The organism is Kitasatospora sp. NPDC051164 (assembly GCF_044455625.1).
GTDB lineage: Bacteria > Actinomycetota > Actinomycetes > Streptomycetales > Streptomycetaceae > Kitasatospora.
Window position 1 is genome coordinate 186545 of record NZ_JBITFB010000005.1, and the last position, 115343, is coordinate 301887.

General features: G+C 73.6%; 85 protein-coding genes and 4 pseudogenes (1 of these 89 cut by a window edge). 43 read left to right on the plus strand and 46 right to left on the minus strand.

Annotation, left to right across the window (positions count from 1 at the left end; translation table 11 throughout):
• From ACIBEC_RS09925 to ACIBEC_RS09975, 11 genes are all read right to left on the minus strand, one after another.
• On the minus strand, window positions 1-9663 hold the 5' portion of the coding sequence (locus tag ACIBEC_RS09925) for an ADP-ribosyltransferase (protein ID WP_360494173.1). Its footprint begins 13359 nt before the window's first position; the window shows 9663 of its 23022 coding nt (coding positions 1-9663); the start codon lies at window positions 9661-9663; its stop codon lies beyond the left edge, outside the window.
• A gap of 81 nt (window positions 9664-9744) precedes the next feature.
• Window positions 9745-10044, minus strand: coding sequence for a hypothetical protein (locus ACIBEC_RS09930; RefSeq protein WP_360493909.1), 300 nt, complete (start codon window positions 10042-10044; stop codon window positions 9745-9747).
• Window positions 10037-10486 carry a YbaB/EbfC family nucleoid-associated protein gene (locus tag ACIBEC_RS09935; RefSeq protein WP_360493906.1) on the minus strand — a complete coding sequence of 150 codons (450 nt, stop codon included), beginning with the start codon at window positions 10484-10486 and terminating at the stop codon, window positions 10037-10039. Before ACIBEC_RS09935 ends, ACIBEC_RS09930 begins: the two co-directional genes overlap by 8 nt.
• Window positions 10487-10644: 158 nt before the next feature.
• A complete protein-coding gene (locus tag ACIBEC_RS09940; protein ID WP_396287840.1) occupies window positions 10645-12894 on the minus strand; it encodes a hypothetical protein in 2250 nt (749 codons plus the stop codon).
• A 95-nt stretch (window positions 12895-12989) separates the two neighbouring features.
• The gene (locus ACIBEC_RS09945; RefSeq protein WP_360493900.1) at window positions 12990-13352 is read right to left on the minus strand and encodes a hypothetical protein; all 363 of its coding nucleotides are present in this window, start codon (window positions 13350-13352) and stop codon (window positions 12990-12992) included.
• A 23-nt stretch (window positions 13353-13375) separates the two neighbouring features.
• Window positions 13376-13675 carry a hypothetical protein gene (locus ACIBEC_RS09950; protein ID WP_360493897.1) on the minus strand — a complete coding sequence of 100 codons (300 nt, stop codon included), beginning with the start codon at window positions 13673-13675 and terminating at the stop codon, window positions 13376-13378.
• Between the two features lie 30 nt (window positions 13676-13705).
• The gene (locus ACIBEC_RS09955; protein ID WP_360493894.1) at window positions 13706-14032 is read right to left on the minus strand and encodes a hypothetical protein; all 327 of its coding nucleotides are present in this window, start codon (window positions 14030-14032) and stop codon (window positions 13706-13708) included.
• An 85-nt stretch (window positions 14033-14117) separates the two neighbouring features.
• A complete protein-coding gene (eccB, locus tag ACIBEC_RS09960) occupies window positions 14118-15593 on the minus strand; it encodes a type VII secretion protein EccB (RefSeq protein ID WP_360493891.1) in 1476 nt (491 codons plus the stop codon).
• Between the two features lie 96 nt (window positions 15594-15689).
• Window positions 15690-18125 carry an ATP-binding protein gene (locus ACIBEC_RS09965; protein WP_396287841.1) on the minus strand — a complete coding sequence of 812 codons (2436 nt, stop codon included), beginning with the start codon at window positions 18123-18125 and terminating at the stop codon, window positions 15690-15692.
• A gap of 331 nt (window positions 18126-18456) precedes the next feature.
• Entirely contained in the window at window positions 18457-20085 is a 1629-nt protein-coding gene (locus tag ACIBEC_RS09970) for a serine/threonine-protein kinase (protein WP_360493888.1), read from the minus strand.
• Window positions 20086-20096: 11 nt separating this feature from the next.
• Window positions 20097-21842 carry a serine/threonine-protein kinase gene (locus tag ACIBEC_RS09975; RefSeq protein WP_360493885.1) on the minus strand — a complete coding sequence of 582 codons (1746 nt, stop codon included), beginning with the start codon at window positions 21840-21842 and terminating at the stop codon, window positions 20097-20099.
• A 193-nt stretch (window positions 21843-22035) separates the two neighbouring features.
• Between ACIBEC_RS09975 and ACIBEC_RS09980 the strand changes: the two genes are divergently transcribed.
• The 3 genes from ACIBEC_RS09980 (at window position 22036) to ACIBEC_RS09990 (ending at window position 25394) form a co-directional block, all read left to right on the plus strand.
• Window positions 22036-23568: an NAD(P)/FAD-dependent oxidoreductase gene (locus tag ACIBEC_RS09980; protein WP_360493883.1), complete on the plus strand. Its 1533-nt coding sequence runs from the start codon at window positions 22036-22038 to the stop codon at window positions 23566-23568.
• Window positions 23565-24923, plus strand: a complete 1359-nt coding sequence (locus tag ACIBEC_RS09985; protein ID WP_360493881.1) for a glutamate-cysteine ligase family protein — start codon at window positions 23565-23567, stop codon at window positions 24921-24923. The genes ACIBEC_RS09980 and ACIBEC_RS09985 overlap by 4 nt, the downstream gene beginning before the upstream one ends.
• 168 nt (window positions 24924-25091) lie before the next feature.
• Complete coding sequence (locus ACIBEC_RS09990; protein ID WP_360493878.1) at window positions 25092-25394, plus strand: hypothetical protein; 303 nt, start codon at window positions 25092-25094, stop codon at window positions 25392-25394.
• Here the strand turns inward: ACIBEC_RS09990 and ACIBEC_RS09995 are convergent.
• The 4 genes from ACIBEC_RS09995 to ACIBEC_RS10010 all read right to left on the minus strand — a co-directional run bounded on the left by ACIBEC_RS09995 (window position 25313) and on the right by ACIBEC_RS10010 (window position 31384).
• Window positions 25313-26332, minus strand: a complete 1020-nt coding sequence (locus ACIBEC_RS09995; protein WP_360493875.1) for a helix-turn-helix domain-containing protein — start codon at window positions 26330-26332, stop codon at window positions 25313-25315. The two genes, ACIBEC_RS09990 and ACIBEC_RS09995, sit on opposite strands and share 82 nt — an antisense overlap.
• Before the next feature lie 127 nt (window positions 26333-26459).
• Window positions 26460-27476 (minus strand): alpha/beta hydrolase, encoded by a 1017-nt coding sequence (locus tag ACIBEC_RS10000; RefSeq protein ID WP_360493873.1) that lies wholly within the window; start codon window positions 27474-27476, stop codon window positions 26460-26462.
• Between the two features lie 69 nt (window positions 27477-27545).
• Entirely contained in the window at window positions 27546-28514 is a 969-nt protein-coding gene (locus ACIBEC_RS10005; protein WP_396287844.1) for a helix-turn-helix domain-containing protein, read from the minus strand.
• A 131-nt stretch (window positions 28515-28645) separates the two neighbouring features.
• Window positions 28646-31384, minus strand: coding sequence for a BREX system ATP-binding domain-containing protein (locus tag ACIBEC_RS10010; protein WP_360493867.1), 2739 nt, complete (start codon window positions 31382-31384; stop codon window positions 28646-28648).
• 285 nt (window positions 31385-31669) lie between these two features.
• Here ACIBEC_RS10010 and ACIBEC_RS10015 point away from each other — a divergent pair, with 285 nt between their 5' ends.
• From ACIBEC_RS10015 to ACIBEC_RS10025, 3 genes and pseudogenes are all read left to right on the plus strand, one after another.
• On the plus strand, window positions 31670-33730 hold the full coding sequence (locus tag ACIBEC_RS10015) for a phosphocholine-specific phospholipase C (RefSeq protein WP_360493864.1): 2061 nt from the start codon (window positions 31670-31672) through the stop codon (window positions 33728-33730).
• A gap of 174 nt (window positions 33731-33904) precedes the next feature.
• The gene (locus ACIBEC_RS10020; RefSeq protein WP_360493862.1) at window positions 33905-35113 is read left to right on the plus strand and encodes an MFS transporter; all 1209 of its coding nucleotides are present in this window, start codon (window positions 33905-33907) and stop codon (window positions 35111-35113) included.
• A 116-nt stretch (window positions 35114-35229) separates the two neighbouring features.
• A pseudogene (locus tag ACIBEC_RS10025) lies at window positions 35230-35964 on the plus strand (class I SAM-dependent methyltransferase).
• A gap of 164 nt (window positions 35965-36128) precedes the next feature.
• Here the strand turns inward: ACIBEC_RS10025 and ACIBEC_RS10030 are convergent.
• Window positions 36129-37229, minus strand: a complete 1101-nt coding sequence (locus tag ACIBEC_RS10030; RefSeq protein WP_360493859.1) for a tryptophan 7-halogenase — start codon at window positions 37227-37229, stop codon at window positions 36129-36131.
• Window positions 37226-39217, minus strand: a complete 1992-nt coding sequence (locus ACIBEC_RS10035; protein WP_360493856.1) for a LodA/GoxA family CTQ-dependent oxidase — start codon at window positions 39215-39217, stop codon at window positions 37226-37228. Before ACIBEC_RS10035 ends, ACIBEC_RS10030 begins: the two co-directional genes overlap by 4 nt.
• Before the next feature lie 1126 nt (window positions 39218-40343).
• Here ACIBEC_RS10035 and ACIBEC_RS10040 point away from each other — a divergent pair.
• Window positions 40344-41117, plus strand: coding sequence for an SDR family oxidoreductase (locus tag ACIBEC_RS10040; protein ID WP_360493854.1), 774 nt, complete (start codon window positions 40344-40346; stop codon window positions 41115-41117).
• 88 nt (window positions 41118-41205) lie between these two features.
• Window positions 41206-42255 (plus strand): AraC family transcriptional regulator, encoded by a 1050-nt coding sequence (locus ACIBEC_RS10045; RefSeq protein ID WP_360494167.1) that lies wholly within the window; start codon window positions 41206-41208, stop codon window positions 42253-42255.
• On the opposite strand, the pseudogene ACIBEC_RS10050 reads toward ACIBEC_RS10045, so the two are convergent.
• From ACIBEC_RS10050 to ACIBEC_RS10060, 3 genes and pseudogenes are all read right to left on the minus strand, one after another.
• Window positions 42207-43481 (minus strand): annotated as a pseudogene (locus ACIBEC_RS10050) (MFS transporter); the annotation flags it as partial. The gene ACIBEC_RS10045 and the pseudogene ACIBEC_RS10050 sit on opposite strands and share 49 nt — an antisense overlap.
• Window positions 43478-44311, minus strand: a complete 834-nt coding sequence (locus ACIBEC_RS10055; protein WP_360493851.1) for an alpha/beta fold hydrolase — start codon at window positions 44309-44311, stop codon at window positions 43478-43480. The gene ACIBEC_RS10055 and the pseudogene ACIBEC_RS10050, both read right to left, overlap by 4 nt.
• Window positions 44301-47513, minus strand: a complete 3213-nt coding sequence (locus ACIBEC_RS10060; protein WP_360493848.1) for an amino acid adenylation domain-containing protein — start codon at window positions 47511-47513, stop codon at window positions 44301-44303. The genes ACIBEC_RS10055 and ACIBEC_RS10060 overlap by 11 nt, the downstream gene beginning before the upstream one ends.
• 212 nt (window positions 47514-47725) lie before the next feature.
• Between ACIBEC_RS10060 and ACIBEC_RS10065 the strand changes: the two genes are divergently transcribed.
• Window positions 47726-49276: a hypothetical protein gene (locus ACIBEC_RS10065; protein ID WP_360493845.1), complete on the plus strand. Its 1551-nt coding sequence runs from the start codon at window positions 47726-47728 to the stop codon at window positions 49274-49276.
• A 135-nt stretch (window positions 49277-49411) separates the two neighbouring features.
• Here the strand turns inward: ACIBEC_RS10065 and ACIBEC_RS10070 are convergent, their stop codons facing one another.
• Window positions 49412-50860, minus strand: coding sequence for a PqqD family protein (locus ACIBEC_RS10070; RefSeq protein WP_360493842.1), 1449 nt, complete (start codon window positions 50858-50860; stop codon window positions 49412-49414).
• A 1084-nt stretch (window positions 50861-51944) separates the two neighbouring features.
• On the opposite strand from ACIBEC_RS10070, the gene ACIBEC_RS10075 reads away from it, so the two are divergent.
• Genes ACIBEC_RS10075 through ACIBEC_RS10120 form a run of 10 tightly spaced genes read left to right on the plus strand, consistent with a single transcriptional unit; the run spans window position 51945 to window position 64065 of the window.
• The gene (locus ACIBEC_RS10075) at window positions 51945-52973 is read left to right on the plus strand and encodes a hypothetical protein (protein ID WP_360493839.1); all 1029 of its coding nucleotides are present in this window, start codon (window positions 51945-51947) and stop codon (window positions 52971-52973) included.
• 38 nt (window positions 52974-53011) lie between these two features.
• Window positions 53012-53848: a fumarylacetoacetate hydrolase family protein gene (locus ACIBEC_RS10080; protein ID WP_360493836.1), complete on the plus strand. Its 837-nt coding sequence runs from the start codon at window positions 53012-53014 to the stop codon at window positions 53846-53848.
• Between the two features lie 33 nt (window positions 53849-53881).
• Window positions 53882-55606, plus strand: a complete 1725-nt coding sequence (locus tag ACIBEC_RS10085; RefSeq protein ID WP_360493833.1) for a non-ribosomal peptide synthetase — start codon at window positions 53882-53884, stop codon at window positions 55604-55606.
• Window positions 55607-55611: 5 nt separating this feature from the next.
• Window positions 55612-57384 carry an asparagine synthase (glutamine-hydrolyzing) gene (asnB, locus tag ACIBEC_RS10090; protein WP_360494164.1) on the plus strand — a complete coding sequence of 591 codons (1773 nt, stop codon included), beginning with the start codon at window positions 55612-55614 and terminating at the stop codon, window positions 57382-57384.
• A 49-nt stretch (window positions 57385-57433) separates the two neighbouring features.
• Entirely contained in the window at window positions 57434-58147 is a 714-nt protein-coding gene (locus tag ACIBEC_RS10095; protein WP_360493830.1) for an alpha/beta fold hydrolase, read from the plus strand.
• A gap of 3 nt (window positions 58148-58150) precedes the next feature.
• Window positions 58151-59707, plus strand: a complete 1557-nt coding sequence (locus ACIBEC_RS10100) for an FAD/NAD(P)-binding protein (protein ID WP_360493828.1) — start codon at window positions 58151-58153, stop codon at window positions 59705-59707.
• Window positions 59704-60936 carry an ATP-grasp domain-containing protein gene (locus tag ACIBEC_RS10105; RefSeq protein WP_360493825.1) on the plus strand — a complete coding sequence of 411 codons (1233 nt, stop codon included), beginning with the start codon at window positions 59704-59706 and terminating at the stop codon, window positions 60934-60936. The genes ACIBEC_RS10100 and ACIBEC_RS10105 overlap by 4 nt, the downstream gene beginning before the upstream one ends.
• Before the next feature lie 6 nt (window positions 60937-60942).
• Window positions 60943-61989: a DMT family transporter gene (locus ACIBEC_RS10110; protein ID WP_360493822.1), complete on the plus strand. Its 1047-nt coding sequence runs from the start codon at window positions 60943-60945 to the stop codon at window positions 61987-61989.
• Window positions 61931-63157: an ATP-grasp domain-containing protein gene (locus ACIBEC_RS10115; RefSeq protein ID WP_360493819.1), complete on the plus strand. Its 1227-nt coding sequence runs from the start codon at window positions 61931-61933 to the stop codon at window positions 63155-63157. The genes ACIBEC_RS10110 and ACIBEC_RS10115 overlap by 59 nt, the downstream gene beginning before the upstream one ends.
• Window positions 63154-64065 carry a nitrilase-related carbon-nitrogen hydrolase gene (locus ACIBEC_RS10120; RefSeq protein WP_360493816.1) on the plus strand — a complete coding sequence of 304 codons (912 nt, stop codon included), beginning with the start codon at window positions 63154-63156 and terminating at the stop codon, window positions 64063-64065. Before ACIBEC_RS10115 ends, ACIBEC_RS10120 begins: the two co-directional genes overlap by 4 nt.
• A gap of 60 nt (window positions 64066-64125) precedes the next feature.
• On the opposite strand, the gene ACIBEC_RS10125 is transcribed toward ACIBEC_RS10120, so the two are convergent.
• The 3 genes from ACIBEC_RS10125 to ACIBEC_RS10135 all read right to left on the minus strand — a co-directional run bounded on the left by ACIBEC_RS10125 (window position 64126) and on the right by ACIBEC_RS10135 (window position 66359).
• Window positions 64126-64527 carry a TIGR03618 family F420-dependent PPOX class oxidoreductase gene (locus tag ACIBEC_RS10125; RefSeq protein ID WP_360493813.1) on the minus strand — a complete coding sequence of 134 codons (402 nt, stop codon included), beginning with the start codon at window positions 64525-64527 and terminating at the stop codon, window positions 64126-64128.
• 114 nt (window positions 64528-64641) lie between these two features.
• The gene (locus ACIBEC_RS10130; protein WP_360493810.1) at window positions 64642-65277 is read right to left on the minus strand and encodes an MBL fold metallo-hydrolase; all 636 of its coding nucleotides are present in this window, start codon (window positions 65275-65277) and stop codon (window positions 64642-64644) included.
• A complete protein-coding gene (locus ACIBEC_RS10135; protein WP_360493807.1) occupies window positions 65274-66359 on the minus strand; it encodes an S-(hydroxymethyl)mycothiol dehydrogenase in 1086 nt (361 codons plus the stop codon). Before ACIBEC_RS10135 ends, ACIBEC_RS10130 begins: the two co-directional genes overlap by 4 nt.
• A 666-nt stretch (window positions 66360-67025) precedes the next feature.
• Here ACIBEC_RS10135 and ACIBEC_RS10140 point away from each other — a divergent pair.
• Together ACIBEC_RS10140 and ACIBEC_RS10145 are read left to right on the plus strand one after the other, a co-directional pair.
• On the plus strand, window positions 67026-68246 hold the full coding sequence (locus ACIBEC_RS10140) for a cytochrome P450 (protein ID WP_360493805.1): 1221 nt from the start codon (window positions 67026-67028) through the stop codon (window positions 68244-68246).
• Complete coding sequence (locus ACIBEC_RS10145; protein ID WP_360493802.1) at window positions 68243-68500, plus strand: ferredoxin; 258 nt, start codon at window positions 68243-68245, stop codon at window positions 68498-68500. Before ACIBEC_RS10140 ends, ACIBEC_RS10145 begins: the two co-directional genes overlap by 4 nt.
• Window positions 68501-68784: 284 nt before the next feature.
• Here ACIBEC_RS10145 and ACIBEC_RS10150 read toward each other — a convergent pair whose 3' ends face one another.
• A complete protein-coding gene (locus tag ACIBEC_RS10150; RefSeq protein ID WP_360493799.1) occupies window positions 68785-69669 on the minus strand; it encodes a PhzF family phenazine biosynthesis isomerase in 885 nt (294 codons plus the stop codon).
• Window positions 69670-69751: 82 nt separating this feature from the next.
• Window positions 69752-70846 carry a DUF5937 family protein gene (locus tag ACIBEC_RS10155; RefSeq protein ID WP_360493796.1) on the minus strand — a complete coding sequence of 365 codons (1095 nt, stop codon included), beginning with the start codon at window positions 70844-70846 and terminating at the stop codon, window positions 69752-69754.
• A 127-nt stretch (window positions 70847-70973) separates the two neighbouring features.
• On the opposite strand from ACIBEC_RS10155, the gene ACIBEC_RS10160 reads away from it, so the two are divergent.
• The 5 genes from ACIBEC_RS10160 to ACIBEC_RS10180 all read left to right on the plus strand — a co-directional run bounded on the left by ACIBEC_RS10160 (window position 70974) and on the right by ACIBEC_RS10180 (window position 75657).
• Window positions 70974-72260, plus strand: a complete 1287-nt coding sequence (locus tag ACIBEC_RS10160) for an MFS transporter (RefSeq protein WP_360493793.1) — start codon at window positions 70974-70976, stop codon at window positions 72258-72260.
• Window positions 72261-72290: 30 nt separating this feature from the next.
• Window positions 72291-72857 carry a hypothetical protein gene (locus tag ACIBEC_RS10165; RefSeq protein ID WP_360493791.1) on the plus strand — a complete coding sequence of 189 codons (567 nt, stop codon included), beginning with the start codon at window positions 72291-72293 and terminating at the stop codon, window positions 72855-72857.
• 137 nt (window positions 72858-72994) lie between these two features.
• Entirely contained in the window at window positions 72995-73798 is an 804-nt protein-coding gene (locus tag ACIBEC_RS10170) for an MBL fold metallo-hydrolase (RefSeq protein ID WP_360493788.1), read from the plus strand.
• A gap of 7 nt (window positions 73799-73805) precedes the next feature.
• Window positions 73806-74237 (plus strand): nuclear transport factor 2 family protein, encoded by a 432-nt coding sequence (locus ACIBEC_RS10175; protein WP_360493785.1) that lies wholly within the window; start codon window positions 73806-73808, stop codon window positions 74235-74237.
• A 136-nt stretch (window positions 74238-74373) separates the two neighbouring features.
• Window positions 74374-75657, plus strand: coding sequence for an FAD-dependent oxidoreductase (locus tag ACIBEC_RS10180; RefSeq protein WP_360493783.1), 1284 nt, complete (start codon window positions 74374-74376; stop codon window positions 75655-75657).
• A gap of 61 nt (window positions 75658-75718) precedes the next feature.
• On the opposite strand, the gene ACIBEC_RS10185 is transcribed toward ACIBEC_RS10180, so the two are convergent.
• On the minus strand, window positions 75719-76711 hold the full coding sequence (locus tag ACIBEC_RS10185; RefSeq protein ID WP_360493780.1) for a right-handed parallel beta-helix repeat-containing protein: 993 nt from the start codon (window positions 76709-76711) through the stop codon (window positions 75719-75721).
• 202 nt (window positions 76712-76913) lie between these two features.
• Here ACIBEC_RS10185 and ACIBEC_RS10190 point away from each other — a divergent pair, with 202 nt between their 5' ends.
• The gene (locus ACIBEC_RS10190; protein ID WP_360493777.1) at window positions 76914-77330 is read left to right on the plus strand and encodes a DUF3592 domain-containing protein; all 417 of its coding nucleotides are present in this window, start codon (window positions 76914-76916) and stop codon (window positions 77328-77330) included.
• Window positions 77331-77386: 56 nt separating this feature from the next.
• Here ACIBEC_RS10190 and ACIBEC_RS10195 read toward each other — a convergent pair whose 3' ends face one another.
• Entirely contained in the window at window positions 77387-78442 is a 1056-nt protein-coding gene (locus ACIBEC_RS10195; protein WP_360493774.1) for a Clp protease N-terminal domain-containing protein, read from the minus strand.
• A gap of 166 nt (window positions 78443-78608) precedes the next feature.
• Between ACIBEC_RS10195 and ACIBEC_RS10200 the strand changes: the two genes are divergently transcribed.
• Window positions 78609-79691 carry a trypsin-like peptidase domain-containing protein gene (locus ACIBEC_RS10200; RefSeq protein ID WP_360493771.1) on the plus strand — a complete coding sequence of 361 codons (1083 nt, stop codon included), beginning with the start codon at window positions 78609-78611 and terminating at the stop codon, window positions 79689-79691.
• A gap of 289 nt (window positions 79692-79980) precedes the next feature.
• A complete protein-coding gene (locus ACIBEC_RS10205; protein WP_360493768.1) occupies window positions 79981-81351 on the plus strand; it encodes a condensation domain-containing protein in 1371 nt (456 codons plus the stop codon).
• Window positions 81352-81435: 84 nt separating this feature from the next.
• On the opposite strand, the gene ACIBEC_RS10210 is transcribed toward ACIBEC_RS10205, so the two are convergent.
• A complete protein-coding gene (locus ACIBEC_RS10210) occupies window positions 81436-82008 on the minus strand; it encodes a universal stress protein (RefSeq protein ID WP_360493765.1) in 573 nt (190 codons plus the stop codon).
• A 241-nt stretch (window positions 82009-82249) separates the two neighbouring features.
• Between ACIBEC_RS10210 and ACIBEC_RS10215 the strand changes: the two genes are divergently transcribed.
• The 5 genes from ACIBEC_RS10215 (at window position 82250) to ACIBEC_RS10235 (ending at window position 86139) form a co-directional block, all read left to right on the plus strand.
• Window positions 82250-82597, plus strand: coding sequence for a GntR family transcriptional regulator (locus ACIBEC_RS10215; RefSeq protein WP_360493762.1), 348 nt, complete (start codon window positions 82250-82252; stop codon window positions 82595-82597).
• Window positions 82594-83634 (plus strand): DUF1648 domain-containing protein, encoded by a 1041-nt coding sequence (locus tag ACIBEC_RS10220; RefSeq protein WP_360493759.1) that lies wholly within the window; start codon window positions 82594-82596, stop codon window positions 83632-83634. The genes ACIBEC_RS10215 and ACIBEC_RS10220 overlap by 4 nt, the downstream gene beginning before the upstream one ends.
• Complete coding sequence (locus tag ACIBEC_RS10225) at window positions 83631-84221, plus strand: hypothetical protein (RefSeq protein WP_360493757.1); 591 nt, start codon at window positions 83631-83633, stop codon at window positions 84219-84221. The genes ACIBEC_RS10220 and ACIBEC_RS10225 overlap by 4 nt, the downstream gene beginning before the upstream one ends.
• A 178-nt stretch (window positions 84222-84399) precedes the next feature.
• Entirely contained in the window at window positions 84400-85149 is a 750-nt protein-coding gene (locus ACIBEC_RS10230; RefSeq protein ID WP_360493754.1) for a hypothetical protein, read from the plus strand.
• A gap of 150 nt (window positions 85150-85299) precedes the next feature.
• A complete protein-coding gene (locus tag ACIBEC_RS10235) occupies window positions 85300-86139 on the plus strand; it encodes an SAM-dependent methyltransferase (protein ID WP_396287848.1) in 840 nt (279 codons plus the stop codon).
• Between the two features lie 23 nt (window positions 86140-86162).
• Here the strand turns inward: ACIBEC_RS10235 and ACIBEC_RS10240 are convergent, their stop codons facing one another.
• Together ACIBEC_RS10240 and ACIBEC_RS10245 are read right to left on the minus strand one after the other, a co-directional pair.
• Window positions 86163-86843, minus strand: coding sequence for a response regulator transcription factor (locus ACIBEC_RS10240; RefSeq protein WP_360493751.1), 681 nt, complete (start codon window positions 86841-86843; stop codon window positions 86163-86165).
• A complete protein-coding gene (locus tag ACIBEC_RS10245; RefSeq protein ID WP_360493748.1) occupies window positions 86840-88105 on the minus strand; it encodes a histidine kinase in 1266 nt (421 codons plus the stop codon). The genes ACIBEC_RS10240 and ACIBEC_RS10245 overlap by 4 nt, the downstream gene beginning before the upstream one ends.
• A 124-nt stretch (window positions 88106-88229) precedes the next feature.
• Here ACIBEC_RS10245 and ACIBEC_RS10250 point away from each other — a divergent pair, with 124 nt between their 5' ends.
• Window positions 88230-89153, plus strand: a complete 924-nt coding sequence (locus tag ACIBEC_RS10250) for an ATP-binding cassette domain-containing protein (RefSeq protein WP_360493745.1) — start codon at window positions 88230-88232, stop codon at window positions 89151-89153.
• Window positions 89150-90025: an ABC transporter permease subunit gene (locus tag ACIBEC_RS10255; protein WP_360493742.1), complete on the plus strand. Its 876-nt coding sequence runs from the start codon at window positions 89150-89152 to the stop codon at window positions 90023-90025. Before ACIBEC_RS10250 ends, ACIBEC_RS10255 begins: the two co-directional genes overlap by 4 nt.
• Window positions 90026-90047: 22 nt before the next feature.
• On the opposite strand, the gene ACIBEC_RS10260 is transcribed toward ACIBEC_RS10255, so the two are convergent.
• Both ACIBEC_RS10260 and ACIBEC_RS10265 read right to left on the minus strand, forming a co-directional pair.
• Window positions 90048-90689 carry a maleylpyruvate isomerase N-terminal domain-containing protein gene (locus ACIBEC_RS10260; RefSeq protein WP_360493739.1) on the minus strand — a complete coding sequence of 214 codons (642 nt, stop codon included), beginning with the start codon at window positions 90687-90689 and terminating at the stop codon, window positions 90048-90050.
• Window positions 90686-92209: an MFS transporter gene (locus tag ACIBEC_RS10265; RefSeq protein WP_360493736.1), complete on the minus strand. Its 1524-nt coding sequence runs from the start codon at window positions 92207-92209 to the stop codon at window positions 90686-90688. The genes ACIBEC_RS10260 and ACIBEC_RS10265 overlap by 4 nt, the downstream gene beginning before the upstream one ends.
• A 225-nt stretch (window positions 92210-92434) precedes the next feature.
• On the opposite strand from ACIBEC_RS10265, the pseudogene ACIBEC_RS10270 reads away from it, so the two are divergent.
• Window positions 92435-92978, plus strand: a pseudogene (locus tag ACIBEC_RS10270) (MFS transporter); the annotation flags it as partial.
• Window positions 92979-93083: 105 nt separating this feature from the next.
• Here the strand turns inward: ACIBEC_RS10270 and ACIBEC_RS10275 are convergent.
• Window positions 93084-93869 (minus strand): hypothetical protein, encoded by a 786-nt coding sequence (locus ACIBEC_RS10275; RefSeq protein ID WP_360493733.1) that lies wholly within the window; start codon window positions 93867-93869, stop codon window positions 93084-93086.
• A 116-nt stretch (window positions 93870-93985) separates the two neighbouring features.
• Complete coding sequence (locus ACIBEC_RS10280) at window positions 93986-96673, minus strand: SdrD B-like domain-containing protein (protein ID WP_360493730.1); 2688 nt, start codon at window positions 96671-96673, stop codon at window positions 93986-93988.
• Window positions 96674-97179: 506 nt separating this feature from the next.
• On the opposite strand from ACIBEC_RS10280, the gene ACIBEC_RS10285 reads away from it, so the two are divergent.
• Window positions 97180-98148 carry an NAD-dependent epimerase/dehydratase family protein gene (locus ACIBEC_RS10285; RefSeq protein WP_360493727.1) on the plus strand — a complete coding sequence of 323 codons (969 nt, stop codon included), beginning with the start codon at window positions 97180-97182 and terminating at the stop codon, window positions 98146-98148.
• A gap of 52 nt (window positions 98149-98200) precedes the next feature.
• Here ACIBEC_RS10285 and ACIBEC_RS10290 read toward each other — a convergent pair whose 3' ends face one another.
• From ACIBEC_RS10290 to ACIBEC_RS10310, 5 genes and pseudogenes are all read right to left on the minus strand, one after another.
• Window positions 98201-98707 carry a DUF6624 domain-containing protein gene (locus ACIBEC_RS10290; RefSeq protein WP_360493724.1) on the minus strand — a complete coding sequence of 169 codons (507 nt, stop codon included), beginning with the start codon at window positions 98705-98707 and terminating at the stop codon, window positions 98201-98203.
• A gap of 123 nt (window positions 98708-98830) precedes the next feature.
• Window positions 98831-98960: pseudogene (locus ACIBEC_RS10295) on the minus strand (IS5/IS1182 family transposase); the annotation flags it as partial.
• Between the two features lie 100 nt (window positions 98961-99060).
• Entirely contained in the window at window positions 99061-99357 is a 297-nt protein-coding gene (locus ACIBEC_RS10300) for a hypothetical protein (protein WP_360493721.1), read from the minus strand.
• Window positions 99358-99425: 68 nt separating this feature from the next.
• Window positions 99426-100481 carry a TerD family protein gene (locus ACIBEC_RS10305; RefSeq protein WP_360493718.1) on the minus strand — a complete coding sequence of 352 codons (1056 nt, stop codon included), beginning with the start codon at window positions 100479-100481 and terminating at the stop codon, window positions 99426-99428.
• A gap of 114 nt (window positions 100482-100595) precedes the next feature.
• A complete protein-coding gene (locus ACIBEC_RS10310; protein WP_360493715.1) occupies window positions 100596-101843 on the minus strand; it encodes a cytochrome P450 in 1248 nt (415 codons plus the stop codon).
• A 69-nt stretch (window positions 101844-101912) separates the two neighbouring features.
• Between ACIBEC_RS10310 and ACIBEC_RS10315 the strand changes: the two genes are divergently transcribed.
• Window positions 101913-103172: a pyroglutamyl peptidase gene (locus tag ACIBEC_RS10315; RefSeq protein WP_360493712.1), complete on the plus strand. Its 1260-nt coding sequence runs from the start codon at window positions 101913-101915 to the stop codon at window positions 103170-103172.
• An 84-nt stretch (window positions 103173-103256) separates the two neighbouring features.
• Here the strand turns inward: ACIBEC_RS10315 and ACIBEC_RS10320 are convergent, their stop codons facing one another.
• On the minus strand, window positions 103257-103757 hold the full coding sequence (locus tag ACIBEC_RS10320; protein WP_360493709.1) for an inorganic diphosphatase: 501 nt from the start codon (window positions 103755-103757) through the stop codon (window positions 103257-103259).
• A 118-nt stretch (window positions 103758-103875) separates the two neighbouring features.
• On the opposite strand from ACIBEC_RS10320, the gene ACIBEC_RS10325 reads away from it, so the two are divergent.
• Entirely contained in the window at window positions 103876-104700 is an 825-nt protein-coding gene (locus ACIBEC_RS10325; protein ID WP_360493706.1) for a PQQ-binding-like beta-propeller repeat protein, read from the plus strand.
• A gap of 28 nt (window positions 104701-104728) precedes the next feature.
• On the opposite strand, the gene ACIBEC_RS10330 is transcribed toward ACIBEC_RS10325, so the two are convergent.
• From ACIBEC_RS10330 to ACIBEC_RS10340, 3 genes are all read right to left on the minus strand, one after another.
• Complete coding sequence (locus tag ACIBEC_RS10330; protein WP_360493703.1) at window positions 104729-106642, minus strand: CocE/NonD family hydrolase; 1914 nt, start codon at window positions 106640-106642, stop codon at window positions 104729-104731.
• 187 nt (window positions 106643-106829) lie between these two features.
• Entirely contained in the window at window positions 106830-107582 is a 753-nt protein-coding gene (locus ACIBEC_RS10335; protein WP_360493700.1) for a Mut7-C RNAse domain-containing protein, read from the minus strand.
• Window positions 107583-107675: 93 nt separating this feature from the next.
• Window positions 107676-108974: an MFS transporter gene (locus tag ACIBEC_RS10340; RefSeq protein ID WP_360493697.1), complete on the minus strand. Its 1299-nt coding sequence runs from the start codon at window positions 108972-108974 to the stop codon at window positions 107676-107678.
• A gap of 527 nt (window positions 108975-109501) precedes the next feature.
• On the opposite strand from ACIBEC_RS10340, the gene ACIBEC_RS10345 reads away from it, so the two are divergent.
• From ACIBEC_RS10345 to ACIBEC_RS10355, 3 genes are all read left to right on the plus strand, one after another.
• The gene (locus ACIBEC_RS10345; RefSeq protein ID WP_360493695.1) at window positions 109502-111853 is read left to right on the plus strand and encodes a molybdopterin cofactor-binding domain-containing protein; all 2352 of its coding nucleotides are present in this window, start codon (window positions 109502-109504) and stop codon (window positions 111851-111853) included.
• Window positions 111854-111894: 41 nt separating this feature from the next.
• Entirely contained in the window at window positions 111895-112356 is a 462-nt protein-coding gene (locus ACIBEC_RS10350) for a (2Fe-2S)-binding protein (RefSeq protein ID WP_360493692.1), read from the plus strand.
• Between the two features lie 170 nt (window positions 112357-112526).
• Window positions 112527-113654, plus strand: coding sequence for a helix-turn-helix transcriptional regulator (locus ACIBEC_RS10355; protein WP_360493689.1), 1128 nt, complete (start codon window positions 112527-112529; stop codon window positions 113652-113654).
• Here ACIBEC_RS10355 and ACIBEC_RS10360 read toward each other — a convergent pair.
• Window positions 113644-114249: a TIGR03086 family metal-binding protein gene (locus ACIBEC_RS10360; protein WP_360493686.1), complete on the minus strand. Its 606-nt coding sequence runs from the start codon at window positions 114247-114249 to the stop codon at window positions 113644-113646. The two genes, ACIBEC_RS10355 and ACIBEC_RS10360, sit on opposite strands and share 11 nt — an antisense overlap.
• 121 nt (window positions 114250-114370) lie before the next feature.
• Window positions 114371-115126: an SDR family oxidoreductase gene (locus ACIBEC_RS10365; protein WP_360493683.1), complete on the minus strand. Its 756-nt coding sequence runs from the start codon at window positions 115124-115126 to the stop codon at window positions 114371-114373.
• Between the last annotated feature and the right edge of the window lie 217 nt (window positions 115127-115343).

The window sequence follows — 115343 nt, forward strand, 5'->3', positions numbered from 1 at the left end:
CGCCGCCACGAAGGCCCGGCCACCGGTCGGCTGGAGCGGATCGCCGGCGTGCTGCGCCGGGACGGGCGCGAACCAGACATCCTGCCTGGCGGCCCGGATCTTGATGTCCATGCCCGCGTCGTGAAGCTCCTTCTGAAGGGACCGCAGGTACCCGCCGCTGTCGGCCTCGGCGAGGCGGCACGCGTCGAACTCGATGTTCTTCGTGCCGTCCCAGTGCCCGTCCCGCCGGAGCGACTGGATCATGGCGCCCATGTCCGCGGGGGTGATCCGGTATCCGCCGACGGTGGGGTACGCCTCGTGGTCGGTGTGCACGACGATCCTGAACCAGTCCTTCGACGTGCTGAGGAACCCGAACTCCGGCAGCGCACTGCCGTCCAGCACCCATCCGTGCGTACCGCCGTCACCGTCGACGAGCGGCCGGCCGGGGTCGGACCAGTGCGGAACGGTCATGAGGAGCGGCACGGAGTGCGTCGGCGCACCGGCCCCGGCGGCGTTCCCTGCGGGCGGGCCCGCGTTCTGCTGCGCCGCGTCCTGCTGCGGGTCCGCTCCGGCCTGGTCCAGCGCGGCGTGGTCGGCCCAGAAGCCCGCCTCGGTCTTGCCGCCGCCGACCGGCAGGGTGTGAAGCGCCGGACCGACGATGCTGCCCTCGTCCACCTCGTCGACCGTGAACTGGGTGGCCTCGCTGTCGAAGTAGGCAGCCGTGTTCTCCGGGGACGCGCCGTACTTCAGCCGGAACCACGTACCGGGGTTGGCGTACACCGTGTCCCCGGCTGCGTTGCGACCGGCCCGCTCGGCGGCGACGACGTGCCAGGTCCCGAAGGCCGTCCGGACGAGCCAGACCTTTCCCCGCGCCGCGAACACGGTGATCCGGTGGTCCATCCGCCACAGGTGCTCGAGGACCTGTTCGGTGAACGGCCGGTGGCCGTCCGCGTGCAGGTCCGTCGCCAACAGGCGCAACGGTGTGCGGGCGGGGTCCCACCCGCCCTCGGTCGTCAGCGCGTAGACGGCGTGCGCGACGTCGGCCGGAGTCAGTGGGGAACCCTTCAGCCGGGGCAGACCGTCAACGGTCGGCATCAGGACGCTGAAGTGGTCCCCCTCGAACTCGCTCGCCCTCAGGGCCCGAACGACGGCCTCGTGGTTCGGGGAGTGCTCACCGAGCACGTGCACGGCCCGTCCGACCGGCTCGGTGGTGACCAGGTTCGCCGCGCCCCAGACCCTCCGGAGCTGCTCCATCGCCGCGCGGTGGTCGGTGTACGTGACGTCCCGGGCGACCGCCACCAGTCGGCGGAGATCGCGCTTGTGCGTCTCGGCGTTCTGGGTCACCTGCAAGGAGAAGCGGTGCAGGTCCTCCAGGGTGACCCGGTGGTCGGGCCGGAGGCGGAGTTCGGTGCGGGCGAGCGTCGCGACCAGCGACACGTCGGTGAGTTCCGCGCGGCTGGTACCGGCCGTCCCGTGCAGGGTGGCGACGATCCTGGCCGTGTCCCAAGCGTGTTCGGTCGCCCGCTGGACCAGGACCGGATCGGGCGTGCCGGCCCCGGCACCCTCGGCGCCCGGCATTCCCAGGTGGGCGCCGATCGCCTTCGCCAGCGGCCACAGGTCACGGGCGTACCGGACGTCGGTCCCGTTGCCGAGGCGGGCCAGCTCGGACCTCAGCTCCTCGTGGAGCTTCCGGGGCCACTCGGGCGACCCCTCCGACCACTCGAACGGTCGCGGTGCCCCGGTCTCCACCTGGTCGATCCGCTCGTACGGTCCGGTGTACGAGGATCCCCTGCCGATGTGCGTGGACGTGAAGACCGCTCCCGGTTTGACCAGGATCTCCTGTTCCTCGAGCAGGAAGCGGGAGAACGGCGTGATGTCGACACCGCTCTCCCCGGCCAGTCGGATCCGGCGGAGGACACGGTGGGCCAGCCAGTACTTGGCGAGGTCCCGGTCGGGCAGCAGGAACCTCTCCGCCGTCTCGATTAGTCGGCTGGTGCTGAGCAGCGCCGCGCTGCTCTGCGTGCGTCCGGCCCTGGCCCGGAGCAGTCTCTCCAGGCCCTCCAGCCGGCCGGGCGCCCACTCGCCGCGATAGACGACCCCGGTCGCGCCCGGCAGCTTGTCCAGCGCCTCCACGATCATCTCGGCGTGGATCCGGAATTCCGTCTTCAGGGCCGGAAGCATCGCCATCGCCATCGCGGAGACCCGCGCGGACTCCTCGGCCGTCCGTGCCTGCGGACCGCTCGCGAGCAACGGCCCGAGGACCCGGTCGTCCCGGAAGATCGAGGGGAGGCTGTCCACCGGCCCCTTCAGCAGATTGTCGATCTGCTTGCCGAGCGCCTGGTCCAGTGTCACCGCGCCGTCGTGCTTGAGCAGCACGTTGATCAGCGGGTACGCCGTCCCGGTGTAGATGTTGAGGGCCTCGACGTGGGCCAGGCTCAGCCGGGCACGGAGCTGGGCGGGCGTCAGCCCGATGGTGCCCAGCCACTCCCGCTCGTGCGGGAGGAGGTTGGCACCGTTGCCCGCCGTCATGCGCGCCCACACCACGGCCACCTGGTCCAGTTCCGCCTCCTTGTACCCCCCTTGATCGCGCGGCCGGGCGACCAGGTCGTGGTAGGCCGACTCGTGCGGGAGCATCACGGACGCCTGGCGCAGCGTGCCCTCGGGCAGGCCGGGCACGTGCCGGTACATGACGGCCGCCTCGGTCAGCGAGTCGGCGGGCACGGGCGGGAGCTCCTGGGCGAGGTCGGCCCCCTTGAGGATCTCGTAGAGCGTGTGGTCGCCGAGCGGCAGCATCCAGCCGACCAGGGCCAGCAGCATGTCGTCGGGGGAGACCTCGGGGACCTTCAGCGCCTGGAACGCGGTGAGCATCTTGGCCGTCGTGGCCGACAGACCGACACTGAGGTGCAGTCCCTTGTCGTTGCGGGTCTCCCCGTACCACGCCGACGAGGTGTTGAGCTCGTACCGGGAGCTGCCCGTCACCCAGTGGAGGCCGCCGGTCGGACCGGTCACCTGGAAGCTGAGCTCGCGCGGGCTCAGCGGCATGTCCCTGTTGATCGCCACCGCGTCCACCGGGATCGGGACCGGGCGCTCCTTACGGGCTTTGGCGCTGGTCAGGAACTCCATCTGCTCCATGTACGGGGCCTTGTGGAAGGTCGCTCCCGTGGCGAAGTAGTCCCTGGCGAAGTAGCTGGCCTTCATGACCGTGGAGGGCATCCACCGGCTCGGACTGTTGAGGAACTCCAGCCGCTCCGGCACCTGGGAGGTGTCCAGGCCGAGCATGCGCAGTTGGTAGCCGACCTCCGCCGCCGGGCGGTCGGCCAGGTCGTTCAGCAGGTGTTTGAGGGAGAGCGGGGCCGTGTCCTTGTTCCCTTGGGCATAGGAGGCGTTGAAGAACGCGGTCATCAGCTCACGGAGGTTGCCGTCGTCCGCGAGCATCGAGTGGAACTGGTCCAGGGTGAGGTTCTCGCCGACCTGCCCCGCCGAGGTGACGTCCCCGCCCAGGAAGACCTTGTACACCCGCTCACCGGTCGGGTCGCCGTGCGCGAGCTTCAGCACGTCGTACAGCCGGTACACACTGCTGCGCGCGGCCCTCAGGGCCCTCGGGTCATCGTAGGCGAGCTTGCCGACGGCCTCCTCGAACCTCCGCACGGCGGCGTCGTACTCGGGCCTCGCGTACAGACCCTGCCGTCCGACGCCGAACTCGTGGGCCTCCGGGTCCGGCTTGACGATCGGGTGCTGCGGCTCCGGGTGCTCGGGGGCCGGGTGCTCGGAGGCCGGGTGCTCGGGGGCCGGGTGCTCGGGGGCCGTCGGCATCGGAGCGGACTCCTCGCCGGGGTGGCCCTTGACGTGGGTGACCTGCACCTCGGCGTGGTCCGGCGAGGCGGACAGCCGCACCCAGGACCCGCCGCCCTCGACCCGCGGGAGTCCGGCCGCGTCGAAGCCGACCGCGCGGGCGACCACCAGCCGGTGCGTGCCGTCGGCCTTCTCGCGGTCCGGCCGCGACCAGAGCGAGCCGCCCGGCGCGTCCACCTGGACCTTCAGCTCGGGCCGCAGCTCCCGCAGCGCGCCGACGAAGCGGGCGGCGTAGGAGTCCGCGCCGCCCCGGCCCGCGTCGCAGCCGGCCAGCCGCAGCGGACGGCCGTCCCAGACACCCCGGTCGTACAGGTCGAGGGCGGCCCCGGCGAGCTCGTGCGGCGTGACCGGCCGGCCGTTCCGGCTCGGCGCGCCGTCGGGGCCGGTGCCGTGGAACGCGAGGGTGAAGTGGGTGGTGTCGGCCGGGAAGTGGGCGAGCGCCCGTTCGGTGGCCCGGGGCGCCGGCCCGAGGTCGGCCACCCAGTGCACGCCGGGCCGGACCTCGGTGATGTGCACGGCGTCGGCGGACTCGTGCGGGGCGACCGGACCGTGGACGCCGGTCGGCAGCACGACGGGCGACTCGACGTGCTCGGCCGGCGCGGGGGTGTCGTCGGAGGTGCGGCCGACCGTGCGGACCGGCTCGGCGGGGGCGAGGGGCTCCTGGGTCTCGCTCGTGGTGCGGGGCTCGTTCCCCTCGTACGCGGGGTCGTTCTCCTCGCGCGGTTCGGCGTCCTCGCGGGTCTCCGGGCGCTCGCGGGTCTCCGGGCGCTCGCGGCGCCCGCCGCCGGACGCGCGCTGGACCGGCGCCAGGACGTCGAGGATCTCGTCGACGTCGCGCTCGCGGCCGCGGTCCTCTTCCGCCTCGTCGAGCCGGGGCTCCTCGGCCCGGGGCTCGTCGTCGCGGAGTTCCTCGGGCCGGGTCTCCTCGTCGGCCCGCGGCTCCTCCGGTCGGGACTCCTCGCGGCGGGCGAAGGCGTCCTCGTGGGTGCGCTCGTGGGTGCGCCAGGAGACCTCGTCCAGGTGGGCGAGCTTCCACAGCTCGCGGTAGCGGTCGAAGAACTCGTCGCCGTACTCGCGCTTGAGCGCGGCGGCCCGGTCCTCGGCGAGGACGTGCGGCCGGGCCAGGTCGTCGAAGCCCCGGGCGGCCTCCCGGAGGGCGGGCGCGACCTCCCGTTCGAAGGCGGCGTGCTCGGCCAGTTCCCCGGCCAGCTCGTCCTGGCGCCGGCGCCATTCGTCCCGGCGGGCCGTCAGGTCCTCGCGGGTGCGGAACACCTCGTCGAAGGCGCGGCCGGTCCGGTCGGCGTGGCCCTCGGCCAGCCGCTCGGCGGCGTGCTCCGACAGGCCGCCGCCGGTCCGGGCCGCGACGTCGGCGGTGGTCTGCGCCACGCGGTGGGAGGCCTCCCGGACGGCCCGGTACATCAGCAGGTCGCGGACGTTGCCGGGGTCGGTGAGTCCGTCGATCGTGCGCCGCAGGACGTCCGGGCGGTCGGCGTACTCGGTGACCTCGCGGTCCAGGGCCTCGGCGAGGTCCCGGGTGACGTCCTCCTTCGCCCGGTGGACGTCCCCGGCGGTGACGCCGTACTGCTCGGCGAGTGCGCTGTCCTCCGGCTTCAGGTGCCAGGACCCGGCCGCCTGCTCCGCCTCGGCGAAGGCCCGGCGGATCGCCGCCTCGCGGGCCGCGTGCACGGCGAACTCGTGGGGCAGGCCGCTGACGTGGCCGCCCAGGGCGAGGCCGAACAGCTCGACGGCCTCGGCCCGTTCGCGGCGGCGTCCGGCGGAGGGGTCGAGGGGGCCGGCGATCTCGGTGAAGTCCTGGGTGACCCGCTCGCGAAGCTGCTCCTTGACCGAGGTGACGGCGGCGTCGGACAGCTTCACCGGCCCGGTCGCCCCGGCGGCGGCCAGCAGGTCGCGGTCGGTCGCCGACAGCCGCTCGTACCAGCCGGAGTCCCGCAGCGCCCGGTCGACCAGCCGGTCGGCCTCGGCGAGGGCGCGTTCCCGGTCGGCGCGAACCGCGAGTTCCTCGCGCAGGTTCCCGGTGAGCCGGTCCAGGGCGTCCCGCGCCCGGCCCGTGGCCTCCTCGACGACGTCCTCGGTCCGCCGGCCCGGGCCGGCGCCCTCCGCGGGGGCCTGCGCCGGGTCGGCGAGGTCCTCCGGCCGGGCGTAGAGCCGGGCGGCCTCGTCCTCGGCCCGCTGGAGGAACCCGCCCTCGGAGTCCGTCCGGATCCTGCCCAGACCGGCCTCCGGGATCCGGCCCGGCTCGTGGGTGGGCCGGGTGCCGTCGCCGATGAGCCGCTGCGCGCCGAGGGAGTCCACCGCGTGGTCGAAGCGCTCGCGGGCCATCCGGACGAAGGCCTCCCGGACGGCCGCGACGCGCACCAGGCCGTCGAGGTCGGCGAAGATCCGCTCGCGCTGCTGCGGCCGCTCCGCCAGTTCCCGGTACATCAGGGCCCTGGCCCTGCGGAGCACCGCGGCGGGCAGGTCGGCCGGGGCGTGCTCGGGGAAGCGCACGGAGCCCTCGGCGAACTGCTCGGCCAGCCGCGCCTCCGCGGCCTCGTCGTGGGCGTGGCCGGCGTCGTCGGGGTCCTTCCGGTGCTGCTCGGCCGCGTCGGAGAGCTTGGTCTCGTACGCGTCCTGGAGGTCCCGCTGGGTCTGCCGCCACTGCGCCGCGCGTTCGCCGTCCGCCTCGGCGCGGATGTGCTCGGGCGCGTCGGCGTAGTGGTACGCGTGGCCGGACGCGGTCCGGTCCGACGACGGCGCGGAGCCGTGCGGCGGCGGCGCCTGCTCGGACAGCGGCTCCTCGCCGAACCGCCCGGTGTGTGGCATCGGCACGGCGACCTCGCCCGAGCCGTAGTGCTCCGGCAGCTTCGAGGGCGTCGTGGTTGAGAGCAGCAGGGGCTCCCCGGCGGGCCCCCCGGTGGACGGCTTCGTCCCGGCGTTCGTGTTGGTGTACTCGTGCCAGTTGCCGCCGCCCTCGACGACCGGGCGGCCCAGGGCGTCGAAGCCGACCTTGCGGGCGACGACCAGGTGGCCGGTACCGAGGCCCTGCTCCCTCATGGTCTTCGGGCCGCTGAAGCCGGGCACCACCCAGACCGGCCCGTCGGCGGCCCGTGCCTTCAGGCCGGTCAGTCCGTCGACCTGCCAGACGTGCTCCATCACCTCGGCGACGAAGTTGACGTGGTCCGCGCCGTCGAGGCCGCACGCGACGAAGTCGAGAACCTGCCCGTCCTGGAACTGCCCGTGCTTACCGAGGTCGACGACGGCGTCGGCCACCTCCTTCGGCGTCAGCTCGACACCGTCGCGGGTGGGCAGGCCGTCCGCGTTGGTGTGCATCACCAGGCTGTAGTGGGAGGCGTCGTCGGGCCGTTGCCGGAGGGCGTGCAGGGCGGCGTCGGACGGCGGGTCGCCGATCACCCAGGCCCGGCGGTCCTCCTGGGACAGCGGACGGCCGTGCGTCGAGGCCGCGCCGTAGTCGGGGGCGGGCACGTGCTGCGTGGTGGAGTAGTGGGACGCCACGTGGGTGGTGGCCGGGGTGACGTCGCCGGTCTTGTCGCCCTGGGCGGTGTGGTCGCCGCCCAGGATGGTCCGCTGCTGCCCGGCGTCCGGCTCCTCGTGGACGACGGGCTCCTGGTGGGCCTGCCCCTGGTGCTCGCCGGTCGTCGGCACGTGGGTCGGTGCGGGCACGTCCGGCGAGGGGGTCGTGGCGTGCGCGGGGGCCGGCACGGGCACGGCGCCCTCGTCCTCCACCGGCCGCTTCGGTGCGGTGTCCCCGCCGCCGACCGTCGCGCTCCGCTTCGGGGGCTCCGGCGTGGAGGCGTCGGAGGTCTTCGGCGGGCCCGAGGCGTTCTTCGCCCCGTCCTCGCCGCCCGTCGTCCTGGCCCGGCTGCCCGCCGGGGGCTCCGCCGTCGACTTGTTCGCGCTGTTCCCGGACGACGTGGACGAGCCGTCCGAGTCCGTCCTGAGGTGCTCCGGCCGGTTGCCGCCGAGCGGACCGGTGCCGTAGTCCCCGTCCCCGAAGAAGATCCCCTTCGGCGGCCCGCCGGCGAGCCCCCCTCCCTCCGGACGGGAGACCCACAGCGAGGTCGGGTGGCCCATCAGGGTGGACACCACGGCCAGCGGGAAGCGCGCGTAGTTGGGGAGTTCCAGGTCCTGCAGCCTGAGCCGCAGCGGGCCGCCGGCCATGTGGCCGAGGTGGCCGAGCGCCCCCATCGCGACGCCGCCGTAGAAGCTTTCGACGGAGACGGTGAACTTGTGGTCCTCGCCGAACGTCAGGTTGTAGGTGCCTTCGCTGAGGACGTTCTGGACGCCGCCCTTGAGCCAGCCGCCGATGCCCTCGCCGAACCGGTAGAGGAACTGCCCGGCGGTCTGCGGGTGCAGGCCGTCCATCAGGCTCACCGCGCGCCGGGCGAGGTCCTGGGTGGCCTTGACGGTGTCCGTGAGGTGCCGTGCCTCCGCCTTGAGGAAGTCCAGGTGCTTCGTCTCGCTCTCCAGCACGCTGCCGCTGAGGTGCTTGAGCTCGTTCTGCATCTTCCCGATCTGCTTGGTGAGGCCTTCCAGGGCCTTGAGGTCGACCATCCCCGCGGTCTCGACCAGCGTCCTCGCCAGCTTGTTGAACGCTCCGAGGTCGATGGCGTGGCGGGCCCCGTCGGCGGCGAGCCGGGAGGCGATCAACCGTCCCGCGGCATTGGCGAGTTCCGCGTCGATACCCTGCTGGAGGAGGTGCTGCTCGAAGGTCTTCCCCATCTCCTGGGAGAGCTTCTCCACCTTGCTGAGCTTCTGCGCCACGTTCTCGACGGCTTCGCGGCCGGCGCCGATGACGCTCTTCTCGCCGCTCTCGACGAAGCCCTGCCGGACGTGGTCCGCGATCTCCCCGAGGGCGTTCCGCTCGGCGTTCTTCGCGCTGTTCTTGGCGGCGTCCTTCGCTGAGTTCTTCGCCACGTTCTTCGCCGCGTCCTTGGCGGCGTTCTTCGCGATGTCCTTCTCGACGATCTTGAGGGCGTCCTTGAGGCTCAGCGACGACGTGTTCCGCATGAGCTTGAGGACCTGGTTCAGCTCGGCCGTGCCCAGCGTCTTCAGCTCGTTCTTGAACTCGGACCCGGCCAGCATCTTGAGGTCGGCCTGGAGGTTCTTGCTGAGGCCGCGTCCGAAGATCCGCCCGAAGAGCTTGCCTGCGCCGAAGGTGAGCAGTTCCAGCGGGCCGGTGAGCAGGCCGTTGATCGCGCCCATCTCGATGGCCTGGATGAAGGACTCCTTCTCCCACTTGTCCTTGTGGCCCTGGCCGATCTGGATGCCCTGGATGATGCCGTCCATCAGCATGGCGGTGGTGATGGACAGGAACTCGTGCAGCAGGAGCTGCTTGAACAGCCAGATGAAGACCTGCTTGATCACTTCGCCCGCGACCTTGTAGGCGACAAAGATCTCCGCGAGCGAGCCGCCGAAGGTGATCGGCAGCATGGCGATGGCCCAGGCGATCTGGGCCACCAGCTGGATCAGCTGGGCGATGATCATCCACTTGGCGTACTCGACCTGGTTGGCCACCTTGTGCGCGAACTCGCCGAGCTGCTTGGCCATCATGCCCGCGGCCGTGACGTAGTCGGTGCCGCCGTCCTCCCCGATGAGCTGGCGCATCTTCCGCATGAACTCGTCGGCCGCCTGGCCCTCGAAGCTGTCGCGGCAGATGTTGACGAGTTCGACCAGGTAGCCGCGGAGCTCGGGGATCTTCTCGTTGATCAGCAGGTAGTCGTCGCCCGCCGTGCGCAGGTTGTCCTCGTTCGCCTCCGGCCACTTCATCCCGGTCACGATGCTGAAGAACTTCGCCAGGCCCGGCGGCAGCATGATCGACACGGCGGTGGACTCCTGGCGGTGGTCGTACGGAAGAAGGGAGGTGCCCGGCCGCACGGCGGGCCGGACGGCGCGTCAGACCGAGTTCCCGGCCTCGTGGTCGGCGTCGTTGAGGATGTTGGCGGTGTTCGTCCCACCGGTCCCGGCGCTCTCGACGGTGCTCCGCACGCTCTTGAGCAGCTTGATGATCGACTCGGTGGGTGCGTCGACGTTCTCGTGGTACTTCTTGCCGATCTCGTCGTTGCCTGCCGATTCCTTGTTGTACAGGTTGATCTGCCCGGTCCAGGTCTCAATGTCCGTGAACAGGTCGGCGAGCTGGGGATACTTGCCGAACTTGTCCTTCAGGTCCGACAGCGCGGTCAGCTTCTCAGCCACGGAACTCCTCCTGCCGGTCGCGCTTGCGCCGCTCCTCCGCCGCCGCGTCCTCGGCGAAGCCGGGGCGCATCTGCCGCAACGGGGCAAAGAGTCCGTCCAGTTCGGTGCCGCCGGTCATCGAGGCCGCCAGGGTCTCACCGAGGCCCTTGAACTCGCCCATCGTCGCGGCCACCCGGTCGCCGAGGTCGGCCCGCGCGGTGTTCAGCACGTCGGTGAGCACCTTGGCGAGCTGGGCCGGAGCCATCGACCGGTAGGCGGTGGTGTGGAAGGTCAGCGACTCCACCTGTCCCTGGGCGCCCACCACCGCGGTGACCATCCGGTCCTTGGACGTCACCGAGGCGGTCGCCACCTCCAGTTCCTTGACCGCCGCGGCCATCTTGACCTGCTGCTCCTCCAGAGCGGCCATCGCCTGTTCGATCTGTTCGGCGAACGAGAGTTCCACTCCCGCACCTCCGTCTCTTCCCGAGGGTGCGGTCCCGGGCCCGGGGATGTCGGGCCCGGGACCACACCGGTCCATCCATGGGGTCGTACGGTCATCTCTACGGCTGCGCCCGGCCGCCGGGTTCGACGCCGGCCGACCGGGTCCCGCCCGACACGCGCTCAGCGGCCGATGACCCCCGTCACCGCGCCCGAGTCGGTGCCCCAGACCTCCTCGTCCTCGGACAGCCAGGTGGTGCGCTGCCGCTCCTTCTCGCCCTGGCCACCCGCGCCCGCACCCGCACCGGCGCCGGCACCCATCGGAGGCATCATCGGGCCGCCCATGCCGCCGGTGGTCGACATACCGCGACCCATCAGCTGGGCCTCGTCGGCCGCGGCGGCGGCTGCGGCCCGCCCGGCGGCGGCGCGCCCGGACAGGGCCGCCTCCTCGGCCAGCGCGGCGCCGCCGTTCGCGGCGCCCAGCGTGGCCATCCGCCCGCCGATCCCGATCGTCGGCGGACCCGAGGCACTGATGCCGCCGGTGGTCCGGGGGCCGGAGAGGCCCGAGCCGCCGGTCTTGCCGAAGGACTCCCCGAACAGGTCGGTGCCGCCCTTGAAGGAGCCCGAGCCGCCGGCACCGCCCAGACCGCTCGTACCGAAGGAGAAGTCGCTGCCGAAGGAGGGCGGCAGGCTGGCCCAGCTGCCACCCCCGCCGCTGCCGCCGGAGGTACCGCCGGGCCGCCCGGTGTGGGCACGCGACTGGTCGTTCAACAGCTGTTCGAACTGCGAGATCGGCTGCCCGTTGGCGTTGCGGACCGTGCCGTCCTTGTCGATCGTGTCGTCCTTGCCGAGCACCACCGGATAGCCGTTCGCGTCCTTCAGCAGAGCGCCGCCGGGATCGGTGACCGTGCCGTCCTCGTTCTTCTTCGAGCCGGGGGGCACCGTGAACGGCGCGCCGAGGCCGCCGCCGGTCTGGGTCTGGGTCGGCTTGCCGACGGTCGTTCCCGGCGGCACGTGCCGCGGCTTGCCGTCCGCACCCAGCAGGGGCTTGCCGTCGGGACCGATCAGCTCGCCCTTGGCGTTGACCGTGGTGCCGGGCGGCACGTACTGCGGCTTGCCGTCCTTGCCCAGGAGCGGCTTGCCGTCCTTGCCGAGCAGCGGCGCCTGGCTGCCACCTCCGCCGCCGTTCCCGTTGTTGCCCCCGATCCCGGTGAACGAGCCCGGCACGTGCGTGGGCGGGGGCGGGGGCGGGGTGGCGCCCTTGGTCCCCGGCGGCTTCTTGTCGCCCGAGCCGCCGAGACCCAGGTCACCGCCCTTGCCGTCACCGCCCTTGCCGTCACCCCCGGCGCCGGACGATCCCGGCGGGGGCTTCGGGCCGCCGTCCGGGGCGGTCGGCGGCTTGTCGGCGGGCAGCCACTTCTTCGGCGGGTCGACCTTCTGCAGGACAGCGGTGGCGTGGGAGTAGGCCGTCTTGAGCGCGGTCATCGCCTCGGCCGAGTACTTGTCCAGGGTGATCTCGATCCAGGTCGTCCAGATCTTCTTGGACAACTCCTCCAACCACTGTTTGAAGGCGTCGTTGTCGCTCGGCAGCACCTGCCCGCCGGTGAAGGAGGCGGTGTTGTTGTCCACCATCGTCGGGACCAGGCCGGCCGTCGCCACCGCGAACGCGGCGTGGACGCATGCGTGCGGCCAGGAGAACGAGGCATCGTCCTCCTTGAGGGTCCACTTCGTCGCGAACAGGTTCTCGCCTCCCGTGACCCGCCAGGCGTTGTAACCCTCGTACATCTTGCGGTGCGCGGTACGCATCGCCTCCGCGACGGCGTCCAGGGCACTCGCCATGGCGTCCGTCGTCCCGAGGTCGAGGTGCAGCTTGATGAACTCGTTCCGCGTACCGATCAGGACTTCCTTGAACCGGCCGGCCGCGCTCCCCTGGAAGTCGCTGCCCGCGCCGTCGACCTCGTCCGCCCAGGTCTGGATTCTCTGCTGCTGGTTCCCCACCCAGAGGTTCGCGGCGCGGATGACCGTTGCCGCGTCGTTGAAGCTCTGGGCGCTCGTCCGGTCGTTCCTGCGGTCGCCCCACAGGAGCGGCGCCAGGATCTCGTCCGCGTTGGCCTCGAAATGCCCGAGCGGCGTGCTGGTGTCACCTGCGGGTGGCTTGAGCTGCCAGAAATCCCAGTCGACCGTGACACCAACGATCGTGCTCCACGGGCTCGTGGTGTTGTACACCCACTCGGCCCACATGTCGTAGCCCGCCCAGTCGCCCTTCTTGGTGGCCTTCCTCTCGTCATTGCCGCTCTTCATGCCCGTACGGACCTCGATCCCGGTGATCCACGGCTGAGCCATCGCCGCGTCCCGGTTCGTGATCGTTGCCTGCGTCGAGCTCGCGAAGGCCGCCAGGGCGTCTTCCCATGGGTAATGCTTCGGATCTGCCATGGCGTCCTCCGGGAGGCATCGGAACGGGAACGGAAGGGGACGGCGCCTTACCCGCCGTCGGACGGGCGGTCAGGCCCGCCCGACGGAGAGTCGGGTCAGTGGACGGACGTCGACGGGCTGCCGCCGCCCAGGACGTCGTGCAGGATCTCCATCATCTGCGCCTCGGTGAGGCTGTCCTCCGCCCCGAGGTTGAACATGGTCCCGGCCATCTCCAGGTCGGACTCGATGTTCTTGACGTCCGCCTGAATGGTGGTCAGCGCGGAGGCCACGCTGGCCATGAACTCGTTCGAGCCCTTCTTCAGGTTCGCGCTCTCGGGCAGGACGTCGTTGCCCGGCAGCAGGGGCGGGCAGTCGTGTACCTTGCCCGCCTGGTCACCGATCTCGATGCGATAGGTCTCCAGCTTCTTGGCGAAGTCAGTGAGACCGCCCACCGAGACCTTGATCGTTTCCTCGCCCACGGGCGATCACCTCCGTCCTGGCCTCAGTGGAACTGCTTTCCGGCGTTGGCGTCAGACTCCGTCATGATGTCGTGCATCGTGTTGAGGGTGTTCGCGGCGGCGGTGATGTCCTCGTCCATGGCGCTCTCGTTGGCCGCCACGACCCGGGAGAGCTCCTCGAAGGCGTTGGCCGCGACACCCTGGAAGTGGCCGCCGTCGATCACGCCCTTGATCTTGCCCATGAGGTCGTCCAGGTTGCTCCGCATCATGGAGCCGGCCTGGCGCAGTTCGGTGGCCGCCTGCGAGACGGTTTCGTGGTGGAGCTGGATGCTGCCGAAGTCCATCGGTCTGAATCCTCCTTCTGTGACGGAACGTCAGGCGCCTTGCAAGCCGTTGTAGATGCCGTCGGCGGCATGGGCGCGGGCATCGTCCTCCGCCTGGGTGAGGATCTGGTTGGCGCCCTGGGTGGACTGCACGAACTTCTCGAAGGACCCGATGATCTGCTGGTAGCGCGACATCCAGTCCTCGACCTTCTGCTGGAAGACGGAGCTGGCGCCGGAGATGTAGCCTCCGGCCAGCTCCTCCTTGATCCGCTCGACCGTGCGCCCGGCGGTCACCATGTTCTCGATCTGGTGCTCCAGGCTGGCGAGGACCTGGCGGATCGCCTCGTCTTCCTTGGTCAACATGCCCGGTGTGGTCATGGCGTGCTCCCTTCCCTGCGCTCGCCGGGCGGGCGGCCCGGCGGAGTTTCCTGATCGACTCAACGGTCCTGCGGTGGGCGGTGGTTCAGCCGCACGGCGGCGCGGCCGGGGTGGCCGCGGCGGTCGGCGTGGCCGCGGCTGTCGGCGAGACGGCCGCGCCGTCGCCGAGCGCCGCCGGGTCGAGGCTGGGCCCGGCCGGCAGCAGGCCGAGCACCGGCGCGGGCACCGCGACGGGGGTGGTGCCGCCGTAGCCGAGCTGCTTCGCCACCGCCGCGGCGGGCAGCGGGAAGCGCACCCCGGCCTCGGTGACCAGGTACTCGGTGCTGCCCGCCCCGGCGCCGGACAGCGCCCGCACCAGGGCCCCGCGGCCCGGCCGTACGGCGATCCGGTCGGCGACCGCGCAGGTGCCCGGTGGCGCGCCCACCGGGGCCGTCGGCGGGCGGCCCGCCTCGGCCCGGTCGGCGGGCAGCACCGTGACGGACGTGACCGGGGAGCCCGCGCCGGTGTGCAGGTCGGCGCAGACGCCCTCGCCGTGCAGCGGCGCGACCAGGGCCGGCGGCGTCTCCGGGAGCCCCGGGGCCGGCGGACCGCCGGGCGCGGTGTGCCCGGCGAGGTCCATGGCGCCGATCGGCGCGGCCTCCGGGGCGTTGCCGCCGTACGCCTCCTGCTGGGTGCGCGGGTCGCCGAGCAGCAGCGCGTACAGGGTCGGGGTGAGCGGGGCGAGGCCGTCCTTGGTGAGCAGGTAGTGCGCGCCGCCGGGGGCCCCGAAGAGCTGGCCGATCCGGGTCGGTTTGCCGCCCAACGCCGGGCCGCCCTCGCCGCGCCGGGCGACGGCGGGCGAGGCCAGGTCCGGGCCGGCGGGCAGCGCGTTCAGCACGCCCGCCGGGACGGGGAAGGGCGTCGCCCCGCCGTAACCGAGCGCCTGCAGCGCCTGGTTGGCGGTGTCCACGCGCAGCCGCTGGCCTTGCCAGAGCAGGTGGACCGAGCCGTCCGGGAGCGCGACGAGCAGGCCCTGGCCCGGGGTCAGCGCCCGTCCCTCCGACGCCGGGTCCATCTGCAGGCCGAGCCGGGTCGCGGGGGCGCCGGTCGGGCCGGACTGGACGGTGCCGCAGACCAGCCAGGTGCCGCCCGCCAGGTCGGCGGCCGGGGGCAGCCCGTCGGGGGCGCCGACGATTCCGACCGGTAGGCCGCGCGGCGCGTCCGCGAGCGAGTCCCGGCTCACCTGCCGCACCGTCATCTGGTCGCCGGCCACCAGCCGGGCGCTGGTGTCGTTCAGCACCGGGTGCAGCTGCCCGCCGACGAAGAGGTAGCGGGCGCCGGTCTCCTCGACCACCACCAGGGTGCCGGGTTTGGCCCAGCCGTCGCTGCCGCCGGGTTTGATCACCCCGTACACCGTGACGCCGAGCCCGATCAGCACCGCGACGGCCAGGCCGGTCATGGTGCCCCGGGTAGTCCGCCCGGTGGGGGTGTCCGGCGCGTCGGGCTCCGCGCGCAGCATGCCCGAGGCCAGCCTGCTCATCACGAACAGGTGCGCCTGCACCTGGTCGCGTCGGGACTGCATCCGGTTCCTCCCCGCCTCCTGGGCGCACCCGTTGTCGCCGGGGACGCGCGGTGCGCGCGTCCTCTTCGGTGCTACGGGCGGCGGAGGCGGTCCGGTTCACCGCCCCGGCGGCGGCTCCGCCGGCGGCCCTGTCGGCGGCTCCGCCGGCGGTCGGTGGTCCGGGCCGGCGAGGGCGTTCAGGCGGGCGCTGACGGCGTCGGCGTCACGGTGCTCCAGGTCTTCGAGGATGGCGAGGCCGCGCGTCCAGGAGGTCCGGGCGGCTTCGGGATCGCCGAGGGCGAGGTGGGTGTCGCCGATGTGGGTGTGGATGTCCGCCTGGAGGAAGTAGTCGCCGACCTCCTGCCGCAGCCGCAGGGACTCCTGGTAGGCGGGCAGGGCCTCGTGGTACTCGCCGAGCTGGTGGTGGATGTAGCCGACGCTGTCCCAGATCGACGACTGGGCGGGGAGGTTGCCGGTTTCGCGGGCCAGGTCCAGCGCGCGCCGGCAGTGCGCCAGTCCCGGCCGTGGCTCGCCCTGCTGCGTCAGGTACCAGCCGATGCTGTTGAGGGCGAGGGCCTGCCCGTTGCGGTCGTCGATCGCCCGGAACAGCTCCAGTGCCCGGCGGGACTCGGCCACCGCCTCGGCGTCGGCCTGTTCCTCGCCGAGCGCGAGGGCGAGGTCGAGCAGGGTCCTGCCCTGGCGCGGCCGGTCGCCGAGCGCGTCGAACAGGTCGAGGGCCAGGCGCAGTTCGTGGCGGGCCTGGGGCTGGCGGCCCTGGGAGCGGTGCACCTGGCCGAGCCAGCGGTGCGCGTGGGCCTGTCCGCGGAGGTCCCCGGTCCGCTCGGCGGCGGCGAGCGCGGTCTCGCTCGCCCGCTGCCACTGCTGCCACAGCCCCGACTTGAGCAGGTAGGCCACCTGCGCGGCGACGAGCTGCCAGGCGTGCGTGTCGAGCCCAGCCCGGTGGGCCCCGTCGACGATCCGTTCGAGCACCGGCTGCTCGCCCCGGTACCAGGCGAGCGCCTGCCCGCGGTCGGCGAGGTCCTCGGGCGCGACCCCGGCGGCCGGCTCCGCGAGGGCGAGCGGCTGCCAGGAGGCGTCGTCGGCGTAGGCGAGGCAGCCGGCCCGGTGTGCGGTGTGGAGGTAGTGGTCGAGCATCCGCAGGGTCGCCTCGGCCCGTCCCTGCGGGGACTCGTCGGCGGCCGCCCGCTCGGCGGCGTAGGCGCGCAGCAGGTCGTGCAGGGTGTAGCGGTCCCGGTCCGGCGCCGCGATCAGGTGGGCGCGGTGCAGGTCGTCCAGCAGCCGGCGGGCCTCGGCCGGCTGCAGGCCGGCGAGGCTCGCGGCGGCGGCCGCGCCGATCTCCGGCCCCGGGTGCAGGCCGAGCAGCCGGAACAGACGCGCGGCTTTCGGCGCCAGGGCGCGGTAGGACCAGGAGAGCACCACCCGGACGTCCGCGTGCACGTCCCCGGTGGACAGCAGGTCCAGGCGCGCCCGGGAGTCCCGCAGTTCGCGCGCCCAGACGCCGAGCGGGGTGCCGGGGTGGTCGGCCGCGCGGGCGGCGGCGATATTCAGGGCCAGCGGCAGCCGGGCGCACAGCTCGATCAACTCGTCGGCGTCGTCGGGCTGTTCCTCGACGGCGGCGGGGCCCAGGCGGCGGGCGAGCAGTTCGCGGGCCTCGGCGCGGGAGAGCACGTCGAGGGCGAGCGGGACGGCGCCGTCCAGGGCGACCAGTCCGGGCATCCGGTTCCTGCTGGTGACCAGGACCAGGCAGGTGTCCGAGCCGGGCAGCAGCGGGCGGACCTGCTCCGCCTCGAGGGCGTTGTCGAGGACGATCAGCGTCCGGGTGCCGGCCAGCCGGCTGCGCAGGAGCGCGAGTTGCCCGTCCGGGTCGGCGGGGATGCGCGAGGCCGGTACGCCGAGCGCGTCCAGGAAGCCGCGCGCCACGTCGGCGGCGTCGACCGGGCTCCTGGCCGGGTCGAAGCCGCGCAGGTTGGCGAAGAGCTGCCCGTCGGGGAAGCGGTCCGCCACCCGGTGGGCGAAGTGCACGGCGAGCGTGGTCTTGCCCACGCCGGCGGTGCCGGCGATCGCCGAGATCACGACCGCGCCGCAGCCGGGGATCCGGTCGCCGAGGAGTCCGTCGAGCGCCTGGATCTCTCGGGCCCGACCGGTGAAGTGCCGGATGGCCATCGGCAGTTGCTGCGGCACGGCCGGCGCGCCACGCCCCCCACCCGGCCCGGCCGGGGAGCGCGGGAAGGGCGGGGAGGCCGCCGCACCGGTCTCGGGCCGGGGCGCGGCCGGCGGGGTGTCCGGTCCGCCCGGCTCCTCCGCGCCCGCGTCCCGAGCGGCCATCAGCCACCGGGCGCGGGTGTCCGGGTCGAGGCCCAGGGCCCCGGCGAGCCGGACCACCGAGGACATCCGCGGCCTTCGCCCACCTGCCTCCAGGGCGCTGATCGACCGGGTCGACACCCCCGAGCGCTCTGCCAGCTCGTCCTGGCTCCACCCCGCCGACAGGCGTCGCTCACGTAACAGCTCGGCGAACACAGCAGCCCCCAACACGTCCCCCAGTCCCCCGGCCAAGCGTCCCCCGCGCCCCGCCCCGTCCGGCGCGGGCCGCGAACGAGCGTAGCCGGGAGCGGCCCAAGTGTCAGGTCAACGTCAGGTCAACGTCGTGGTCCGCCGGAGCCTCCGGCGGCGACAATGAACGCCCGATCGACCCGTCCGAGGAGGAGCACGTGAACGCCCGCACGGCCGCTTCGCGTCCGACCGGATTGCGCGACACCGACGGTGGCACGTCCACCGCAAGTCGCATCAGGGTCACCGGCTGAATCCGCCGGCCCGGGACGCGAGCCGAGGCAACAGGGGTACCGCGGCCCGCGTCCGGGTCGGCTCAGCTCGGCATCGCCGCGAGTGCCGCGCGGGCGACCGTCACGGCCTGCGCCTCGCAGCCGTCCGCCGGGTGCGCCTTGCCGCCGAGGTCGACCGAGAGGCGCAGGTTGCCGTCGCGGACGTGAAGGGAGCAGTTCGTCCCGTTCCCCACCGAGCCCCAGTAGGCCTCCTCGCCGACGCCGAGGCCGCTCGCGCGGCGCTCACCGGCGGCCAGGTCGCCGAAGTCCTTGCGCTGGACCTGGGTCGCGTTGTCGCTGGTCCCGGCGCTGCGCTGGAGCATCCAGCGGACGATCGCGGACGGGTTCCGGTCCCAGTAGGTGGTGCCGGAGACGACCGACGAGCCGTACCAGTAGCAGTCGGTCTCGGCCCTGGAGGACTGCTCGACGTAGTGGTCCTCCTCCTGCTTGCGCTCGGCGGCCGGGAGCGGGAGCCGCCCGGTGGCCTCCGCACAGGCCGGTGCCTTGACGTACTTGTCCGGGACGGCCGGGCCGTTCGGGTCGTTCGCGTCGCGCAGCCACAGGTATCCGCCGACGCCCGCCGCGGCGACGACCCCGGCAGTCACCAGGGCGGCGGTCCGGCGCGACCGGCGCGGCGGGGTACCGGCGGCGACGACGGGTACCGGTGCGGGCGGGTCGGTTTCCGACCCGGTGTCCACGGCCGTGGCCAGGGCGGTCAGCCCGGGCGCCGCCAGGTGGTACGAGGTCGGCTCGGACGTCCGCGCGCGCGGCGGCGCGGCGCCCTGCGGGTCGGCGAGCAGCCCGTCCACCGCCGTCTGCTGCGCGGTGATCAGCGCGTGCACCGTCGGCGGCCACTGCCGGGCGGCCGGGGCGACCGGGCCGAGGAGTTCGAGCAGGCGGGCCGGGGTCGGGCGGGCGGCCGGGTCCTTGGCCAGGCAGGCCGCGAGCAGCGGCCGGGTGGCGGCCGGTACGGCGGCGAGGTCCGGCTCGGTGTGCACGACGTTGTAGAGGGTCTGCAGGGTGGAAGCCCCGGCGAAGGGGCTGCGGCCGGTCAGGGCGAGCGCCAGCACCGCGCCGAGCGAGAACACGTCGGCCGCCGGGGTCAGTACCCGGCCCTCGGCCTGCTCGGGCGACATGTACGCGGGCGAGCCGATCACGCCGCCGGTGTGGGTGAGCTCGGCGTCCTCCTCGGCCGCCCGGGCGATCCCGAAGTCGATGACGCGCACGCCGTCGTCGGCGAGCAGCACGTTCTCCGGCGTGAGGTCGCGGTGGATCAGCGCCGCCCGGTGGATCTCCGCCAGGGCCGTGGCCAGGCCGACGGCGAGCCGGTGCACGGCGTCCGCGGGCAGCGGCCCGGCGGCCTCGACGGCGGCGCCGAGCGAGGGCCCGACCACGAACACCGAGGCGAGCCAGGGCGTCGGCGCGTCGACGTCGGCGTCCATCACGGCCGCCGTGTACGCCCCGGACACCCGACGGGAGGCGCCGGCCTCGCGCCGGAACCTGGCCCGGAAGCCGTCGTCGGCGGCGAACCGGTCGTGCACCTGCTTGACCGCCACCAGCCGCCCGTCCGGCGCGGCGCCCAGCAGCACCCGGCCCATCCCGCCGCGTCCCAGTTCCGCGAGGACCCGGTACGGGCCGACCTCGGCCGGGTCCGACTCCCGCCGCGGCCGCATCGAGGCGCCCGTCACCGGAACGCCGGCTGCGTGGGGGACACCTCGGGGGACGTCCCGTTCACGGACACGAACTGCGCCACCTGCACCGCCGTCGCGGCCATCGTCCGGGTCAGCTCCTCACACCGCCCCTTCGGGTAGCTGCTGCCCTTCACCGCGATGAAGACGTTCAGGTTGACGTCGCGCACGTAGAACACGCAGTTCTCCTCGTCCAGATACTTCTTCGGGAGCCAGAACGCCTCCTCCGCGAAGCCCGGGTCCGACACGCGCGTGTGGCCTCCGACGTAGAGGGCCTCGAAGTGCTCCTTCGCCCGCTCGGCGCCGGTCAGGCCACCGGGGAGGCTCGGGTAGACGTCCCAGTCGACGTCGAGCTGGTCGCCGCTGCGGGAGTTCCACTGGCAGCCCTTCTCCGGGTGCTTCCCGTGCGAGTCCGTGGCCTCCCAGGTCCCGGGGTTGCCCCAGGGTGCGGAGAACTCGGGCGGGACCGTCACCCTCCGGGCGTCCGCGCAGGTGGGCGCCACGGCCGTGTACTTGTCCTTGACCTGCGAGAGCGGCACGTTCCCGGGCGTGGGCACCGGCTCGGGGAACACCGAGTCCAGGTTCACCACCCCGGTGGCGACCAGGCCGCCCGCCACCCCGGCGAGCGCCAGGACGATCGCGCCGACGGTCAGGACGATCCGCCTCCCCCGGCGGCGCCGCCGCACGGGCGCGGCCGACGGCTCGGCCGGGCCGAAGGCGGTCGCCGTGGGGGCCTCGCCCACCGCGGGCACGGGCGCGGCCGGCGGCTCGGCCGGTCCGAAGGCACCGCCCACCGCGGGCACGGGCCGGACGGCGGCCGACGCGGGCACGGGCCGGACGGCGGCCGACGCGTCGGTGCCCAGCAGCCGGGCGATCTCCGCCCCCTGCGCCGCCAGCAGCCCGTGCACCGCCTCGGGCCACGGCCGCGTCGACGGAGCGAGCCGCCCGACCGCCGCGAGCACCTCCTGCGGGGTCGGCCGCGCGGCCGGGTCCTTGGCCAGGCAGGCCGCGAGCAGCGGCCGCAGTCCGTCCGGCACCCCGCTCAGGTCGGGTTCGGCGTGCAGCACGTTGAAGAGGATCCGCGGCAGCGACTCCCCCGTGAAGGCCGGCCGGCCCGTGCAGGCCACCACCAGGGTCGCGCCGAGCGAGAACACGTCACTGGCGGGCGTCAGTTCACGCCCCTCGACCTGCTCGGGCGACATGTAGCCGGGCGAGCCGATCATCGCCCCGGTGCGGGTGAGCTTGGTGTCCTGGCTCTCCGCCGCCCGTGCGATCCCGAAGTCGATGACGCGCACGCCGTCCTCGGCGAGCAGGACGTTGGAGGGCTTGAGGTCCCGGTGGATCAGACCCGCCCGGTGCACGTCGACCAGCGCCTGCGCCAGCCCGGCGGCCAGCCGCCGGACCGACTCCTCCGGCAGCGCGCCGACCGCCCGCAGCGCCTCGTTCAGGGCCGGACCGGGCACGAACTGCGAGGCCAGCCAAGGGGTTTCGGCCTCCGGGTCGGCCGCGATCACCGCCGCCGTGTACCCGCCGGAGACCCGCCGCGAGGCCTCCACCTCGCGTCGGAACCGGATCCGGAACCCGTCGTCCTCGGCGAACTCGGCGTGCACCTGCTTGACCGCCGCGGGCCGCCCGTCCGGCGCCACCCCCAGCAGCACCCGCCCCATTCCGCCCTGCCCGAGCAGCGCCAACACCCGGAACGGCCCCACCTGCGCAGGCCCGTTCGGTCCCACCGTCTCCACGTCGCCCCTGCCCCCCGCCGCTGTGTGCGAACAGATGATACAGACGGGCCCTCCCTGCGATCCGGGCCGGTCCGATCGGGCACGGAACCTCCCCGCGGCCTGCCCGTCACTCGCATCGGTGCCGCGAACTGGCACCCGAACGACGCCTGGCCGAGGCTGGGGCCGGGTCCCCCTTCTGACGGGTTCGGTGCCGATGTTCGATACCAGCTTTGCGTTCCCGCGTTCCCTGCTGCGGCCGGTGGGCGGCGCCCGGGGCCGGGTCGCCGTGGTCGGATCGGGCATCGCCGGACTGGTGTGCGCACACGAGCTGCAGCGCCGCGGCTTCGACGTCGTCGTGTACGAGCGGGCGAACCGGCCCGGCGGGCGGGTGCGGACCCACCGGTTCTGGGACGGCACGCACGTGGACCTGGGCGCCATGCGCATCCCGGGCAACCACCACTGTGTGCTGCACTACGTCTCCGGGTTCGGGCTGGTGACCCGCCCGTTCGTCAACGCCAACCCGCGCGCCTTCTACCATCTGCGCGGTCGCCGGGTCCGGGTGCAGGACGTGGCCTCGCTGTTCCCCTCGTACGCGCTGCGCCCGGCCGAACGGCAGGCACCGGCACCCCTGCTGGACCACCTGCTCGGCTCGGTGTGGCGCACCTTCACCGTCGAGCAGCAGCGCCGCATCCTGGAGGGCCACTGGGACGACCCGGCGCTGGAACGGGCAGCCTCGGTGTCGCTGTGGCAGTTCGTGCACGAGCACGTGTCGCAGGACGCCTGGGAGCTCTTCGGACACGCCAGCGGCCTCGCACACTACGAGCAGTCCTCGCTGCTGGAGGTGCTGGTCGACTACTTCGGCCTGTTCCACAGCGGGCAGGTCGAGCTGGTCGACGGGCTGGACGCGCTGGTCCACGCCTTCGTCCGGTCCCTGCGCCCCGGCACGCTGCGGCTCTCCACCCGGATCGACGAGATCGCGCTGACCGCGGACGGCGTCCGGATCGGCGGCCGGCGGATCGGCGCCCGGCTGCGCGACCACGCCGACTACGTGGTGTGCTGCGTCCCGGCGCCCGCGCTCGACCAGATCACCGTCACCCCGGACCTGCCGCCCGCCCAGCGGCACGCCGTCCGCGGCATCAGCTACGCGAGCAGCGTCAAGACCGTCCTGCACCTCACCCGCCGGCGCTGGGAGCTGGAGGACGACATCCACGGCGGCGGCAGCTTCACCGACCTGCCGATCCAGCAGGTCTGGTACCCGTCGGACAACGCGGTGCTCACCGAGGGCGGGGTCAACGGCAGCTCCGGCCCGAGCTGGGGCCCGCGCGACCCCCTGCGCTCCGCGGAGCCGGCCGCCCTGCTCGGCGCGTACCTGTGGGGCGCCAACGCCCGGCGCTTCGCCGCGCTGCCGGTCGCGGACCGGGACGCGCTGGTGCTGGACTGCCTGGAGAAGCTCCACCCGGGCATCACCGGGGACGTGGACGACATCGTGCACTGCGACTGGGACGTGCAGACCGGCATGGGCGGCGGCGCCTTCGCCCACCTGGCGCCCGGCGAGCACACCCGCTACCTGAGCGTGCTCGGCTCCCCGCACCCGGTGGAGCAGCCGCGGATCTTCTTCGCCGGCGAGCACCTGTCCGGCGCCCACGCCTGGTGCCAGGGCGCCGCGCAGTCCGCCCTGGGGGCGGTGAGCGCGCTGCTCGACCGCGCCGGACACCCCCGGATCGCCGCCCGGGTGGGCACGGCGTGACCGGCCCGCCCGCCGGCCGGGCGCTGGAACGGACCGAGCTGCTGGCCCCGTTCCGGCCCGCCCGCGGCGAGCGGGTCGGCCTCGAGGTCGAGTGCGGCCTGCTCGACCCGGCCACCGGGCTGGCCGCCCGCTACTTCGGCCCGCGCGGCGTGCTGGCCGTCCTGGAGGAGGTGCTCGCCCGGTGGGGCGGCGAGCGGCTGGCGGACGCCGGACGGCTGACCGGCGTCCGCCTCCCGGACGGCAGCCTGATCACCCTGGAGCACGGCGGCCAGATCGAGTACTCCTCGGCCCCCGTCCCGAGCGTCGCCGAGGCCGTGGCCGACATGCGCGCCGCCCTGGAGCGACTCGCCGAACCGGCCGGCCGGTTCGGCCTCGCCCTGGTGCCCGGCGCCAACCTGCCCTTCGACCGGCTGCGCGACATGCGGTGGGTGCCGATGAGCCGGGGCGCCATAATGCGGGACCACTTCGCCGGGCTGGGCGCGGCGGGCAGCCGGGCCCGGTACGTCATGGCGCTGTCGCTGTCCACCCAGGTCACCCTGGACTACCTCTCCCCCGAGGACTTCACCCAGAAGCTGCGGATGCAGATGGCCGCCGCCCCGGTGGTCTCCGCACTGCTCGTCAACTCGCCGATCCAGGAAGGACGGTGCGATGGACTGCTGTCGAACCGGTGCTGGGCCTGGCTGCGGATGGACCCGTACCGCAGCGGCGTGCTGCCGCCCGCGCTGCGCCCCGACGTCACCGCCGACGACGTGGTCGACTGGGCGCTCGGCGTCCCCCTGATCCACTACCGCACCCCGGACGGCCGCTACCACCCGGCGCCGCCCGGCCGCACCTTCGCCGAACTCCTCCGGGACGGCTACGGGGACGGTTCGCGGCCGACGGCGGACCACTGGGCCGCCCACCTCGACCAGCTGTGGACCAACACCCGGGTCCGCCGCACCCTGGAGCTGCGCGCCGCGGACGGACCGCCGTACCCGTTCGTCGCCGCCGTCCCCGCGCTGTGGGCGGGGCTGACCTACCACCCCGAATCCCGCGCCGCCGCCTGGGAGTTGCTCGGCCGCTACACCCTGCGCGAGCACCGGGCCGCCCTCGCGGAACTCCCCGCCCAGGGCCTGGCCACCCGCCTCGGCGGCGACCCGGTCCGCCCACTGGCCGTCGAACTTCTCCGCCTCGCCAGGGCCGGCCTGGCTGCCCGCGTCGCGGCGGACCTCGAACCGCCGCACGTCCTCGGCTACCTGGACCCGCTGGACGAGATCGCCGCCACCGGCCGGACCTTCGCCGAGTGGTGCCTGCGGCGCTGGTACGGCGACCTCGGCGGCGACCCCGCCCGCTACGTCGCCGCGTACCGGGTCTGAACGCCCGGGGTCGGGCCGGCGTCCGCCAGCCGTCATCGGTCCGTCATCGGGTCGTCAGCAGTTCGTCAGCGGAGCGTCAGCAGCCCGTCAATCCGGGCCCCGGCCCGGCCGAAGCGGTGGAAGCTGGACGTCCCTGCAGGTCCGCAGGCCGTACCGGAGGTGAGCCGCATGTCCGTCAGCGCAGCGTTCCGTTCCGCCGTCCCCGACGTCCGCCGCCGGAGCCGCACCCTGCGCGCCGCGCTCTCCCGGGGCCTGCAGCGGGTCCTGGAGCGCCTGGCCGCCAGCCCGCTCGACAACTCCGTCCTCGGCGCCATCGGCGCACCCCGACCGCCCCGCCCGCACACCGCGTCCCGTCCGGACGGCTCACCCCGACGCCTCGACCCGACGGTTCACACCGCGATGCCGTACCCGGACGGGCCGAGCGGCGCGGGGGCGGCACCGACGCCGGACGGGAGGCCCGTCCCGGCGTAGGCCTGCCACTCGCGCGGGGAGACCCCGTAGGCGGCCCGGAACGCCCGGCTGAAGTGACTGGCGCTCACGAAGCCCCAGCGGCCCGCCACCGCCGCCACGGTGACCCGGCCCGCCGTCCGGCGGGCGAGGTCACGGCGGCACAGGTCCAGCCGCTGGCGCTGGATCCAGCGGGCCACCGTCACCCCCTCGAAGCGGAACAGCTTGTGCAGGTACCGCACCGACACGTGGTGGGCGGCCGCGATCCGCTCCGGCGACAGGTCCGGGTCCCCGAGGTGGCGCATGATGTGGTCCTTCACCCGGGCCAGGGTGGCCAGGGCCGCCTCCGGTGCCTCCGGCCCGGACCGGCCGCGGCGCTCGTGGGCGAGCACCGCGAGCAGGTCGAGCGCCGTGATGGCGAGCCAGGACGCCAGGTGCGGTTCCATCGAGCCGGCCGACCGGGAGAGGCACTCCAGGTACGCGGCCACCAGCCGGGCGGTGCCGTCGGCGCTGTCGAAGGCCGTCGCGGTCAGCACCCGCAGGTCGTCCTCCGAGACGCCCACGGCCGAGCGCGGCCAGTGGAACGCCGTGAAGGCGAAGGGCTCCGGCAGCTCCTTGGCGAACGGCCGCCCGGAGTCGGAGACCGCGAAGGTGCCCGGCCGCAGCTCGACCCGGTGGCCGTCCTGGACCAGGCGGGCGGTGCCGCGGTGCTGGAGCGCCAGTGTGAGGTGGTCCTCCCCGCCGCGGGCGATCAGCCCCGCGCTGCGCTCGACCCGTTGCGGCCCGGCCTCCACCAGGGAGACCTGCAGGTCGCCCAGGCGGTGGCTGGTGATCGTCGCGGACGCGGGCGCGCCGTCGAGCAGCTCCACGTCGAGCGGGATGAAGGTACGGGAGACGGCCTCGCGCCAGTACTCCGCGCGGTCGGCGGACGGTACTCCGGTGGTGTCGAGGACGACGGACATCGGTGCTCCTCAGGCTGCTGTCGGCCGGACCGGCCAGGTCCGGCCGGGTGGTGTCGCGGTGTCGCGGTGTCGGAATGGGAGAGCGGGAAGGACGCGGCGTCCCGGCCCGGCGGGCTCGGGGCCGGGGTCACCACGAACGGCTGTGCAGGGCCACGTGCACGGTGTCGACGACCTGGATCAGCGCGGCCCGGGCGGTGCCGGTGGGGCAGTGCCCGGCGAGCAGCAGGAAACCGTGCACCGCGCCCTGGTAGCGCATCGCCACCACCGGGACGCCCGCCGCGCGGAGCCGGGCCGCGTAGGCCTCGCCCTCGTCCCGCAGTACGTCGGCCTCGGCGGTGACCACGAGCGCCGGGGGGAGCCCGGCGAGCTGGTCCAGGGACGCGCGCAGCGGCGCGGCGGTCGCCTCGCCCCGCCGGCGCGGCTCCGGCAGGTAGTCGTCCCAGAACCGGCGCATGTGGTCGCGGTGCAGGAAGTAGCCCGTCGCGTACCGGCGGTAGGACGGGGTGTCGAAGTCGGCGTCGGTCACCGGGCACAGCAGCACCTGCTGGACCAGCCGGACGTCCCCACGCTGCCGGGCCAGCAGGGTCAGCGCCGCCACCAGGTTGGCCCCCGCGGAGTCGCCGACAGCGGCGATGCGGCGCCCCTCCAGCCCGATCTCGTGGCCGTGCGCGTGGATCCACCGGGCCACCTCGTAGCACTGCTCGACGGCCACCGGGTAGCGGGCCGCGGGCGAGCGGGCGTAGTCCACGTACACCACGGCGGCATCGGTGCCCAGGGCGAACTCCCGGACCAGCCGGGCGTAGCAGGCCGCGTCGCCGAGCGACCAGCCGAGGCCGGGCAGGAACAGCACCACGGGGCTCGGGCCCACGGCATCCGCGGGTCTGGTCACCTGGACGTGCACCCGTCCGGCCGGTCCGCAGGGCAGGGCGAGCCACTCCGTCGAGGTGCCGTGCGGGTCGTCCGGGTCCTCGTCCGGGTCCTCGTGCGGGTCCTCGTGCGGGCCGCCGGTCGGGACACGCTCGGGGGTGAGGAAGGAGAGGTCCGGCAGTTCCGTCGCGGACCGGCCGGCCCGGGCGTCCAGGAACTCCTGGAGTGCCCGGTCGAGCACCGGGTGCCGGTCGGGCAGGGGGGTGGGGTCGGGCAACTCTTCGCTCCTGGCTTCGGTCGGTGGGCGGCGCGGCGGCCGCGTGCGCGGCGGCGGTCCGGCGGCTCGTCAACCGGCATCGCGGTGCGGCGGTTCGCGCCACTCCCGGGGAGAGACACCGTACGCGGCGCGAAAGGTCCGGCTGAAGTGCGCCGGGTTGACGAAGCCCCAGCGCTGGGCGACGGCCGAGACCGTGGGCGTGGTGCGGCCGCGCCGGGCCAGCTCGCGGGCGCACGCCGCCAGGCGGCGCTGCTGGATGAGCCGGCTCACCGTCACGCCCTCGCCCTCGAAGATCCGGTGCAGGTAGCGCACGGAGATGTGGTGGGCCTGCGCGATCCGTTCGGGCACCAGCTCGGGGTCGGCCAGGTGATGGTCGATGTACTCGCGCACCCGACGGACCAGGTGCGCGTTCGGGGCGTCCGGCTCCTCCGGCCGGGCTCCGACCAGCTGGACCACGAGCGCGCTCAGCAGGTCCGCGACGCTGCCCGCCAGCCGGTCGCCGACCGGGGCCGGGTAGGAGTGCGCGGAGGCGGCGAGGACGGCGAGGAACGGCAGGAGCACCGGTCCGCAGCCCTCCGTGGGGCCGACGGCCGTCGCCGCCGCCTGCCGCAGGTCCCGCTCCGGCACGCCCAGCAGCCGACGCGGCAGGTGGAACAGGTGGGTGCGGAAGCGCTCCGGGTAGTCGACGGCGTACGGGCGCGCCGTGTCGTACACCACGAGCCCGCCCGGCGGCACCTCCGCCCGGCGCCCGTCCTGCTCCAGGACGGCCCGGCCCGTCTCCTGCACGCCGATCGCGACCTGCGGCTCGCCGTACGGGGCCCGCTTGATCAGGGCCGCCGTGCGGGAGAGCCGGGCGGCGTCCGCCTCCAGGGTGGAGATCCGCAGGTAGCCGAGCCGGTGGGACACCAAAAGTCCGTCGAAGGGCCGCCCGGTGCGCGGGTGCACCTCCACCGGGACCATCGCCCGGGACACCGCCCCGGTCCAGTACGCCGTCTTGTCCTCGTCCGCGACCGAAGCGGTCGTCACCCGCACACCCATCTGACCGCCCTTCCGCCGAATCCCTGCGCGGTCCCAGCCTGGGGCGCGGGCGCGGCGGCCCGTTAGGTCATCTGACTGTCCTTTCGGGCAGCATGTGCCGCGCGGCCGGGCAGCGACCGCCAGGAAGGACGTCAGCGCAGGTCAGCGGCGTTGTCGAGGGCGTGGGCGAGTGCGGCCCGCGAGGTGATGCCGAGCTTCGGGAAGATCTTGTAGAGGTGGGCCGCGACGGTGCGGGGCGACAGCAGGAGCCGGCGGCCGATCTCCTTGTTGGTCAGCCCGGTCGCGGCGAGCCGGGCTATCCGCAGCTCCTGGCCGGTGAGACCGGGCGGTTCCGCGGCCGGTGCGCCGGGCGGCGGTGCCACGGGGTCGCCGGCGGCCCGCAGCTCCTCCTCGCAGCGCTGGGCCCAGGGGTCCGCCTGGAGACGGCGGAACACGTGGTGGGCGGCGCGCAGCGGCTCCCGGGCGCCGGGCCGGTGGCGGCGGCGCAGCCACGAGCCGTGGGCGAGCCGCAGCCGGGCGAGGTCGAACGCCCACTGCTCCGCGCCGGGGACGGCGTACGCGGCGCGGTAGCCGGCGTCGGCTTCGTCGTCCTCGGCGGCCACGGCGGTGGCGGCCGCGCACAGGAAGGCGTGGCGGTCGGAGATCTCCGCGGAATGGGCCGCCCGGCCGGCGGCGAGGTGGGCCCGGGCCTCCTCGTGCCGGCCGGTGTGCACGGCGGCCGTGACCAGGTCGAGGACCAGGGCGTGGCGCCAGGGCGGGCCGCCGGGCAGCCGCCCGGGCGGGGTGAGCTCGGAGAAGTGGGCGTACGCCTCCTCGTGGCGCCCGTGGGCGAGCGCGGCCAGTCCGCGCAGGTGGGTCAGGCGGTCGAGGACGTACCGCATCCGGGCGCGGGTGGCGGTGGGCCGGATGGCCTGCTCGACCTCCCGGAGCCCGGCCTCGTCGCCACGGCCGGCCAGGAAGTGGGCGTAGTACTGGCGGAACATCAACGCGTTGGTGTGGTAGCCGAGTTCGTCGGCGATCTCGGCTTCGCGCAGGCAGACGGCGGCCTGGTCCCAGTGGCCGAGCAGGAAGTCCTGGTGGCATTTGGCCTTGGCGATCGAGCCCTGGGAGGCGTAGCCGTGCAGCCCGGTGAAGCGCTGCCACAGGTCGCCCTCGGGGCAGTCGAGGGCCGAGGCGGTCCACAGCAGCAGCCAGGCGGCGCCGGCCTCCTGTTCCTCCGTCATCCGCTCGGCGACGGCCCGCAGGGTGGCGGCCGCGTCCGGGCCCGGGTCGGTCCAGGCCCGCAGGCACAGCCGGCCCGCCTCGGAGACCTCGTCCCGGTGCCGTTCCAGGGCCCGCCAGGCCCAGGGGTCGTCCGTGTAGGTGGCGGCCAGGAGCAGTTTGAAGTAGGCCTGTTCGGTGATCCCGCCGAAGGTGTCGGCGCCCGGTGCGGTGAGCGCGTCGAGGGCCGCGGGCAGCAGGGCGGCGGAGGACTCGAAGTCGACGTGGTGACTCTGGTCGGCGTAGACCACCGCGTACGCGAACAGCGGGGCGACGTCATCCGGCACGGTGACGGTCTTCAGTTCCTCCACCAGGGAGGCGGTGTGGCGCAGTTGCCCGCCGCGCGCCGACATCACCGCGGCCCAGGTGAGCCTGCGGACGCGGTCGCAGGAGCTGGGGCTGAGGACGGCGGCGCGTTCGAGCAGCAGCGCACCCTCGGCGTCGCCGCCCCGGCGGGCGAGCTCGCGGCCGGCCTCCTGAAGGCGGTGGGCGAGGTCCTCGTCGGGCAGCAGCGCGGCGGACGCCTCGTGGACCAGCCGCCTCGGGTCGTCCGGCGCGAGGGCTTCGGACAGGGCCCGGTGGGCCTCGCGGCGCGCGGCGTCGGAGGCCGCGGCGACGACGGCGGTGCGGACCAGGGGGTGCCGGAAGACCAGCTGTCCGGCCGGGTCCAGCCGGGCCAGGCCGTCCGCCTCGATCCGGGCCATGGCCTCCCGCGCGTTCCTGTCGGCGACGGCGCGCAGCCAGGCGCCGCTGCTGAACTCCGGGCCGGTGGCCAGGGCGCCGAGCAGCAGGAAGCGGCCGACCTCGGGCGTCATCGCGCCCAGCCGGTCGGCGAACATCCGCTCGAGCTTGCGCCCCAGCGGCAGCCGTTCCGGCAGCGGCGCGGTGCCCCGCTGCTGGGCGGCGGCGAGTTGGCGCGGCAGTTCCACCAGCGCCAGGGGGTTCCCTGCGGCCTCCGCCAGGACCCGGTCCCGGGCGGCCGCGGCGAGTTCGGGGTGGCAGGTGCCCAGCAGCAGGGCCGCGTCCGGGCGGGGCAGGGCGCGGACCTCGACGGCCTCGGCCGACCAGGTCTGCGCGGCCGGTCCGTCCGGGCGGCTGGCGCCGACGATCACCATCGGCAGTTCGGCGCAGCGCCGGTGGAGGAAGGCGAAGACGGTCGCGCTCGACGAGTCGATCCAGTGCAGGTCGTCCAGGAGCAGCAGCACGGGGGCGGTCCGCATCGCCTCCTCCAGCAGTGCCAGGGCGGCGGCGCCGACGGCGAAGCCGCTCGGGGTTCCGGAGCGGACGCCGAGCGCGCTCTCCAGGGCCTCCCGCTGGTGGTCGGAGAGGGTGCCGGAGCGCTGGAGCAGTGACCGGAAGGCCTGGTGCAGGGCGCCGAACGCGAGGTCCGTCTCCGCCTCGGCGCCGACGGCCCGCAGGACGGTGAAGCCCCGTTCGCGCGCCGCGCGCTCCACCCAGGACAGCAGGGTGGACTTGCCGACGCCGGGCTCGCCGCGCAGCAGCACCGTGGACCCGCTCGCGCCGTCCTCGGCCTGCACCAGGGCGGCGGTGAGCAGTTCCGTCTCCCGCTGCCGCCCGACCACGGCCGGGACCCGGCTGTCGTGCACCACTCTTCGTTCCCCTCGGGTCGGTCGGACGGACCGCCCGCCCCGGGGACCCAAGGCTAATGCCCGCCAGGACCTGCTGTGACCACACTGGGTGTGGCTCCGACCACACCCGGCGACGCGCCGCGACTCGCGGCGCGGAGGGCCGCTGACAGAACGTGTTCAGACAACTCGAGGCGTTCGCCGGACGTACAACGGGCAGCCATGAACGGTCCGCCGGGCGGTACCCCACGGGCGCTGTCCTTGGGGTGCCGTCCTCCACCCTCGCGACACCCAGAGGTCATTCCACCCATGGCAGAGCTGAACCGTCGACGTTTCCTCCAACTCGCGGGCGCCACAGCCGCGTTCACCACGCTGTCGCAGAGCATCGCGCGGGCCGCGGCGATCGCCCCGCTAGGCGCCACCGGCACCCTCCAGGACGTCGAGCACATCGTCGTCCTGATGCAGGAGAACCGTTCGTTCGACCACTACTTCGGCGCGATGAAGGGGGTCCGCGGCTTCGGCGACCCCCGCCCGGTGACCCTGCCGAGCGGCAAGTCGGTGTGGCACCAGACGGACAGCGCCAAGAAGGAGGTGCTGCCGTTCCGCCCCCAGGTGAACAACCTGGGCATGCAGTTCGTCCAGGACCTCAACCACGACTGGGCCGGCGGCCACAAGGCCTTCAACAACGGCAGGTACGACCAGTGGGTCCCCGCCAAGACGGCCACCACCATGGCCTACCTGACCCGCCAGGACATCCCGTTCCACTACGCGCTCGCTGACGCGTTCACCCTCTGCGACGCCTACCACTGCTCGTTCATCGGCTCCACCGACCCGAACCGCTACTACATGTGGACCGGCTTCACCGGCAACGACGGCACCGGCGGCGGCCCGGTCCTCGGCAACCAGGAGGCCGGGTACGGCTGGACCACCTACCCCGAGCGGCTGGAGAAGGCCGGGGTCTCCTGGAAGGTCTACCAGGACATCGGCGACGGCCTGGACGCGGCGGGCTCCTGGGGCTGGATAGGCGACGCCTACCGCGGCAACTACGGCGACAACTCGCTGCTCTACTTCGACAACTACCGCAACGCCAAGCCCGGCGACCCGCTGTACGACAAGGCCCGCACCGGCACCGACGCCAAGGCGGGCGACGGCCTGTTCGACGTGCTGCGCCGCGACGTCCAGGCCGGCACGCTGCCGCAGATCTCCTGGATCGCCGCCCCCGAAGCGTTCACCGAGCACCCCAACTGGCCCGCGAACTACGGCGCCTGGTACGTCTCCCAGGTGCTGGACGCGCTCACCTCCAACCCCGACGTGTGGGCCCGCACGGCGCTGTTCATCACCTACGACGAGAACGACGGCTTCTTCGACCACGTCGTGCCGCCGTTCCCGCCCTCCTCCGCCTCCCAGGGCCTCTCGACGGTGTCGACCACGGCCGACTACTTCGCCGGGAACGCCGCCAACGCGGCCGGTCCGTACGGCCTCGGCCAGCGGGTGCCGATGCTGGTGGTCTCGCCCTGGAGCACCGGCGGCTACGCCTGCTCGGAGACCTTCGACCACACCTCGATCATCCGCTTCATGGAGCGCCGCTTCGGCGTGCTGGAGCCCAACATCTCGCCCTGGCGGCGCGCCATCTGCGGCGACCTGACCTCCGCCTTCGACTTCACCGCGTCGAACCCCGCCCCGGCCGCGCTGCCCTCCACGGCCGGCTACCTCCCGCCGGACCGCAACCGGCACCCCGACTACGTGCCCAGCCCGCCCGCCACCGGCACCATGCCGAAGCAGGAGCCCGGCACCAAGCCCACCCGCCCGCTCAAGTACGCCCCGTACGCGGACGGCGCGGCCGACACCGGCACCGGCAGGTTCCGCCTCACCCTCAGCGGCGGCGCGGCGGCCGGCGCCCAGTTCCTGGTGACCTCGCCCAACCGCACCGACGGGCCGTGGACCTACACCGCGGAGGCGGGCAAGTCGATCACGGACACCTGGAACACCAGCTACTCCAAGGGCGTCACCGACCTGACCGTCCACGGCCCCAACGGCTTCCTGCGCCGCTTCCGCAACCCCGGCAAGACCGCCGGGCCCGAGGTCACCGCGCGGCACAACCCGACCACCGGCAACCTCGACCTCACCCTGACCAACGCGGGCACCGCCGACGTCGTCCTCACCGTCAGCAACGCCTACGGCGGCACCCCGCAGACCGTCACCGTCCGCCGGGGCGCGACGCTCGCGTACACCGTCGACCTCGGCGGCTGCCGCCACTGGTACGACGTCACCGTCACCTCCGCGGCGACCGCCGACTTCGTCCGCCGCCTGGCCGGCCACGTCGAGACCGGCGCCCCCGGCCTCTCGGACCCGGGCATCGTCACCTACTGATCCGGCTACCCCCGCCCCGCCGCCACCGACGCCGGCGGCGGGGACCGCGGGGGCGGCGGCGGGGGCGGCGGGGGCGGCGGGGGCGGCGGGGGCAGGAGAACGGACGGCGGCCATTCGGCGCAGCGCGCCCCGCACCGCGCGGGCCCGGCCGGGCGGCGTGCCTATCGTGGGCGAATGACCGATCGTCGGACCGCCCGGCCTGCCGCGGGCCGCTTCGGTTACCTCGTGGCCGCCGCCGCCTTCGCCGTCTGCATGGCGGGCACCACACTGCCCACCCCGCTCTACGGGCTGTACCAGGACAAGATCGGCTTCTCCGAGCTGACGGTGACGGTCGTGTTCGCCGTGTACGCCTTCGGCGTCATCGGCGTCCTGCTGCTGGTCGGCAACGTCTCCGACACCATCGGGCGCCGCGTCGTCCTGCTCTTCGGGCTCGGGTTCGCGGCCTGCAGCGCCGTCGTCTTCCTGGCGGCGGACAGCGTTCCGCTGCTGCTCCTGGGCCGGCTGCTGTCCGGCTTCTCGGCGGGCCTGTTCACCGGCACCGGCACCGCGTACGTGCTGGAGCTCGCCCCGCCCGGGCGGACTGCCCGCGCGGGCTTCGCCGCGACCGCCGCCAACATGGGCGGCCTCGGCTGCGGATCGCTGCTGTCCGGCGTGCTCGCCGAGTACGCGCCCGACCCGCTGGTCCTGCCGTTCGTCGTGCACCTGGTGCTGCTCGCCACGTCGTTCGTCCTCACCCTGTTCCTGCCGGAGACGGTCGCCGGGGCCCGCCCGCTGCGCACCGCCCGGCCCAACCGGCCGTCCCTGCCGCCGGAGGTCCGCCGGGTGTTCGTCCCGGCCGGGCTCGCCGCGTTCGCGGGCTTCTCCCTGCTGGGCGTCTTCACCTCGGTCAGCCCGGCCTTCCTCGCCGCCGGCCTGGGCATCCACAACCACGCGGTCGTCGGCCTGATCGTCTTCACCGCCTTCTTCGCCTCCACCCTGGGCCAGCTCCTGGTGCCCCGTCTCGGCACGGCACGGGCGATCCCGCTGGGCTGCCTGGTGCTCATCGTCGGGCTCGCCCTGCTGGCCGTCTCCCTCGCCTGGACCACCCTCCCGCCGCTGGTGCTCAGCGCCCTGGTCGGCGGCGCGGGCCAGGGCATGGGCCTGCGCGGCGCCGTCGGCGAGGTCGCCGCGGCGAGCCCCGCCGAGCACCGCGGCGGCGCCCTGTCGGCGCTGTTCGTGGTCGCCTACTTCGGCATCTCGATCCCGGTCATCGGCGTGGGCCTGCTCACCGGGCCGGTCGGCCTGGCGCATGCCGGCCTGGTCTTCACCGCCTGCATGGCCGCCCTGGCCGCCGTGTCCGGAACGTACCTGCTGCGCCAGGCCAGGGCCGGGGCCGGGGCCTGAGCCCGTGTGCCGGCTTTGCGCGGGGAGGCCGTGTGGCGCCGACCGGTGCCTGCCGCCCGGGCCCGGGACCGATAGACACGGTCCCGACACTTGTGTGACACCAGGAGGTCCCCGCCATGAGCGTGACGAGTCGGTACCGGGACGCCTGGGAGGGCTTCTGACGCGGGGCGCCCGAGGAGCCGGGCTCGGTGATCTGGGACGCGGAGCCGGCCCTCACGGCGGAACGCCACCTCGCGCTGTTCGCCCCCTACGTCACCGACCCGGGGCTGCCCGTGGTCGACCTTGGCTGCGGCAACGGCACCCAGACCTACTTCCTGGCCGGCCACTTCGACCGCGTCCTCGGGGTCGACCTGTCCGCCGCCGCCCTCGACCCGGCCCGGCGCCGGGATCCGGCGACGCGGGCCGAGTTCGCGGCGCTGGACGCCACCGACACCGAGGCCGTCCGGGCGCTCCACGACCGCCTCGGCGACGCCAACGTCCATCTGCGCGGTGTGATCCACCAGAGCGAACCGGCCGACCGCCGCCTGGTCGCCGAGGCCGTCGCCACGCTGGTCGGCGCACGCGGCCGGGCCTTCCTCGTCGAGCTCGCCGAGGCGGCCAAGCAGGTCCTGGCCGACCTCGCCCACCACCCGGCCGGGCCGCCGCCCAAGCTGCGCCCGGTCTTCGCCCACGGCCTCGCCCCCGCCGAGGTCGCCGACACGGCCCTCACCGAGCTCCTCGACACGGCCGGCCTCGCCGTGCTCGCCGCCGGCGACCTGCCGCTGATCACCACGGAGTCCGCCCCTGACGGCCACCGGATCGACCTCCCGGCCCGGTGGTTCGTCGTGGGCGCCCGGCCGGCCCGCCCCTGAGCCGGGCGGGCCGGCCGTCGGGCCGTCAGGCCGGGTGGGCGGCCGTCGGTTCCTTCTCCCGGCGGAGGAGGTCGTCGAATCAGACAACAGCCTTACCGCGAGCCTGGGCGTCATGCACATGCAAGGCCAACGCGATCGAAATCGCAACTTCCTTTTGTTTTCACTTACTTGGGGTATACCTGCGCCGCCACGCGAGGAGCGGCTCCCGATTGGCGCCGCTGCCAGAACGGGCTGTCCGGCCACCGCTGTTCGAGGGCGTAGTAGACCGCGTGGTGGCGCCGGTAGGCGGCGGTGACGGCCGTGACGACATCGGTGTAGCCATCCAGCGCGTGCGGGTCGCCGTCGAGGTGGCCGTGCACGGCGGCTCCGGCGGCCTGACCGGTGTACAGGGCCGTCAGGATGCCCTGGGAGGACAGCGGGTCGAAGGCGGCCGCGGCGTCGCCGACGGCGGTCCAGCCGTCGCCGTGGACGCGGTCCAGGCGGACGGTGTGGGCGGGCGCCCTGGCGGGTGCGGGGAGCGTGCGGTGGGCGGCGGTACGGGCCGCGGTGGGGCCGGTGGCGGCCAGGCGCAGCCCGAAGGACCGGCTGTCCGGGCGGGCGGCGGGCAGGTCGGCGTCGGTGAAGAAGGCGACCAGCAGCCGGCCGCCGGGCAGCAGCGCGCTGTACCACCAGCCGTCGGGCGCGGCCTCGACGAGCGTGGTGCCGTCCGCGGTGTCGCGGGCGTCGAGGGTGAGGTACAGCGCCACGAGCCGGTCGCCGCGGACGCGTCGGGCGCCGTGGGTGGTGGCGATGGCGGCGCGCCGGCCGGTGGCGTCGACGAGGTGCCGGCAGCGGACCGTCCGGCCGGCCAGGGTGAGGGTCCACGAGCCGTCCTGGTGACGGGAGTCGGGGCGCACCACCGCCTCGCGGACGTCCACCCCCACCGCGCGGGCCGCCGCGCGCAGCCGCCGGTCGAAGAGTGCGCGGTCCAGGTGCCACCCGGGGCCGTACGGGTCGTTGATGCTGTCGACGGTCCCGATGTCCTGGGCCCCCCAGGCGGACCGGTTGCCGTAGCAGGGCAGGTGCCCGGTGCCGGGGACGGTGTCGGCCACGCCGAGGTCGCGTAGCAGCATCCGGGCGACCGCCGGCAGCGCCTCGCCGACCGGTGGCGGGCCGCCGGGGGCGTGGGCGAGCAGCACCCTGCGCCCCCGGGCGGCCAGGGCGAGGGCGGCGGCCGCACCGGCCGGTCCGCCGCCCACCACCGCGACGTCGTGGTCCGACGTCACGCGCCGCCCTCGGTCGGCGCGCCCTCGGTCGGAGCGCCGGCCTCCTCGCCGAAGGGGTCGAGCTTGTCGAAGTACCCGATGGTGACCTCCTCGGCCGAGAGCCCGGTGAGCGCGAGGACCTCGCCCGCCGCCTGCATGCTCAGGCCGTCGTGGGCGGCGGTCGCGGCGGGGACGTGGATGGCGCTCAGGTTGCGGGTGTCGGAGACGCCTTCGAGCGGGAAACCGGGTACGGATTCGACCTGCATCCGCTCCGGGAAACGGCCGTCGCCGACGGTGTACGGGCGGACCTCGACGATGCCGAAGTGGTACCACTCGGCGACGGCCTGCTTGAGCTGCTGCTTGTAGTCGCCCTGGAGTCCGCGCAGCCAGGACGCGCGCTTGGCGAACGCCGCCTCGCGGCCGTCCTCCTCGACCCGGGTGATCTCCTTGTTGACGATCCGGTAGTCGCTCTCCTTGAGGACGTGGTTGGGCACCCGGGCCGGCCAGAAGGTGGGCAGGTAGGGGTCGTAGCGGGGGCCTAGCTGCTTGGCGGCTTCGTACCCCGAGCGGCAGCTGGCGGTGTCGGTCTGCCAGGGGACGGCCATCCAGCGGGTCAGGTCGCCGGGGCCCTGCTCGTGCAGGGGACCGTCCGGACCGAGCGCCCGGGCCTGGCTGAGCTTGTCGCCGTAGTCCGGTTCGGCAGTGCCCTCGGCGCGGTGGCGGATGCGCAGCGGCTCGCCGTACATGGTGGTGTGCCGGATCGGCCAGGTGACCTCGCAGCCGGGGTGGAAGGCGTCGGCGAGGCAGAAGTCGAGGGCGGCGCGGTCCAGCAGGGCGGGCTGGTCGGCGACGGGTGCGTCCTCCAGGCGCCGGGGGAAGCCCGGCCACGGCGTGGTGGTGAACTCGCCCTTCATCCAGGCGAGGAGGATCGCGTCCTGGGTCGGGGAGACGGTCATGTACTGCAGGACGGAGGTGGGGATGCTCTTCATGCCGTCGCCGTAGATCCACGGCCAGGGCATCGGGGAGATGCCGTCCCGCTTGGGGTCGCGCAGCGCGGTGTAGACCTGGCGGCGCAGTTCCTCGTGCGTGGGCGAGGGGTCGGCGAGCCTGGCGAGGTGGTCGGGGGCGAGGAAGTCCTGGGGGCCGCCGAAGCCGAAGTGGGCGGCGAACCCCTTGTTCACCCACTGGAGTTCGCAGAACCGCTGCAGGATCGGTTTGACGTCCCGCTCGAAGTTGACGGTCTTGGGCGGCGCCAGCGTCCCCTCCGTGACGAAGAGGTCGTACAGCAGGTCGTGGAGGGTGCGCACGGTCTTGACGTCGGGTGCGTAGTTCGGCGGGGCGACGACGACCCAGGCCGGGTCGACGCGCAGCGCGGTGCCGTCGATGGTCACGGTCGCGGTGACCGGGCCGTCGGAGGTGTCGTCGCACCAGCCGTCGTTGTTGCCGTACGAGACGAGCTCGCCGCCTTCGGGGTTGCGGGACGTGCCGACGCCGCCGAGCACGACCAGCCGGCCGTCCGGATCGCAGTGCATCCGGCCGAGCGGGACGGGCGCCCCGAGGAAGGAGCCGCCGGTGAACTCCACCTCCTGCTTGCTGCCCGCGACCAGGGTCTTGCGGCCGGGGTCGATGACCAGGCTCACCCGGTCCTTGACGGCCGCGTTGCGCCGGGGCTCGGGCTGGTCCTTCATGTCGGGGATGTCGAGCGGGAGGCTGAACTCGTACCAGGCGGCCTTCTTGTTGGCGACGTGCACCGCCCACTCGATGCGCACCCGCGGGTCGTCGACCGTCAGCTCGCGGACGACCCGGCCGTCCGCGCCGTAGCCGTAGATCCGGAAGCGGGCGGCCTGCCGCTTGATCGCGCCCTGGTCGTCCTTGGAGAAGCCGGGCTGCTCGGCCGGCGGGTCCGGCACCTCCGGGCCGATGAACCAGCCGTCGTCCCGAGTGCTGTTGCCGACCCGGGCGATGCCGATCGCGGGATGGATCCTGGCATAGGCGATGTCGTCGCTCAACGCGCTCTCCTCTGCTCGCACGGACGGGGCACGGCCGTCCGATGCCGCCCCCACCTCAGGGTCTTCGGTAGACGAACCACCGGAGTTGAGCACGCGCCCGGGTGAAGCGGTCGGCCGGCACGCCGCCGAGCGGCTGCGAGACCAGGCCCCCAGCCCGACGGCCGCCGGCACCGTCCCGGCGTCCGCCGCGGACAGGCCCTGATCGCCCGATTAGAGCACCAGGCACGGGACCGCCGTACTGCCGATCCGGTTCACGAGTGGCCGGCGAGCACTACCCAGAATCCCCGTGGCAGCCCACGGAAGTGACGTAAAACGAAAGTCCTTGCCTGGGTAATGATTTCGATACCCCCGATCCCCCGACCGGACACCGCAACGGATGGCCCGGAAACTCGCGAGAATGCCGTATTGCCCCCGCGAGAGCATCGGCAGGGCTGTTCCGGACGTGCGGTCCCTTCGTCCTCACCGTACAAGCCGACCACGTGCTTTTGAAGGGACATCTCAACACCCGAGATGGCCATCCGCCCTCGTTGACCGAATGTTGACAGGTCGTCACTCCTGTGCTTGCATCCCCAAGGCGAACCGCCAGCTGCCAGAGAGGCTCGCTCAATTGACTACCCGGCGTGTGATTCTCGTCGACACCTACGCCCTGTCCCCCCGTCTCGCGACCGCCTTCCTCGAGCGCGGAATAGAACCGGTCAGGGTACAGAGCACTGTCGAAGTCCCCCGGCTCTACGCCGGGAAGCCGGATTCGAATCCGTATCTCGCCGACTTCGTGCACACCGGGGACGTCGAGGCGACCGCCGCACGGCTGGCGCCCTTCGAACCGCTGGCCGTGCTGCCCGGCGGCGAGTCCCAGATCAGCTGGACGGTCGACGTTCGCCGAACCCGACCGCTTCCTGGCGCGCCACCAGGAGGACTACCGGCTGAGCCGGTCCGTCGCCTGGGCCGGCCTGGTGTCACCGGTACGGGGCGTCCTGCGCGGCTACCGGGGGCTGGACGACATCAGGGCCCTGGAGAGCCTCTTCGGGATTCCCGCCTCCAAACTCTGCCAACTCATCGCACTCTTCGAACTCTTCGCACTCTTCGAACTCCGTGACACACCGCTAGCAGATGGTTGGAATCACCCATGGATCTGGGAATTTCGGGGCGCACCGCGCTCGTGTGCTCGTCCACCGGCGGCCTGGGGGAGGCGATCGCCCGGGCGCTGGCCGCGGAGGGCGCCCGGACGGTGGTCTGCGGACGGCGCGGGGAGCGCGCCCGGCAGATCGCCGCCGAGTTGCCCGACGCCGTCGGAGTCGAGGCGGACCTCCTGGCCGAGGACGGCCCGGCCCGGCTGATGGCGGCGACGATCGCGGCTTTCGGCCCGCCCGACCTGCTCGTCCTCAACGGGCCCGGGCCCAAGCCCGGTCCGGCGAGCGGCCTCGACCCGGCCGAGGTGGACGCCGCGCTGGACGTCACGCTGCGCCCGCAGTTGGCCCTGGTCGCGCTGGCGCTGCCGACCATGCGGGAACGCGGCTGGGGCCGCATCCTGGCGGTCGGGTCCAGCGGGATCGCCGCTCCGATCCCCAACCTGGCGCTCTCCAACCTGGGTCGCGCGGCGCTGGCCGGCTACCTCAAGACCCTGGCCGCCGAGGTCGCCGCGGACGGGGTGACGGTGAACCTCCTGCTGCCCGGCCGGATCGAGACCGAACGCACCGCGGCGATCGACGCCGCCAACGCCGAGCGCGCCGGCCGCAGCCTGGCGGACGTGCGGCGGTCCTCGGTCGAGGCCATTCCGGCAGGTCGCTACGGTCGGCCCGAGGAGTTCGGCGCGACCGCCGCCTTCCTGTGCAGCGCGCAGGCCTCCTACGTCACCGGCACCGCGATGCGTTGTGACGGCGGCTACGTGCGCGGCCTGTGACGGGAAACACGGATTACCCGGGCTTCCCGCCCATCACGCAGCGTCAAATTCCATCACGCGGGAAACCGCATTCCTGATAAGATCGATCATGCTCACGACGAGTAAAGCTCTCCGTAAATCACCGCGCAAACCTGCGAGTAAACCGGAGATCGCCGCCTGGCGGCCTTCCGTAGGCGGCATCCGAGAAGTCTTCCACGCGCGCATAACGAACCACGTCTACCCCATGCACACGCACGACGCATGGACACTCCTCATCGTCGACGACGGAATCGTCCGTTTCGACGTGGACCGTCATGAATACGGCGCCCTGGATCACCTCGTCACGATCCTCCCGCCGCAGGTCGCGCACAATGGCGATTCGGTCTCCCCGGACGGATTCCGGAAACGGGTGCTCTATCTGGACCCGACCCTGCTGAGCCATGAACTCATCGGGGCGGCCGCGGACCAGCCCGTCATCTCGGACCCGGTGCTGCGGCAACGGATCCACCTGCTGCACACCGCCCTGAACGGGACCGACGACCCGCTGGAGGCCGAGAGCCGACTGGGCTTCATCGTCGAACGCCTGCACGGGCACCTCGCGGGAACGCTGCACGATGCCCGTCCGCCGGCCGCCCCCGGCGTCGCCGGGCGGCTGCGCGACCTGCTCGACGCCCGGCTGGTCGAAGGCCTCACCCTGGCGGAGGCCTCCGACCTGCTGCAGTCCCACCCCACCCAGCTGGTCCGCGCCTTCACCAAGGAGTTCGGCGTGGCTCCGCATCAGTACCTGACGGGCCGAAGGGTGGACACGGCACGCGGCCTGCTGCTGGAGGGTATGACGCCGGGACTCGTCGCGGCGACCACCGGCTTCTACGACCAGTCGCACTTCACCCGCCACTTCAAGAACACCATCGGTACCAGCCCCGGCCGCTACGCCCGGTCCGCCACCGCCGGCTCGGCCAAGGCCTCGGTCGCCGGCTCGGTTGCACGCTCCGGCTCGGTCGCACGCTCGGTTTCGGTCGCACGCTCGGTCTCGGTCGCACGCTCGGTCTCGGCCGTCGGCTCGGCAGCGGGCATCTCCCGCAAGCGGGTGAGCGGGGACAGCAGGACCCCGCCGACCACGAAGACCGCCGATCCGAGCGTCGAGACCCACAGGGTCTGATGCACGCCGATCCGGTCGGCGAGCAGTCCCGAGAGCAGGCCGCCGAGCGCGCCGAGCCCGAACATCACGGCCCGTACCGCCGCGTTCATCCGCCCGAGCAGCTCGGGCGGTGTGACGTTCTGCCGCACGCTGATGATCAGGATGTTGACGGTCGTCAGCCCCAGCGGCCCGAGGAACCAGGCGATCGTGAACAGCCCGCCCACCAGGAAGTCCGGGCCGGCGGCGGCCGGCACGAGCAGCATCGGCACGAACGCCACCGTCAGCGCGCAGGCGTAGAGACGCCCGAGGGACAGCCGCTGGGTCAGCCGGCGGCACATGATGCCGCCGACGATCCCACCGCAGGCACCGACCGAGAAGATCAGTCCCAGTACCGAGGCCGACAGCCCCCGGTCGCGGGCCGCGTACAGGAGGAACATCGGCTGCGTCGCCGAGAGGAAGAAGTTCGCCAGGCCGCCGACCAGCGCGATCCACCGCACCAGGCGGTTGCCCGCGACGAACCTCAGTCCCTGGCCCAGTTCCGTACGGATCCGCCGCCCGGGCACGACCTGGGGCGGGGTCTCCTTGGCGCGGATCAGGAGCAGCGAGACCACCGAGCCGAGGAAGGTCACGGCGTTCGCGGCCATCGCGACCGGAGCCGTCAGCAGGCTCACCAGCGATCCCGCCAGTCCGGGCCCGGCCGCCTCGGCGGTCGCGGACGTGGTCGCCAGCTTGGAGTTGGCGTCGACCAGGTACTTCGGGTCGCGGATCAGCGTGGGGACGAACGACATCCAGCTGATGTCGAAGAGCACCGCGCCGATCCCCACACCGAAGGTGATCGCCAGCAGCAGCGGCATGTCCAACCGGTCGAGCCAGGCCAGCACCGGCACCATGCCGATCAGCACCAGCCGGAGCAGGTTCGCCCCGATCATCGTCGTGCGCCGGCGGTGGCGGTCCACCCAGACCCCGAACAGCGGCCCGAACACCAGGTACGGGACCATCTGCAGGAAGCGCAGCAGACCGAGTTCGTCGGGCTGCGCGTCCAGGGTGATCACCGCGGTCAACGGCAGTGCCAGCACGGTGATCTGCGTGCCGAACAGGGAGAGGGTCTCCCCCGACCAGAAGGTGATGAAGTCCCGGTTGCGCCACAGGCTCGGGCGGGCCTCCACCCCGGCCCCGTCGGCGACGGTGCTGTCCTTGTCCGCGACGGCGGTTTCCCGTTCACGGACAGTGGTGTCCTGCGTGGTCATGCCGGTACTCCTTCCGGTCGCGCGGCGGACACCTCGTACAGGCTTTCCCGCACCGCTTCGCCCAGCGCCTTCAGTCCGGCTCCCTGCCACAGCGAGAAGTGGTCGCCGGGCACGGTGACGGTGCGCACGTCCTGCGCCGCGTCGCTCCACCGCAGCGGACCGCGCGGCGAGTCCTCGGCCTCGACGACCAGCACCGGTCCGGGGTAGCCGGGCTCGGGGCGGTAGCCGTGGAGGGCCTCGACGTTGCGCCGGAACACCTCGAACCGGTGGTCCAGGGTCTCGGCGTCCAGCTCCTCGGCGATCAGGCCCGCCCGGTGCAGCAGACGCCAGGCGTCCCCGGTCGGCGCGTCCGACGGCCACTCCCCCAGCACGTCGGCGACCTGCTGCTCGGCCCGTCCGTTCCCGGCCTCGGTCAGCAGGTTGACGGCGAACCCGGACAGGACCGCCTGCCGCGGCGGGACCGGTTCGGCGTGGTGCATCAGGGCGTCGACCAGCACCACGAGCGGCACCCGCCGCCCCCGCGCCAGCAGCCGGTGGGCCATGGCGAACGCGACCGAACCGCCCATCGACCAGCCGAGCAGGCACAACTCCGGCCCCACGCAGTCCTCTTCGACCGTACGGGCGTAGTCCTCGGCGAGCTCGCGCAGGTCGGTGGGCGGCAGGCCGTCGCCGTCGTACCCGGGCGCCTCGATGCCGACCACCGGCCGGCCTCCGAGGAGGCCGGCCAGCGGCAGGTAGGTGTAGGCGGAGCCGGAGGCGGAGTGCACGCAGTACAGCGGCGCCGGCCCGGTGTCGTCCCCGCCGAACGGCAGGAGCAGGTCAGCCGACACGGCCGGGCTCCGCGGTGACGCCCGCCGGGGCGGCCTTGAGGGCCGCCGGCTTCGCCGCCACCAGCCGGTCGACCTCCGCGGCGATCGAGCGCGTGGTGGCGTCGGCGAACATCGTCCGCAGCCGGATCTTGACGCCGAACTCCTTGCCGAGGCGGCTGACGACCCGCATCGCCTGCAGGGAGTTGCCGCCGGCCGCGAAGAACGCGACCGCCGCGCTGACCCGCTCGACCTCCAGTACCTCGGCGTAGATCCGCGCGACCGCCTGCTCCGTCGGCCCCTGCGGGGCGACGTAGTCCTCCTCGGGGTCGGCCTCGACCGGGTCCGGCAGGGCCTTGCGGTCGACCTTCCGGGCCGTGGTCAGCGGCAGCCGGTCCAGGACCACCCACGCGGTCGGGACCATGTACTCGGGCAGCCGCTCGGCCAGGTGGGCCCGCAGGTCGGCCGGGTCGGGAAGGCGGTCGGCGGCCGGCGAGGCATAGCCGACCAGGCGGTTCTCACCGCGCCGGTCCGGCCGCAGCACCACCGCGCCGACCCCCACGTCCGGGTGCGACATCAGCGCGGACTCGATCTCCTCCAGCTCGATGCGCAGGCCGCGCAGCTTCACCTGGCCGTCGCCGCGGCCGAGGAACTCCAGCTGGTAGTCCCGGTTCCAGCGGACGAGGTCGCCGCTTCGGTAGACCCGGCCGCCGGGGTGGAACGGATCCTCGGTGAAGGCCGCCGCCGTCAGGTCCGGGCGGTTGAGGTAGCCGCGGGCGAGGCCTTCCGGACCGCCGATCAGCAGCTCACCGGCGACACCGCGCGGGACGAGCTGGCCGGCCTTGTCGACCACGTACATCCGGCGGTCGGTGAAGGGGGCGCCGATCGGCGGGGCGCTGCGGGCCGGCTCGTGCGGGCACTCGTAGGAGGTGCAGCCGACGGCGGCCTCGGTGGGGCCGTAGCAGTTGATCATCCGGCGCCCCGGCAGGTTCCACTTGGCGACCATCTCGGCCGGAACGGCCTCGCCGCCCGCCATGATCTTCCGCAGGTGCGGGTAGGACCCGCCCTCGACGAGCGCGAGCATCGCCGGCGACATGCAGATGTAGGTGACCTCCTGCGCCCGCATGAGCGTCGCGAGCGCGTCGGGCGAGGTGCCGGCCTCCTTGTCGACCAGGACCAGGGCCGCTCCGGCGGTGAGGCCGGCGAAGATCTCGCCCTGCGACATGTCGAAGGCCAGGGCGGCCAGCTGGAGCATCCGGTCCTCCGGCTGGAGGTCGAACACCCGGCGGTAGGAGGCGATGAACGACTGGAGCGCCCGGTGTTCGAGGAGCACGCCCTTGGGCCGGCCGGTCGAGCCGGAGGTGTAGATGACGTAGGCGAGCGAGTCGCGGCCGGCCTCCTCGGCCCAGCCGTCGGACTCGGCTCCCGCCTTGGCGATCGCCTCCCGCTCGCGGTCGACCTCGATGACCGACCAGTCCGCCGACGCGGGTATCCGCTCGCTCACCCGGCTCTGGGTCAGCACGATCGGCGCCGCGGTGTCCTGGAGGATGTACTCCAGCCGGCCGGCCGGGTGCGAGGGGTCCAGGACCGCGTACGCCGCCCCGGACTTCAGCACGCCGAGCAGCGCGACGAGTGCGTCGAGGTCGCGCTCCATCGCCACCGCGACCACCTGCCCGTGCCGTACCCCCCGGTCGCGCAGGAAGGCGGCGAGTTCGAACGCCCGGCTCTCCAGCTGACGGTAGGTCAGAGTGTCGCCCTCGTGGATCGCGGCGACGCGGTCCGGCTGCTGCAGCGCGCGCCGGGCGATCGCGGCGTGCACCGGCTCGTCCGCGTGCGAGAGCAGCTCGCCGACCCCGGCCGCGAGGAGTTCCTGGACCTCCGTGCCGTCGAGCAGCGCCAGCTGCGACACCGGCCGGGCGGGCTCCGCGCAGGCCGCCCGCAGCACCTGGGCCAGGTGCCGGACGAGCGCCTCGACCCGCCAGCCGTCGAAGAGGTCGGCGGCGTACTCGACGAGCACGTGGAGCCGGTCGGCCGACTCGACGAAGGTCAGGGCCAGGTCGAAGCGGGCGCCGAGCGACGGGATCGCGATCGCCTCCGCGGTCAGCCCCGGCAGCTCGAACCCCATGCCCGAGGTCTGCTCGGTCAGGAACTGGGCGCAGACACCGAACAGCGGGTTGCGGCCCGCGTCGCGGTGCGGCCGGAGCCGGTCGACGACCCGTTCGAAGGGCACGTCCTGGTTGTCGTAGGCGTCCAGCAGGGTGTCGGAGAGCCGGTCCAGCAGGGTGGCGAACGCGGGATCGTCCTCGAGGCCGGCCCGCAGCACCACCATGTTGGTGAAGTACCCGACCACCTCCTCGAGGTCCGGATCGGTCCGGCCGAGCGCCGCGGTGCCGAGCGAGACGTCCTGGTTGCCGGTGTACCGGCCCAGGACCACGGTCAGCGCGGCGGTCAGGACCATGAACAGCGACGCGCCCTCGGCCTCGGCGAGCGCGCGGGCCGCAGCGAGCAGATCCGGCGGCAGCTCGGCCCGCGTGGTGCCGGCGGTGTAGCTGGGTTCGGCCGGACGCGGGCGGTCGGCGGGCAGCTCCAGCGGGGTGACGCCGTCCAACTGTGTCTGCCAGTACTGGAGTTGGTCCTCAAGGCCGCCATTCTCGAGGGCGGCGCGCTGCTCGGCGGCGAAGTCCGCGAAGCGGACGGGCGCCGGGCCGTCGGCCGGTCTGCCGGCCGGTACGTCGCCACGGAGCGCCGCGGCGTAGGCATCCGGGAGCTGCCGGAGCAGCAGGCTGGTCGACCAGCCGTCGGTGACGAGGTGGTGGAAGACGAGCGACAGCACGTGCTCGTCCGCCGAGAACCGGAACAGCTTGAAGCGGTACAGCGGGCCTTGCACCAGGTCGAAGGACCGGGAGGCGTGCTCGTGCAGCTCCTGCGCGAGCCGGGCCTCGCGGGCTTCGGGACTCCCCTCGGCCAGGTCGCCGACCGGCAGGTCCACGTCCGACGGCGGGGTGAACACCATCCCCGGCGCCCCGTCCACCGCGGACACCGTTCCACGCAGCGACTCGTGCCGGCGCACGAGCTCGGTCAGGGCGGCGGCGAGCGCCGCGCCGTCCAGCGGTCCGCGGAGCCGATGGGCGACCGCGACGTTGTACGTCGCGAGCCCGGGAGTCAGCTGCTCCAGGAACCAGAGCTGCTCCTGCCCGACCGACAGCGACACGTGCCCCGACGCCATCGAACCCTGATCAACGACCACTGTGCTCGCTCCAAACCGATGAGAACCCGACAGCCCTGTCAGCCTGCCGGAACCCACCGTGCCGCTTCCCGGCCGCCACGTCTTGTACGTTCTTGACGTGCGCGGAAACCCGCTCCGAAGTTCCCCGACGGTCTGTCAAACGGCCTAGCATCCCTGCTTAAACTTGCGAACACCCCGGAACGGAGCGAACATTGACGACCAACGTCTTGACCATCGGCACGCCCGTCGACGATCTGCACGAGCGGCGGCTGAACGCGGTCGCCGCGGCCGGCGCCAGGCTCGGCGCACTGACCGGAGCCCCGGCGCCGGAGCCCTCCACCCCCGCCGTCGACCTGCTGCGCGCGCTGGCGGCCGCCGGCCGGATCGCGGTGAGCGCCGAGGACGAGGCGGCCGGACCGTGGACGCTGTCCTACGTGCCCTCGGCGGCCGCGCTGACCGCGGTGGCCACCGGCCGTGCGCCCTCCTGGGGGGCGCGGGTGGACACCAAGCAGCAGAAGGCGCTGCGCCGCAGCCGGGGCGCGGTGATCCGGCTGCCCTTCGCCGAGCTCGCGGGCGGCGAGGCGAGCGGCGACGCGGCCAACGAGGCGAACGGCTCGGCGGGCGGTGATTCGCTGAGCACCTTCACCACCGACTGGTCGCCCTTCACCGCCGCCTGCGCGGTCGTGGTGCACCCCGACCACGAGGCGCTGGCCGGCACCGAGGTGCGGCAACGCCCCTACTTCAGCGGCCGGTTCGTGCGCCACCCGCTGCACGGCGACATGCTGCCCGTCTGGGTCGCCGACTGGGCCAAGCCCGAGTTCGGCACCGGCGCGGTGATCGTCAACCCGGCGCACTCGGTCGCCGACCTGGAGTTCGCGCGCGCCATCGGGCTGCCGGTCCGCTTCGGCCTCGGCGAGCAGGAGCCCGGCGCGGACCCGAAGACCTGGCTGACGCCGCCGGTCATCAAGACCGGTGTCGCGGTGCGGGCCGGCCGGCGGCACGACGGCCTGCCCCACGAGGAGGCCATGCAGGCGTACCTCGAGGACCTGCTGGCCTCCGGGCACGCCGAGACGGCCGAGTCCGTCTCGCTCGGCCGGACGCCGCTCGCGGTGCTGAGCGCCGACCCGGCCGGCGAGCTGCGCTGGGCGCCCGCGCTGCGGGCCCGCAGCCTCACCGAGGGAGCGGACGGGGCCGTGTCCGTGTCCGTGTCGATCGACCCCGCGCCGCTGCTCGCCTCGGCGGCCGCGTACCCGGCGGGGCGGGCGACCCTGGTGGCCTCCTCGGAGGCGGTCACGGCGGACCTGCTGTGGCTGCGCCTGCTGACGCTGGACGTCAAGGTCGCGCACCCGCCGGTCGCGGTGCTGCCGGTGGCCCGGGTCGGCTCGGCCCAGAACGTCGATCCGGAGTGGCTGGACGCCTCGCTACTGGTGGCGGGCCGCACGGACGAGACGGTGTCGGTCAAGGCCCAGCTCGGCGAGCAGATCGGACGCATCACCGGTGATCACGCGGCTGCGGCCGCCGCCGCCGGCGGGCCGGAGCCCACGGCGTCCAAGACCGCCGCGAAGCTCTGCGAGGCGCTCTCCGCCGCCGACTTCCCGGCCGCCTTCGGCACGGCCGCCACCATCGCGAAGACGGTACGGCGCGGGGGCGAGGTCGGGGAGTCGGAGCGCACCGCGTTCCTCGCCGCCCTGCACGTGCTCTTCGGTCTGCCGCTGCCCGAGGGCTTCTCCGCAGGTGCGCTGGACGGCGCGCTGCGCGCGTGAGCCGGGCTGATCCGGACCTGATACGGACGTGAGCCGGACCTGATTCGGACGTGAGGACGGGCGGGGCGCCGCAAGCCACCCCGCCCGTCCACCGTCGCCACCGGCCGTCGCCATCGGCTGGTGCCATCGGCCTCGTTACCGGCCGGCGACCCGGTCCAGCACCTCGTCGCCCGCCGGGTTGCGCTTCACGCTGATCCGCTTCTGGTGCGGGTCGGTGAGCATGACCTGCGGGAGGACCCCCTTCTGCGCGGGCGCGTCCCCGAACGGCGACCAGAGCGGGCCGTCGTGCAGCGCCTGCAGGTCGGTCACGCTCAGTCCGCTGATCCGCTCGAGGCGGGCGGCGAGCGCGCGGTCCACGGAGCCGGCCAGCACCTCGCGGATCCGGTCCTCGGCCTCCAGCAGGTCGGGGTGCTCCCCGGCGAGGAACTCGTGCAGGTTGGCGGCCCGTCCCGCGAAGGGCGAGTACACCATGCAGACCAGCTGCGTGGTGTCGAGCCCGAAGGCGTCCTCGCCGTACCGGGTCGCGGACTCGCGCATCGCCTCGACGCCGGCCTCGGTGGCGTAGCGCCGCTCCATCTCCTCGACGAGGTGGTCCGGGAAGTGCTTGCGGCGCATCAGTTCCAGGGCGAAGTCGGCGTACTGGTCGATGCCTTCGCGGTAGGAGCGCTGGTACACCCGCTCGGTCCGCAGTCCGCGCAGGTGGGCCATGAGCGCGGGGTTCACGCAGTCGGACTCGGTGAAGTTGAACGCGATGTCGTCGAAGACGAAGCCGAGGAAGTCCGTCAGGAGGCTCCAGTGCGCCCCTGAGGCGTAGCTCGTGTAGTCGTAGATGGAGTAGAACTGCAGCGCGGTGGGGATGGCCGAGGTCACCCCGCGCGCCTCGACCCGCTCCGCGTTCTCCAGGCCGTGGATCTCCTGGAAGTAGGCCGTGGCCAGGCCGTTGAGCGTCTCCAGGGTGCCCTGGAAACCCTTCTTGCCGTCGGCGGGCTTCAGGCCGACGCTGCGCGCCAACTGCCGGATCCACAGGGCGTAGTCGCGCTGCTCGCGGGGGGAGTCGCCGGTGATGATCAGGTCCACGCCCTCGCCGTGGCCGGCGGCCACACCGAAGGAGTCCGCCACGTTCAGGTTGCACGCGTTGCAGAAGGTGGCCCGGCCGTCCCCGTAGGTGCGGTGCCCGGACATCAGCATGTCGACCCGGTTGAACTCGATCAGCCGGTGGGGCATGCTCCGGTCGCGGTGGAAGGGGCGCACCTGGCTGCCCTCGATGAGCAGCAGTTCGACGTCCGGATCGCCGTACAGGCCCAGCGCCTGGTACGTCCGGTCGATGTTCTGCATCACCTGGTAGGGCATTCCGCCGTGCCGCATGGTCGCCACCCGCAGCCGGAAGGTCTCCCCGTGCCGTTCGGCGACGGCCAGGTGGACGGCGCGCACGAAGGCCAGCGCGTAGGAGCTGTCCTTGCCGCCGCCGTAGGCGACCATCACGGTGTTGCGCCCGAGTTCGCCCGGTCGCGGCAGCGCTTCGAGCAGTGTCGTCGCGCACTCCTCGACCGCCGGCACGTCCCGCTCCGGGAGAGCCTTCCGCAAGTTGTCAAGAATAGCCGTGCTCATGACATCCCTCCCGGCTGCTTGGTCCTCGAGGACGCAGCCGACTCCAGTCGTCGAGGCCCCGATCGTCGGGGCCCGGTGTCGTGAACGAATGCGCCGGCCGGCCGTCGATCACCCGGTGGCCGCGCAGGAAGAGGAGCCCGCTCCGGCGAACCGGGCGCGGGTGTATCTCAGATAATGGACAGAGCGGCTCGTTCGAACCCCTGGGGTCCCGAGCGGCGGAATCCAGCCTCGACCGGATGCGGGAGCAAGCGCTGAGCGACTCGTCCGGAGTCGGCGCGAGCTCTCGCCCGAAAAGCCAAACACACGTGTTCGCCCTGTGTCCAGCGAAGTCGATCAGTTCGCCCGCCTGCCCTTCGACGCCGGTCGGCCGATGGCTTCCAGCACCGATCGACCGCCGATCGACCGCCGCGGACCGCTCCGGACCGGGCCTGCCCGATCATCGACGTCTCGACATCCGAGACCGCTTCGGCTGTTCTGCCGGTTGGCTGATTCTTTCCCCTGCCGCCCCTGGGCGCGGCGGTCCCGACACCCGTCCGCAGCCGGTCCCGCTCCGCTGACCTGCAACAACCTGCCACCGGCCGGTCACTCCGAGGTCCGAAGAGACGCGACCATGCCGCCAGAACCGGACGGGCCGACTCCGACCTGACGATGCATGTCACATTCCCGACGCCCAACAAGCCGTTGATCTCCCTAAGGATGTGAGGCATAGTCAACAACCGGCGAGGACGCCGGCAATCCAGAGGGGGACTGGAGGTGGGAATCCCGTACGCGGACTTGTGTCGCGTCCGGCGAAGAAGTACTCACCATGAGGCCGGAACGCTCGCGCCCACGGCACGGTAGTGCCGGCGGCAGCGCGGCAGAGGTCGTTTCTCCATCCCGACCCTGATCGGGATTTCCACGGTCGAACTCCCTACGGTGACGTTCCATCGTTCTTGCTCCGCCGATGCGCGACCGCGCCCACCGGGAATCCGCCATGCGGTCCCGGAGGAGGTCCGGCATCGGCTCTTTCCCGCGAACCACCCATACTCATCCGCCAATCACTGAGCTCCGGAGGACGGTTATGTCTACAGCACCCGGCCCGCTGTTCGAGCCGCAGTCGAGCGAGATTCTTGACGCCACCCTGCGCGATGGCTCGTACGCCGTCGACTTCCAGCTCGAAGAGAAATTCGTCATCGAACTCCTCGGCCGACTGAACGAGACGCCGATCGGGAAGGTGGAAATCGGCCACGGCCTCGGCTACGAGGCCGAGCGTTCCGGCATCAGGGCCTGCAACATCGACCTGTCCCGGTGGTGCGAGATCGCCCGCTCGGAACTGTCGGAAACCTCCTGGGGCATGTTCGCGCAGCCCGGTTTCAGCCGGCTCGAGACGCTTCAGGAGCTCTGCGACCAGGGCATGTCGTTCGTCCGCATCGGCATGGAGGCCGACCGGGTCTCCGAGCACCTCGAGTACATCGAGCGCGCCACCGAGATCTGCGGGCAGGTCTACCTCAACCTCATGAAGACCAGCGCCACGCCCGCCGAGCAGCTGCCCAAGCTCCTGAGCGGAGTCACTCCGGCCGTGGCCGGACTGTATGTCGTGGACTCCTACGGCTCGATGCTCCCCAGCGACGTGCAGCACTACGTCGAGGTTGCCAGGGAGCACTTCCCGGTCGTCGGGTTCCACGGCCACGACAACCTCGGCATGGCGAACGCCAACAGCATCGCCGCGCTCCAGGCCGGCGCCGCCATCGTCGACGGAACGCTCGACGGCATCGGCCGCGGCGCCGGCAACGCGGAGACCGAGTCGCTGGCCGGCATCCTCAGCATGGTCGGCAGCGACAGGTACGACTACAAGCAGCTGGCCCGGCTCGCGGAGTTCTGCCGCACCAGCCTGGAACTCCTGCCGGAGAACCGGAACATGCAGGTCCTCGGCGGAGTCATCGGGATCCACTCCGGGTACTTCCCGCTCATCGAGGAACTCTGCGCCGAGCTCACCGTCGACCCGGCCCCCCTGATGGAGATCGCCGTCGACCTGGCGTCGCAAAGCGTCGGCAAGAACCACCTTCACGCCGCGGCCCAGCGGATCTCCCAGGGCCTCGCGGCGGTCTAGCGAACCCCTTTCGACCAGCGCCCTACAGGGAGGAACACATGAGGATCGCACGATTCGACGCCGGCGACGGCTACCGGATCCACGCCGGACAGGACGGCGGCTGGGTGCCGCTGTCGGCCATCGAGGGCTACCAGGCTCCCGCGCGGATCACGGACCTGCTGGACGACGCCCAAAGGAGCGAGCTCGCCGCGCTGCTCGCCTCGCGGTCGGTCGAGCCGCTGACCGACGTCCGGCTCGACGAGGCCGCGACCATCGCCGACGGCGGCGACATCTGGGGTGCCGGCCTGAACTACCGGGGCCACTCCGAGGACCTGAACACCCAGCAGCCCGCCTCCGGCCCGGGATCGTACCTGCGGCCGAGCAGCTGCCTGATCGGCAACGGGCAGCAGATCGAACTGCCGTCCCAGAGCAAGCGGGTGACCGCGGAGGCCGAACTCGGTCTCGTCATCGGTGTGGCCTGCAAGAACGTGTCGCGTGCGAACTGGCGCTCGGTCGTCGCGGGTGTCACGACCGTGCTCGACATGACCGCCGAGGACGTGATCCGCGAGAATCCGCGGTACATCCCGTGGTCCAAGGGATTCGACACGTTCTGCAGTGTGGGACCGCAGCTGGTGACGCTGGACGAGTTCGACGACGAGGCGCTCCGGAACATCCGGGTGTCGACCATCCGCAATGACGAGGTCGTCTCCTCCGCCCTGGTGTCCGCCATGAAGTACGACCTGGGCTATCTGGTCGAGTACTTCACGGCCGGTCGGACCCTCGCGCCCGGAACCGTCATCTGCACGGGAACTCCGGGAGCCGCGGTGATCAGCCCCGGAGACTCGATCAAGGCCGTCGTCGAGGGTGTGGGAACGCTCGTCCACACCGTGCGGTAGTTCGTCTGACCATCGCTGAAAAAGGTTGATCACTTGTCTGTCCAGCAGATATCAGTAGTCGACGCGATCGAGCGCGTCGTTCAGGACCATCCCGACTGCGGCGCTATCGAGACCACCGACGGCTCGATCACCTATCGGGAATTCGGCGAGCACGTCCGCGATTTCACCGCGCGGCTCGAATCGCTCACCGAACCGGGTGAGTTCATCGGAATCGAGGCCGTCCGCACCTCGGGGTCGATCGTCGCCATGGTCGGCGCGCTGACCGCAGGACGACCGTTCGTGTTCATCGACCCGCGCGACAGCGAGTCGTCGAACAAGCGGAAGGTCTCCTCGCTCGGCATCAACCTGGTCGCCGGCGCCCCTGCCGGGTCGCACGCGCCGCGACTCGCCGCGACGCCGGCCGAGTGGCGGGACGGCCCGGATGGCCAACACCGGTCATCTCAGGTCGATCTGACGGAGTATCAGGACACGCTCGGCTACGCGATCCACACCTCGGGTTCGACCGGAGAGCCCAAGTGCGTCCTGGTGCGCGCCGAGCCGTTGGTGCCCATGGTCCGGGACCACGTGCGGCGCCTGGAGCTGGACACCCGGTGCCGCACCCTGCAGTTCGCCCGACTGACCTTCGACGGGTGCATCACCGAGATCCTGTGGACCCTGACCTCGGGCGCCTGCCTGGTGATCCTCGGCGAGGAGCACCTCAGCCCGGGACCGGTGCTCCAGCGGACGCTGGAGCGGTACCGCATCACCCATCTGAAGACGACACCCTTCGCGCTGACGGCCACCGAGCCGAGCGAGGGGATGACCCTCAAGCACGTGATCAACGGCGGCGGCGCCTGTCGGCAGGCCGTGCTCCGGAAGTGGTCCGCGGCGGCGGCGTTCCACAACGCCTACGGGCTCACCGAGACCACCGTCTGCAACTTCCTCAGCGCCCCGCTGGACCCGGACGACTGCAAGGAGTCCGTCCCGCTCGGCGACCTGGTCGGCGACTGCGGGTTCGACCTCGCCCCGCTGCCGACGGCGGCCGGCGAGGCCGCCGGTTCGCCGGTGACCCGCGGCGAACTCGTCATCACCGGCAACAGCGTCGCGGTGGGCTACCTGACCGCCCAGGGCGTACGGCCCTTCCTCGACGACGACGCGGACCGGGTCTACCACACCGGCGACATCGTCGAATGCCGCGACGGACAGGTCTACTTCGTCGAGCGGCTGGACCGGCAGGTCAAGGTCCGCGGCTACCGCCTGGACCCGGGCGAGGTCGAGAGCGCGGCCTGCCGCCTCGACGGCGTCGTGGAGGCGGTCGTCACCGCCGAGTCGCACGAGAGTGGCGACGACGACGCCGCCGACGCCCTGGTCTGCTACCACCTCGGCACCGCCACCTCCCGGGAGGTGCGCACCCACCTGGAGACGGTCCTCGACTCCTACAAGGTCCCCTCGGTGATCCGGCAGATCGAGGCGGTCCCCTACACCCGCAACGGCAAGGTCGACCGCGAGGCGCTCCGGGCGAGCCGCCGCGCCGCCCCCGAGGCGGAACGGGCCGCCGCGCCGGAGGACCAGATCCTCGAACTGGTACGCCGGCTCACCGGAGTGGCCGACGCCGGCCTCGACGACAACTTCTTCGACATCGGCGGCGATTCGGCCTCGACGGTGATCCTGGTCAACAAGCTGAAGGAACTCGGCTGGATGGCCGTCGGCGTCCGGGACGTCCTCCGGGCCGAGAACCTGAAGGTCCTCGTCGACGAACTACGTGATCGGAGCGCTTGACCGCGATGTGTGGCGTATGCGGGACCTATTCCCCCAACGGTCGGGTGAATCGCAGCATCGCGGCTGCCATGCACAACCGGCTGGTCCACCGCGGACCGGACGAGACCTACTCACTCAACACCGGGACGCTGTCCGCGAAACTCGGCCGCCTCGGCTTCACCGGCCTGGTCGACGGCTGGCAGCCCGCCGAGGACCGCAGCGGCCGGTACGTGGCCATGACGAACGGCGAGGTGTACAACGCCGAGGCCCTCCGCGCGAAGGTGGGTGCCGACCGGCACCGGAACGCCGTCGACGTGTCCGTCATCCCCGAACTCGTGGCCCGGTACGGGATCCAGGGGCTCGGCCTGGTCGACGGGCAGTTCGCGACCGTCGTCTTCGACCGTGCCGAGGACACCCTGGTCCTGGCCCGGGACCGGTTCGGCGTCTGCCCGCTGTACTACACCGCGACCGGCGACGACGTCCACTTCTGCTCGGAGCTCAAGCCGCTGGTCCAGAGCGTCGACCGCTCCTGGAAGGTGGACATCGGCGCCGTCGACCAGTACTTCTCGCTGGGCAACGTCGTCGCGCCGCGGACCCTGGTGAAGGGCGTGAACGCCGTTCCCCCCGGCTGCGCCGTCCGGTTCGGTCCGGACGGCCAGGAGACCGAACGCTACTGGCGCTACGGCGAGTTCGCCCCCGCCGCGGAGGCGGTCCCGGACGAGGCGCTCCGGGCGGGGCTGCGGGGCTCGATCCGGGACCGGCTGCACGCCGACGTCGAGATCGGCGCCTACCTGAGCGGGGGGTTCGACTCCACCGCGATCCTGATGGAATCGGCCGCCCTGCTCGACCGGCCGGTCCGCACCTTCTCCATCGTGTTCGACGATCCCTCACTGGACGAGGGGCGCTTCCAGCGGGAGGTGGCGCAGCAGGCCGGCAGCAAGCACGAGCAGATCCTGTGCCGGCCGACCGACATCGCGGCACGGTTCGAGGAGATGGTCCGGCACTGCTGCTACCCGCAGCGGGAGACCTACAACGTGGCCGCCATGATGCTCGCGGACACGGTACGGTCCGCCGGCGTCAAGGGGGTCGTCTCCGGCGAGGGCGCGGACGAGCTGTTCTTCGGCTACGACTCCTACGCCTTCGACAGCGCCACCAGGTCCACCCGGAGCTCCTGCGCGGAGAACGAACAGGCCTGGGGCCGCGCGGACTTCAGCTGGGAGGTGGACTGGCGCAAGGTGCACCGCCGGCGGGAGTACCTCGCACCGGCGGCCGCCGAGGCGCTGGTGGGCGAGGAGTTCTGGCGCACCAGGCTGATCCCGTTCTCCGAGGACGAGGCGAAGCGGCTCTCGCCCATGCAGCTTCGCTCCGTCTCCGACGTCTACGTCCAGCTGGCGGGCCACCTCCTCGGCGACCACGGCGACTCCATGGTCATGAAGAACTCGATCGAGGGCCGCTACCCGTTCCTCGGGAACGAGGTGGTCTCCCTCGCACTGCGGACCGCCGACAGCGCCAAGGTGGTCGACTTCGAGGGCAAGGCCTGCCTCAAGTCGGCCTACCGGGGAATCGTCCCGGATTCCGTCCTGCAGCGCGGCAAGCACGGGTTCACCGCGTACGACCTGCGGTCGGTCGTCGACGCCCGGACCTGGGACGACTGGCGGGGCCTGGTCGAGGCCGGCGGACTCTTCGTCCCGGGCAGCCTCGACACCGTGCCGGCCCAGGGCGGCGCGGACAAGTGGGACTTCAGGCTCAGCCTGATCAGCATCGCCATGGTGATGGACGAACTGGCCCTCGGGCTCTGACCCGTGAGCCCCGCCGCCACATGTCACTGAAAGAACAGGAGAGGGACCGGTGGATCCCGAAAGTCCGAGTGTCGTCGTCTTTCCGGGTGCCGGGTCCTTCGGCACCGAACTCCGCGGACTGCTGAGCGCGTCGGGGCCGTCGGCCTGGCTCACCCGGTACCCGGGAAGGCTCGGCCGGGACTTCGGCCGGGCAGCGGGCACCTTCGAGGAGGTCGTACGGTCCTGCGTCGCCCAGGTGGAGCGGCGCCGGCCCGTACGGCCGGTCCTCGTCGGGCACAGCTTCGGCGCGTACGTGGCCCATGCCACGGCGCGGGAACTGGCGGAGCTGGGCACGGAGGTCGCCGCCCTGGTGGTGGTCGGCGCGAACGCACCGGCCCTGCTGACGGTGCCGGAGCCGCCCACGCTCCACCGGTCCGACACCGTCGCCTACCTGGAGGGCATCGACCCCGGCCTCCTGCCGGACGAGGGCGACGAGTGGCGGGAGATCGTCATCGACACCGCGATGCAGGACCTGCGGTTGCTGCGGGAGTCCACCGGCTCGACGGTCCGTGAGGTTAGCTGCCCGATCCTCGCCGTCCGCGGTGCGGAGGATCCGCTGACCTCCACCGACGGCATCGGCGCGTGGGCCGACGCCACGTCCGGCAGCTTCGTGTCCCGGACGTTCCCGGGCGGGCACTCGGACCTGCTGGACACGCCCGCCTTCGCCACGTGGCTGCGCGAGGCCTCCCGGCACTCGCCCGTCGCCACCCGAACCGCGGGCTGACCCATGGACAAGCACGCCATCATCGTCGGCGGCGGAGCCAGCGGGGTGACCCTGTTCACCCAGCTGGCCACCACGCCCGGCATCGGCGCCATCACGGTGGTCGACCCCAACCCGATCGGGCTGGGAACGGCCTTCGGCACCACCGATCCGCTGCTGCTCTGCAACACCTCCGTCGACGTCACCTCGATCGACCCCACCGGCGAGTCCGATCTGCTGAGGTACCTCGCCGCACGCGGCTGGCCGGTCCACCGCGACCACTTCGTCCCCCGCTACCTCGTCGGCCAGTACTGCCGCGAGCGGTACCTGACGTACCGCCGGGCCGCCGAACAGGCCGGCATCCGGGTCCGCCACCACCGCGCACGAGCCACCTCCGTCGGCCCCGACGACGGCGGCGGCCACACCGTCACGCTCGACGACGGGGCCCGGCTCACCGGCACCGACGTCTTCCTCTGCCTCGGCCTCGACCAGCCGGTCGTCCCCGAGCTGGTCCGCGCGCACGTCGGCCATCCGGACCTCACCGCCGCGCCGTACCCCGTCGGGCAGCTGCGCCGGCTGCCCGCCCGCGCACGGATCCTGGTGCTCGGCAGCAAGCTCGCGGCGATCGACGCGGCGATCGTGCTGGGACAGCGGGGGCGGCACGTGGTGCTCTCCTCGCCCTCCGGACAACTGCCCGCCGTCCGGACCCGGCTCACCCGGCCCGCCAGCTCGGTCCTCGACCTGGCCTCCTGGCGTCAACTCACCCCGGACTCACCGGACTTCGATCGCGAAGCAGCCCGCCTGGTGGTCTCCGCGGTGGCCCGGGCCGGATCGGGCGCCGCGCTGCGCGCCCAGACCAGCGGCGCGACCGCACCCGCCGACCGGCTGGCCGAGGAACTGCGCCTCGCCGAGTCCGGACAGGTCCCGTGGCAGGACGCAATCGCCGAGATCATCGACGCGATCAACGACAGCACCGCGCCCTGGCCCGCGGACACCCGCAGGACGGTGCTCGGACGGTACCGGCACGTCATCTCCCGCTACATCTCCTCCATTCCGGTCCGCAACGCCCGACTGCTGCTCGAACGCCTCACCGAGGGCACGCTGACGGTCGCCCCGCGACTTCCGGAAGCCGTCACCCCGGCCGAGTCCGGCCCCGGGTGGCTCGTCCGGTGGGCGGACGACCGCACCGAACACATCGACCACATCGTCTGCGCGGCCGGCTACCACAAGCCGACCCTGCGCCGACTCCCGGACCGCACCCTGCTGCTCCACTCCGACCCGGCCCTCGCCGTGACGGGCACCGAGCCGGAGATCTCCCCCGGCCTCCGGGTGTGCGATCCGCGAACCGGCGAACCCGAGCGGGTCTGGGTGCTCGGCGCCGCCTCGCACCCCCGGGCCGCCATCGTCAACTACCTGAACACCGCGGCCCGTCAGGCGACCGGCATCGCCACCGACCTGCTCTGGGGCGCGCACGACGCACCCACCCCTGCCATCAGGGTCACCGACACCATCAGGGTCAACGACACCATCAAGGCCAACAACACCGTCAAGGCCACCGTCACCGCCACCGGAAGGCTCGTATGATGTTCGTCCTCGTCAACCCCGTCTCCACCGGAAAGGCACTGGCCGAGGCCTTCCGGGAAGAGGGCGCGGACTGCCTGCACCTGTACGACGCGTCGCTCCGGGCCGCGTACGACGCGGACGGCTCCCCGCACACCATGGTGCACGAGGACCTCGCCAAGACCCTCGAGGTGCTGGGCGGCCTGCGCCCGACCGCCGTCATCGCCGCGAGCGAGTACGGCGTCCTGCTCGCCGACGAGCTCGCCACCAGGCTCGGACTGCCGCACCACCGGCCCGAGCAGGCCGCGGCCCGCCGCGACAAGGAGCTGATGGTCCGGGCCCTGGAGCAGGCCGGCGTGCCCGCCGCGCGCACCGGATCGGTCCGCGACGAAGCCGAGCTGACCGACCTGCTCGCCCGCTGGGACAGCTACCCCGTGATGGTCAAGCCGCGCGACAGCGCCGGCAGCGACGGCTGCACCATCTCCGCCGACCCGGAGACGGCCCTGACGGCCTTCCGCGCGATCGTCGACCGGCAGAACCTGATGGGCGAGGTCAACGACGACGTCCTCGTCCAGGAGTTCCTGACCGGCACCCAGTACATCGTGAACACCGTGAGCATCGACGGCCGCCACCTGGTGAGCGAGGTGTACGCGGAGCGCATCGACCACATCGACGGCGCCCCGGTGCTGCGCCACATCATCTCCCGGCCGCAGCTCGACGCGGCGGAGGCGGAGCTGGTCGGCTACGTGCTGGACTGCCTCGACGCCCTGGGCATCCGGGAGGGGGCCGCCCACACCGAGGTCATGCTGACCCCGGCCGGACCGCGCCTGGTCGAGGTCAACTCCCGCGTCATGGGCCCCTCGCTGGCCCCGGACCCGTACCACGCGGCCTTCGGATACAGCCACCAGCACCTCGTCGTGGAGCGCTTCCTGCGCCCCGAGGAGTTCGCGCTGCGCCTCGAACTCCCCTACACGGCGGCCCGGTCGGTCGCCAAGGTCTTCCTCCGCTCCGACCGCCCGGGGAAGCTGCTGGCCGTGGACGGCGCCCGCATCCTGCGCCGCCTGCCCGGCTTCCACAGCATCGACCGGCTGCCCGAGATCGGGCAGCCCATCCTCGACCGGTACCTCACCACCGGCGCCAGCGGCATCGCCTACCTGGTCCACGAGGACGAGCACCTGCTGCTGAACTCGCTCGGCGTCATCCACGACCTGGAGGACAGCGGAGCCCTCTACCGCCTCGCCGAACAGGACTGACCGCCGGTGCCGATCGCGCTCATCGCCCTCTCCGTCCTGCTCCAGGCCGGGACGGAGGGCTTCCTCTCCGGCCGGCTCGACCCGGCCGGCAGCCTGCTCTTCTCCTGCCTGGCGTTCCTCGCCACCGCGGTGGTGTTCACCCTGACCACCGTGCTGCGCGGCAAGCACCGGGGAGCGCTGGCCGACCGCGAGGTCAGACGGCTGCTGGTCCAGATGAACCTGGCGAGCGCACTGACCTTCCTGGGCTACTTCGTGGCGCTGGCCTGGGTGCCCGCCGCACTGGCCGCGAGCCTTATGGCCGGCGTCGGCCCGCTCGCCGTCGCCGTCCTCGGCGCGGCCCGGGGCGTCGGCGGCCCGGGCCGCGCGGGCTGGCTCCGGGCGGGCGCGCTGCTCGCGGTGTCGCTGGCGGTGGCCGCCTGTACCCGGTCCGGCGAGACGGCGGCGATCGGACCGGAGGTCCTCGGCGGCGGCCTGCTGGCGGTGCTCTCCGGCTTCGGCGCGGCCCATCTGGCGACCGTTTCGCGGAAGTTGGGCGACCTCAAGGTGGACCCGGTGGTGGTGACGGCCCACCGCTTCCACCTCACCTACCTGCTGGCCGGCGTGCTCCTCGCGGCTCAGGAAGGCGGCCCGACGGGCCACGGGCTGTCGCTCGGCGCGGCCTCGCTGGCGGCGGTGGCGGGGGTGGTCGTCCCGCTGTACCTGCTCCAGATCGGCGCGCAGCGCTGCCCCCCGGTGATCACCATGGTGCTGCTCACCACCCTCCCCGGACTGACCTACCTGGCACAGGTGCTGTTCGGCGACCGGTTCAGGCCGCTCAGCGCGGTGCTGATCACGGCGCTGGTGGCGCTCGCCGTGCTGTTCACCCGGCTCGAGGCCCGGCCCCGGCGTTCCCCCGCCGCGACCACCGCTCCGGCCGCCACCTCGACCGATCCCGCAACCTCGACCGGCCCCACTGCCTCGACCGACCCCGCAACCACGACAGAAGGAGACCGCGATGCCGACCGTGCTGGTACTCGGGGGCGCGGCACCCAGGGAGTCCGGCTTCGTCCGTGACATCTGCGACCGCGCGATGGACCAGTTCCGCAAGCGCGGCGTCCGCGTCGTCCTCACCGACACCCGGGAGAACCTCGCAGCCGCACCGGAGCTCACCGCCCTGGCCGACGAGGTCCACGAACTGGACTTCGCCGACGCGTCGGCCTGCCAGGACTGGGCCGCCGCCTACGCCCGGCACTCCCCCGTGCACGCGGTCGTCGGCTACCGCGAGTACGCCGCCGTCAGCGTGGCCTCGGTCGCCGCGCTCCTCGGCGTCCCGGGCAACCCGCCCGAGGCGGTGCGACTCGTCCGGACGAAGGACGAGTGCCGCGAGCACCTGCGCCGCCACGGCTTCCGGCAGCCGGAGTTGACGGTCTGCGCGTCCGCGGAGGAGGCCACGGACTTCCTGCGGGAGCACGGACCCGACGTGGTGGTCAAACCCCGCCGGGGCTCCAGCAGCGAGGGAGTGAGCCGGGTCTCGGACCCGGCCGCGATGGCCGCCGCCTTCCGGGACGCCCGGGACGCCGACGGCCTGGCCCTGGTCGAGGAGTTCGTGCACGGCCGCGAGTTCAGCGTGGAGGGCCTGTTCACGCAGGGCACGCCCCACGTCCTCGCCGTCACCGAGAAGGCGCTCGCCCCTGGCGGGTTCGTGGAGATGGGCCACACGATGCCCGCCGCGCTCGGCGACGACGAGGCCGAGGTCGTCTCCACCGTGACGGCGGCACTCCGGGCGATCGGCCTGCGGCGCGGCCACTTCCACGTCGAGTGCTGGGTCACCGGGTCGGGTGTCGTACTCGGCGAGGTCCACGCCCGCCAGGGCGGGGACTGGATCCACGCGATGCTGGAGTGGTGCCACCCGGAGCTCGAGCTCTACGGGCACTGGCTGGACGACCTCCTCGGCACACCCCCCGCCGGTGTACCGGCGCGCGCCACGCGGGGCGCCGCCGTACGCTTCCTGGCCCCTCCCGCCGGCGTCGTCACCTCGGTCGGCGGCTGGTCCGAGGTGGCCGACGACCCCTCGGTGCTGGCCGCCACCTGCACCCTGGCGGTCGGCACCCGCATCCACCCCGTCACCTCCAACCTCGACCGGCACGGGGCGATCGTCGTGGGTGCGGCGGACGCCGCTCAGGCCCGGACCAAGGCCGAGTTGCTGCAAGGCTCGCTGACCGTCGAGGTGCGCCGGCCGTGACCACCGTGACCGCCGCCGTCGTGCAGGCGGCCGCCCGGCTGTTCGACACGCCGGGCGCGCTGGCCCGCGCCGAGGAGCTGATCCGCGAAGCCGTCCTGGGCCACCGGGCCGAGGTCGTCGTGCTGCCCGAGGCGTTCCTCGGCGGCTACCCCAAGGGCCTGGACTTCGGCGTCAGCGTCGGCGACCGCACCCCGGCCGGCCGCGAGCTGTTCCGCCGCTACCACGCCTCCGCCGTCACCGTCCCCGGCCCGGAGGTCGACGCGCTGGCCGCCCTCACCCGGGAACTGGGCTGCCACGCGGTGGTCGGCGCGGTGGAGCGGCGCGGCGCCACCCTGTACTGCGTCGCCCTGTTCTTCGGCCCCGACGGCTACCTGGGGCTGCACCGCAAGCTGATGCCGACCGCGGCGGAACGCTACCTGTGGGGCCAGGGCGACGGCTCCACCCTCACGGTCGTCGACACCGGCAGGGCCCGCCTGGGGGCGGCGATCTGCTGGGAGAACTACATGCCGCTGTTCCGCACGGCGATGTACGCCAAGGGCGTCGACCTGTGGTGCGCACCGACCGTGGACGCCCGCGACGCCTGGCAGGTGACCATGCGGCACGTCGCGCTGGAGGGGCGCTGCTTCGTCCTCAGCGCCTGCCAGTACCTGCGCCGCGACGCCCTCCCGCCCGACCTCCACCCGGTCCAGGGCGACGCCCCCGACACCGTCCTGATCGGCGGCGGCTCGGTCATCGTCTCCCCTCTCGGCGAGGTCCTGGCCGGCCCGCTGCGGGACGGCGAGGGCATCCTGTCCGCCGAACTCGACCTTGACGATCTGGCGCGCGCCCGCTTCGACTTCGACCCCGTCGGTCACTACGCCCGCCCGGACGTCTTCACCCTCCACGTCGACGAGTCGACCCGCAGGTAGGCGTGCGGATAGGCCTGCGAGTCGACCCGCGCGAGAACGGCCGTTCCGGTGAAGGGAGCCTCAGCCCCGGCCGAGGACGCGGTCCACGGTGATCTCGATGACCACCCGGTCCGGGTTGACCCGAGGCTGGCGGTAGCGCTCCGCATAGCGCCGCTCGGCCTCGGCCACCTGCTCGGGCTCGTCCCGGACGACCGCGACGCCCTCCAGGGTCGCCCACCTCGCCCGGTCCACCTGGCAGACCGCGACCCGCAGGCCCTCCGGCCCCGCCTGCGCGACATTGAGCGCCTTGCGACTGGTGCGGCTGGTGATCACCCGGGCGGTCGCCGTCTCCGGCTCGAACGTCACACCGACCGGCACCACGTGCGGCGTGCCGTCCGGGCGGATGGTGGTCAGCGTGGAGATGTGCCGCTCACGCCAGAAGGCGAGCATGGCGTCGTCGAGGTCGCGCGGGTCATGGGTCATGATCGCGATCGTACGGCCCCCGGGGAACGATCAAGCCCCGGGGGCCGTACGGGCCGACGAGTCGACGGCCGGCGTGCGCGTCAGTGCCCGCAGCGCGTCAGGGCCCGCGGCGCGTCAGTGTCCGCGGGCGATCCACTCCGGCAGGGCCGGGGCCTCGGCGCCGATGGTGGTCGGGTCGCCGTGGCCGGTCCGCACCACCGTGTCCGCCGGGAGCGTCAGCAGGCGCTCGCGGATCGAGTCGATGATGGTCGGGAAGTGCGAGAACGACCGGCCGGTCGCGCCCGGGCCGCCCTGGAAGAGGGTGTCGCCGGTAAAAACCGTGCCCAGGTCGGGCGCGTACAGGCAGACCGCGCCCGGGGCGTGCCCCGGGGTGTGCAGCACGGTCAGCTCCGTGCCGGCCACCTCGATCCGCTGCCCGTCGGCCAGTTCGCCGTCCGGGAGGCGGTCCGGGTGGGTGAGCCTCCACAGCGGCAGGTCGTCCGGGTGCAGCAGGATCGGCGCACCGGTGCGCGCCGCGAGGGCCGGAGCCGCGTCGATGTGGTCGTTGTGCGCGTGCGTGGAGACGATCGCCCGCAGCCGGCGGCCGCCGAGCGCCACCTCGATGGCCTCCGCGTCGTGCGCGGCGTCGATCACCACCGCCTCCTCGTCGTCGCCGACGATCCAGACGTTGTTCTCCACCTCCCAGCTGCCGCCGTCGAGCTCGAAGGTCCCGGCGGTCACCAGCCGGTCGACACGGGCCTCAGAGGTCACAGGGTCACCACCGAGCGGAGGACGTCGCCCTGGTGCATGCGCTCGAAGGCCTGCTCCACCGCGTCGAGTTCGATGGTCTCGGTGACGAAGGCGCGCAGGTCCAGGCGGCCCTGGAGGTAGAGGTCGATGAGCATCGGGAAGTCCCGCGAGGGCAGGCAGTCGCCGTACCAGGAGGACTTCAGGGCGCCGCCGCGGCCGAAGACGTCGAGCAGCGGGAGCTCCAGCGTCATCTCCGGGGTCGGCACGCCGACCAGGACGACGGTGCCGGCCAGGTCGCGGGCGTAGAACGCCTGCCGGTAGGTCTCGGGCCGGCCGACCGCCTCGACGACGACGTCCGCGCCATTGCCGCCGGTCAGCTCGCGGATGGCCTCGACCGGGTCGGTGGTGCGGGAGTTGACGGTGTGGGTGGCGCCGAGCCTGCGGGCGGTCTCCAGCTTGCGGTCGTCGATGTCGACGGCGATGATCTTCGCCGCGCCCGCCAGCCGGGAGCCCATCACGGCCGCGCCGCCGACACCGCCGCAGCCGATGACGGCGACCGAGTCGCCGCGGCCGACGTTGCCGGTGTTGATCGCGGCGCCGAGGCCCGCCATCACGCCGCAGCCCAGCAGGCCGGCGACGGCCGGCTCGGCCGCCGGGTCGACCTTGGTGCACTGGCCGGCCGCGACCAGGGTCTTCTCGGCGAACGCGCCGATGCCCAGGGCCGGGGACAGCTCGGTGCCGTCCAGCAGCGTCATCTTCTGCCTGGCGTTGTGGGTGTCGAAGCAGTACTGCGGGCGCCCGCGCCGACAGGCACGGCACTGGCCGCACACCGCACGCCAGTTGAGGACCACGAAGTCGCCGGGCGCAACCTCGGTGACGCCCTCGCCGACCGACTCCACGATGCCCGCGGCCTCGTGGCCGAGCAGGAACGGGAACTCGTCGTTGATGCCGCCCTCGCGGTAGTGGAGGTCGGTGTGGCAGACGCCGCAAGCCTGGATCCGGACCACCGCCTCGCCCGGACCGGGGTCCGGCACCACGATCGTGGTCACCTCCACGGGCGCGCCCTTGGCACGCGCGATGACTGCCTTGACCTGCTGGGCCATCCGATTCCACCTCCGTCGGCCGATGCCGCTCCGCACCGGCGTGACCTGCGACGACACGACTGCAGAAGGACTGCAGAAGCACTGCCCACGAAGCGTAGCGCCCGCTCCGCCGGCCGCCGGCGGAGCGGGGGGCGATCCGGCGTGATCCGCCTCACCGCGCGTGCCGACGGCGTGTCAGCCGATGCCGCCGCACGTCACGGAACCTCACGGCACCTCAGGTGGCACATGCCGGCGGCCTACCCGCCGACCTATCCGGCGGCCGCCCGGCCCCCGCCCGGCACGGCCGCCCAGGCGGGGGCGCACGGACGGCGCTGAGCGCTCGTCAGCACGCCTCGAACTGCCCGGAAAGCATCGGTGTTGGCTGGAAGTGCCGCAGACGGGCGCCCTACGGCCCACGTACGGTCGTAGCAGAGACGGTCCACGCGACCACGCTCAGCACACCCGCCCCACCCGGCGGCGCGCCACCGCGCGCCCGTGTCAGGCGCGTACCGACCGTACGCCCCCGCACATGTCGCGCCTCCCCGCAGCCTCCCCGCAGCAGATGCCCGACCCAGCCCCGGCCCGTGTCGAGCCGCCAGCCGGCCGCACCACCCGTCCCCCGCACCATCCTCGGACCACCCCCCGTCGGACCGCCCCCGCGGCCCCGCCCTGGAGTCTGGAGTACGGATGTCCACCGAGAACAGTGCGACCGGTGCCGGAACCGGCACCGCCCCGCTTCCCCCGCTGCACTGCCTGCGCCACCTGGAGCCCGGCCCGCCCCGGCTCGCCGCGCTGCCCACCGGCACGCCGGTCTGGCTGGTCAGCCGGCACGCCGATGTCCGGCAGGTGCTGACGGACCCGCGCCTGGGCCGCGCCCCGCTCTACGCGCCGGACGCGCCGCCGGTCACGGTCACGCCCAACATCCTGGACGACCCGCAGAGCATGCTGAACATCGACGGCACCGAGCACCAGCGGCTGCGCCGCACCGTGCAGCGGGCCTTCACCCCGCGCGCGATAGCCCGTTGGAAGCCGTGGGTGGCATCCGTCGTCGAGTCGCTCATCGACGAGCTGATCGACCACGGTTCCCCCGCCGACATCGTCGCCGCCTACACCCGGCCGCTGCCGGTCGCGGTGATCAGCCGGCTGATGGGCCTGGACAACCTGGACACCAAGCGGCTCGCCCACTGGAGCGACCACGCGCTCTCCACCACGGCCTACACCGCCGAGGCGATCGGCACCGCGATGACCGAGTTCTCCGCCTTCGGCGCCGAGGTGATCGCCGAGCGGCGGGCCGAGCCTGGTGACGACCTGGTCAGCGGCCTGCTCGCGGCCGCCGCCGAGGACGGCTCGATCACCGAGGCGCAGCTGGTCGCGCTGGTCATCGGCCTGGTCGTGGCCGGCCACGAGACCACCATGACCAGCCTCGGCAACGCCCTGGTCTACCTGCTCGCCGACGGCCGCGAGGCCTGGCAGCAGCTCGCCTCCGACGAGACCAGCGCCGCCGCCGCGACCGAGCAGCTGCTGCGCGCCGTCCCGCTCGGCGACGCCCACGAGCACATGCCCGGACTGATGCGGCGCACCGTCGAGGAGGTGGAGATCGGCGGGGTGGTCATCCCGGCCGGCAACGTGGTCGCCGCCGACACGGCCGCCGCCAACCACGACCCGGACGTCTTCACCGGGGACCTGCGCACCGAGCTGTTCTCCCCGCCGGCCGCGCCGATGCTGACCTTCGGGGCCGGGCCGCACCACTGCCTGGGCGCCTGGCTGGCCCGGATGGAGCTGGAGCTCGCCCTGCACCGGCTGGCCCGCCGGCTGCCCGCCCTGCGGATGGCCGACGCTGCCGAACGGATCGACTGGCGGCGCGGCCTGCTCACGCGCAGCCCGAACTCCCTGCGGGTGAGCTGGTGACGGGCCGGGCCGACACCGAACCGGTGATCGTCCGGGTCGACCGGGACCGCTGTATCGGCTCCGGAATGTGCGCTCGCAGCGCACCCGACTCGCTGGCCCTCGGCGCGGACGGACTCGCCGCGCCGCTGGCCGAATACGCGGACGGCGGCGCCGAGTTGACGGACGAGCTGACCGAGGCGGTGGACTTCTGCCCGGTCGAGGCGCTCACCCTCCACTCGGCCCGCGGGGGCTACCGGATCGATCCGGCGGAGTGACGCCCATCCTGGTGTCGCCTGCCGCACGGGCGCTGCCCGCCACCACCGCGGCGGGCGGATCCCCCGCGGCCGGCGACACCGGGCGACGCTGGAGCGCCGCCTCGCCGTACGGAACGGCCAGGCGGGCGCCAACGCGTGACCGTCGGCGAGAAGCTGTTCCACCGCTACCTGGCCGATTTCGAGGAGCCGCGGGCGAGGGCGGGCAGGTCCTGCCGCAGCCCTCGCCCTGACGGCCCCCGGCCCCGGCCCCCCGGCCTCACCGCATCGCCATCACCGCATCGCCATCACCGCATCGCCACCGCCGTACCCGAGACCCGCACGCGGGCGTCCTCCGCCCGCAGTTCGACCCGCAGCACTCCCGGGCGGCCCAGGTCCTCGCCCTGGTGCAGCGTCAGGACCGTCGGGGCCGCCACCGCGCCCAGCTCCCGCAGGTACGCGCCGAACGCGGCCGCGGCGGCGCCGGTGGCCGGGTCCTCGACCACGCCGCCGACCGGGAAGGGGTCGCGGACGTGGTAGACCTCGGGCGTCTCGCGCCGGACGAGTTGGAGGGTGGTCAGGTCGCGGGCCCGCATGTAGTCCGCCAGGCCGTCGAAGTCGTAGTCGAGGCGGGCCAGCCGCTCGCGGGTGCCGGCGGCGAGGACGAGGTGCCGGGCACCGGCGTAGGCGATGCGCGGCGGCAGGGCCGGGTCCAGGTCGGCGGCGGCCCAGCCGAGCAGGGCGAGCGCCTCCTCGACGTCGGCCGCGGTGACCTCCTCGACCTTCGGTTCGACACTGGTGAGGGTGGCCCGCAGCAGTCCGTCGGTGCCGCGCTCGACCTCGACCGGGACGTCCCCGGCGGCCGTCGCGAAGGCGTACCGCCCGGGGCCGATGTGCTCGGCGAGGGCGACGGCGGCGGCGACCGTCGCGTGCCCGCAGAACGGCACCTCCGCGAGCGGGCTGAAGTACCGTACCCGGTACGCCCCTTCGGCCGGGCCGGCGGTGAGGAAGGCGGTCTCCGAGTAGCCGATCTCGGCGGCGATGGCGAGCATCCGCGGGTCGGTCAGCCCGGTGGCGTCGAGCACCACGCCCGCCGGGTTGCCGCCCTCGGGGCGGGTGGCGAAGGCGGCGTAGCGGAGGATCTCGGGCGAGGAGCCGGAGGAGCCGGAGGAGGCGGCAGCGTCGTCGGTCATGCCCGGACGAACGCGTTCCCCCTGCCCGCTGTTCCCGCACGGCCGCTGCCGTCGTGCCGCCGTTCCCGTGCCGCGCGCCGGGTCACCGGAGCACCGCCTCCAGGAAGTCCGAACCGAGCCGGGCGCTGCCCGCCAGGTCGAGCTGGTAGAGCATGTACCGCCCGCGCCGCTGCGTGGTGAGCAGCCCGGCCTTCCGCAGCACGGCCAGGTGGCGGGAGACCTCGGGCGCGCTGAGGTGCCAGGCGGAGGCCAGTTCGACGGTGGTGTGCGGGCCGCGGGCCATGGTGCGGGCGAGGCGCAGCCGGACGGGGTGGGCGAGCGCCTCCAGGCGCTGCTGGACGAGGGCGAGTGAGACCGGCTCGGGCAGGCCGGGTTCGGCGGTCGGGTACTGCAGGACGGGCCGCCAGCCGGGGGCGTAGACGACCAGGAGGTGGGGGCGGCCGAAGGCGGTGGGGATGAAGGTGACGCCTCCGCTGTCGGCGGCGTCGGCGGTGGAGTCCTGCAGCTTGTCGATGACGATCCGCCGCCGCCCGTCGCCTTGGTCGAGGGTGACGGATGGTGAGAGGGCGGCGAGTGTCTCGCCGAGGCCCCGGCGGGCCAACAGGTCGGCTTTGCGCCGGGCGTCGGCGGCGAGGTCGGGCAGGACGCGCTGCCAGGCGTCGGCGAAGAAGGCCGGCACGCAGTCCTCCAGCATTCGCCGTACCAGTGCCCGGACGGCGGGCGGGTCGGCGAGCAGCCGGTCGGCGAAGGCGGCCTGCCGGGGGCCGCGGGCGAGGGCGAGGTCGCGGGCGAGCTCGTTGGCGGCGGGGTCGGTGAGCGGGGAGGCGGTCCGGCGGTTGAGCCGGGAGGAGCCGCAGGTGGTGATGAGGGCGCCGGTGACGTACAGCTCGTCGTCGATCCGGTCGACGGCGTCGAGTTCCTCGGCGAGGGTGGCGCCGGGCAGGCCGGGGACGAGGAAGTCGGCGCGCGAGGAGCGCCACAGGAAGTCGGCTTCCAGGAGCCGCTCGGCCAGCTCCGGCGGGATCGCGGCGGTGGTGCTGCTCGCCCAGCCGTGCAGCGCGGGGTGGTGCGCGGGCTCGGCGAGGACGTGCAGCATGGCGTTCAGCTCGGCGAGCGGGGAGGGCGTGAAGAGCAGGCGTTCGTCGGACAAGCCGGTGATGTCGATGGTCACACTCATATGCCTGCCTCGCTTCGCTCACTCACGCGGCAGATCCTGTCACCCCGTGCCGCCACGTCCGCCCCCGATTGACGGGAACCGTCAATCGGCGTGCCAGGCGGCCCGGCCGGGGCGGACGGTACCGGCCATGAGCCTGATTCAGGAGAAGTCCGTCCATGACCACGCCGCCGTCCGCGGCGGGGAGCCGCCCGCCCCGCCGGTCGGTGGGGGCCGCCGGGGCCCGTCCGCGCTGCTGAGCCTGCTGACCGCCGCCGGCGGGCCCCGGTACGCCGTCGCGCTGGCGGTGGACGCGGTGGGCGGCGGCATGCTGCGACCGTTCCTGCTGCTGTACGGGGTCGGCGTGCTGCACCTGGGCGCGGGGGCGGTCGGGCTGGCGCTGTCGGCCGGGATGGTCGCGGGCCTGCTGGTGGTGCCGCTGACCGGCCGCTGGATCGACCGTGGCGCCCGGACCCTGCCCGCGGCCGTCACCCTGCTGCTGCGGGCGGCGGGCGCGCTGACGCTGCTGCTCGCGGACGGCCTGCCGGGGTTCACGGCGGCGGCGGTGCTGTTCGGGGTGGGCAGCCAGTCCTGGCCGACGACGCACGCCGCGGTGGTGAGCACGCTGACCGACGGACGGCTGCGGGACGCGGCGCTCGCCGCCGGGCGGTCGGTGCGCAACGCGGGGCTGGGCCTGGGCGCGCTGCTGGCCACCGTGGCGGTGAGCGGCGGGGCGGGCACGATCCGGCTGCTGGCCGGGGTGACGGGCGCGGCCTGCCTGGTCGCCGCCGCACTGGTGGCCTCGCTGCGGGTGCGGGCCCGCCAGGAGGGTGCGCCGAAGGCGGCGCACGACGGTCCCCGGGAGCGGCGCGCGCCACTGCGCCGGATCAGTCTGCTGAGCCTCGCCAATCTGCCGTACGCGTTCTGCTTCGACGTGCTGGAGGTGGCGCTGCCCGCGCTGCTGGTGCTGCACCTGCACGCCTCCCCGGCGTGGTCCTCGGGCCTGTTCGTGGGCAACACGGTGCTGGTGATCGCCCTGCAGCTGGCGCTGGTGCTGCGCTTGGCGGACCGTTCGCGGCGCGCTGTGCTGGCGGCCTCGGGGGCACTGCTGGCGGTCTCGTACCTGGGCTTCTGGGGAGCCGGGGCGCTGGGCGGCACCCCGGGGACGGCAGGCATCGCGGTGGTCTCGGTGCTGTACACGCTGGGCGAGATCCTCTACACCGGTTCGGGGACCGCGCTGGTCGCGGCGGTCGCCCCGCCGCACCTGCTGGGGCGGGCGCTGGCCCGCTGGGAGCTGTCGATGGGCGTGGGCCGGGCGGCCGCGCCGGCGGTGGTGACGGCCCTGCTGGCCGCCGGTCCGGGCGCGCTGTGGCTGCCGCTCGCCGCCGCCACCGCGCTGGGGGCGCTGGCGGTGCTGCGGCTGGGCCCGGCACAGTAGGGTCGGCCGGCGGGTGGGATGATCAGTGGCATGGCCCTGACCCCGTACCAGCAGCACCTCCGGGACCGGATCCTGGCCGCCGAGGTGACCGCCCCGCCGGAGCCGTGGCGCCCGGTCGGCCGGGGGCTGATCCCGGTCGGCGGGCTGCTCGGCATCGGCTTCGCCGTCCACCCGGAGAGCGGGCACGACCTGGTGCTGACCGTCTCGTCCGGCGGACACGGCCTGTTCGACGCCGTGACGGGCCTCAAGGTGGCGCGCGACTACGACCCGGAGGAGGACCCGGACGGCCCGGACCTCTGCTGCCCCGGCCTCGGCCAGGTCTCGGACGTACGGATCCCGGTGGCCGGCACGTGGGGCGGCGGCCTGCACACCAGCGCCGAGGGCGGCTGGCACGTCGAGGTCACCGCCCCGGAGTGGCCGCACCACCGGGTGCTGCTCGCGACCGGCCGGGGCCCGTGGCAGGGCGAGCACGCCGAGTGCTGGTGGCACGTCTTCAACTCCGGCTGGTCCACCCTGCGCGCCGCCGGCTTCTCCCCCACCGGCCGGACCCTCGCGGTGGCCACCAGCAGCGACCTCACGCTCTGGACCCGCGCCTAGGCCGGACGCCGTGCCTGGCGCCGACGCTTTCCGGATGCGGGCGCCGCGCCAAGCGCCGACGCTTTCCGGATGCGGGCGCCGCGCCGAGCGCCGATGCTGGCCGCGAGGCGTGCCCGGCCCGAGGAAGGAAGTCCAACGTGAGCGCACTCGACTTCGAGATCATCGACAGCCCCGACAGCTCGCTCAACAAGACCTCCGTCCTGGTCACCGGCCCGCAGCACGCCATGCTGGTGGACGCCGGGTTCACCCGGTCCGACGGCCGCCGTCTGGTCGAGCGGATCAGGGCCGGCGGCAAGCGGCTGACCACCGTGTTCGTCAGCCACGGCGACCCGGACTTCTACTTCGGCGCCCAGGAGGTCCAGGACGCCTTCCCGCAGGCCCGGTTCCTGGCCACCCCCTCGACGGTCGAGCACATCCAGGAGACGTTCGACGCCAAGCTGCGCGCCTGGTCCCACCTGGGCCCCGAGCTGCCCACCCGGCTGGTGCGGCCCGAGGTGCTGGCCGGGGACGAAATCGTCTTCGAGGGCCACCGGTTCGAGGTGCGCGGCGCCGACTTCCACCTGCCGGACCGGCACTACCTCTGGCAGCACCACCACCGCGCCGTGCTCGGCGGGGTCCTGCTCTTCGAGGGCCTGCACGTGTGGACGGCCGACACCCCCAGCTCCGCCCAACGGGCCGCCTGGATCGACCTGCTGGACGGTATCGAGGCGCTCCATCCGACCTGGGTGGCGGCCGGCCACCGGGTCGCCGGCGCGCCGACCGACCTGAACGCCGTCGACCACACCCGCGCCTACCTGCGGGCTTTCGAGACCGAGATCGGCCGGGCCGCGGACGCGGCCGCCGCCAGGGAGGGCCTGGAGCGGCGCTTCCCGGAGCTTGGGCTGCGGATCGCGGTGGACATCGGCACCAAGGTCGTCATGGGCGAGATGGCGTGGGGGTGAGCACGCGATGATCGAGATCCCCAGGGACGTCGCCACCTTCGCCGAGTCCGCCGCCCCCGCCGACGTGGTCCGCCGCCAGTACCTGGCCTCCGCCCGGGGCGACCTGGCCGCGCTGCGCGCCACGCTCGCCGAGGACGTCGAGTGGACCGAGATGGCCGGCTTCCCGCTGGCCGGCACCTACCGCACCCCGAAGGGCGTCACCACCAACGTGATGGAGCGGCTGGCCGCCGAGTGGGACAACTGGACCGCGCACGACGACACCTACGTGGTGGACGGTGAGGACGTCGTGGTCCTGGCCCGCTACACGGCCGTCCACAAGACCACCGGAAAACCGCTCGCGGTCCGGGTAGCCCACCACTTCACCGTGCGCGGCGGCCGGATCGTCCGCTTCGAGCAGTTCACCGACACCGCACTGGTCAGGGACGCGATGACGCCATAGGGCCGGTCGTCCACCCCGACCCCGCGTTCACCCGTACGGGCGAGCGAGGCGCGGCGCGCCCGGCGCGGCCTCGACACACCACCCGGACGGCGGCAGGCTGACCCCGGATCCACGGCCGGAGAACGAGGAGTCGAGCATGGCGGGCACGGACAGCGACACCACCGGAACCGGCGGCAGCACCGGGGCGGGCGGCGGGCAGGACCGCCCGATCGTCATCGTCGGCGCGTCCCTGGGCGGCGCGAAGGCCGCCGAGGCGCTGCGCGAGGCCGGGTACGAGGGCCGCATCGTCCTGATCGGCGAGGAGCACGAGCGCCCGTACGAGCGGCCGCCGTTGTCCAAGGGCTACCTGCTGGGCAAGACGCCCCGGGAGAAGATCTACGTCCACCCGCCGCAGTGGTACGCCGAGCACGACGTCACGCTGCGCCTGGGCACGGCGGTGTCCTCGATCGACCCGGCCGGGCACACCGTGACGCTCGCCGACGACGGCCGGGTGGAGTACGCGAAGCTGTTGCTGACCACCGGCTCGGTTCCGCGCCGCCTGCCGGTGCCGGGCGCCGACCAGGACGGCGTGCTCTACCTGCGCCGGGTCGACGACAGCGACCGGATCAAGGCGGTGCTGCGGCCGGGCGCCCGGATCGTGGTGATCGGCGCGGGCTGGATCGGCCTGGAGGTGGCGGCCGCGGCCCGCCAGGCGGGCGCCGAGGTGACGGTGCTGGAGGCGCTCGAACTGCCGCTGCTGCGGGTGCTCGGCCGGGAGGTCGCCCAGGTCTTCGCCGACCTGCACCGGGACCACGGCGTGGACCTGCGCTTCGGCGTCAAGGTGGCCGAACTGACCGGCGACGGCGGCACGGTGAACGGGGTGAAGCTCGCCGACGGGACGACGGTGGCGGCCGACGCGGTGGTGGTCGGCATCGGCATCGCCCCCGCCGCCGGGCTCGCCGAGGCGGCCGGACTGGAGGTCGACAACGGCATCAAGACCGACCGGCACCTGCGCACCTCGGACCCGGACGTGTACGCGGCGGGCGACGTCGCCAACGCCTACCACCCGCTGTTCGGCCGGCACATCCGGGTCGAGCACTGGGCCAACGCCCTCAACCAGCCGCAGACCGCCGCCCGCGCACTCCTCGGACAGCCGGACGCGGTGTACGACCGGGTCCCCTACTTCTTCACGGACCAGTACGACCTCGGCATGGAGTACGTCGGCTACGTCGAGCCGGACGGCTACGACCAGGTGGTCTTCCGCGGCGACCCGGCCACCCGCGAGTTCATCGCGTTCTGGCTGTCCGGCGGCCGGGTGCGGGCGGGGATGAACGTCAACGTCTGGGACGTCACCGACCCGATCCGCGAACTGGTCCGCTCGGGGCGGGTGGTGGACTCCAAGGTGCTGGCCGACCCGAACGTTCCGCTCGGCGAGCTGTAGCAGCATCCTCCCGACCCCCGCCCCCTCCGCCTCCCGCCCCTCCGACCCAGAGGTCCAGCGGCTACCCCACCGGGACGCCGGGGTTCACCAGGCCCCGGCCCCCGGTGACGGTGTTGCCCGCGCCGATCGTCACCGTGCACGTCGCGGCGTCGTAGTCGGTCACGTCGATCGCGTACCGGTCCGCTCCGGTGGCGCCGGTGAGGTCGGAGTGGTTGCCCCGGAAGACCGTGCCGCAGCCCCAGCCCGGCCGGACGCTGTGGGTCTGGAAGCCGTCATCGGTGGTGCGCCTGCCGGTGTTGTTCTCGATGACGTAGCCGTTGCCCTTCACGTCGACCCAGGAGTCGTCGTAGTTGCGGCCGGTGAGGCCGTCGCCGTCGAAGGAGTTGCCGGAGACCAGGCCGCCGGTGGTGCCCTCCTTGAGGTCGACGTTCTCGGCGCCGATGTTCGGGCCGAAGGTGTTGCCGACGATCTGCACGTGGTCGCTGCGGTCGGAGAGGGTGTTGGCGGTGCCGACGTAGACGCCCTCGCCCAGGCCGTCCCGGGCCAGGCCGGTGTCGTGGACGCGCGAGTCGCGCAGCGTGCCGTGGGCGCTGGAGTTGCGGAAGTGCACGCCCTCCATGGTGGTGTGGTGGACCGTGACGTCGTCCAGCACCACGTAGTTCGCGGCGTCCGCCACGATGCCCTTCTGGGCGCCGGTGACGGTCAGGCCGTGGACGGTCCAGTAGCTCGCGCCGTCGAGGTGGAGGCCGTAGCCGCCGCCGGTCGGGGTGGTGAGCACGGCCTTGGCCGAGCCGGTCAGGGTGATCCGGGCGGCGGCGGTGCCGGGCGCGGTGGCCTTGAAGCTGCCGGAGTAGGTGCCGTCGGCGAGCTGGATGGTCTGGCCGGGCGCGGCGGCCGCGAGGGCGGCCTGGAGCTGCTTGGCGGTGCCGACCTTGACGACGGTCGCGGCCGGGGCGGCCGGAGCCGCCGGTTCGGCCGCCCCGGCGGGGGCGGCGGCGCCGAGGGCGAGAGCGGTGAGGACGACGCCGAGGGCGCGGGGGGACTGCGGCTTCACGGACGGTGCTCCTTTCGGTGGTCGAGGCCGCTTGCTTCCTTCGTCAGCGACAGGGACATGCCACTACACAGTGGACTGGACCATTCCGGAGCGTCAAGAGTGCCGCCGGTGGGCGATACTGGGCTTCGGGGAACCCTCGGGCAGCTCCCGGGGGCCTCGGGCAGCTCGGGAAGCTCGGGGAATCGTCGGGCAGGGAGGCGCGGTGGGCGGGACGGCCGGGTTCGCCGTAGTGGTGTTCGGCGCGTTGGGCGGCGTGGTCGCCTACCTCGCCGGGGTGGTCGGGCTGCGCGAGCTGCGACGCTTGCGCCGGGTCGGCGTCCCGGCGTCGGCACTGGTGCGCGCCCGCGCCTCGGGCCCGGAGGACCGCGCGCTGCCGCCGCGTCCGCTGCTGGAGTTCGAGACGGCCGACGGCCGGGTGGTCGAGGTCTTCTCCCCCGTGCCCTCCACCGCCCGCCACCCGCTGCCGGACGGCCGCTACGTGCGGGTCCGCTACGACCCGGCCGATCCCCGGCAGGTGCTGGTGGACGGGCGGGAGCGGGTGGGGCTGGAGTACGGGTTCCTCGCACTCGGGGTGTTGGCGGTGCTCGGCTCGATCGCCCTCGCCGCCACGGCGCTCTAGCAGTCCCGGTGCGCTCCGCGGGGCCCGGGCCCCGCGGAGCGCTTCGCCAACGGCGGCTACACCACGGGCTGACCCTCCGGACGACCACCGGGCCCGCCCAGGGCCGCGCCCGGGCCCACGCCCAGGGCCTCGACCAGCCGCCGGGCCCGGGTGTCCTCGTCGAGCAGCATCCGCACCAGCGGGCCGGGCGCCGCGCCGACCAGGTACGCCTCGACGGAACGCGGATCGGCCGGAAGGGCGACCGTCCCGGCGGTGACGGCCGCGCGGGCCCGGGCGTAGTCGAGGCCGGCCCGGGCGAGCAGCTCGCCGCCGGCGTCGTCCACGTCCGGCTGCGGTTGACGGCCCAGGACTTCGTGGACGGCCAGGAGGGCGAGCAGGACGTGCTCGGTACCGGGCGTCCGGCGGCCGAGGCGCTGCGCCTGTTCGTCCGTCTCCCGCCGGATCCAGTCCGACGACGGCGCCGCCGGACCTGCCGCACGAGCCGTACCGGGCTTCAACAACCTCCTCCAGAGCGGGCGTCGGTTCGACCGACGGCCGAGCAGCGCGTCCCGGGTGGGGAGCAGCAACGGGTCCAGCGCGGTCGGTGCGCCCGGCGCGGTCGGTGCGCCTGGTGTGGTCGGCACGCCCTCCGGCTGGGAAGGCGCCCCGTCCAGACGCTCCCGGACGGTCTGCGGTGCGACGCCCGCCGCGCGCAGCAGTTCGACGGCGCGGGTGCGGTCGTCGGCGAGCAGGGCCCGCAGGACGTGCTCGGCGGTGAGCTTCCGCTCGCCGCCGTGCCGGGCCGACGTCACCGCGGCGGACAGCGCACGGGCGGCGGCGCCCGTCAGGACGAGGTCCGGGGCCCCGGCCGGACCGAGGACCTCCCGGGCGGGCACGCCCGCGCCGGCCTCGTCGTCCGCGCTCCGGTCGCCGCCGCCGCCGTCACGGTCGCGGTCGCGGTCTCGGTTGCGCAACAGCGCCCGCAGCGCGCTCTCCGTGACCCCGGCGGCAGCGAGGGCCGCACCGGCCGGGCCACCCGACCCCACCACCGCGGCCAGCAGGTGCTCCGTCCCGAGCTGGCCGCCGCCCGTGGTGCCGAGCGCGTGCCAGTCCGCTTCCAGCGTGGTCTCCATCGGACCCTCCCCACCCAGGTAGCTTTGCCCATACCATACGCCCGCTTTGCTTCTGCTTTATAGTCGCCCGCACGTCAAGTCGGCATCAGGAGCCGGTGGCGGAAGCATCGGCGGCGCACCGTTGTTGGAAGCGGGAGAGCCCGCGCCGGCGAAAGGGGTGAGCACCGTGGCCGACACCCTCCCCGGGCCCGAGCACGCCCCCAAGGACACACCCCCCGAGGACACACCCGCCGAGGGCGCACCCACTGCGGACGTACCCACTGCGGACGCGACCATCGAGGACGCAGCGGCGACGGACGAGACAGCCGCCGAGGCGCTGGACGCCTACTCGCGGATCGTCACGACCGTGGCCGCCGCGGTGACGCCGCGCGTCGCCGCGCTCCAGGTCCCCCGGCGCGGCCGGGGCGGCTGGTTCAGCACCGCGCTCGGCTCGGCGGTGGTCTTCACCGACGACGGTTTCCTGCTCACGAACGCCCACGTCGTCGGCCATGCCGACGCCGGGACGCTGGCCTTCGCCGACGGCACCACCTCCCCCTTCCACACCATCGGCGCCGACCCGCTCTCCGACCTGGCCGTGCTGCGCGCCGACGGCCCGACCCCCACGCCGGTGCGGCTCGGCGAGGCCACCGCCCTGCGGGTCGGGCAGCTGGTCGTCGCCGTCGGCAACCCGCTCGGGCTGGCCGGGACGGTCACGGCGGGCGTGGTCAGCGCCCTCGGCCGCTCGCTCCCGGCCCGCTCCGGCAGCGCCGTGCGCGTCATCGACAACGTCATCCAGACCGACGCCGCCCTCAACCCCGGCAACTCCGGCGGCGCGCTGACCACCGCGAACGGCGAGGTCGTCGGGATCACCACGGCGGTGGCCGGCAACGGGCTGGGTCTGGCCGTCCCCATCGACGCCACCAGTCGGCAGATCATCGCCGCCCTGCTCGCCGAGGGCCGGATCCGCCGCGCCTACCTGGGCCTCGCCGGAGTGCCCGCCCCGCTGCCGCCCGCCCTGCGCCACCGCACCGGGCAGCACACCGGCCTGCGGATCGTCGAGGTGATCGCCGACGCCCCCGCCAGCCAGGCCGGACTGCACGACGGCGACCTGCTGCTCACCGCCTCCGGAGAGCCGATGAGCAGCGCCCAGTCCCTGCAGCGCCTGATGCTGGCCGACGCGATCGGCCGCCCGCTGGCGCTCACGGTGCTGCGCAACGGGGCCCTGGTCGACGTCATCGCCGTCCCGAAGGAACTGCCGTCGGCCGACTAGGAGTTGTCCGGGCGGGGTGGCGACGGCTCTGGGAGCGCACAGGTGCTCGGCCGGCACTATGACGGCAGTGCGCTCTCACACCACCGACTGCCACGTCGCGCCCGTACGTCGCGCCCGAACGCCGTGCCGTTCCGTCGGCAGTGCCGGCGACGGCCCCCGCGCCCATCACCCGATCGGGCGACGGCCGTATCCGATGACCTGCTGGGCCGGTTGGTACGGCATCGATTGGTAGGCCGGTGCGCGACTGCTGTGGAACACCACCCGGCGACGACAGGCAGAAGAAGGCGGAATGCTCCAAATCTCAGTCGAGGACTCCGAGATCGACCCGGGCGAGGCCCATCGGTGGCACCTGGTCTCCCTGACCGGTGACGGGGGGCCCGCTCCGCGCCGGACGACCGGTTACAACCAGGCGAAACATTTCACCGTGGCGCAGCACGCCCAGAGCATCGACGAACCGATCCGGTCCTACGTCGCGGCCAGCTTCGAGCTCCCCGGACGGGTGGATCTGGACGCGCTGGAAGGAGCGTTTCTCCACCTGGTGCGCAGGCACGAGGTGCTCCGGGCGGTCTACCAGCCGCTCGGCGGGGACCTGGGCTGCGAGGTCCTGACGGCCGACGAGGTGGCCCTCAAGCACGACTACGTCGGCCCGCTGGAGACTCCCGCCGAGGTCACCGGGCACCTCCACGAGGCGTTCCGGGAGGTGGACACGCTCGCCTGGCCGCTGATCACGATGGGCGCGGTCGTGCGGCCGGAGTCGACCACGGTCTGGTTCTCGTGCGACCACCTCGTCACCGACGGCCTCTCCAGCGCGATCGCCGTCAACGACATCGCCACCGCCTACCGGGGCCTCGCTCAGGAGCAGGAGCCCGGCAGCTACCTGGAGTTCAGCCGCACCCAGCGCCGCGCCAACCGGGCGATGAACGCCGACGACGCGCGGCTGGACTACTGGCGGGCCTTCCGCGACCGCAACGACGGCCTGTTCCCGCGCTTCCCGCTCGACCTCGGGGTACGGCCCGGCCGGCTGTACGCGCCGCTGGCCAGTACCGAGCGGCTGCTGACCGCCCGCCAGACCGAGGAGTTCGGCGCCGCCTGCCGGGCCCGTGGCGGGCGGCTGTCCATGGGACTGCTCGCGGGCGTCGCGCTCGCCCTGCGGCAGCTGGGCGGACCGGCGGAGTACCGGGGGCTGGTGCCGGTCAACGAGCGCGACCGGGGCGTCTACGCCGAGTCCATGGGGTGGTTCATCAACACCCTGCCGATCGAGTTCCCGGTCGGGGAGCGGGCCGGCTTCGCCGACGTGCTGACCGCGGCCCAGGACGCCTACGGGCGGGCGCAGGCCCACGCCGGAGTGCACTTCGTGAAGGCGTGGCGGCTGCTCGCCCCGGCCGAGTACGCGCGACTGCACTACTGGCCGCACGCGGTGAACTTCTTCTCCTACATCGACTTCCGCCGCCTGCCCGGTGCCGACCTGCACGCCGCCCAGCGGGCCCGGATGCACGTCTGGGTCTCCGGCTGCAACGGGCTCCTGCACTGGCTGCACCGCACCGACGACGGCCTGTTCGTCAACACCATCCACGTCGACACCCCACTGGCCCGGGACACCAACCGGGCCCTGCTGGACGGATTGGCCGGCGTGCTGACCGACGTCGCTCAGCCGTTCTGACGGACGACCAGCCGTTCCGACTCGTGCGGTCGTGGCGGCGCGCCGCGTGCCGCCCGGGTGAGTCGAGGACATCCGTGCCGCCGACTACCGCTTCGCCGGGAGGAGTTCGGGCGCCGGGCCGACCGGCAGGTGCCGGCGGGACCGGCGGGACCGGCGGTGGATCGCCTCCAGCTCGCGCAGTTCGGCGAGCAGTTCGGGCACCGGTACGGTCAGCACCGGGCAGCCCGCCGCCCGCACGCAGTACGCGGACACCGGGCGCCGCAGCCGGCGGCGCAGCAGGCCTCCGCTCTGCCCGAGGACCAGCAGGTCACCGGGCCGGTCGGCGAGGTGGACCAGCGCGGGGCCGGTCTCGCCGCGGATCACCACCGGGCGCAGCGGCACCCCGGGGTCGGCGCCGCCGAAGGCCGAGTCGAGGGCCTCGTGCAGGCGCTGTTCGGCGGCTTCCCGGACGGCCGCGAGCAGCGGCGGGCAGGGCGAGCGCCGGTAGCCGTGCTCACCGCCGGGGGGCTCCCAGGCCAGCACCGGCAGCAGTTCCGCACCCCGTGCCCGCGCCTCGGCCACCCCGCGGTGGAGGGCCGCCAGGCTCCCCAGCGACCCGCTGACTCCGACCAGCACCCTGGGTGCCCCGCCGTCCTGGTGTCGCCTGTTGCCGTGCATGATCCGTCCTCGTGTCGTGGTGGCCTTACAGCTCCACCCAACCGCCGGCCCGGGCGTCCGCCGGCCCTTCTTGATGCCTCCCTGACGCCCGACGCGACGATCCCAACGCCGCCCATACGCCGTCCGTTCGGCGCGGGTGTGCGGGCCGGCCGAGGCCGGGCGGAGGCAGGCCGGACCGCCCGGATCACCATGGATCCCCGGGTCGGCAGAAAACGACCATGGTGCTAGTGTCATTAGCACCATGTTGCTGAAGCTGGACATCGGAGACGCCCGGCCCCTGCACGAGCAGGTGGCGGGCGCGATCCGCCGAGCCGTCGCCGAGGGCGAGTGCGCCCCCGGGGACAAGCTGCCACCCGCCCGGGAGCTGTCCCGGGCGCTCGGCGTGAACACCAACACCGTGCTGCGCGGACTGCGCACCCTGCGGGACGAAGGGGTGCTGGAGTTCCGCCGGGGCCGTGGCATCACGATCGCCACCGGCGCCGACACCCGCGCCGAAATCGCGGATCGTGTACGGCAGTTGGTCGACGACGCGGCCCGGGCCGGCTACAGCACGAACGATCTCGTGGACATGATCAGGGGGATGTCGTGAGGGACGAGGGGCCCATAGCGAAGGGGCACCGGGAGAAGGGGCACCAACCGGGGGGCCGGGGCGCGCTCTGGGGCGCGGCGGCCTGGTCGGTCGGCGTACTGGCGCTGCTGGTCGCGCTGCCGCTGGCGGCGCGCCACCGGCTGCCGGACCCGCTGGCCACCCATTGGGGCGGACGGGACCCGGACGGTTCGATGTCACTGACGGGGGCCGCGCTGTTCCCGGCAGGACTCTGGCTGGTCCTGGTGCTGGTCTCCGCGCTGCTGCAGCGGTACTGCGCCGAGCGGTCGCCCGGCTGCGGGGCGGCGACACTGGCGGCCGGCGGGGTGCTGCTGACGGGGGCGCAGACCGCCGTCGTGCACGCCAACCTGGACCGCGCCCGCTGGCAGGACGCCGCGCCGATGGGCATCGAGGTGGTCCTGGTCCTGGTGGCCACGGCCGTCGCCGGGGCGCTGGCCTGGCTGGCGGGCCGCCGGTTCGGGGGCCGGGCCGAGGAGCGTCCGGCGGCCGGGGCGCCGGCGCTGGACGTGCCGGCGGGCGAGCGGTTCGTCTGGCTCTCGCGGGCCGCGAACCCGTGGCTGCAGCTGCTGGCCGCCGTGCTCGGGCTGGTCGCGGTGGCGGGTGTGCTGGCGGCCGCGAGCGGGCTGACCGCGCTGGACTGGGCGATCGTCCTGCCGTTCGCGTTCCCTGCCGTCGCCGTCCTCGCCTGCTCCTCGGTGCAGGCGCGGGTGACCGCCCGGGGCCTGACGGTCGGCTTCGGCCCGTTCGGCCGGCCCGCCCGGCACTGGTCCCCCGCCGAGCTCGAGTCGGCGCGGGTCGAGGTGCGCACACCCGCCCAGGCCGGCGGCTGGGGCTACCGGATCAGCCGCCTGGGCACCACCGTTATGCTGCGCCGGGGCCCCTGCCTGGTGGTCCGCACCCGCAAGGGCACGGACTTCGCGGTCAGCGTCGACGACGCCGACCGCGGCGCGGCCCTGCTCAACTCCCTGATCGCCAAGGCCGGACCGCCGGCCGTGAACCACGGAGGCGATCGCCGATGATCGATTCCCTCACCGCCTTCACCGTCGCCATCGACTACGGGCGGGCCCACACCACCTTCCTGGTGCACGCCGACGGCTCGCCCGGGCCGGTGGCCCGGATGCACAAGGACGCGGCCTACGACCACAGCGCGCCGTACCAGGTCTTCGCCGGGCCCGGACTCGGGCAACTCATCGGCCACGTCAACAACTTCTCCGCCATAGCGGCCGACCGGACGCTGATCGGCCGGGTCGGCCACCGCTCGCGGTCCTGGCGGCACGACGTGTGGACCTTCGACCAGAACGGCCTCGCCGTCCTGGAGGGCGAACCCGTCGGCCTCGCCAACAAGGCGCGGGGCAGCCTTCCCCTGCTCGGCAGCGGCGTGGTCGATGCCGCCCTCCCCTTCGAACTGCGCTACCGGTCGGCCGAGTCGGCGGGCTTCGAACTGACCCGTCACGCCGGGGTGCGGGCGACCTACGCCGTCCGGATCCACGATCCGCGGATCTCCCGGCTCCTGGTCCTGGCCTGCGTCGCCCACTTCAACACGTACGGCACCGCCGACCTCCGCAAGTCCATGGTGGACGTGACCGCCAACCCCCTCAAGGCCTGAGAACGGTCCGACGGCCGACAGCCCCGGCGTGGGCGGACCACGCCGGGGCTGTCGGCTGTCCGGCCGTCGACTGTCGGGACGTCGGGCTGTCGGAAAACCTTCCGGCCCGCGAGGTGCCCCCACCTGCCGGAACGGGTACACCAGGTGACAGCCGCTCTCGAAAGGCAAGGAGGCGTCCGTGACTCATGACTCACGCGCGCAGCAGGCTTCGGACGCCCGGCGGGGTGTCCAGGACGAACGGACCGTCACGTTTCTCCGTCTCGGCGTCGGGCTGATCGGCATTCTGCTGCCGCCGGCCCTGCCGTTCGGCAACTGGCTGGCCGCCGAGGTGACGGGGCGCAGTACGGACGGCTTCTGGCCGGGCTCGATGAGCGCCTCGTACTACACCGACACCCGGAACATCTTCGTCGGCTCCCTGTGCGCGCTCGGGGTGTTCCTGATCTGCTACCGCTTCGACCGCCGGGACGACCGCTGGAGCACGGCGGCCGGGCTCTTCGCGGTCGGGGTCGCGCTGTGCCCGACGTCGCCGGACGGCGCGTCGGACGTCCGGCGCACCATCGGTGTGTTCCACCTGGTCTTCGCGAGCCTGCTGTTCGTGATGCTGGCGATGTTCTGCCTCTACTCCTTCCGCAATCCCCGGTCCACCCAGCCGGCCCGGGTGAGCGCGGCCTACCTGGTGGCCGGGGTGCTGATCCTGGTCGCCCTGGTGTTCTCCGTCGCGGCCGGGGCGACGGGGATCGGTGCCGACTGGTCGGTGCGGCCGCTGTTCCTGTGCGAGTGGCTGGCGACGTGGTCCTTCGGTGCGGCCTGGATCGGGGCCGCGCTCGAACTCGCCGCGCACCGCCGGGGCGGTTCCGACCCGGCGGCCGTCCCCCGGCAGCCGGGCGGCGCGCTGGTGGAGCCGAGCCTGCCGGAGGCCCCGGCCTGAGGGCCAAGCCGGAGAACCAGGCTGAGGGCCAGACCTGAGGGCCAGACCTGAGGGTTTGTCATCTCGTCAGACCGATCGACCGTTACCATGCGCACCAAGGGCAGCCACCACGGCGGCCGGTGACGGGTTCCCAGCAACGGGAGGGCGAGCATGGCGAACGAGGTCCGGGCGGAACGCGGTCCGCAGGAGCACTACCCGTCGATGGACCTGCGGATGGACGTCCCGCACTCCGCCCGGGTCTACGACTACCTCATCGGCGGCAAGACCAACTTCGAGGCGGACCGGGTCGCCGCGCACGCCTCGGTCCGGGCCTGGCCGTCGCTGCCGATCTCGATGCGGACCACCCGCGACTTCATGCAGCGCTCGGTGCGCCACCTCGCCGAGCAGTACGGCGTACGGCAGTTCCTGGACATCGGCACCGGCATCCCCACCTCGCCGAACGTGCACGAGGTCGCGCAGGCGGTCGCGCCCGAGGCCCGGGTCGCGTACGTGGACAACGACCCGATCGTGCTGAACCACGCGCGGGCGCTGATGTCCAGCACGCCCGAGGGCCGCACCTGTTACGTGGACGCCGACTTCCGCGACCCGGAGTCGATCATCAACAACCGCCGGCTGCGCGAGGTGCTCGACCTCTCCCAGCCGGTGGCGCTGTCGCTGATCGCGATCGTCCACCTGGTGCTGGACGAGGACGACCCGCAGGGCATCGTTCGCCGCTTCATGGCCGCCCTGGCGCCCGGCAGCGTCCTCGCCCTGACGGTGTTCACCGGCGACACCGACCCGGTCGGCGTGGGCGGCGTCGGCCGGGAGTACAACGCGCGCGGCATCCCGCTGCAGATCCGCGACAAGGCCGAGACGGAGGCCTTCTTCGACGGCTTCGAGCTGCTCGACCCGGGCGTCACGCTGGTCCACCACTGGCGCCCGGACGCCGACGCCGCACCCGTGCGCGACCAGGACATCGCGATGTACGCGGGCGTGGCGATCAAGCGCTGAGCGGCCGTCAGCGGCGGGCCGGGTCACCCGGGGACGGAGACCAGGCCCGCCTCGTAGGCCAGGATGACCAGTTGCACCCGGTCGCGGGCGTCGAGCTTGGCGAGCAGCCGGGTCATGTAGGTCTTGACGGTGGCGATGCTGAGCACCAGTTCGGCGGCGATCTCGGTGTTGGACAGGCCGCGGCCGACCAGGGTGAGGATCTCCCGCTCCCGGTCGGTGATCGCCTCCAGCCGGCGGAGGGCTGCGCCCCGCTCGGCGGGGCCGGGCACCCGCTCGGGCGGCCGGGCGCCGGCGAACGCGCCGATCAGCCGCCGGGTGACGCTCGGCGCGATCAGGGCGTCCCCGGCGGCGACCACCCGCACCGCTCCCAGGATGTCCTCCAGCGCCATGTCCTTGACCAGGAACCCGGACGCCCCGGCGTGCAGCGCCGCGTAGACGTGCTCGTCCTCGTCGAGGGTGGTGAGCACGACCACCCTGGTCGGGCCGCCGGCGGCGGTCACCAGCCGGGTGGCCTCGATGCCGTCCATACCGGGCATCCGGATGTCCATCACGACGACGTCCGGGCGCAGTTCGGCGGCGAGCCGGACGGCCTCGGTCCCGGTGCCCGCCTCGCCGACCACCTCGACGTCGGTGGTCTCCGTGATGACCATCTCGAGCGCGGCCCGCACCAGTGGCTGGTCGTCGGCCAGCACGACCCTGATCATGCGCCCGCCTCCCCCGCGAGCGCGGCGGCGAGAACCGGCACCGGCCCGGGCACCGGCACCGGCACCGGCACCGGCACCGGCACCGGCAGCGTGGCCGCGACCCGGAAGCCGCCGTCGGCGCGCGGCCCGGCGGCGAACTCGCCGTGCAGCAGGGCGACCCGCTCGCGCAGCCCGGCCAGCCCGAAGCCACTGCCCGTGCCCGTGCCGTGCCCCCGGCCCTGGCCCCGCCCCCGGTCGGTGACCTCGACGGACAGCTCCCCCGCCGTCCGGTGGTCGACGGAGACCTCGCAGGCGTCGGCGTCCGCGTGCCGGACCACGTTGGTGACCGACTCCTGGATGATCCGGAACGCCGCGAGGTCGATCTCCGGCGGCAGCGGCCGCTGCTCGCCGTGCCGCCGGACCTCCACCCGGACGCCCGCCTCGGTGGTCGCCCCGGCCAGCCGGTCGAGGTCGGCCAGGCCCTGCGGGGCGGTGGCCGAGGCCTCGCCGTCGGCCCGGCGCAGGACGACGAGCATCCGGCGCAGCGCGGCCAGGGTGTCCCGCCCGGCGGTCTCGATCTCGCCCAGCGCCGCCTTGGCGCGCTCGGGCCGGCTGTCGATGACCCGGCGGGCGGCGCCGGCCTGCAGCGCGACGATGCCGAGGCTGTGCGCGACGGTGTCGTGCATCTCCCGGGCGATCCGCAGCCGTTCGGCGGTGACCGCCTCGGCGGCCGCCCGGCTGCTCAACGCCTCGGCGTGCTCCCGGTTCTGCCGCACCGTACGCCCGACCAGCCAGGCGACCAGCGCGAGCAGTGCGGCGCCGTCGGCGGAGCCGATGTGGGTGCCGGTGAAGATCCCGACGGTGTTGCCGTGGACCAGGCCGATGTGCAGCACCAGGAAGCCCATGACCAGGGCGAACGCGGCCCGCGAGGTGCGACGCGACCGGGTGGCGGTGATCAGGCAGAGCGCGGTGTCCACGGCGACCAGCGCGCCGGGCGGCACCTGGGTGCCCCCGGCCCAGCCGTCGGTCTCCGTCCAGGTGGCGATCAGCAGCAGGGCGACCGACAGCACCGGCAGCCGGCGCACCAGCGCGGCGCCGGTGAAGGCCACCGCCGTGTCGGCCAGGGTGAACGCCCATCCGCCGTGCGCGGCGGCGCCGTGGTGCTGCGCGGTGTCACCGCCGAGCCGGACGGCGGGGTAGGCGGCGGCCACGCACCAGGCGAGCCCGACCCAGATCTCGGGCGGGACGCGCCGGAACAGCGGCGGCTTGGGGGTCGAGGACATGGTTCAAGATCGTAACCACGGGCCGGTGAGCCGTCATCCACCCGTGGTTGTACGGCCGGGGGTGACCGCACTGTCGACGCCGGTCCGATGCGGCGCCACCCGCTTCCCCGGCACCGTGGAGCCCGTGATCGAAGTCACCGAGCTGACGAAGCTCTACGGCCGCGGCAACGCCCGCCGGACCGCCGTCGACCGTCTCACCTTCACCGTCCGGCCCGGCCACGTCACCGGCTTCCTCGGCCCCAACGGCGCGGGCAAGTCCACCACCCTTCGGCTGGTCCTCGGCCTGAACGACCCCACCACCGGCACCGTCACCGTCGACGGCCACACCTTCCGCGGCCGCCCGCGCGGCCTGCGCCACGTCGGCGCGCTGCTCGACGCGGGCGACGTCCACGGCGGGCGCACCGGCCGGGCCCATCTGCGGGCGCTGGCCCGGAGCAACGCGGTCCCGGCCGCGCGGGTCGAGGAGGTGCTGGCGGAGGTCGGGCTCACCGAGGCCGCCGGGCGACGGATCGGCGGCTACTCGCTGGGCATGAAGCAGCGGCTCGGCATAGCCGGCGCGCTGCTCGGCGACCCGCCGGTGCTGCTCTTCGACGAGCCGCTGAACGGGCTGGACCCGGAGGGCGTGCTGTGGGTGCGCGGACTGTTCCGCCGCCTTGCCGCCGAGGGGCGGACGGTGTTCGTCTCCAGCCACATGATGGCGGAGATGGAGCACACCGCCGACCGCCTGGTGGTGATCGGACGCGGCCGGCTGATCGCCGACGAGAGCCTCACCGAGTTCGCCGCCCGCGCGGGCCGGGCCGCCGTCACCGTCCGGGCCGCCGAACCCGACCGGCTGGCCGCCGTGTTGGCTGCCGCGGGCGCCACCGTACGCCCCGGCCCGGACGGCGCCCTCGCGGTGACCGGCCTGGACGCCACCCGGATCGGCGAACTCGCCCTGGAGCAGCGCCTGTTGCTGCACGCCCTGACCGACCGCGGCGCCTCCCTGGAGGAGGCGTTCATGGAACTGACCGCCGACAGCGTCGAGTACCTCGCCGGAGAGCCCCGATGACCAGCACGACCGCGAACAGCACAAGCACGAACAGCACCGCGACCGCCCACGCCATGACCGCCCGCACCGAACCGCGCGCCCGCTTCGGCGACCTGCTCGCCGCCGAGTGGATCAAGTTCTGGTCGCTGCGCTCGATCCCGTGGGTGCTCGGCCTGAGCACCCTGGCCGTCGTCGCCGCCAACCTCAGGTCCGCCCAGTACACCCACGACCACTCCACGCCGGGCGACGGTGACCCCGTCATGATGGCGCAGGTCGCGCTGAACGCCGCCTTCGGCCTGCCCTCCGCCGACATCCTGATGCTCGTCGGGGGCACGATCGGCGCGATCGTCATCGCGGGCGAGTACGCGACCGGGCTGATCCGCACGACCCTGGCGGCCGTGCCGGACCGCCGGGCGGTGCTGGTGGCCAAGGCGTGCGTGCTGACGGCCGTGATGCTCGGCTTCGGCGTGCTCAGCGTCGGCGTCTCCTTCGGCGCCACCCAGGCGATCCTGTCCGATGTCGGCATCGGACAGTCCCTCACCGACCCCGCCGCCTTCCGGTACGTCGCGGCGGCCGTCCTGTTCGGTCCGGTATGCGCGCTGGTCGGGCTCGGCCTCGGCACGCTGATCCGGCACAGCGCGGGGGCGGTGGTGGGCACGGTCGTGGTGCTGTTCTTCGTCCCGTCCCTCGTCACCGAGCGCTACCGCTGGACGGCCGACCTGCTGCACGCCCTGCCGCTGCCCGCCTGGCAGCGCCTCGCCCGGACCACCCTGGCGGGCCAGCGCCCGAGCGAGTACCCACCCACCGTCGCGGGCTCCTGGATCACCTTCGCGGCCTGGTCGCTCGCCTCGGTGGTGATCGCGGCGGTCGTGATCCGGCGCCGGGACCACTGAGGGCCGAGGGCCCGGGGACAGCTCAGAACGCCGCGATGCTCCCCGGCGCCCGCTCGGCCCGGCTGAGCGCCCGCAGCACGTCCACCCACCCGTGCCGGCGGACGGCCAGCCGGGCCAGCAGGCCGGCCACGGCGTCGGCCGTCTCCGGCGGGAGTCCGGGGGTCGGAACGCCGACACTGACCGCCAAGTCGTCGGCGTGGACGGCCAGTTCCATCGTCCGGGTCGCCAGCAGGTCGTCGAGGGTGAGCGACCAGGGCCCCCAGAACGGCAGCCGGGCCGGCCGGGCGCCGTCCGCCGCGGCGAGGGCGGCCGTCAGGTCCGCGACCGCTCCGGCGACCCGGCGGTGCAGTGCCGCCGGCCCGTCGGCGGCCAACGCCTCGCTGCCCTGCCGGATCCGCACGTTGATGTCCGCGTCGAGCGCCGCGCCGACCCACGCCACCCGGGCGTAGTGGTCCAGCAGGCCGACCGTCTCCTCGGCCGGCGCCGCGGCGGCCAAGGCCTCGGGCACGCACAGCACCTGATAGGCCAGGTGCCCGGCCAGCCCGCCGACGCTCCACTGCGCCAGCGCGCTCGGCCGGCGCCACGCCTCGGCCACCTCCGGGCGGCGCAGCAACTGCTCGGCCGCGCGGGCCGCGGCCAGGAAGTCCGTTCGGGCATCGGTCACGACCCACTCCCTACCGCGCCGCGCCGGTTCGGAAGCCGCCCCGACACCGTGTCCGCCACCGCGACCAGCAACGCCGCCAGCACCAGGCCCGCCGCGACCGTCACGCCCAACTGGAAGGCCGTCGCCCAGTCCGGGTGGCGGCCGCGGGCATGGGCGAAGAACACCGAGCCGACGACCGCGATGCCCACCGCCGAGCCGACCCGCTGCGCGGTCTGCAGCACGCCGCCCGCGCTGCCCGCCCGGGCAACCGGAACCTGCTGGAGGGTCAGCGTCTGGTTCGGGGCGATCACCAGCCCGCTTCCCACCCCGGCGACCAGCAACGGCAGCGCCGTCGTCCAGCCCACCCGGGGCCCCGACCACAGCTGCACCGCGAGCGCCGAGGCCAGCAGCCCGCCCAGCACCAGCAGCAGCCCGGCCACCACCAGCCGTCGGCCGAGCCGGCTCACCAGCCGCCCGCCGACCGCCGCGGCCACCCCCGAGCCGACCGCGAACGGGGTGATCGCCAGGCCTGCCGCCAGCGCCGAGTAGTGCAGTCCGGCCTGCAGGTACAGCGTGAAGATGAAGAAGATCGCGGTGAACCCGGCGAAGTACACCAGCGACAGCAGCACCCCCGCCGCGTACGGGCGCACCGCGAACAGCGCCATGCTCACCAGCGGTTCGTGCCGCCGCCCGTAGTACACCTCCCAGCCGACGAAGGCCGCGAGCAGCACCGCCGCCACCGGCAGCAGCAGCCAGCGGGCCGGGCTGTGCCACTGCTGCTCCTGGACGAACGGCAGCAGCAGCGCGACCGTGCCGGCGCCGAGCAGCACCACCCCGACCGGGTCGAAGTCGCGGTGCCCGGCCCGCTCGGCGGCCGGCGGGGGCGGCGGGAGCAGCCGGTAGGCGATCGGCAGGGCGGCGACGCCGATCGGCAAGTTGACCAGGAACACCCACCGCCAGCCGTCCTGCGGGCCGAACAGGTGGATCAGCAGCCCGCCGAGCAGCGGCCCGACGGCGGTGGACAGCCCGATGGTGGCGCCGAGCGCGCCGAAGGCCCGGCCGCGGTCGGCGCCCTGGAAGAGGGTCTGGATGAAGCCGGACACCTGCGGCACGAGCACACCGCCCGCCGCGCCCTGGAACAGCCGGGCCAGCACCAGCCACTCCTGGTTCTGCGCCGCGCCGGCCAGCGCGCTGGCCGCGGTGAACAGGGCGAGCCCGGCGAGGAAGACGGCCCGCCGGCTGCGCGCGTCGCCGAGCCGCCCGGACGGGACGAGCACCAGGCCGAAGGCCAGCGCGTAACCGCTGAGCACCCACTGCAGGCCGCTCTCCGACATGTGCAGCCCGGCCCGTACGGTCGGCAGGGCGACGTTGACGATGCTGACGTCCAGCAGCGTCATGAACCCGGCGACCAGGCAGACCGCGAGCGCCCGCCAGCGCCGCGCGGTGGCCCGCCCGCCAGCGGCGGAGGCACCGGGCGGCTCCGGGGCCGGGTCCGGCTCCGGGTCCGGGTGCGCGGAGGTGGGCGGGGGGTGGGGGGTCATGGGAGCCTCTTCCCGGTGTCCGGGGCGGCCTGCGGCCCGACCGGTCGTCGGCCGGCGTCGCTCGGCTCATCGTCGCCCTGCCCACCTTGGGCCGCCACCCGGGCCGCCACCCGCCGTCCTTGCACTCACTCCTGCACGCAGTCCTTCATGCCGTCCCTGTGCCGCCCCTCACTCGAACGGCCGAACCGGATCGCGGTCGGCGCCCGCACCCCAGAGGCTGACGGCATGACCGTCGCCACCGAGAGCCCGCCGTCCGCCCCGCCGGTGCTGGACCTCCGGCAGCGAAACGTCGTCTTCGCCACGATCGTGCTCGGCATGCTGCTGGCCGCCCTCGACCAGACCATCGTCGGCACCGCGCTGCCCACCATCGTCGCGGACCTCGGCGGGGCCGCGCACATGTCCTGGGTGGTGACGGCCTATCTGCTGGCCGAGACGGTCGCCACCGTGCTGGCCGGAAAGTTCGGCGACCTGCACGGGCGCGAGCTGCTGTTCCAGGCCTCGGCGATCGTCTTCGTCGGCGGCTCCTTCCTGTGCGAGCTGGCCACCAACATGACCCTGCTGATCGCCTGGCGGGCGGTGCAGGGCCTCGGGGCGGGCGGCCTGATGGTCACCGCCATGGCGCTGATCGCCGACGTCATCCCGCTGCGCGAACCGCGGCAAGTACCAGGGCGCGATCGGCGCGGTGTTCGGCGTGGCCACGGTGATCGGGCCTTTGCTGGGCGGGCTGTTCACCGACCACCTGTCCTGGCGCTGGGCGTTCTACGTCAACAACGCGTCTCCTTCCCTGCGGTGATTCTCCCCCAGAGCATGCGGCCATGCGGCCATGCGGCCATGCGAACGGACGGCCGATCTCTCGGAGACGGCCACGGCGGCGTCAGCCGGCCAGCCATGGTGCCTCGGGGAGCTTGGCGCCGTCGGCGTGGCCGGAGAACTCCGCCGTGGTCGGCGCACCCAGCCCCGGCATCCGCATGGTCACCCGCCGCAGTGTGCCGTCGCCGTCGACCCAGTACGTCAGCGGCGACCGTCCGCCGTCGGGTGCGGAGCCCTGGGCGCGCGGCCCGGCGAAGCGGTCGTAGCCGCGGCCGTCGATCCGGTCCCGGCCCAGCCAGCGCGCCCCGGACTGGGCGAGCAGCAGCGGGTTGTCGGGGCGGTCCGCACCGAGCTGGACCACCAGGCTGAGTCCGGCGTCCAGGGGGTCCGCGGTGTAGGAGCGCGGTGACCAGCCCGGCCGCGGCACGTGTTCGGCCTGCTGCCAGGGCGGGTCGTCGACGCCGGCCGGCTCGGGGGCCAGCCCGAGACCGCCGGTGTCCCAGACGATCAGGCCGTGGTCGAGCGGCCCGCTCGCCCCGGTGGTCCGGTAGCGGCCCACACCCCGGTGGGTGCGGTAGTCCACGACACCCTCGACCCGGATGGTGACGCCCCCGCCCTCGGTGGCCGTGAGCGTCATCCCCACCGGGCCGGCCTGGTAGAGGTTCAGCCGCGAGAGCGCCAGCCGGGAGGCCTCGTCGGTGGTCACCGGGCGTTCGGTGGTCTTGTCGGAGACCGTCCGGTAGACGACCAGGCCACCCGCCGCGGTGCCGCACACCACGATCGCGATCAGGGTCCTCAGCCGGACGGCCCGACGCTGCCTGCGGCCGTCGGCCTTCGTCTTCCGGGGCATGCGGGTGCTCTTTCTCCTCGGTCGGTCACGACAGTCGGGCGGGTCCGGGGACCATCGGTCCGCGAACCCGCCCGATCGGGCCCGGTGCGGGTCTCCCCGCCTCGGGCTCCTGGGTGTCAGCCGTGCTGGCCGCGCTGGGCAGCCTTGCGCCTACGGACCACCAGCACCAGTGCCGTGCCGAAGGCGATCAGTGCCGCCGCGCTGATCAGGGCGATCGGCATCCCCTCGCCCGCACCGGTGTTGGGCAGGTGCCCGGGTGCGGGGCCCGGCGGGGCGGGCGGGGCCGGAGCCGCCGTCGTCGGCTCCTGGGTCGGAGTCGGCGTCGGCGTCTCGGTCGGGGTGGGTGTCGGGGTGGGTGTCGGCGTCGGCGTGGGGATCAGCTTGTTGACGGCCGTCACCTCCACGCCGGCATCGAGGTTCGCCGAGGTCAGCACCAGCGGCCCGAAGACCGTGATCTCCGGCGCGGCGTAGCCCGCGGGCGGGCTCAGCTCCTGCCAGTAGTACGACCCCGGCAGCCCGGTGCCCTGGCAGAGGCCGTCGGCGCCGGTCGTACAGGGCGAACCGACCTTGGCGTCGGGCTTGTCGCCGGTCGGCTGCAGCCCGTCCGTCCCGTTGGTCTCGTGCCACAGCTGGAACGTGGCGCCGGCCAGCGGTTTGCCGTCCTGGTCGTGCTTGACCAGGCGCAGCGCGCCCTCCTGCCGGCGGAAGCCGAAGTCGAAGCTGTGGTCGTTCTCGCCCGGTCCGCCGGTGGTCAGTGCCCGTTCCGGATACTTCCCGCCGGACGGGACGACACCGTCGGAGTCGACGAAGCGGTTGTCGCCGACGTCGTGTTCGGTCGGCACCCACTGGAAGAGGGGGCCGTCCTTGGCGTAGTCCGCCGGATTGTCCAGCTTGATCGTGTACTTGGTCCTCGGCTTGAGGCCGCCGTCGACGTTGCTGTCGTCGAAGTAGTACTCGCCGCGGGTGGTCGTCTTGGTGGTGCCGACGAGCTTCCCCGACTCGTCGTACAGGTGGACGGTGGCCCCAGGCACCGGGCGCTGGCCCGGCAGTTGGAGGCCGCTGCGCTCGGGGTCGTACCAGACCCGGTTGCCGATCTGCAGCGGCGCCTGGTCGCAGAGGACTTCGAGGTCGCCCATCGCGGCGCCCTTGCCGAACGGCGGGACCGGCCCGACGGGGTTGAGCCGCACGCCGCCGTCGGCCTTGCCGTTGCGCTGGACGAAGGCGGTGCCGTAGCCGAAGGCCATGCCGTTGCTGTCGTAGCCCGAGGTCGCGATGGAGTTCTCGACCTTCGAGAACGCCATCCCGGCATTCGCGGCGTTGTTGTGGCCGAGGCGGTTGTTGTCGAAGACCCGGGTGCCCCGGGTCGTGATTCCGCAGCCCTTGTTGGTGTCCAGCACGTACATGCCGTCCACCGGGCAGGCCTTGTTGAGGTCACCGCCGGACAGGACGGTGGCCATCGCGCCGCCCGTCGGTCCGGCCGCCGACTGGTCGCCGAAGCGGTCCCGGAAGGCGATCAGCATCGAGCCGTCGGTCTCGAACGCGATCTCGGCCAACTCCGGCTCGGGGTTGGCCATGTAGCTGGTGCAGGCCTGGCCGTTCTGGGTGGCCGGGTAGGTGTCCTGCCACGGGAACCAGGCCGTGCCGGGGCACGTCCCGCCGACCGTGACGCCGCGCGGGTAGTCGAGCGGCTGGTCCAGCACGGCCTTCTTGAACGCGCCGGTCGCCGGGTCGAACGGCAGCACCACGGCGCGCAGGTCCGAGGCCTTGCCGGTGGACTCGCCCGAGCAGACGCCGCCGAGGAAGCCGGTGCCGTCCTGGAGGCCGAGGCCGTACGGACGCCAGTCCCCGGCCGCCGGGCAGCCCGGGTCGGGGATCGGGTAAGCGGCCTTCGGCTCGGCCGCCGTCGGCGCGGTGGCGTCGTAGCGGTAGAGCTTGCGGTCGTTGAGGTTGACGACGAACAGGTCCTTGCCGTCGTCGGTGACCTTGATGGCGCCGAGGCTCTCCTTGCCCACCGCGGCCAGGAAGGCGTCGTCGTTGCCCGGGCCGTGCGGAGTGGCGCCCGCGTCCGGGACGGTGGCGAACAGCGTGGTCTTCTTCTGCACCGGGTCGGTCACGTAGATCGCGCCGGGGCCACCCGGGCCGTAACTCGTGCTCCGCTTGGCCTGGGCCGAGGAGAACACCCGCCGGTCGGCCCGGTTCCAGGCGATGCCGTAGAGGTTGCCGGTCTGTTCGGCCGTGGCCAGGTCGGTCACGGTCACGTCGGTGCCGGCCACGCCCCGGGAGCTGTACGGGTAGGACACCAGCGTGTGCTGGGCCCCGCCCTCCCGGGTGGCCGGCTGACAGGTCGACACCAGCGGCGCGTTCTTCTGGCAGTAGTCGCCCGGGTTCCACAGCCCGGTGGTGAGTTCCGCCTTCTTGCCGCCGGTGAGGTCGACGAACTCCTCGTTGGAGCTGAGCTGGTTGGGCGCGCCCGTCAGTCCCTGGCGTGAGGCGAAGGCCGGGAAGAGCACGCCCGGCTTCGGATTCACCACCTGCACGCGGTACTTGCCGCCGGTCGCCTTGCTCGCGGCCGGTGCGAGCGTCACCGTGCCGTCGGCTGCCGTGGTGCCCTCGATGCCGGCACCGGAGTCGTCGGTGAGCGTCACCTTCACGCCCGCCATGCCCGGCTCCAGCACGGGCGTCCACACCCCGCTGGTGTCGACGGCCCGGATCACCCGGACCGTGACCGTGCCGTCGCCCGTCTGCGGAAACGCCGACGGGGCCACCGCCAGCGAGCAGGCGCCGATCGCGACGGCGAGTGCCACCGCGCCGCCTGCGGTTCGACGGCCGATCCCACCCGGTCGCCACCGGTCCGGGCCGCGCGCGGCACCGGCTGGTCGTTCACTTGTCGTCGTCATCCCTGCTCTCATCGTCAAGTTGAGCATCATCACGTTGGGCATCACCAGTGGGGGCCTGCCGCCCGACCTCGCGAGGGAGCTCGTGAGTGGCGGAAAGCCGCCATTGTTAACGGGAGCTTAAAGCGGCCTCACGGAAGTTCGCAGGAAAACAAGGAACTTTGACGAGGTATCAGTCGTTTCGACGGCCGTCGCACCAACCCGCTTCCCTTTCGATACCGGAGCGCTGACCTGCGGGGAAGCCGCTCTCGGAGCCCCGGCGCCACTCCCGGGCACCGCATGCACCTGTCGACAATCGAACACAGGACCTGCCGCGCCTGCACACACCATGCCCCAACTCACGCACCCCACGGGCAACTTCCGCACCATCACGGCCGCCCCGGCGCGGCCGAAACCCGCTCTGGCACGATGGACCGATGCGCATACTGATCATGGGCGGCACCAGGTTCGTCGGCCGCCACCTCGCCGAGGCCGCCCTCGCCGCCGGGCACGACGTCACGGTGCTGCACCGGGGCAGGTCCGGCGCCCACCTGCTCCCCCACGCCACCCACCTGATCGCCGACCGCGACGCCGACCTGTCCGTGCTGCGCGGCCGCAGCTGGGACGCCACCGTCGACGTCAGCGCCTACTACCCGCGCCAGATCCGGGACTTGGCCGCCGCCCTCGACCCCGGCGCCGCCGGACGCTACCTCCTCGTCTCGTCCATGGCGGTGTACGACACCCCGGCCGCCCCCGCCTACACCGAGGACTCCCCACTGCGCCCCGCCGACGGCCCGGAGCCCGACACGATCACCGGCGAGACCTACGGCGTCCTCAAGGTCCAGTGCGAACGCGCGGCCCGGCAGGCGTTCGGCCCGGAGACGCTGCTGGTGCGCCCCACATACGTGATCGGCCCCCACGACTACACCCACCGCTTCGACTACTGGGTGCAGCGCCTCACCCGGGGCGGCGAGGTCCTGGCACCGGGCCGGCCCGACGCGCCGATCCAGGTCGTCGACGCCCGGGACCTCGCCGCCTGGATGCTCGCACTGCTGGAACGGAACGCCTCCGGCACCTACCACGCCGCCGCTCCGCCGCCGTTCACCTTCGGCGACCTGCTCGACGCCGTCGCCTCGGCGGTCGCCCCGGCCGGCACCACCCTCACCTGGGTGACCGAGGACTTCCTGCGCGCAGCCGGCATCCCCGACCGCGCACTCCCGCTCTGGCCCCGCAACCCGCAGCTCCGGGCCACCAACACCGCCGACCCGGCCGCGGCCCTCGCCACCGGCCTCACACCCCGCCCGGTGGCCGACACGGCCCGGGACATCCCGCCCTTCGAGCCGCTGCCGGAGACCCTGACACCCGAACAGGAGGCCGACCTGCTCGCCGCCTGGCACCGCCGCTAGGGTTCGTCCGGCGGATCAGGCGTGAGCGTGATCCGCCGGACACCCGGATGAGTCAGGCCTGCGAGAACTGAGCGACATACTCGTCGAACGGCGGGATGCCGACTTCCGCGCGGCGCTCGTCCATGCGCTCGGGATCCTCACAGGGCCACGGGACAGGCGAGGCGTCCTTTACCCCGGCGATCTGTGTGCCGTAGATCTGCTTCCGACCTTCGTTCACAAGGGTGCGATCCCGCAGGAAGGCAAGATCTCGCGGGCTGGCGGCGCCGTTGGCCATCGCCTGCTCCATCAGCCGCAGCGCGCGCCGCTGGACGTCGAGCTGCCGGTCGGCGTGTTGCGCAATCAGCCACGCGGCCCGGGCCGCGTCCTCACCGACCAGTTCCGCGGTCGGCCATCCGTGCGCGTCCATGATCTCGCTGAGACGGTCCGCGTGCTGCACGGTCAAGCGGCGCCACGCCAACTGCTCCGCCGGGGTAGCACTGTTCGCGTGGCGCGCGGCCCGGTGATCTGCCGCCGCCATGTCGGTGAGCTCCCTGGCCACTACGGCAACGTCGGATGCCATCCCAACTCCAAGTCAAATCGAGGTTCTCGCCGGTCATCCGCAACCCTAGGTGTGCAAATCACCCCAAAATTTCCTTCCAGAGGACGGTGACAGGCCCGTCCGGCCCTTGGGATAATTGACCTGTTCACGGAGCCAGAGGCGGATCGAAGCAACGCTGACAGTCCCGCGGAAGATGTAAGCGCGCTTGTCGTAGCGCGTCGACGGCGCGGAAGTGCTTCGGGCGATTGATCGTGCGCTCGACTTCATTGCGGCGCGGCCGGCCCCGCCGAAGGCCCGGCCCCACGAACTGTCCGGACATGCGAACGGCCGCACAGCGCAGGTGCGTTGTGCGGCCGCCGTCGACGGAGGAGACGTCAGTCCTCGTCCTGGTCCTCGTCCTGGTCCTCGTCCTGGTCCTCGTGCTCCTCCCGCAGGCTCTCCACCGGGTCGCCCCAGAGATCGGAATCGTCCGGCCCCTGCCCCAACTCCTCCAGCAGCGCGACGAACTCGTCCAGCGCGGCCTTCGCGTCGCCGTTGCGGATCCGGCATCGACGCGGGTCAGCAGGGCCAGCGCGCCGATCAGCCCGGCCAGCGAGTCGGCCGCCCACGCCGCAGCCGTGCTCCCAGCCGTTCGGGTCGTAGATCTGGACGTGCTTGAATGGCGTCGTCACACCGTCCTGGACAGCACGGGCCGCCGGGGTCACCCCCGACGGCCCTTCCGCAGCTGTGGTCTGACGGCTCAGAAGAGGCCGTCATCCTCGTAGTAGTTGTTGACGACGACCTCGGGCCCGTCGTCGTCGAACGCCTCGTTGAGCAGCGCGCCGCCGACCAGACCCGCCGCGCCGGCGCCGATCAGCGCACCGGTGCCGAAGCGCCGGCCGCCGCCCTGCGCCTGCTGGCCGGGCACCTGCGGGTACCCCTGCTGCTGGACGGGCTGCGGGTAGCCCTGCTGCGGGGTGTAGAACGGCGGGACGGTGGTCTGCACCCGCTGGGCGCAGGCGACGCAGGTCTCGATCTGGCGGGGCACGCCCCACTGCGGCGACCACAGCACCGACGTCGTGCCGGCGCCGTGCGAGGGGTCGAAGAAGCACGTCACGGGGGAACTCCCTGCTACTGGCTGGGTCTGCGGTACGGGGGGCACGGCGGCGGGAAGCACCGGCGGGGGCGGCGCGGACGGCACGGCGGGCTTCACCGGAGCCGGGGCCGGAGCCGCCGCGGGCTGCAGGACGTCCACGCCGAAGTCCGTGGCGATGCCCGCGAGCCCGGCGGCGTACCCCTGCCCGACCGCCCGGAACTTCCAGTCGGCGCCGTGCCGGTACAGCTCGCCGAACACCATCGCCGTCTCGCTGCCCGCCTCGGGCGCCACGTCGTAGCGGGCCACCTCGGCGCCGCCGTCCGGGTCGGTGATCCGGATGTACGCGCCGCGGACCTGCCCGAAGCTCTGGCGTCGCTGCGCCGCGTCGTAGATCGCCACCGCGAAGACGATCTTCTCCACGAAGGGGGAGACCTCCGCGAGCCGGACCTCGATCTGTTCGCGGTCGGCTCCGCTGCCAGAGCTGCCCGAGGCGCCCGAGCCGCCGTGGTGGCGGACCGAGCCGTCCGGGCTGCGCAGGTTGTTGAAGAAGACGAAGTTCCGGTCCGCGCCGACCTTCCCGTCCGCCCCGCACAGCAGTGCGCTGGCGTCCAGGTCGTACCCGGCCCCCGCCGTCCAGCCGAGGCCGACCCGGATGACGAGCAGCCCGGGGGCCTGCGTGCCCAGGGAGACGTTGCCGCCCTTCGTCAGGGCCACACTCATGGGACTTCCTCCACGACCGTACGAGTACCGCTGTTCGACCACGACAACGCTGTAGATCTCGCGCTGGTTCCCGGCCGCGTCGTCAGGATCGCGTCAGTGCCGAAGCGGCCGGGCTCAGTACCGCACGGGCAGTTCCCGCAGGCCACGGGCCCGCAGGGTGGGTCGGTGGCGCAGCTGCTCGACCGGCGCGTCCAGGGCGAGGTCGGGGAAGCGGCGCAGCAGGGCGGTCAGCGCGATGGCGGTCTCCATCCGGGCCAGCGGCGCGCCGAGGCAGTAGTGGATGCCGTGGCCGAGGGCGAGGTGGCCGTTCTCGCGGCGGTGCAGGTCGAGCCGGTCGGGGTCGGTGAACTGCTCGGGGTCGCGGTTGGCGGAGCCGAGGGCGAGCAGCACGGTCTCCCCCGCCGGGACGGTGACGCCGCCGATGGTGACGTCCTCGCGCGGGAAGCGGCGGATGGCGAGCGGGGCGGGGCCGTCGAAGCGGGCGAGTTCCTCGACGGCGGCGTCGATCAGTTCCGGTTCGGCGCGCAGGGCGGCGAGCTGCTCGGGATGGGTGAGCAGGGCGAGGACGGCGTTGGCGATGAGGTGGACGGTGTTCTCGTAGCCGGCGAAGAGGATGAGGAAGGCGAGCGAGGTCAGTTCGTCCTCGCTGAGCCGGTCGGCGCCGTCGCAGAGCCGGTCGGCGCCGTCGCCCTCGCCGCGCCGGTCACCGCGCTCGTCTTCCTGCTCGTCGCGGACGGCGATCAGGTCGGAGAGCAGGTCGTCGCCGGGTTCGGTGCGCTTGTGCTCGATCAGTCCGGTGAAGAAGCCGAGCATCGCCTTGACGGCGGCGCGGGCGGCCTCGGGGTGCTCGGGGTCCGGGGTGATGAGGGTGTCGGTCCACGCGCGGAAGTCGTGCCGGTCGTCCTCGGGGACGCCGAGCAGGTCGCAGATGACGGTGATCGGCAGCGGTGCGGCGTACGCGGCGAGCAGGTCGGCGCGGCTCGCCGGGGCCATGGCGTCCAGGAGCTGCTCGGCGACCTTCTCGATCGGGGCGCGCAGGGCGGCGATCCGACGCGGGGTGAAGGCCTGGGAGACCAGGCGGCGGATCCGGGTGTGGTCCGGCGGGTCCATGTTGAGCAGGTTGGCGTCCAGCGCGGGCGGCAGCGCGAAGCCGCGGTAGTTGCCGGGGGCGGCGTGCGCCCTGTCGAGGGCGAGCCGGGGGTCGGCGAGGGCCCGGCGCACGTCCGGGTAGCGGGTCACCAGCCAGAAGGGCAGGCCGTCCGGGCCGACGAGGCGGTGGACGGGGGTGTCGGTGCGCAGCCGGGTGTAGCCGCCGTACGGGTCGGCGATCAGGGAGGTGAGGGTGAGGTCGGGCGCTGTCACCGGCCCAGCCTACGGGCCGCTCGGCGGCACTCTGGCGGGGCATCAGGTCCGGACCTATTGTCAGGTGACATGACATTCCTTCGCCGTACCGCCGGACTGGCCGCCGCCCTCACCGGAACGCTCGCCGCCCTACTGGCCCCGGCTGCCGCCCACGCCGACCCCGGCGGCTGCCGCACCGCCGCGACGGCGTCGCCGGACGCCGAGCAGGCCCGTCTCCAGGACGCCCGCACCGCCGCCTTCACCGAGCGGTCCGGCCTGAACGACCTGCTCCGGGGCTTCCCCACCGCCCTGTGCGCCGCCCGCAACGCCCACCGCGCCGAGCGGGTGGTCGATGCCTGGGGCCGGGCGCTCTGGCAGGCCGGCGTCGACCGCGCCCAGGGCCGGCGGCCGAGCGGTGAACTGCCCGCCCGCGACGACCGCCCGCTGTACTGGACCCGGCTCGCCATGACCGTCCAACTGTCGCGCTGGCAGCCCGGGTTCACCGTCGACCAGGCCGGGCTCCGGGCCCGCTTCGAGGACGCCTCACGCGGCCTGGACGACGGCTTCAGCACCGCGCCCGACATCCGCCGCATCTTCGTCAGCGGCTTCGACCCGTACGGTCTGGACACCGAGCCGCGTCGCGCCAACCCCTCCGGCTCGGCCGTCCTGCAACTGAACGGGCGGCGTATCACCCTCGCCGACGGCAGCACCGCCGAGGTGCGGGCCGTCGTCCTGCCGGTGCGCTACGGCGACTTCGACGAAGGGATCGTGGAACGCGCCTTCGGCCCGCACCTGGTGCCCGGCCCGCAGTCCGCCGACCTGATCACCAGCATCAGCCAGGGCTACCCCGGCATGTTCACCCTGGAGGCCTGGGCCGGACGCGCCCGCTCCGCCGACCCCGCCACCGACAACCTCGGCGCGCTCTCCGGCGGCACCACGCGGCACCCGGTCGACGCCCCCGGCCTGGCCGACGGACCCCAGTTCATCCACACCACCCTGCCCACCGACGCCATGACGGCCGTCCAGCAGCCCTACCCCGTCCTGCTCAACACCCCCGTCACCGAGATCCCCGCAGGCGCCACCGACCCCGTCGTCCGCGCCGACGGCCCCACCCCCGACTCCCGCGCGGTCGCCGGAGGCGGCGGCGGCTACCTCTCCAACGAAGTCGCCTACCGCTCCAACCGCCTCCGTCTCGACCTCGCCCCCGACCTCCCCGGCGGCCACCTCCACACCCCGGTCCTGACCGGCCTCCCCACCGACCGGAACCGCCTCACCGCACCGGAGTTCGAACAGAACGAGGCCGCGATCGCCGACCAGGTCCGCGCCATCCTCAGCAGCGCCCGCCTCTGAGCGGCCGCCTCCGAGTCCCAGCCGCGGCGGCAGGGGGCGGGTCGACGCCCGACGGCGCGCCCCCACCACGCTCCCGCACGTCCCTCACACCGGGTCGGCGAAGCACGTCCCCACGGCCCGGGCCCGCGACGCGGCGATCTCCGCGTGGGCGGCCTCGCGGTCCGCCCAGTGCGAACCCTCGACGGACTTGCCGCGCTCCAGGTCCTTGTACACCCGGAAGAAGTGGGTGATCTCCAGCAGGTCGAACTCCGGCAGGTCACCGATGTCCTGCAAGACCGCGTAGCGCGGGTCCCGGGCCGGGACGCAAAGCACCTTCTGGTCGGGCCCGCGCTCGTCGCGCATCACCCACATGCCCACCGCCCGGCAGGTCAGCACACAGCCCGGGACGGCCGGCTCCCGACCGAGCACCAGGGCGTCCAGCGGCTCACCGTCGCCCCCGAGGGTGCCCTCGACATAGCCGTAGTCCGCGGGGTAGCGGGTGGCCGTGAACAGGGTGCGGTCGAGGCGGATCCGGCCCGCCACGAAGTCCATCACGTACTTGTTCCGCGACCCCTGCGGGATCTCGATCATCACCTCGAACTCCACCGCGGCCTCCTCCTCGGCTCCTGGGGAAAGTCCCCGGGCTCCCGGAGGAATTGTCGGCCGTTCGGGCACCCTCCGAAACCGCCTCCGCCGTTCGGCGGAACCCACTACCATCCCGGCCATGGGGAGCTGGCGGGTCACGGTCACGGATCACCATCGCAGGAAGGGCGGGCGGCCGCAGGGACGCCCGGAAGGGCCGCTGGCCCGGCGGGACGAACTGGCGGTGCACGGCCGCCACGGCGAACTCAGCTGCGTCGACGCCACCGGCCGGGTCCGCTGGCGGCAGCCCTGCCCGGGGCGGCCGAACGCGGCCCACATCTCCTCCGGCCGGGTGCTGGTCACCACCGACTCGTTCGACTACACCGCCTGGGGCCACCTCGGCCCCGCCCTCCTGCTGGACCTCGCCGACGGCACCCCCGTCGCCGAACTGCGCGGCGAGCGCGCGGCGGCCCTCGGCGGCGGCCGCTTCGCCCTCGGCCTGGAGGGCTACGACGCCTTCGACACCCGGGCGTACGACCGCGACGGCGCCCTGGTCGACTCCTGGCGCAGCTACGGCCACTACGTCGTCGGCAGCGGCCTGCGCGTCGTCGAGACGGACCGCCGCCGCCCGACCGGGAGCCGGGTGGTGCGGCTGCTGCCCGGCGGACGGATCGAGCGCGGCCCGCTGCTCGCCGATCCGCAGGCCCCCGAGCCGCTGGTGCTGCCCGACGGCACCCTCCTGGTGCTCGACGCGGGGACGCTGCGCGCCGTCGGCCGCGACCTGGACGACACCGTCCTCGCCGAGCTGCACCCGCTGGCCCCCGACCGGCAGCACCGCTTCACCGGCTCGCTGCGCCGCACCGCCGACCGCCTCGACGTCACCCTGGTCGAACGCCACCCGACCCGCATGGGCTCGTACACCACCCACACCTGGCACCTCGCACTGCACCCGCCCCATCGGGCCTGAGCCGACCGCCCCGACCCCGGGTCACGTGTCAGCGCACGACCGGCAGGTCCAGCACCGATGCCCGGTCGCCGCCCCAGCCGATCCGGTAGGAGGCCTGTCCGTCGGCCGGGAGCAGCCGGAAGGAGTCGGGGTTGGCGGCGGCCACGGTGAGCCGGATCCGCTCGCCGGCCCGGAAGAGTACGGAGACCGGCTGCAGGTCGATGGTGACGCGCTGGGCCTGCCCCTGCGGGAAGTCCTCAGCGTCCGCCGCCGCGTAGGTGCGCGGGGTGCGCAGCCGGCGCCAGTCGGGGTTGTCGTCCCGGTCGGCCACCGCCCGTTCGGTCAGCGCCAGTTGACCTTCCGCCAGGTAGGTCACCAGGCCGTCCGGTCCGACGTCCTCCAGGTACACGTGCAGGGCGCCCTGGGCCGAGCCGGCCAGGCCGGTCACGTCGAGGGTGACCTTCCCGTTCCCGGTGACCCGGGTGTCGGCGGTCAGCGGCGCCGTGGTGTAGCTGAGCAGCTTGGCGTCGACGGCGGCGCGGTCGGGGTAACTGACCTCGGCACCGCTGAGGTTGGTGTTCCAGCGGTCCAGCGGGCCGGTGCCGGCGGTCGGGTCGAGGCGCAGCGGGTCGGCGCCGGTGCGGCGGTCCTCCGGGCGGCGGCCGAGCGTGTTGCCGGCCGCGAGGTAGAACGACTGGGTTCGGGTGCCGGGCACCGGCCAGCGGGTGGTGGTGCGCCAGACGTCCTCGTTGAAGGTGTAGTAGTGCACCTGCCGTCGGCCGTCGGGGCGGGCGTCGGCCCGCACGTAGCGTTCGAAGAAGTCGTAGGTGCGCTGGTCGAGTTGGTCGTGCTCCTGCCTGGTGAGCGGACGGGCGGGCTGGAACGGGTCGGCGAGCCAGCCGGCGCCGTGGTTCCAGGGGCCGATCCAGTCGTCCTGGGTGTTGGAGAGGCCGGCGAACTGGGAGAGCACGCCGTTGGCGGTGCCCGCGTCGAGCCAGCCGGCCCTGGTGAGGATGGGGATTTCGCCCGTCCGGACGGCGTCGGTCTTGTCGCCGACGCTGCCGACCGTCCAGCTCTTCGGGCCGTCCCGGTAGTCGCGGTGGACGCCGGAGGTCGCCATGTCGACCAGGTTGGCGTTGTCGGCGTGCTCGGCGCGGGCAGCGGTGAGCAGGGCCGGTCCGTCGAGGCCGTCGACGGGGCGGGGTTGGAGGCCGGTGAGGCCGGTGCGCGCGCAGAGTTGCCGGGTCTGTTCGTCGGTCTCGCAGGTGGTGCCGCCGGCTTGGTCGAGGATGCGCAGCAGGAGTGCGTACGGGGCGAGCCGGGGTTCGATGAGCGCGCCGCCGGGGCGCACCAGGTCCTCGTACGGGTCGAAGTCGTAGGAGATGGGCGCGGCGGCGGTGATGTGGTGGTTGCCGAGGGCGGTGGCGAGCATCGCGGTGTCGCCGCTGTAGGAGATGCCGGTGGTGCCGACCCGGCCGTTGGACCAGGGCTGGGCGGCGATCCAGTCGCTGAGGGTGCCGCTGTCGGCGATGGCGTCGGCGCCGAGTTCGGAGGTGAGGGTGCCGAAGGAGGCGCCGGTGCCGCGCAGGTCGGCGATGACGTAGGCGTAGCCGTGGTCGGTCCACTGCTCGGCCTCACCGCTGGCGCCGCCGGGCCGGCCGGCCTGGACCTTGGCCCGCCAGTAGCGCTGGGTGACCAGGACGGTGGGGAGGTCGGCGCCGGCCCGGGTGCCCTCGGGCAGGTAGATGTCGACGGCGAGGCGGACTCCGTCGGGCATGGTCACGTAGCGCGACTGCAGATGCGGCAGGACGGGCTCGGTGACGGGCCCTGCCGTACGCTCAACGGCGGGCCCGGCAAGGGGCGCGGCGGCCGCCGGGACGACCCCGATCCCGACCCCGAGCACGGCAGCGGTCGCAGCCGCGACCAGCGTCGCGAGCGGGCGGCGCAGCGTGGCGCGCCTCATCGGGCGGTCGCCTCCCCGTTCCCGGGGCCTTCTGTCCGGCCAGCCCTCGCCGTCCGCGGTGCGGAAGTGTTGCCGTGCTGTCTGATCGCTCATCCGACGACCTGGCCTCTCTCGTGTGAACGAGTAGCGTGGTCTCGTCCCCCGTCGCCGATGGGATCACGGCCGCGCGGCCGCCCGCCAGGGTGAACTACCCGGAGACGACCCCGAGATGGCCCTGGTCGTTCCCGTAGTCGCGCACCGCCTCGGCGACGATCGCCTCCAGTCGGGCGTGGTGGGCGCCGCGCCAGTAGGCCTGGCCGCATTCGGTGCACTGGGCGAAGGCGTCGTAGGAGCGTTCGGTGCCGTCCCGAAGCTGCTCGCGCACCGAGGTCTTGGTGGCGGTGCGCAGTGTGCCGTTGCAGGTGGTGCAGCGGCTCCAGGGGGCGAGCGGCGGCGCGAAGCGGGAGAGCACGTCGCGCAGTTGCTCGGCGGGGCGGTGGCTGTAGACGTAGGCGCCGGCCCACAGTTCGCGGCGGCGCAGCAGGCCGCGGTCGCGGGAGAGCAGGACGCGCTGTTCGGCGGCGGAGCGGGCGGCCAGCGCGGCGTCGCCGATGTCGGGGTTCTCGTACGCGGCGTCCACGCCGAGCAGGCGCAGCCGGCGGGTGAGGGTGCCGAGGTGGACGTCGAGCAGGAAGCGGGGCGGGGTGGGCGAGGGCTGCGGCCTGGTCACGGCCCGGACGGTGATGTGCTCGCCGTCGGCCGGGACGTGCGCGTCGGGGACGGTCCGGCCGTCCACCAGCAGGGCGCCGACCTCGGTGAGCGGGACGCCCAGGGACTCGACGACGTGGCCGAGGGTGGAGGTGCCGTCGGTGCGCAGCTCGGTCCGGCCGGCCCGCCGGGGCGCGGAGACGAAGAGGTGCAGCTCGGGGGCGAAGTCGAGCCAGATCTGGGGTCTGTCCACGCGGCCAGCATGCCAGTGGGTGGCGGGCGGGGGCCACCGGTTTCCGGGCAGCCCCGCGCCGGTACGCTCCGTTACGCCCTGTCCGTCGCGCTGCTACGACCCGTCCGCCGTGGTGCCCGCCACGACCGGCGACGCCGGTGACGCCGGTGACGCGGATGACGCCATCTGGCCTCGGTCGCGCTCCGCCCAGCGGGCGACCGGCCCCATCGCGTACCCCGCGACGAGGAACACCCCGCCCAGGACCAGCCACCCCGCCAGGCCTCCGTCCAGCAGGAGGGTGGTGAGCAGCAGCGGCCCGAGGGTGCGGGCGACGGCGACGCCGGTGCCGAAGAAGCCCTGGTACTGGCCGATCCGATCGGGCGGGGCGAGGTCGAAGCCGATCTGCCAGGAGCCCGCCGACTGCCGCATCTCGCCGGCCACCTGCAGCACGGACGCGGCGACCAGCAGGGCGCCGACCGCCCACACCGGCACGTCCAGCGCGGACAGTCCGAAGACGACGCAGCAGCCGAGCAGCAGCACCCCGGCGGAGCGGACCGCCCGCGCGGCCGTGTCCAGCCCGGTGACGTCGCGCGCCGCCCGGACCTGGAAGGCCAGCACCGCCAGGGTGTTGAGCACGAACAGCGCCGAGCCGAGCCAGCCGATCGCGGGGGCGCGCTGGGCGATCCAGAGCGGGATGATCAGGCTGAGCAGCGGCATCCGCAGCAGCAGGATGGCGTTGAGCAAGGTGACGGCGGCGTACCGCCGGTCGCGCAGCACGGCCAGCCGCGGTCCGGTGCCGGACTCCTCGGCGGCGGGCGGGACTTCGGGCAGTCGCCGCAGGAGCAGGGCGCCGATCAGGAGGCCGACCGTGGTGAGGACGAAGGCGCCCAGGTACGCGGCGCGGGTGCCGACGCTCAGCGCTATGCCGCCGACGGCCGCGCCGACGGCCAGTCCCCCGTTGAGGGTTGACTGCAGGTGGGCGAGCAGGCCGGTCCGTTCGCCGGGTGGCACCAGGCCGGCGACCAGCGCCTGCCGGGCCGCGGTCAGCCCGGACTGCGCGGTGGCGTAGAGGCAGACCGCGAGGAGGAACAGCGGGTAGGAGCGGATCACCAGGAAGGCGGCGACCACGGCCGCGGCCGCGAGTCCGAGCGCCACCGCCGTGCGGCGCGGGCCGCGCCGGTCGGCGAGGTGGCCGAGCGGGACGCCCGCGACGGAGCCGAGCGCCCAGCCGACCGCGAGGCCGAGTCCGAGGGCGGTCGGTGACATGCCGACGACGCGGGTGAAGTAGAGCGCAGAGCAGGTGTAGTACGCGCCGTCACCCACCGCGCTCGCCAACTGGGCTGCGGCCAGGGTCCGCTGGGGGCCGGCGGGCGGAAGGAGGCTGCCCCACCGGGCGGCTCTGTCGGTCGGCACGTCTCTCCTTCACTGGTCACGGACCGTCACCGTTCGCCCGTCCGTGGGTGGCCGCCCACGGACGGGCGACAGCACCGGGACGGCGAGCGGCGCGCGGGCCGGGAGTTCACAACCGTCGGCGACGGTTCGCCACCCACCCTAGGCAGAAACTGGCCCATCCGACAGGTCCAGTGATCAAGGGATTCCCTGGGCCACTTCCGTCCGTCTCCGCACCGCCGACCGAGCGCTGAACCCTCGTACGACAGCGGCTCATTGGGCTCTCCGAGCGATTTGGGAGCGTCTCACGCGGGCCTCGCCCCCGCCGCCGAAGCGCCGTCCGTACCCGCTCCGAATCCGCTCCCGCCGGACGCTGCAAAAGCCCCATCAGCCAGTCCAGGGGCCAACTTTGACCGTGTTGACCCGTCAGTAGCGCCCTTTTATGCTCAACGGCGTTCGCGATCCGGCACCGGGGCCGGGGCCCCGTGCCCGCCCGATCCGGTGCCGTCTCCGGCTCGAAGGGTCCTCCCATCAGCACCTCCATCGTTCCCTTGGACTCCACCGGCCACCCGGGCGACGCCGGACACCCCCGCACCCTCCGCCGCCGGGGCCGGGCCACCGAGGCCGAGCCCACCGGAGCAGGGCCCGCCGGAGCAGCGCCCGCCGAGGCCGAGCCCGCCGGCCGCCGCCGCTTCCTCACCTACCTGCTGGCCGCGCCCACCCTCACCGTCGCCGCCCGCCTCGGCCTCGACGCCGCCCCCGCCACCGCGCAGGCCGCCACCCCGGGCAGCGGACAGGCCGTCCACGCCGCCGCGGCCGCCCGGGACGCCGCCGCGCCCCCGCAGTTGCTCGGCCTGCCCGGCATCCCCGACATCGTCGACCTCGGCGACGCGATGATCCTCGCCGGACTGCCGACCTCGCACCTGCTGGTCCTCGAAGTCACCCCCGCCGGACGCGCCGCGCTGTACCTGCCCCGGCTGGAGGTCGGCCAGGGCCTGACCACCGCGATCGCGATACTGGTCGCCGAGGAGCTCGACGCCCGGCTCACCGACGTGGACGTGCCGCTCTCCGACGGCCGCCCCGAACTGCTCTTCAACCAGCTGACCGGCGGCTCCAACTCCATCCGCTCGCTGTACGACCCGGTGCGCGGCGCGGCCGCCGCCGCCCGCGCCCGGCTGGTGACCGCCGCCGCCAGGCGCTGGAACGTTCCCGCGACCACGCTGCGCACCGCCGACTCCGCCGTCCTCGCCCCCGACGGCCGCCGGCTCGGCTACGGCGAACTCGCCGCCGACGCCGCCGCGATCGCCGCGCCCGCCGTCCCCGCCCTCCCCAAGGCCGCCGACCGGCTGCGGCTGGTCGGCAGGCCGACCGGCCGGATCGACGCCCGCGACATCGTCACCGGCCACGCCAAGTACACCGGGGACCTGCAGATCCCGGGCGCCGTACCGACGGTGGTCGCCCGCCCCACCACCGTCAACGGCACCCTCAGGTCCCTGGACGCCTCCGCCGCCCGCGCCATGCCCGGGGTGCTGGGCGTGGTGCAGATCCCGAGCGGCGTCGCCGTCCTCGCCGAGACCTTCGACCAGGCGCTCAAGGCCCGCGACGCGCTGCGCACCACCTGGAACCCGGGCCCGGTCGCGGGGCTGTCCACCGACGACATCAGGGAGCGGCTGCGCGCCGCCCACCTGCCCTTCCTCCCCCCGCCGCCGCTCGCCCAGCACCTGGACGCGGAGTTCGACTTCGCCTTCGTCAACCACGCCCCGATGGAGGTGCTCACCGCCGTCGCCGACGTCCGGCCGAACCGGGCCGAGCTGTGGTTCGCCGCGCAGAGCCCGATCGTCGCCCAGCACACCATCGCCGCCGAACTCGGCCTGCCGCAGGACGCCGTCACCGTCCACGTGGTGCGCGGCGGCGGCTCGTTCGGCCGGCGGCTGTTCTTCGACGCCGCCCTGGAGGCCGCCCGGATCTCCAAGGCCGCCGGCCGCCCGGTCAAGCTGATGTGGACCCGCAACGACGACATGCGGCACGGCCGGATGCGCCCGGCCAGCCACCACCGGATCCGGGCCGTCTACGGACTCGACCACGTGCTCAGCTGGGAGCACCGCGCCGCCAGTGTGCAGACCGACTTCGGCCACGGCCTCGGCGACGCCCTCACCGCCGCCGGCTACAACCTCCCGCTGGCCGGGCTCACCACCTCCGAGCTGTTCTTCCTGCTCACCGAGAAGAACCCGTACAACGTCGGCATCCCCACCCAGCTGCTCGCCGAGGTCCCACTGGACCTGCACACCGGCAGCTGGCGCTCGGTCTACTCGGGCACCGTCCGGGTCTCCGACGAGATCGTGATGGACGAACTGGCCCGTCGGATGGGCCAGGACGAGGTCGCCTTCCGCCGCGCCCGGCTGCGCAGTCCCGCCGGACAGGCCGTCCTGGACACCGTCGCCGCAAAGGGGAACTGGGGCCGCCCGATGCCCCCCGGCCAGGCCCAGGGCATCGGCTACCACGACGATAACGGCGGCATCGCCGCGTACCTGGTCGAACTGGACGCCACCGACCGTGCCAAACCCCGGGTCACCAAGGCGGTGGTCGCCGCCGACGTCGGCCGGGTCATCAACCCCACCGGTCTCGAGGCCCAGTTGACCGGCGCGCTGGTCGACGGCATCTCGGTGATCCTCCAGGCCGGCAACCACCTCGACAACGGCGCGTTCCGGGAAGGAAGTTACGGCGACTTCCACTACGCCCGGCAGCGGCACACCCCGCCGGTGGTCGAGATCCACCTGATGCCGCCGAGCGGACCGCCGGGCGGCGCCGGCGAGTTGGGCGTCCCGGCGGCCTGCGCCGCGGTCGCCAACGCCTACGCCCGCGCGACCGGCACCAGCCCGCGCTCCTTCCCCGTCAACTTCTGAACCAGCCGACGACCTTCAAGAGCCGAGGATCCCGACTCCCCATGCCCACCCACACCTTCGTCCTCAACGGGCAGCCCGTCACCGTCGAGGCCCCGGACGACATGCCGCTGCTCTGGGTGCTGCGCGACAAACTCGGTGTCACCGGCCCCAAGTACGGCTGCGGGGTGGGCGTCTGCCGCGCCTGCACCAGCCACCTCGACGGCCAGGAGTTCCAGCCCTGCACCCGGTCCGTCAAGGACTGCGCGGGCCACACCGTCACCACCATCGAGGGCCTCGCCGACGGCGAGACCCTGCACCCCGTCCAGGAGGCCTGGCTCTCCTGCGACGTCGCCCAGTGCGGCTTCTGCCAGCCCGGGCAGATCATGGCGGCCGTCGCGTTGCTGCGCCGTACGCCCAACCCGACGGACGCGGACATCGACCAGATCCAGAACGTCTGCCGCTGCGGCACCTACCCGCGCATCCGCGAGGCGATCAAGCAGGCGGCCGCCCACCAGCCGCACTGACCCGGGCGTGCCCCGGGCCCGGCGGGCGGGGCACCCGGCGACCAGCACCGGCCGACAACCTTCGCCGCCGCCGCCGAACACGCTTCCCCCGCCGCCGCCCGCGACTATGATCCGTACGCGACAAAGGCCGTCGCGGGTGGTTCTGACACTGTCTGACAACAGGGGGCGTCATGGCGGATCAGGAAGCGCAATCCGGAGGAACCGCACAGCCTCGGTGCGAGGAGGACTTCGCAGCCGAACTGCGCACGCTCCGCCTGGACGCCGGCCAGCCCTCGTTCCGCACGATGGCGAGGGCCGTCGGCTGCATCTCGCACACCACGCTCTTCGAGGCGGTCACCGGCTCGCGCCTTCCGTCCTGGCCCACGACCAGGGCCTTCGTCCGGGCCTGCGGCGGAGACGAGGAGGAGTGGCACCACCGCTGGAGAACCGCCGCCGACGGCGGGAAGCCGCCCGCCACTCCGGCCCCGTCTCCCCCTCCCACTCCCTCGGCCCCCGCTCCTCCGGCCCTCGCCCTTCCGGCTCCGGCCGGCCCGGTTCCGTTGCCGCGGCCCGCCACGTTCCCGGCCGCGCCACGCCGGGGACTTCCCCGGCTCTGGACCCACGCGTTCAGCCTGCTCCTCGGCCTGGTGCTCGGCGTGTCAGGCACGCTCGGCCTGGTCGCCACCCGGGCGCCCGACGCCTCGCTCGACGCCGACAACTGCCCTTCCGCGCACGGTGATTCACCCAGCCCCGAGCCACAGCCGGAGGCCCGCGGATCCTCGGCCGACCTTTCGGCACTGTCCTGGGTGGCCCACACCGCCGTCGAACAACAGGACATCCCCAGCACCGAGTTGGCCCTCCCGGTACGGGCCGCGGCGGCCCCGGGGGACGCCCTGGTCGTGTCGATGATGCTGACCACCACCTGTCCCGGCCCGGTCACGGTCACCGACGGCCACGACGACCGGTTCCAGCTCGTCGGGGACGTGACCGACGCGCTGCGCCGCCGGGTCCTCGTCCTCGCCGCCTTCGCCGCCTCGGCGCTGACCACCGCCGACTCCATCCGCGCCACCTACCCGCGCGCGAGCACCTCCCATGTCTCCGTGGACGAGTTCCGTGGCGCCACCACCGTCAGCACCACCGCCCGCTCCCTCGCCACTGCCACTGCCACTGCCACTGCCACCGCCTTCGACCACTGCAACGCCGCAGGCGGGGCCGTCTCCCCCTGGGGCGCCGCGTCGGCCGTACTGCGGCGGGACGGCCTCGGTCGACGGCCGGGCCGACTCCGTTCGACCGTCCCCGCCGCCCCCGTCACCCGGTGACCGGCGCCGCCGGGTCGCGGCCGAAGAACGCGGCGAGCCGGTCGTACGGCGGCGCGTCCTCGGACACGGCGACGGCCGGGCCGAAGGCGTGGTGGTCCTCCTCGGCGCCGCGGTACTCGGGCTTGAGCGCGCCCTCGGCCCAGGCCAGCGCGGCGAGCGCGACCTCGTGGTCCAGGCCCTCGGTGGACTGCCCGGTCGCTCGGGCCAAGTCCCAGCCGTGGACGGCGAATTCGGCGATCTGCTGGTCCACCGGGAAGCGCGCCGGCACGGTGCCGCCCCCGGGCATCTCCAGTGTCCCGCCGAGGTCGCCGGCCGCGCGCCAGGCGTCGGCCAGCTCCTCGGCCCCGGCTTCGAAGGCGTGCAGCCAGTCCTCCTCCACGCGTTCGAAGGGCTGCGACCAGTCCGGCTGCCCCCCCTTCGCCCGTACGGTGAACTGCCGCAGGTCGTGGAGCAGATGGCTGACCAGGTCGCCGACGTCCCAGGAACGGCAGGGGGTCGGATGGCCGGCCAGTTCGACGCCGGTGCCGTCGATCAGCCCGGCGGTCTGCGCGAGGGCCCGGGCGAGCAGTCCGATCGGGTCTTCCGCTGCGGTCATGGCACACCTCTCGGTCGGGGGCACGGGTCGTGCCGGGCGATCGTAAGCGCGAGCGCCGACGACCGCCCGGCACGACACCTCCCCCGTGGGTGGACGGGTCGAGGGCCGTCCACCGCGCGGGTCAGGCCGCGAAGCCGCCGTCCACCGCCAGCTCCGCGCCCGTCACGTACCGGCCGTCCTCGCCGACCAGGTAGGCGACGGCGGCCGCGACCTCCGCGGCGGCGCCGAAGCGGCCGAGCGCGGTGAGCCCGGCCTGGAACTCCGCCGCCGGTCCGTCGGCGGGGTTCATGTCGGTGTCGATCGGGCCCGGGTGCACCAGGTTGGCGGTGATCCCGCGCGGGCCGAGCTCCCGGGCCAGCGCCTTGGTGAGCCCGATCAGCGCGGCCTTGCTGGTCGCGTACAGCGTGGCGCCGGGGAAGGCGACCCGCTTGGCGATGCAGCTGCCGATGGTGACGACCCGTCCGCCCTCGGCCAGGTGTGCGGAGGCCGCCTGGGCGAACAGGAAGGGCGCCCGGACGTTCACCTCCAGAACCCGGTCGACGTCGGCCGGAGCCAACCCGCCGATCGGGCCGAGGGCGCCGACACCGGCGTTGTTCACCAGGACGTCCAGTCGCCCGAACCGCTCGGCGACCGCCGCCACCGCGGCCTGTATCGCCTGCGGGTCTGCACTGTCCGCGCGGACGGCCCAGCCGGTCCGCCCCATCGCGGTGATCTTCGCGGCGACCTCCTCGGCCCGCTCCGCGCCGCCCTGGTAGGTCAGCACCACATCGGCGCCGTCCTCGGCCAGCCGCAGCGCGACCGCCGCCCCGATCCCCCTGCTGCCGCCGGTCACCAGGGCCACCTTGCCGTCGAGCACCGCGGTTCCGTTCATCGTCATATCTCCAGAACTCCTTGTTCCGATCTCGGACATGACTCGATCCTGGTCCGAGGCGCGGCAAACCTCCGGCGGGATTCAGACGTCGCGTTGAACCTTCAACCATGCTTCGAAGCGCCCCCACCCCGGCGTGCGCGCCGCCTACCGGGCGTACGACTCGACGGCCGGCCGCCCCGTGCGGTTCGACCCGCCGCCCGCCGTCCCGGACCAGCGGGCGCCG

Coding starts and splice junctions, on each gene's coding strand:
- ACIBEC_RS09940 (WP_396287840.1), bottom strand. CDS start 12,894: ATGGCAGATCCGAAGCATTACCCATGGGAAGACGCCCTGGCGGCCTTC.
- ACIBEC_RS09950 (WP_360493897.1), bottom strand. CDS start 13,675: ATGGACTTCGGCAGCATCCAGCTCCACCACGAAACCGTCTCGCAGGCG.
- ACIBEC_RS09955 (WP_360493894.1), bottom strand. CDS start 14,032: ATGACCACACCGGGCATGTTGACCAAGGAAGACGAGGCGATCCGCCAG.
- eccB (WP_360493891.1), bottom strand. CDS start 15,593: ATGCAGTCCCGACGCGACCAGGTGCAGGCGCACCTGTTCGTGATGAGC.
- ACIBEC_RS09970 (WP_360493888.1), bottom strand. CDS start 20,085: ATGCGGCCGCGGCGGGAGTCGGACCCGGCCGAGGTCGGCCCGTACCGG.
- ACIBEC_RS09980 (WP_360493883.1), top strand. CDS start 22,036: ATGTTCGATACCAGCTTTGCGTTCCCGCGTTCCCTGCTGCGGCCGGTG.
- ACIBEC_RS09990 (WP_360493878.1), top strand. CDS start 25,092: ATGTCCGTCAGCGCAGCGTTCCGTTCCGCCGTCCCCGACGTCCGCCGC.
- ACIBEC_RS09995 (WP_360493875.1), bottom strand. CDS start 26,332: ATGTCCGTCGTCCTCGACACCACCGGAGTACCGTCCGCCGACCGCGCG.
- ACIBEC_RS10005 (WP_396287844.1), bottom strand. CDS start 28,514: ATGGGTGTGCGGGTGACGACCGCTTCGGTCGCGGACGAGGACAAGACG.
- ACIBEC_RS10015 (WP_360493864.1), top strand. CDS start 31,670: ATGGCAGAGCTGAACCGTCGACGTTTCCTCCAACTCGCGGGCGCCACA.
- ACIBEC_RS10020 (WP_360493862.1), top strand. CDS start 33,905: ATGACCGATCGTCGGACCGCCCGGCCTGCCGCGGGCCGCTTCGGTTAC.
- ACIBEC_RS10040 (WP_360493854.1), top strand. CDS start 40,344: ATGGATCTGGGAATTTCGGGGCGCACCGCGCTCGTGTGCTCGTCCACC.
- ACIBEC_RS10045 (WP_360494167.1), top strand. CDS start 41,206: ATGCTCACGACGAGTAAAGCTCTCCGTAAATCACCGCGCAAACCTGCG.
- ACIBEC_RS10060 (WP_360493848.1), bottom strand. CDS start 47,513: ATGGCGTCGGGGCACGTGTCGCTGTCGGTCGGGCAGGAGCAGCTCTGG.
- ACIBEC_RS10075 (WP_360493839.1), top strand. CDS start 51,945: ATGTCTACAGCACCCGGCCCGCTGTTCGAGCCGCAGTCGAGCGAGATT.
- ACIBEC_RS10080 (WP_360493836.1), top strand. CDS start 53,012: ATGAGGATCGCACGATTCGACGCCGGCGACGGCTACCGGATCCACGCC.
- asnB (WP_360494164.1), top strand. CDS start 55,612: ATGTGTGGCGTATGCGGGACCTATTCCCCCAACGGTCGGGTGAATCGC.
- ACIBEC_RS10100 (WP_360493828.1), top strand. CDS start 58,151: ATGGACAAGCACGCCATCATCGTCGGCGGCGGAGCCAGCGGGGTGACC.
- ACIBEC_RS10105 (WP_360493825.1), top strand. CDS start 59,704: ATGATGTTCGTCCTCGTCAACCCCGTCTCCACCGGAAAGGCACTGGCC.
- ACIBEC_RS10115 (WP_360493819.1), top strand. CDS start 61,931: ATGCCGACCGTGCTGGTACTCGGGGGCGCGGCACCCAGGGAGTCCGGC.
- ACIBEC_RS10125 (WP_360493813.1), bottom strand. CDS start 64,527: ATGACCCATGACCCGCGCGACCTCGACGACGCCATGCTCGCCTTCTGG.
- ACIBEC_RS10135 (WP_360493807.1), bottom strand. CDS start 66,359: ATGGCCCAGCAGGTCAAGGCAGTCATCGCGCGTGCCAAGGGCGCGCCC.
- ACIBEC_RS10140 (WP_360493805.1), top strand. CDS start 67,026: ATGTCCACCGAGAACAGTGCGACCGGTGCCGGAACCGGCACCGCCCCG.
- ACIBEC_RS10150 (WP_360493799.1), bottom strand. CDS start 69,669: ATGACCGACGACGCTGCCGCCTCCTCCGGCTCCTCCGGCTCCTCGCCC.
- ACIBEC_RS10155 (WP_360493796.1), bottom strand. CDS start 70,846: ATGAGTGTGACCATCGACATCACCGGCTTGTCCGACGAACGCCTGCTC.
- ACIBEC_RS10160 (WP_360493793.1), top strand. CDS start 70,974: ATGAGCCTGATTCAGGAGAAGTCCGTCCATGACCACGCCGCCGTCCGC.
- ACIBEC_RS10165 (WP_360493791.1), top strand. CDS start 72,291: ATGGCCCTGACCCCGTACCAGCAGCACCTCCGGGACCGGATCCTGGCC.
- ACIBEC_RS10175 (WP_360493785.1), top strand. CDS start 73,806: ATGATCGAGATCCCCAGGGACGTCGCCACCTTCGCCGAGTCCGCCGCC.
- ACIBEC_RS10180 (WP_360493783.1), top strand. CDS start 74,374: ATGGCGGGCACGGACAGCGACACCACCGGAACCGGCGGCAGCACCGGG.
- ACIBEC_RS10195 (WP_360493774.1), bottom strand. CDS start 78,442: ATGGAGACCACGCTGGAAGCGGACTGGCACGCGCTCGGCACCACGGGC.
- ACIBEC_RS10205 (WP_360493768.1), top strand. CDS start 79,981: ATGCTCCAAATCTCAGTCGAGGACTCCGAGATCGACCCGGGCGAGGCC.
- ACIBEC_RS10210 (WP_360493765.1), bottom strand. CDS start 82,008: ATGCACGGCAACAGGCGACACCAGGACGGCGGGGCACCCAGGGTGCTG.
- ACIBEC_RS10215 (WP_360493762.1), top strand. CDS start 82,250: ATGTTGCTGAAGCTGGACATCGGAGACGCCCGGCCCCTGCACGAGCAG.
- ACIBEC_RS10225 (WP_360493757.1), top strand. CDS start 83,631: ATGATCGATTCCCTCACCGCCTTCACCGTCGCCATCGACTACGGGCGG.
- ACIBEC_RS10235 (WP_396287848.1), top strand. CDS start 85,300: ATGGCGAACGAGGTCCGGGCGGAACGCGGTCCGCAGGAGCACTACCCG.
- ACIBEC_RS10240 (WP_360493751.1), bottom strand. CDS start 86,843: ATGATCAGGGTCGTGCTGGCCGACGACCAGCCACTGGTGCGGGCCGCG.
- ACIBEC_RS10245 (WP_360493748.1), bottom strand. CDS start 88,105: ATGTCCTCGACCCCCAAGCCGCCGCTGTTCCGGCGCGTCCCGCCCGAG.
- ACIBEC_RS10255 (WP_360493742.1), top strand. CDS start 89,150: ATGACCAGCACGACCGCGAACAGCACAAGCACGAACAGCACCGCGACC.
- ACIBEC_RS10265 (WP_360493736.1), bottom strand. CDS start 92,209: ATGACCCCCCACCCCCCGCCCACCTCCGCGCACCCGGACCCGGAGCCG.
- ACIBEC_RS10275 (WP_360493733.1), bottom strand. CDS start 93,869: ATGCCCCGGAAGACGAAGGCCGACGGCCGCAGGCAGCGTCGGGCCGTC.
- ACIBEC_RS10285 (WP_360493727.1), top strand. CDS start 97,180: ATGCGCATACTGATCATGGGCGGCACCAGGTTCGTCGGCCGCCACCTC.
- ACIBEC_RS10290 (WP_360493724.1), bottom strand. CDS start 98,707: ATGGCATCCGACGTTGCCGTAGTGGCCAGGGAGCTCACCGACATGGCG.
- ACIBEC_RS10305 (WP_360493718.1), bottom strand. CDS start 100,481: ATGAGTGTGGCCCTGACGAAGGGCGGCAACGTCTCCCTGGGCACGCAG.
- ACIBEC_RS10315 (WP_360493712.1), top strand. CDS start 101,913: ATGACATTCCTTCGCCGTACCGCCGGACTGGCCGCCGCCCTCACCGGA.
- ACIBEC_RS10325 (WP_360493706.1), top strand. CDS start 103,876: ATGGGGAGCTGGCGGGTCACGGTCACGGATCACCATCGCAGGAAGGGC.
- ACIBEC_RS10330 (WP_360493703.1), bottom strand. CDS start 106,642: ATGAGGCGCGCCACGCTGCGCCGCCCGCTCGCGACGCTGGTCGCGGCT.
- ACIBEC_RS10350 (WP_360493692.1), top strand. CDS start 111,895: ATGCCCACCCACACCTTCGTCCTCAACGGGCAGCCCGTCACCGTCGAG.
- ACIBEC_RS10355 (WP_360493689.1), top strand. CDS start 112,527: ATGGCGGATCAGGAAGCGCAATCCGGAGGAACCGCACAGCCTCGGTGC.
- ACIBEC_RS10360 (WP_360493686.1), bottom strand. CDS start 114,249: ATGACCGCAGCGGAAGACCCGATCGGACTGCTCGCCCGGGCCCTCGCG.
- ACIBEC_RS10365 (WP_360493683.1), bottom strand. CDS start 115,126: ATGACGATGAACGGAACCGCGGTGCTCGACGGCAAGGTGGCCCTGGTG.